The 115,343-nt window shown below is 60.0% G+C and carries 90 protein-coding genes and 6 pseudogenes (1 of these 96 only partly in view); 35 read left to right on the forward strand and 61 right to left on the reverse strand.

Translation table 11 applies throughout. The annotated features are described in order from the left end of the window. Window positions 1-24: 24 nt before the first annotated feature. Window positions 25-246 carry a cbb3-type cytochrome c oxidase subunit 3 gene (locus tag ACA056_RS13610; RefSeq protein ID WP_497273363.1) on the reverse strand — a complete coding sequence of 74 codons (222 nt, stop codon included), beginning with the start codon at window positions 244-246 and terminating at the stop codon, window positions 25-27. A gap of 15 nt (window positions 247-261) precedes the next feature. Next, window positions 262-1,690, reverse strand: a pseudogene (ccoN, locus tag ACA056_RS13615) (cytochrome-c oxidase, cbb3-type subunit I). Between the two features lie 264 nt (window positions 1,691-1,954). On the opposite strand from ccoN, the gene nirA reads away from it, so the two are divergent. Together nirA and ACA056_RS13625 are read left to right on the forward strand one after the other, a co-directional pair. After that, on the forward strand, window positions 1,955-3,628 hold the full coding sequence (gene nirA, locus ACA056_RS13620; RefSeq protein WP_497273364.1) for a nitrite reductase NirA: 1,674 nt from the start codon (window positions 1,955-1,957) through the stop codon (window positions 3,626-3,628). Next, window positions 3,625-4,107: a DUF934 domain-containing protein gene (locus ACA056_RS13625; RefSeq protein ID WP_497273365.1), complete on the forward strand. Its 483-nt coding sequence runs from the start codon at window positions 3,625-3,627 to the stop codon at window positions 4,105-4,107. Before nirA ends, ACA056_RS13625 begins: the two co-directional genes overlap by 4 nt. Window positions 4,108-4,157: 50 nt before the next feature. Here the strand turns inward: ACA056_RS13625 and ACA056_RS13630 are convergent, their stop codons facing one another. Further along, entirely contained in the window at window positions 4,158-4,709 is a 552-nt protein-coding gene (locus tag ACA056_RS13630; RefSeq protein WP_497273366.1) for a peptidase associated/transthyretin-like domain-containing protein, read from the reverse strand. A gap of 212 nt (window positions 4,710-4,921) precedes the next feature. On the opposite strand from ACA056_RS13630, the gene ACA056_RS13635 reads away from it, so the two are divergent. Next, window positions 4,922-5,890 (forward strand): hypothetical protein, encoded by a 969-nt coding sequence (locus ACA056_RS13635; protein WP_497273367.1) that lies wholly within the window; start codon window positions 4,922-4,924, stop codon window positions 5,888-5,890. A 211-nt stretch (window positions 5,891-6,101) separates the two neighbouring features. On the opposite strand, the gene ACA056_RS13640 is transcribed toward ACA056_RS13635, so the two are convergent. The 5 genes and pseudogenes from ACA056_RS13640 to ACA056_RS13660 all read right to left on the reverse strand — a co-directional run bounded on the left by ACA056_RS13640 (window position 6,102) and on the right by ACA056_RS13660 (window position 9,994). After that, window positions 6,102-8,453: a tetratricopeptide repeat protein gene (locus tag ACA056_RS13640; protein ID WP_497273368.1), complete on the reverse strand. Its 2,352-nt coding sequence runs from the start codon at window positions 8,451-8,453 to the stop codon at window positions 6,102-6,104. Between the two features lie 150 nt (window positions 8,454-8,603). Continuing rightward, a pseudogene (locus ACA056_RS13645) lies at window positions 8,604-8,834 on the reverse strand (hypothetical protein); the annotation flags it as partial. Between the two features lie 52 nt (window positions 8,835-8,886). Beyond that, a pseudogene (locus ACA056_RS13650) lies at window positions 8,887-8,982 on the reverse strand (hypothetical protein); the annotation flags it as partial. Window positions 8,983-9,120: 138 nt separating this feature from the next. After that, entirely contained in the window at window positions 9,121-9,303 is a 183-nt protein-coding gene (locus ACA056_RS13655; RefSeq protein ID WP_497273369.1) for a hypothetical protein, read from the reverse strand. A 266-nt stretch (window positions 9,304-9,569) separates the two neighbouring features. Beyond that, window positions 9,570-9,994, reverse strand: a pseudogene (locus ACA056_RS13660) (YciI family protein). A gap of 264 nt (window positions 9,995-10,258) precedes the next feature. Between ACA056_RS13660 and tpx the strand changes: the two are divergent. The 7 genes from tpx to ACA056_RS13695 all read left to right on the forward strand — a co-directional run bounded on the left by tpx (window position 10,259) and on the right by ACA056_RS13695 (window position 23,023). Next, a complete protein-coding gene (gene tpx, locus ACA056_RS13665; protein WP_008150862.1) occupies window positions 10,259-10,759 on the forward strand; it encodes a thiol peroxidase in 501 nt (166 codons plus the stop codon). Between the two features lie 177 nt (window positions 10,760-10,936). Beyond that, on the forward strand, window positions 10,937-12,253 hold the full coding sequence (locus ACA056_RS13670; RefSeq protein WP_497273370.1) for an MdtA/MuxA family multidrug efflux RND transporter periplasmic adaptor subunit: 1,317 nt from the start codon (window positions 10,937-10,939) through the stop codon (window positions 12,251-12,253). After that, window positions 12,250-15,354: an MdtB/MuxB family multidrug efflux RND transporter permease subunit gene (locus tag ACA056_RS13675; protein ID WP_497273371.1), complete on the forward strand. Its 3,105-nt coding sequence runs from the start codon at window positions 12,250-12,252 to the stop codon at window positions 15,352-15,354. The genes ACA056_RS13670 and ACA056_RS13675 overlap by 4 nt, the downstream gene beginning before the upstream one ends. Continuing rightward, window positions 15,351-18,458, forward strand: coding sequence for an efflux RND transporter permease subunit (locus tag ACA056_RS13680; protein WP_497273372.1), 3,108 nt, complete (start codon window positions 15,351-15,353; stop codon window positions 18,456-18,458). Before ACA056_RS13675 ends, ACA056_RS13680 begins: the two co-directional genes overlap by 4 nt. Further along, entirely contained in the window at window positions 18,455-19,936 is a 1,482-nt protein-coding gene (locus ACA056_RS13685; protein ID WP_497273373.1) for an efflux transporter outer membrane subunit, read from the forward strand. Before ACA056_RS13680 ends, ACA056_RS13685 begins: the two co-directional genes overlap by 4 nt. Window positions 19,937-20,101: 165 nt before the next feature. Beyond that, window positions 20,102-22,183 (forward strand): putative bifunctional diguanylate cyclase/phosphodiesterase, encoded by a 2,082-nt coding sequence (locus ACA056_RS13690; protein ID WP_497273374.1) that lies wholly within the window; start codon window positions 20,102-20,104, stop codon window positions 22,181-22,183. 93 nt (window positions 22,184-22,276) lie between these two features. After that, window positions 22,277-23,023, forward strand: coding sequence for an SDR family oxidoreductase (locus ACA056_RS13695; protein WP_283184374.1), 747 nt, complete (start codon window positions 22,277-22,279; stop codon window positions 23,021-23,023). Window positions 23,024-23,146: 123 nt separating this feature from the next. Here the strand turns inward: ACA056_RS13695 and mapR are convergent, their stop codons facing one another. From mapR to ACA056_RS13710, 3 genes are all read right to left on the reverse strand, one after another. After that, a complete protein-coding gene (gene mapR, locus ACA056_RS13700) occupies window positions 23,147-24,556 on the reverse strand; it encodes a GntR family transcriptional regulator MpaR (RefSeq protein WP_497273375.1) in 1,410 nt (469 codons plus the stop codon). Window positions 24,557-24,795: 239 nt separating this feature from the next. Continuing rightward, window positions 24,796-26,241 (reverse strand): cytochrome c oxidase accessory protein CcoG, encoded by a 1,446-nt coding sequence (gene ccoG / locus ACA056_RS13705; protein WP_497273376.1) that lies wholly within the window; start codon window positions 26,239-26,241, stop codon window positions 24,796-24,798. A 195-nt stretch (window positions 26,242-26,436) separates the two neighbouring features. Next, complete coding sequence (locus ACA056_RS13710) at window positions 26,437-26,670, reverse strand: DUF3203 family protein (protein WP_283184377.1); 234 nt, start codon at window positions 26,668-26,670, stop codon at window positions 26,437-26,439. A 136-nt stretch (window positions 26,671-26,806) separates the two neighbouring features. Here ACA056_RS13710 and ACA056_RS13715 point away from each other — a divergent pair, with 136 nt between their 5' ends. After that, complete coding sequence (locus ACA056_RS13715; RefSeq protein WP_497273377.1) at window positions 26,807-27,313, forward strand: MgtC/SapB family protein; 507 nt, start codon at window positions 26,807-26,809, stop codon at window positions 27,311-27,313. A 7-nt stretch (window positions 27,314-27,320) separates the two neighbouring features. Here ACA056_RS13715 and ACA056_RS13720 read toward each other — a convergent pair whose 3' ends face one another. Next, entirely contained in the window at window positions 27,321-27,488 is a 168-nt protein-coding gene (locus ACA056_RS13720) for a hypothetical protein (protein ID WP_449643286.1), read from the reverse strand. A 216-nt stretch (window positions 27,489-27,704) separates the two neighbouring features. Here ACA056_RS13720 and ACA056_RS13725 point away from each other — a divergent pair, with 216 nt between their 5' ends. The 3 genes from ACA056_RS13725 to glgB all read left to right on the forward strand — a co-directional run bounded on the left by ACA056_RS13725 (window position 27,705) and on the right by glgB (window position 35,473). Beyond that, window positions 27,705-29,702, forward strand: a complete 1,998-nt coding sequence (locus ACA056_RS13725) for an alpha-1,4-glucan--maltose-1-phosphate maltosyltransferase (protein WP_497273378.1) — start codon at window positions 27,705-27,707, stop codon at window positions 29,700-29,702. Between the two features lie 195 nt (window positions 29,703-29,897). Further along, a complete protein-coding gene (gene treS / locus ACA056_RS13730; protein WP_497273379.1) occupies window positions 29,898-33,239 on the forward strand; it encodes a maltose alpha-D-glucosyltransferase in 3,342 nt (1,113 codons plus the stop codon). A gap of 2 nt (window positions 33,240-33,241) precedes the next feature. Continuing rightward, entirely contained in the window at window positions 33,242-35,473 is a 2,232-nt protein-coding gene (glgB, locus tag ACA056_RS13735; RefSeq protein ID WP_497273380.1) for a 1,4-alpha-glucan branching protein GlgB, read from the forward strand. 126 nt (window positions 35,474-35,599) lie between these two features. Here the strand turns inward: glgB and ACA056_RS13740 are convergent, their stop codons facing one another. The 14 genes from ACA056_RS13740 to glgA all read right to left on the reverse strand — a co-directional run bounded on the left by ACA056_RS13740 (window position 35,600) and on the right by glgA (window position 55,380). Then, entirely contained in the window at window positions 35,600-36,673 is a 1,074-nt protein-coding gene (locus ACA056_RS13740; RefSeq protein ID WP_497273381.1) for an autotransporter domain-containing protein, read from the reverse strand. 323 nt (window positions 36,674-36,996) lie between these two features. Then, window positions 36,997-39,564: an autotransporter family protein gene (locus ACA056_RS13745; RefSeq protein ID WP_497273382.1), complete on the reverse strand. Its 2,568-nt coding sequence runs from the start codon at window positions 39,562-39,564 to the stop codon at window positions 36,997-36,999. 202 nt (window positions 39,565-39,766) lie between these two features. Beyond that, window positions 39,767-40,567, reverse strand: a complete 801-nt coding sequence (locus tag ACA056_RS13750) for an endonuclease/exonuclease/phosphatase family protein (protein ID WP_497273383.1) — start codon at window positions 40,565-40,567, stop codon at window positions 39,767-39,769. A 71-nt stretch (window positions 40,568-40,638) separates the two neighbouring features. Continuing rightward, the gene (locus tag ACA056_RS13755) at window positions 40,639-41,397 is read right to left on the reverse strand and encodes a PIG-L deacetylase family protein (RefSeq protein WP_497273384.1); all 759 of its coding nucleotides are present in this window, start codon (window positions 41,395-41,397) and stop codon (window positions 40,639-40,641) included. A gap of 120 nt (window positions 41,398-41,517) precedes the next feature. Then, window positions 41,518-42,177: a glycosyltransferase family 2 protein gene (locus ACA056_RS13760; protein ID WP_497273385.1), complete on the reverse strand. Its 660-nt coding sequence runs from the start codon at window positions 42,175-42,177 to the stop codon at window positions 41,518-41,520. After that, a complete protein-coding gene (locus ACA056_RS13765) occupies window positions 42,174-42,773 on the reverse strand; it encodes an SAM-dependent methyltransferase (RefSeq protein ID WP_497273386.1) in 600 nt (199 codons plus the stop codon). The genes ACA056_RS13760 and ACA056_RS13765 overlap by 4 nt, the downstream gene beginning before the upstream one ends. Continuing rightward, on the reverse strand, window positions 42,770-43,528 hold the full coding sequence (locus tag ACA056_RS13770) for a PIG-L deacetylase family protein (protein ID WP_497273387.1): 759 nt from the start codon (window positions 43,526-43,528) through the stop codon (window positions 42,770-42,772). The genes ACA056_RS13765 and ACA056_RS13770 overlap by 4 nt, the downstream gene beginning before the upstream one ends. Next, window positions 43,525-44,514 carry an acyl-CoA dehydrogenase family protein gene (locus ACA056_RS13775; protein ID WP_497273388.1) on the reverse strand — a complete coding sequence of 330 codons (990 nt, stop codon included), beginning with the start codon at window positions 44,512-44,514 and terminating at the stop codon, window positions 43,525-43,527. The genes ACA056_RS13770 and ACA056_RS13775 overlap by 4 nt, the downstream gene beginning before the upstream one ends. A gap of 1 nt (window position 44,515) precedes the next feature. Then, window positions 44,516-46,675 carry a glycogen debranching protein GlgX gene (gene glgX, locus ACA056_RS13780; protein WP_497273389.1) on the reverse strand — a complete coding sequence of 720 codons (2,160 nt, stop codon included), beginning with the start codon at window positions 46,673-46,675 and terminating at the stop codon, window positions 44,516-44,518. A gap of 114 nt (window positions 46,676-46,789) precedes the next feature. Then, the gene (locus ACA056_RS13785; protein WP_497273390.1) at window positions 46,790-47,107 is read right to left on the reverse strand and encodes a DUF2934 domain-containing protein; all 318 of its coding nucleotides are present in this window, start codon (window positions 47,105-47,107) and stop codon (window positions 46,790-46,792) included. Between the two features lie 21 nt (window positions 47,108-47,128). Next, the gene (locus ACA056_RS13790) at window positions 47,129-49,912 is read right to left on the reverse strand and encodes a malto-oligosyltrehalose synthase (protein ID WP_497273391.1); all 2,784 of its coding nucleotides are present in this window, start codon (window positions 49,910-49,912) and stop codon (window positions 47,129-47,131) included. Further along, on the reverse strand, window positions 49,909-51,987 hold the full coding sequence (gene malQ / locus ACA056_RS13795; protein ID WP_497273392.1) for a 4-alpha-glucanotransferase: 2,079 nt from the start codon (window positions 51,985-51,987) through the stop codon (window positions 49,909-49,911). Before malQ ends, ACA056_RS13790 begins: the two co-directional genes overlap by 4 nt. Next, window positions 51,984-53,780: a malto-oligosyltrehalose trehalohydrolase gene (treZ, locus tag ACA056_RS13800; protein WP_497273393.1), complete on the reverse strand. Its 1,797-nt coding sequence runs from the start codon at window positions 53,778-53,780 to the stop codon at window positions 51,984-51,986. Before treZ ends, malQ begins: the two co-directional genes overlap by 4 nt. A gap of 13 nt (window positions 53,781-53,793) precedes the next feature. Further along, window positions 53,794-55,380 (reverse strand): glycogen synthase GlgA, encoded by a 1,587-nt coding sequence (glgA, locus tag ACA056_RS13805; protein WP_497273394.1) that lies wholly within the window; start codon window positions 55,378-55,380, stop codon window positions 53,794-53,796. Between the two features lie 561 nt (window positions 55,381-55,941). Here glgA and ACA056_RS13810 point away from each other — a divergent pair. Both ACA056_RS13810 and nudC read left to right on the forward strand, forming a co-directional pair. Continuing rightward, window positions 55,942-56,754, forward strand: coding sequence for a crotonase/enoyl-CoA hydratase family protein (locus tag ACA056_RS13810; RefSeq protein WP_497273395.1), 813 nt, complete (start codon window positions 55,942-55,944; stop codon window positions 56,752-56,754). 6 nt (window positions 56,755-56,760) lie between these two features. Further along, entirely contained in the window at window positions 56,761-57,591 is an 831-nt protein-coding gene (gene nudC, locus ACA056_RS13815) for an NAD(+) diphosphatase (RefSeq protein WP_497273396.1), read from the forward strand. On the opposite strand, the gene ACA056_RS13820 is transcribed toward nudC, so the two are convergent. Both ACA056_RS13820 and ACA056_RS13825 read right to left on the reverse strand, forming a co-directional pair. Beyond that, entirely contained in the window at window positions 57,559-58,338 is a 780-nt protein-coding gene (locus ACA056_RS13820) for a TSUP family transporter (RefSeq protein WP_046046975.1), read from the reverse strand. The genes nudC and ACA056_RS13820 overlap by 33 nt on opposite strands. Before the next feature lie 205 nt (window positions 58,339-58,543). Next, window positions 58,544-59,782 (reverse strand): acyl-CoA dehydrogenase family protein, encoded by a 1,239-nt coding sequence (locus tag ACA056_RS13825; protein WP_497273397.1) that lies wholly within the window; start codon window positions 59,780-59,782, stop codon window positions 58,544-58,546. 370 nt (window positions 59,783-60,152) lie between these two features. Here ACA056_RS13825 and sfnG point away from each other — a divergent pair, with 370 nt between their 5' ends. Beyond that, the gene (gene sfnG, locus ACA056_RS13830; protein ID WP_497273398.1) at window positions 60,153-61,247 is read left to right on the forward strand and encodes a dimethylsulfone monooxygenase SfnG; all 1,095 of its coding nucleotides are present in this window, start codon (window positions 60,153-60,155) and stop codon (window positions 61,245-61,247) included. Window positions 61,248-61,366: 119 nt separating this feature from the next. Here sfnG and ACA056_RS13835 read toward each other — a convergent pair whose 3' ends face one another. Both ACA056_RS13835 and ACA056_RS13840 read right to left on the reverse strand, forming a co-directional pair. Next, window positions 61,367-61,843: a nuclear transport factor 2 family protein gene (locus tag ACA056_RS13835; protein WP_497273399.1), complete on the reverse strand. Its 477-nt coding sequence runs from the start codon at window positions 61,841-61,843 to the stop codon at window positions 61,367-61,369. 56 nt (window positions 61,844-61,899) lie between these two features. After that, window positions 61,900-62,463 (reverse strand): TetR/AcrR family transcriptional regulator, encoded by a 564-nt coding sequence (locus ACA056_RS13840; RefSeq protein WP_497273400.1) that lies wholly within the window; start codon window positions 62,461-62,463, stop codon window positions 61,900-61,902. 230 nt (window positions 62,464-62,693) lie between these two features. Here ACA056_RS13840 and pssA point away from each other — a divergent pair, with 230 nt between their 5' ends. The 7 genes from pssA (at window position 62,694) to ACA056_RS13875 (ending at window position 71,188) form a co-directional block, all read left to right on the forward strand. After that, entirely contained in the window at window positions 62,694-64,037 is a 1,344-nt protein-coding gene (gene pssA / locus ACA056_RS13845; RefSeq protein WP_497273401.1) for a CDP-diacylglycerol--serine O-phosphatidyltransferase, read from the forward strand. 144 nt (window positions 64,038-64,181) lie between these two features. Next, the gene (locus ACA056_RS13850; protein ID WP_497273402.1) at window positions 64,182-65,198 is read left to right on the forward strand and encodes an AraC family transcriptional regulator; all 1,017 of its coding nucleotides are present in this window, start codon (window positions 64,182-64,184) and stop codon (window positions 65,196-65,198) included. A gap of 290 nt (window positions 65,199-65,488) precedes the next feature. Next, window positions 65,489-67,153 (forward strand): AMP-binding protein, encoded by a 1,665-nt coding sequence (locus ACA056_RS13855; RefSeq protein WP_497273403.1) that lies wholly within the window; start codon window positions 65,489-65,491, stop codon window positions 67,151-67,153. Between the two features lie 16 nt (window positions 67,154-67,169). After that, entirely contained in the window at window positions 67,170-67,931 is a 762-nt protein-coding gene (locus ACA056_RS13860) for an SDR family NAD(P)-dependent oxidoreductase (RefSeq protein ID WP_497273536.1), read from the forward strand. A gap of 12 nt (window positions 67,932-67,943) precedes the next feature. Further along, window positions 67,944-69,137 (forward strand): acetyl-CoA C-acyltransferase, encoded by a 1,194-nt coding sequence (locus tag ACA056_RS13865; RefSeq protein ID WP_497273404.1) that lies wholly within the window; start codon window positions 67,944-67,946, stop codon window positions 69,135-69,137. A gap of 136 nt (window positions 69,138-69,273) precedes the next feature. Beyond that, on the forward strand, window positions 69,274-70,401 hold the full coding sequence (locus tag ACA056_RS13870) for an acyl-CoA dehydrogenase (RefSeq protein WP_074876733.1): 1,128 nt from the start codon (window positions 69,274-69,276) through the stop codon (window positions 70,399-70,401). A 13-nt stretch (window positions 70,402-70,414) separates the two neighbouring features. Continuing rightward, window positions 70,415-71,188 (forward strand): enoyl-CoA hydratase, encoded by a 774-nt coding sequence (locus ACA056_RS13875; RefSeq protein WP_497273405.1) that lies wholly within the window; start codon window positions 70,415-70,417, stop codon window positions 71,186-71,188. 218 nt (window positions 71,189-71,406) lie between these two features. On the opposite strand, the gene ACA056_RS13880 is transcribed toward ACA056_RS13875, so the two are convergent. Continuing rightward, complete coding sequence (locus ACA056_RS13880) at window positions 71,407-72,558, reverse strand: acyl-CoA dehydrogenase family protein (RefSeq protein WP_497273406.1); 1,152 nt, start codon at window positions 72,556-72,558, stop codon at window positions 71,407-71,409. Window positions 72,559-72,561: 3 nt separating this feature from the next. Further along, window positions 72,562-73,668: an enoyl-CoA hydratase/isomerase family protein gene (locus ACA056_RS13885; RefSeq protein ID WP_497273407.1), complete on the reverse strand. Its 1,107-nt coding sequence runs from the start codon at window positions 73,666-73,668 to the stop codon at window positions 72,562-72,564. 448 nt (window positions 73,669-74,116) lie between these two features. Here ACA056_RS13885 and ACA056_RS13890 point away from each other — a divergent pair, with 448 nt between their 5' ends. From ACA056_RS13890 to astA, 7 genes are all read left to right on the forward strand, one after another. Next, window positions 74,117-74,896 (forward strand): transporter substrate-binding domain-containing protein, encoded by a 780-nt coding sequence (locus ACA056_RS13890; RefSeq protein ID WP_497273408.1) that lies wholly within the window; start codon window positions 74,117-74,119, stop codon window positions 74,894-74,896. A gap of 76 nt (window positions 74,897-74,972) precedes the next feature. Further along, entirely contained in the window at window positions 74,973-75,698 is a 726-nt protein-coding gene (locus ACA056_RS13895) for an ABC transporter permease (RefSeq protein WP_033054762.1), read from the forward strand. Continuing rightward, complete coding sequence (locus ACA056_RS13900) at window positions 75,695-76,405, forward strand: ABC transporter permease (RefSeq protein ID WP_008155279.1); 711 nt, start codon at window positions 75,695-75,697, stop codon at window positions 76,403-76,405. Before ACA056_RS13895 ends, ACA056_RS13900 begins: the two co-directional genes overlap by 4 nt. A gap of 56 nt (window positions 76,406-76,461) precedes the next feature. After that, window positions 76,462-77,223 carry an ABC transporter ATP-binding protein gene (locus ACA056_RS13905; protein ID WP_008155281.1) on the forward strand — a complete coding sequence of 254 codons (762 nt, stop codon included), beginning with the start codon at window positions 76,462-76,464 and terminating at the stop codon, window positions 77,221-77,223. A 12-nt stretch (window positions 77,224-77,235) separates the two neighbouring features. Further along, window positions 77,236-77,715 carry an Lrp/AsnC family transcriptional regulator gene (locus tag ACA056_RS13910; protein ID WP_095128351.1) on the forward strand — a complete coding sequence of 160 codons (480 nt, stop codon included), beginning with the start codon at window positions 77,236-77,238 and terminating at the stop codon, window positions 77,713-77,715. A gap of 268 nt (window positions 77,716-77,983) precedes the next feature. Continuing rightward, window positions 77,984-78,922 (forward strand): citrulline utilization hydrolase CtlX, encoded by a 939-nt coding sequence (gene ctlX, locus ACA056_RS13915; protein ID WP_497273409.1) that lies wholly within the window; start codon window positions 77,984-77,986, stop codon window positions 78,920-78,922. Further along, window positions 78,919-79,953, forward strand: coding sequence for an arginine N-succinyltransferase (gene astA, locus ACA056_RS13920; protein WP_497273410.1), 1,035 nt, complete (start codon window positions 78,919-78,921; stop codon window positions 79,951-79,953). Before ctlX ends, astA begins: the two co-directional genes overlap by 4 nt. Here astA and ACA056_RS13925 read toward each other — a convergent pair. The 9 genes from ACA056_RS13925 to argH all read right to left on the reverse strand — a co-directional run bounded on the left by ACA056_RS13925 (window position 79,939) and on the right by argH (window position 89,488). Beyond that, window positions 79,939-80,643 carry an HPP family protein gene (locus tag ACA056_RS13925; protein ID WP_497273411.1) on the reverse strand — a complete coding sequence of 235 codons (705 nt, stop codon included), beginning with the start codon at window positions 80,641-80,643 and terminating at the stop codon, window positions 79,939-79,941. The two genes, astA and ACA056_RS13925, sit on opposite strands and share 15 nt — an antisense overlap. 160 nt (window positions 80,644-80,803) lie before the next feature. Continuing rightward, a complete protein-coding gene (locus ACA056_RS13930) occupies window positions 80,804-81,982 on the reverse strand; it encodes an MFS transporter (RefSeq protein ID WP_497273412.1) in 1,179 nt (392 codons plus the stop codon). A gap of 223 nt (window positions 81,983-82,205) precedes the next feature. Then, on the reverse strand, window positions 82,206-83,570 hold the full coding sequence (locus ACA056_RS13935) for an MmgE/PrpD family protein (RefSeq protein WP_497273413.1): 1,365 nt from the start codon (window positions 83,568-83,570) through the stop codon (window positions 82,206-82,208). Then, entirely contained in the window at window positions 83,567-84,454 is an 888-nt protein-coding gene (locus ACA056_RS13940; RefSeq protein ID WP_497273414.1) for a polysaccharide deacetylase family protein, read from the reverse strand. Before ACA056_RS13940 ends, ACA056_RS13935 begins: the two co-directional genes overlap by 4 nt. Next, entirely contained in the window at window positions 84,447-85,295 is an 849-nt protein-coding gene (locus ACA056_RS13945; RefSeq protein WP_497273415.1) for a polysaccharide deacetylase family protein, read from the reverse strand. Before ACA056_RS13945 ends, ACA056_RS13940 begins: the two co-directional genes overlap by 8 nt. A 148-nt stretch (window positions 85,296-85,443) precedes the next feature. After that, window positions 85,444-86,268 (reverse strand): ABC transporter substrate-binding protein, encoded by an 825-nt coding sequence (locus ACA056_RS13950; RefSeq protein WP_497273416.1) that lies wholly within the window; start codon window positions 86,266-86,268, stop codon window positions 85,444-85,446. Window positions 86,269-86,321: 53 nt separating this feature from the next. Continuing rightward, a complete protein-coding gene (locus ACA056_RS13955; protein WP_462001057.1) occupies window positions 86,322-87,086 on the reverse strand; it encodes an amino acid ABC transporter ATP-binding protein in 765 nt (254 codons plus the stop codon). A gap of 10 nt (window positions 87,087-87,096) precedes the next feature. Beyond that, on the reverse strand, window positions 87,097-87,975 hold the full coding sequence (locus ACA056_RS13960) for an amino acid ABC transporter permease (protein WP_497273417.1): 879 nt from the start codon (window positions 87,973-87,975) through the stop codon (window positions 87,097-87,099). An 85-nt stretch (window positions 87,976-88,060) separates the two neighbouring features. Then, window positions 88,061-89,488, reverse strand: coding sequence for an argininosuccinate lyase (gene argH, locus ACA056_RS13965; RefSeq protein WP_497273418.1), 1,428 nt, complete (start codon window positions 89,486-89,488; stop codon window positions 88,061-88,063). 296 nt (window positions 89,489-89,784) lie between these two features. On the opposite strand from argH, the gene ACA056_RS13970 reads away from it, so the two are divergent. After that, on the forward strand, window positions 89,785-90,750 hold the full coding sequence (locus ACA056_RS13970; RefSeq protein WP_497273419.1) for a LysR family transcriptional regulator: 966 nt from the start codon (window positions 89,785-89,787) through the stop codon (window positions 90,748-90,750). Between the two features lie 43 nt (window positions 90,751-90,793). On the opposite strand, the gene ACA056_RS13975 is transcribed toward ACA056_RS13970, so the two are convergent. The 6 genes and pseudogenes from ACA056_RS13975 to ACA056_RS14000 form a co-directional block, all read right to left on the reverse strand. Continuing rightward, entirely contained in the window at window positions 90,794-92,383 is a 1,590-nt protein-coding gene (locus tag ACA056_RS13975; protein ID WP_497273420.1) for an ArnT family glycosyltransferase, read from the reverse strand. A 5-nt stretch (window positions 92,384-92,388) separates the two neighbouring features. Continuing rightward, window positions 92,389-93,768 (reverse strand): UDP-glucose dehydrogenase family protein, encoded by a 1,380-nt coding sequence (locus tag ACA056_RS13980; RefSeq protein ID WP_497273421.1) that lies wholly within the window; start codon window positions 93,766-93,768, stop codon window positions 92,389-92,391. Continuing rightward, a complete protein-coding gene (gene arnF, locus ACA056_RS13985) occupies window positions 93,765-94,166 on the reverse strand; it encodes a 4-amino-4-deoxy-L-arabinose-phosphoundecaprenol flippase subunit ArnF (RefSeq protein WP_497273422.1) in 402 nt (133 codons plus the stop codon). Before arnF ends, ACA056_RS13980 begins: the two co-directional genes overlap by 4 nt. Then, window positions 94,163-94,507: a 4-amino-4-deoxy-L-arabinose-phosphoundecaprenol flippase subunit ArnE gene (gene arnE, locus ACA056_RS13990; RefSeq protein WP_497273423.1), complete on the reverse strand. Its 345-nt coding sequence runs from the start codon at window positions 94,505-94,507 to the stop codon at window positions 94,163-94,165. Before arnE ends, arnF begins: the two co-directional genes overlap by 4 nt. Beyond that, window positions 94,504-95,061 (reverse strand): annotated as a pseudogene (locus tag ACA056_RS13995) (lipid IV(A) 4-amino-4-deoxy-L-arabinosyltransferase); the annotation flags it as partial. The gene arnE and the pseudogene ACA056_RS13995, both read right to left, overlap by 4 nt. 4 nt (window positions 95,062-95,065) lie before the next feature. Then, window positions 95,066-95,888: pseudogene (locus ACA056_RS14000) on the reverse strand (aminotransferase class I/II-fold pyridoxal phosphate-dependent enzyme); the annotation flags it as partial. Window positions 95,889-96,241: 353 nt separating this feature from the next. On the opposite strand from ACA056_RS14000, the gene ACA056_RS14005 reads away from it, so the two are divergent. Further along, entirely contained in the window at window positions 96,242-97,180 is a 939-nt protein-coding gene (locus tag ACA056_RS14005) for a site-specific integrase (protein WP_371918015.1), read from the forward strand. A 10-nt stretch (window positions 97,181-97,190) separates the two neighbouring features. On the opposite strand, the gene ACA056_RS14010 is transcribed toward ACA056_RS14005, so the two are convergent. The 10 genes from ACA056_RS14010 to ACA056_RS14055 form a co-directional block, all read right to left on the reverse strand. Further along, a complete protein-coding gene (locus ACA056_RS14010; RefSeq protein WP_497273424.1) occupies window positions 97,191-98,261 on the reverse strand; it encodes an ABC transporter ATP-binding protein in 1,071 nt (356 codons plus the stop codon). After that, complete coding sequence (locus tag ACA056_RS14015; protein WP_497273425.1) at window positions 98,258-99,856, reverse strand: ABC transporter permease; 1,599 nt, start codon at window positions 99,854-99,856, stop codon at window positions 98,258-98,260. Before ACA056_RS14015 ends, ACA056_RS14010 begins: the two co-directional genes overlap by 4 nt. 3 nt (window positions 99,857-99,859) lie before the next feature. Further along, complete coding sequence (locus ACA056_RS14020) at window positions 99,860-100,873, reverse strand: iron ABC transporter substrate-binding protein (protein ID WP_497273426.1); 1,014 nt, start codon at window positions 100,871-100,873, stop codon at window positions 99,860-99,862. Between the two features lie 148 nt (window positions 100,874-101,021). Continuing rightward, window positions 101,022-101,582, reverse strand: coding sequence for a PqiC family protein (locus ACA056_RS14025; protein ID WP_497273427.1), 561 nt, complete (start codon window positions 101,580-101,582; stop codon window positions 101,022-101,024). Window positions 101,583-101,599: 17 nt separating this feature from the next. After that, entirely contained in the window at window positions 101,600-103,255 is a 1,656-nt protein-coding gene (locus tag ACA056_RS14030) for a PqiB family protein (protein ID WP_497273428.1), read from the reverse strand. Next, a complete protein-coding gene (locus ACA056_RS14035) occupies window positions 103,236-103,892 on the reverse strand; it encodes a paraquat-inducible protein A (RefSeq protein WP_497273429.1) in 657 nt (218 codons plus the stop codon). Before ACA056_RS14035 ends, ACA056_RS14030 begins: the two co-directional genes overlap by 20 nt. Continuing rightward, window positions 103,889-104,485 carry a paraquat-inducible protein A gene (locus tag ACA056_RS14040; protein WP_497273430.1) on the reverse strand — a complete coding sequence of 199 codons (597 nt, stop codon included), beginning with the start codon at window positions 104,483-104,485 and terminating at the stop codon, window positions 103,889-103,891. Before ACA056_RS14040 ends, ACA056_RS14035 begins: the two co-directional genes overlap by 4 nt. 134 nt (window positions 104,486-104,619) lie before the next feature. Next, on the reverse strand, window positions 104,620-105,921 hold the full coding sequence (locus ACA056_RS14045; RefSeq protein ID WP_497273431.1) for an NAD(P)/FAD-dependent oxidoreductase: 1,302 nt from the start codon (window positions 105,919-105,921) through the stop codon (window positions 104,620-104,622). Continuing rightward, window positions 105,918-107,006, reverse strand: coding sequence for a polyamine ABC transporter substrate-binding protein (locus ACA056_RS14050; RefSeq protein ID WP_497273432.1), 1,089 nt, complete (start codon window positions 107,004-107,006; stop codon window positions 105,918-105,920). Before ACA056_RS14050 ends, ACA056_RS14045 begins: the two co-directional genes overlap by 4 nt. Window positions 107,007-107,151: 145 nt before the next feature. Beyond that, window positions 107,152-108,510: a glutamine synthetase family protein gene (locus ACA056_RS14055; protein ID WP_497273433.1), complete on the reverse strand. Its 1,359-nt coding sequence runs from the start codon at window positions 108,508-108,510 to the stop codon at window positions 107,152-107,154. A 161-nt stretch (window positions 108,511-108,671) separates the two neighbouring features. Here ACA056_RS14055 and ACA056_RS14060 point away from each other — a divergent pair, with 161 nt between their 5' ends. Further along, window positions 108,672-109,595 (forward strand): helix-turn-helix domain-containing protein, encoded by a 924-nt coding sequence (locus tag ACA056_RS14060; RefSeq protein WP_497273434.1) that lies wholly within the window; start codon window positions 108,672-108,674, stop codon window positions 109,593-109,595. A gap of 23 nt (window positions 109,596-109,618) precedes the next feature. On the opposite strand, the gene ACA056_RS14065 is transcribed toward ACA056_RS14060, so the two are convergent. Continuing rightward, window positions 109,619-112,006 carry a DUF3772 domain-containing protein gene (locus ACA056_RS14065; protein ID WP_497273435.1) on the reverse strand — a complete coding sequence of 796 codons (2,388 nt, stop codon included), beginning with the start codon at window positions 112,004-112,006 and terminating at the stop codon, window positions 109,619-109,621. A gap of 228 nt (window positions 112,007-112,234) precedes the next feature. On the opposite strand from ACA056_RS14065, the gene ACA056_RS14070 reads away from it, so the two are divergent. Then, window positions 112,235-112,690, forward strand: a complete 456-nt coding sequence (locus ACA056_RS14070) for a hypothetical protein (RefSeq protein ID WP_497273436.1) — start codon at window positions 112,235-112,237, stop codon at window positions 112,688-112,690. Here ACA056_RS14070 and ACA056_RS14075 read toward each other — a convergent pair. The 3 genes in view from ACA056_RS14075 to ACA056_RS14085 are tightly spaced (at most 4 nt apart) and all read right to left on the reverse strand, a layout consistent with a single transcriptional unit that may run on beyond the window. After that, entirely contained in the window at window positions 112,675-113,700 is a 1,026-nt protein-coding gene (locus tag ACA056_RS14075; protein WP_497273537.1) for a DUF2955 domain-containing protein, read from the reverse strand. The two genes, ACA056_RS14070 and ACA056_RS14075, sit on opposite strands and share 16 nt — an antisense overlap. A gap of 4 nt (window positions 113,701-113,704) precedes the next feature. Continuing rightward, on the reverse strand, window positions 113,705-114,844 hold the full coding sequence (locus ACA056_RS14080) for an HlyD family secretion protein (RefSeq protein ID WP_497273437.1): 1,140 nt from the start codon (window positions 114,842-114,844) through the stop codon (window positions 113,705-113,707). Further along, on the reverse strand, window positions 114,841-115,343 hold the final stretch of the coding sequence (locus ACA056_RS14085; RefSeq protein WP_497273438.1) for an efflux transporter outer membrane subunit. 1,051 nt of this gene lie beyond the right edge of the window; only the last 503 of its 1,554 coding nucleotides appear in the window; its start codon lies off the right edge, out of view; it ends in the stop codon at window positions 114,841-114,843. The genes ACA056_RS14080 and ACA056_RS14085 overlap by 4 nt, the downstream gene beginning before the upstream one ends.

Here is a 115,343-nt window from a genome sequence, read left to right on the forward strand (position 1 = left end):
AGGGGTGGCCTTAGCTGACCCCCCTCAAACCTCCAAATTTCCACACCCCGGTTTCGCCTCTTCAGGCGCAACGGCTTTCACACTCTTCCCCGTCGCCAATTCCACCCGCCGCGCCACCTCCGGGTCATCGGCAAACGGAATCAAACTGGCTTCATCCAGACTCTCCGCCGTCTGGTGTTTCAGGCAGTATTCAACCGCCAGCCAAAGTCCCGTCACGCCCAGCACATTCAGCACGACCTCAATCATCTCAAGCTCCTTGCCTCAGGCAATCTGCGCTTCGCGGTGGGCCATTTCGACGTCCGAAACCCGCACCGTACGCCAGACGTTGTAAGCCATCAGCAACATGCCGCTGAGGAAGAACACTCCGCCGGCGAAGCGCACCACGAACCCTGGATGGCTGGCCTGCAAGGCTTCGACGAAGGAGTAGGTCAGCGTGCCGTCGTCGTTGATCGCCCGCCACATCAGGCCCTGGGGTGATGCCGTTGACCCACATCGAGGCGATGTGCAGCACGGTGCCGATGGTCGCCAGCCAGAAGTGCAGGTTGATCAGCGGCGTGCTGTACATTTGCTCGCGACCGAAGACTTTCGGGATCATGTGGTACAGCGAGCCGAAGGTAATCATCGCTACCCAACCCAAAGCGCCGGCGTGGACGTGGCCGATGGTCCAGTCGGTGTAGTGGGAGAGGGCGTTGACCGTCTTGATCGCCATCATCGGTCCTTCGAAGGTCGACATCCCGTAGAAGGCCAGGGACAACACCAAAAAACGCAGGATCGGGTCGGTGCGTAATTTATGCCAGGCACCCGAGAGCGTCATCATGCCGTTGATCATCCCGCCCCAACTCGGTGCCAGCAGGATCAGCGACATCGCCATGCCGAGCGACTGCGCCCAGTCCGGTAGCGCGGTGTAATGCAAGTGGTGCGGGCCGGCCCAGATGTACAAGGTAATCAGCGCCCAGAAATGTACGATCGACAGCCGATAGGAATACACCGGCCGCCCGACCTGTTTCGGCACGAAGTAATACATCATCCCCAGGAACCCGGTGGTCAGGAAGAAACCCACCGCGTTGTGCCCGTACCACCACTGCACCATGGCGTCGGTCGCCCCGGAATACACCGGATAGGACTTGAACCAGTCCACCGGAATCGCCAGGTGATTGACCACGTGCAGCATGGCGATCACCACGATGAACGCGCCGAAGAACCAGTTGCCGACGTAGATGTGTTTGGTCTTGCGCTGCACCACGGTGGTGAAAAACACGATGGCGTAAGCGACCCAGACCACCGTCATCCACACCGCGCCGGAGAATTCGATCTCGGCGTATTCCTTGGTGGTGGTGTAGCCCAGCGGCAGGGTGATCAGCATCACCACGATCACCGACTGCCAGCCCCAAAAGGTGAATGCGGCGAGCTTGTCCGAAAACAGCCGCACCTGGCAGGTACGCTGTACCGCGTAGTAACTGGCGGCAAATTGCGCGCTGCCGGCGAAGCCGAAAATCACCAGGCTGGTGTGCAGCGGGCGCAAGCGGCCGAACGTGGTCCACGGCAGGTCGAGGTTCATCTGCGGCCACACCAGTTGCGAGGCGATCCACACCCCCATCGCCATCCCCACGACACCCCAAACCACGGTTGCCACGACGAATTGGCGGACGACCTTGTAGTTATAGGCCTGTCCGATTGTTGCTGTGCTCATGGTCAATGCTTCCACGGTTGCAAAGTCTTGCCAGGCCACCCGGACTGGCATGTCGTCCACTGTAGAAACCCTGCCGGAAACAAAACAGACTCAAAAAAACCGAGTTTATGCGGATCAGATAAAGCGAACGCCTGCGGTGATCAGCCGCAGCCTGATACGGTTTTTTAGCCTTCAGGTGAATCTGTAACGTGCTGCGCCGCAGGTCCATAGTCGTTACCTCGTGAACGAGCCGCAGAGCCCGATCAATCCTGATGAGGTAGCCACATGTATCAGTACGATGACTATGACCGGGCGCTGGTCTTTGAGCGGGTCGCGCAGTTTCGCGATCAGGTCGAACGCTTTATGGCGGATGAGTTGAGCGAAGAAGAATTCCTGCCGCTGCGTTTGCAAAACGGCCTGTACATGCAAAAGCACGCCTACATGCTGCGCGTGGCGATTCCTTACGGCACGTTAAGCGCGCCGCAGATGCGTACGCTGGCGAGCATCGCCCGGGATTACGACCGTGGCTACGGCCACTTCACGACCCGGCAGAACATGCAGTTCAACTGGATCGAACTGGCCCAGGTGCCGGATATCCTCGAACGCCTGGCACAAGTGGAAATGCACGCGATCCAGACCTCCGGCAACTGCGTGCGCAACATCACCACTGAAGCCTTTGCCGGGGTCGCAGCGGACGAAATGATCGATCCGCGGCCGCTGGCGGAAATCCTGCGGCAGTGGTCGACCATCAACCCGGAATTCCTGTTCCTGCCGCGCAAGTTCAAGATCGCCATCTGCTCGGCGGAACAGGACCGGGCGGCGATCATGATGCATGACATCGGCCTCTATCTTTACCCTGGCACCGACGGGCAAATGCTGCTGCGGGTCATCGTCGGCGGCGGGTTGGGGCGCACGCCGATCCTTGGTTTACAGATTCGCGAAGGGTTGCCGTGGCAGCATTTGCTGTCCTACGTCGAAGCGGTGCTGCGGGTCTACAACCGCCACGGTCGGCGCGACAACAAGTACAAGGCGCGGATCAAGATTCTGGTCAAGGCGCTGGGCATCGAAGCCTTTGCCCGGGAAGTGGAGGAGGAGTGCCAGTACCTCAAGGACGGCCCGGCGCAGTTGACCGACGTCGAGTATGAGCGCGTGGCCAGTGCCTTTGTACCGCCGGATTACTGCGCTCTGGCGGACACCGACCTCGACTTCGGCACGCGCCTGTCCGAAAACCCGGCCTTCGCCCGTTGGGTGTCGCGCAACGTCCAGCCGCACAAAGTGCCGGGCTACGCCAGCGTGGTGCTGTCGACCAAACCGGGCATTGCCTCACCGCCGGGTGATGTCACTGCCGAGCAAATGGAGGCCGTTGCCAACTGGTCCGAGCAGTTCGGTTTTGGCGAAATTCGCATCGCCCATGAACAGAACATTGTGTTGCCCGACGTGCCCAAGGCTGACCTCTACACGCTCTGGTGCCTGGCCTGCGAACGGGGCCTGGGCTGCGCCAACATCGGTTTGCTGACCGACATCATCGCCTGCCCCGGCGGCGACTTCTGCGCGCTGGCCAATGCCAAGTCGATCCCCATCGCGCAAGCCATTCAGGCACGCTTCGAAGACCTCGACTATCTGCATGATCTGGGCGACATCAGCCTGAATATCTCCGGCTGCATGAACGCCTGCGGCCACCACCACATCGGCAACATCGGCATTCTGGGGGTCGATAAGAACGGCAGCGAGTGGTACCAGATCACCCTCGGCGGTGCTCAGGGCAAGAACAGCGCATTGGGCAAAGTCATTGGCCCGTCCTTCAGCGCCGCCGAAGTGCCCGAAGTGATCGAGCGGATCATCGCCACGTTCGTCAATTACCGCGAGAGCGAGGAAGTGTTCGTTGACACCTTGCAGCGCATCGGTCTGGAACCGTTCAAAGAGCAGGTCTATCCGAAGCTGCTGGAGGTGTCGGCATGAATAATTTGCTGCGGCTGGAGGAGGGGGTGGCGCGGATTGTCGCTGATGATCCATGGACCCTGGTCAGGGATGTCAACGATGAATGGCCGGCGGGTGCAGTGATTCTGCCGTTGGCCCGTTGGCTTGAAGGTCCACCGCAAAAGGGCGTGTGGTTGGGGCCGGACGATGAGGTGGAAAGCCTCAAGCCGTGGTTTTCACACCTGCCGCTGATTGCCCTCGACTTCCCGAGCTTCCGTGATGGTCGCGGTTACAGCCAGGCGTACTTGTTGCGAACTCGATTGGGCTGGACGGGCGAGTTGCGCGCCGTGGGCGATGTACTGCGCGATCAACTTAGCCACATGCGTCAATGCGGGTTCGACAGCTTCGCGGTGCGGGAAGACAAGTCGGTTGAAGATGCGCTCAAGGGGCTGGCCGGGATGAGTGTGCTGTATGGGCGTTCGGTGATTGAGCCGCGGCCGTTGTTTCGACGGCGTCAGTAGAACGCCGGTGAGGATGGCGCATCCTGTAGAGCAGGATGCGCCGAGCGCTGTCAGTTGATACGGACCAGAGCAGCTCGATCGCTTGGAGAAAGCTGATCAATTTCGAGCAGGGTCAGGCTTTTTGGCGCTTCACCAGGCAGTGGGTTGCCGAGATTGCCCGCAGCGTCGGCGGGAAGTTTGTACATCGCGCCAGTGAGTGGATCGACAACGAGCATGCCAATCAACCCACCGAACAACAGGTTGCCCCAGTACCAGCCACTCATGCTGGTTTCCAGCGAAGCGCTGGTATCGGCATAACCTTCTTTCTTAAAGGTGATGGTGTAGGCCTCACCTTTAAAGTAGCCACGACCTGAAGGCAGGGTAACGGTATTGGGCGTGGAACCGTTATGAACGACGACTCCGTCCTTGTTCTTGATGGTGAAGTTGGCACCGCTTGGAGTGCTCGACACGTTCACTGGGTATTTGCTGTCGCCAACAATGCTTGCACAGCCCGAAATCAGCAGTGTGGCGGTCAGGGCTGAAACGGTGAACAGCGTGCGGAGAGCTTTCATTGATGATCCTTGAGACCGGGGTTTGCCGTCATTGGCCGAGGTACGCTTCATGTCGCCTCGTTGTGATTACTGGGGGCTGACTGCCCGGCGCGGACTCTAGCACTAATGGCAGTGCGCCATCATCCAGAATTTAAATTAATTCGGTTTAGTCGCACGCCTTGGAAAATGTTGTGTGGTGGCGCAAGGCATTTGTACTTGGGGCGATGATGGCGCTTTGGTAGAGTCCGCACCTCATAAGGAAGTCGTACCGAAAGGAGTCTGGTTTGAGTGTGGGCAAGAAGATTTTAGGGTTAACCGCGTTTCTGCTGATGTTGACCCTGTGGGGCGGTTACTTTTATGTGTTCCAGGAAAACCGCGGCGGGCAGTTGGGTGGTGTGTTCGGCAGTTACGCCTGGTGCGGCACGCCACCGGCCGCCGATGCGCTGTCGCTGGGCAAGGATCAGTTGACCCTGCGCATCACCAACAACCTGCGTGGCGAGTTCCTGCTCAGCGGCGCGGTGATTGTTTCCGAACGCACCTTCAATCGCTATGACCTGGGCCGTAACGAGCTGCGCCTGCGCCTGGAACCGCTGCGATGGTCCTACGGCGCTACGCCGATTTTCCTCGAACAGGTCAGGATCAAACCCCTGAGCCGTAACCTCGCCTCAGACAACAAAAGTGCTTACGCGGAGCTCGAGCCGCGACCGATCGGCGTGCAGGGGCGCGCCACCGAGTTTCCCTTCGACACCTACCGCTATGGCTACAAGCCGGTGCTGTATTACCTCAAGGGCAATGAGCGCATCGACCTGCGCTTTCGCCACATCACCACGGTGATGGAGATGTCGAACACCTTTACGCCCATTCAGAAGTACAACCGGGTCGAGTACATCAACGAGAAAAACTCGTTGGTTCGCGAGGAAGACTACAAACCCTACGCCACCCAAGAATGCGCGTTCAGCGTCGAGCGCAAAGGCTCGTTCAAGGTGATCGTCTTGTTGTTGCTGCTGGTGATTTGCCTGCCGCTGATGCACGTGTTTTATCGCGACGAGCCGGGCATCGATTTTCTCGCCACGCTGGTGAGTATCGGGGCGATCCGGGTGTTTCTGGTGGGGCCGTTGCAGGACTTTCAGCTGTACAACATTGACTTCCTGTTTGGCGCGGCGATTTTGCTGGTGGGCACGGTGTCGTTGATCAAGGCGATGCGGGCGAATAGTCGGCGGGAGTTGGCGTTGAAGAGCGGGTCGTCATGGTGAAGATTTGGGGTGTCATTTAGATCCACCCCTCACCCTAACCCTCTCCCCAGGGGGTAGAGGGGACTGACCGAGTTGGTTTTTAGATATTCTGCGACCGAGGAAATAGAGCCGAACTCAGGCTTAGAAGCCGATGGAGATCGGCTCCCTTTCCCCCTCGCCCCCGTGGGGAGAGGGTTGGGGTGAGGGGTGGATTTCAAGAATGTACTCCGGGTCACTTCAACGCCGGATCCCCCATGTTCATTTTTTTCCAGCCTTGCAACAACACCTGCGCCTTGGGCTCCTGCCCGTTATCCAGGTAATACTGGATCAACGACAACCGAGCATTGCGATTGGCCGGCTGCACTTTCAACAATCGCTCCAGCTCCTGGCAGGCCTCATCAACCTTGCCGCTGTCGTGCAACGCCACCGCCAACACGTAACCGTACTGAGCGTTCTGTGGCTCCAGTTGTGCGGCTTTGCGCAGGGCCGGCATGGCCTGGGCGGATTTGCCTGCGCGCACCAGCGACAGGCCTTGAGTGTGTTGCAACAGGGCGGCATCCGGATGTGCTTTCAGGCTCTGCTCCAGCAGCGTCTGAGCTTCCTGGCTGCGTCCGTTCGCCTCCAGCCATTGCACCAGTGTCACCAGCGCGGGGTAGAAATCAGGATCGCGCTTGAGGGCTGTGCGCAGCAGCGCTTCGACTTCGCCGCTACGACCGCTGGCCTGATAAAGCATGGCCAGGTTTAGGTTGGCTTCAGCGCGTTCGGCCAGGCTCTTCTGGACTTCCTCGTATTCGGCGATGGCTGCATTCCAGTTGTCCTGGGCGCTGCCCAAGCCATTACGGGCCACGCTCAGCAGATCCCGGGCCGCGACAATCCGCACAGCCTTCACCGGATCGCCCAGCAACGGCGTCAACAGCGACGCGCGCTCCGGTGGCGGCAGGAACGCGCTGATCGCCCGGACGGCGCTTTCACGCACTTGCGGGGCCGGGTGGTTCAAGTCCTTGGTGGCCAGTTTCAATGCCTGTTCGCTTGGGTACAGCGGCAACTCGGCGAGTAGGGTCGCGCGTTGAATCACTGGCAAATGGCTAAGTTGAAGCTGCTCGTACAAGGCTTGTGCCGCGCCGGGCTGACCGTTGCGAATCAGCCACAGGCTTTCGTCGTAACGCGGTGCCTGCGCGGTGGTGGTGTTCCAGAGCTTGAATTGCTCAGTGACCTTGTCGCCAGCCTTGCCCTGGTGACAGGTCAGGCAAGCGTCCGGTGTGCCGAGTTTTTTCGCCCGCTCAGGGTTGGGGATGCTGAAACTGTGGTCATGCCTGAAGTCATTGCCCATGTAGAACTTGCCGGGCATGTGACAATCCACGCACTGCGAACCTGGTTGGCCCATGGTGTGGCGAGTGTGTTCGATGGAATCGTAATTCTTCGCTTGCAGGCCCTGGCCATCGACGCCTGCCACCGAGGTCTTGCCGGCGGTGTTGTGGCATTGCAGGCAGACGTCGTTGCCCGGTGCCTTGAGCTCGGTGCTGTGCGGGTTGTGGCAGTTGCTGCAGCGCACGCCCTTGTCGAACATTTTGCTCTGGGCGAAGGAACCGTGTTCGAACACTTCGTCATTGATCTTGCCGTCCAGCGCGTACAACTCGCGGGTCAGCGTGCTTGGCAGGTAGTCATCCATCAGACGATTGCTGGCGGTGAAGCCGTCGCCCAATGGCGCGCGGCGCGAGTGGCAGCGGGCACAGGTTTCGATTTCGACAGTGGCGTTCTTGTCCTTCAGGTCGACGGCAAAACCGGCATGGACCAGATCACCTTTCTTTGCTGTCCATTCCAGGTGATTGGAGGCCGGGCCGTGGCAAGCCTGACAGCCGACACCGAGGCTGTTCCAATGGCTGTCGAAGGTGTTTTTCGCGGCATCGAAATTGCGCTTGAAACCGGTGGTGTGGCACTCGACGCACATGAAGTTGGCGTTCTGGCTCGGCTTGCTCCAGTGCAACGGGTCTTTGAAGTTCACACCCTGGCCCGGATATAGGTGAAACCAGCGGTGCTTCTCGGTATCCCAGGCCACGCCGAGGGCTTGCAACCGACCTTCGCCGACCTCGATCAGGTATTGCTGCAACGGCGCGATGCCGAAGGTGTAGGCGACCTTGAAGTCGGCATTCTTGCCGTCAATGCCGGGGGTGTTGACCCAGAACCCGCCGTCCTTGCGCGAGAAGCGGGTGGTTTCGTTTTCCGCTTTGAAGGTGACGTTATTGAAGTCGCCGAGCATCGTCTCGGCATTGGCCTCCTGCATCGCCAGTTGGTGATGGGAGCCTTGCCAGTCCTTGACCTGTTCGCTATGGCAGCCTTGGCATTGTTGCTCATCGACCATCGTTGCCGGCGCCACGGCGACCGGTTGCGATTTGGCCGGTTGAGCGACCGGAGCGCTGACAGGCGCATAGCTCACGGGGGCCGGTTTGCTGCTGTACAGAAACCAGCCTATGCCCGCTATGGCCAACAGCAAAATGCCGAGGGTGACGGGAAACAGGTAACGGTTAATCAGGGTTTGTGGCGAATCAGGTTTTGGCTGTACCGCTTTATTTTTATGTTTCGGCATTGCGACTTCCATAGTCCGGGTGCGTTTGCCGTCAGGCGCGCGTTCAAGTTCGATGCAGCTCTGCGGGATGGCCGGCGGCTGTCAAATGATGGTTGTGATCCACAGTGTGGCGTTAGACGCATGAAAGCCGATGACGTGAAAGGTGTGATTATCCAGTTCGATCGGTTCCATCGAGCCCACCAGCAGCATTTCGTGGAACTCGCTGGTCCACAGGGTGGCGTAGGGGAAGACGTCGAGAAAGCTACGCACCAGTGAGCGCGAATCGTCGATGTTCTGGGTGGGCAGCGGCAACCACTGAGCGACCAGGCCCTTGCTCTCCAGGCGGCTGGCGGCCAGTTAATGGAAGTCTCGGGAATACAAATTCACCACGCCAGCAGCGGCTGTCGATGTCGTAGACGGTCATCGACCAGAATTGCTTGGCCGGCGGGTTGGCGCCGACGTGCAGGCGATAATTTTTGCCACCGTCGAGCCAGTTGCCCTTGGTGTCGGTGTAGGGAAATCTTGCTCGGCGTAGAGCCTGGCGATGGATTCATGGGCCGGGAGTTCGCCTTCCATCGCGATCTCGCCGACCCGCGTTTCCAGATCTTGGGCGCCCACGCCGCAACTGACGAACATCGTCATCAGGCTGTAACCAGCTGCGCGAATTATGCTGTGCATATCAAAGTCCTTATTTGCCGAAGGTGACGAAGGCATTAAGAATATTGGAACAGGATTTCCACACGTTGCCACCAGCCAAACCGAGTGGGGTGTAGTGGGGGCGGTTGCAGATCGACTCGGTGGCATGCAGTAATTGCGGCACACCCATTAAGGCCGACCCTGGCGGGGCGTGAGCTTCCACATTATTCGACATGATTCCCCCGTTCCTTCATGGCTCATTGGACGACTCGGTACCTGGCGGTCGTTACTGCGTAAATCTCTTTCCTATCAAGCCTGTAGGACACGTCTGTTGAAGCTAGCAGCTAACGCCGGGTTCGCCAGTCGAAGGGGGATCTTTGGCTTTTTGTCCACGTAAGCGTGAGTTTCTGTGTACTGGAAAGTTAATGGGGAACAGCGGGGTGGATCGTCCGACCGCTGATGTGGGGAGGGGTAAACCCTCCGCCACGATGATTTGACTCATCAGCGCTTTTTCGCCTGCGCACGCACCCGTTCTTCCTGCTCCCGCAGTTCCGGCGTGAACTCGCCCCCAAATCCTCCGCTTCGAACACCTGGCGAATCTCGATTTCAGCGTCGGTGCCAGGCATCGGGTTGGGGCAGCGCTTGACCCACTCGATCGCCTCCTGTTTCGACTTCACCTGCCATATCCAGTAGCCGGCGATCAGCTCCTTGGTTTCGGCGAACGGGCCGTCGATCACCGTGCGTTTGTCACCCGAGAAACGCACGCGGGCGCCTTTGCTGCTCGGCTGCAGGCCATCGCAGTCGATGAGAATGCCGGCTTTGACCAGCTCCTCGTTATAGTTGCCCATCGCGGTCATCAGTTCCTCGCTGGGCATCACACCGGCCTCGGAATCCTGGCTGGCTTTCACAATGATCATGAATCGCATGGTCTTATCTCCGCTGGATGTGAGTGACTCACTGGCTAGTCGAATGGCCGTCGCCTGAATCGACAGCGCTTCTTACGGAAGATCGCCGAAAAGCAGATTTGTTTCTCGACACTAAACTCGTTATGCGGTGATGGGGGCGGGTTGTATCCAATGCGTGCGACGAGACATCACAATTTGTATCCGGGCATAGGTCGTCGGGCCATTTCGTGGTTAACTTCGGCCTCTTCAAAATTCTCTACAACAACGTTCAGAAGGACTCCGTTCATGGCTCAAGTCACTCTTAAAGGCTCCCCGGTTCAAGTCAACGGCCAACTGCCACAAGCCGGTTCCAAGGCGCCAGCCTTTTCCCTGGTTGCCGGCAATCTGTCCGACGTGACCCTGGCGAGCTTCGCCGGCAAGCGCAAAGTGCTGAACATCTTCCCAAGCGTCGATACCCCGACCTGCGCCACTTCGGTTCGCAAGTTCAACGCCCAGGCCAGTGATGTCGCCAACACTGTCGTGCTGTGCATCTCCGCTGACCTGCCGTTCGCTCAAGCTCGCTTCTGCGGTGCCGAAGGCTTGGAAAACGTACAGAACCTGTCGACCCTGCGCGGTGCCGAGTTCATCGAGAACTACGGCGTGGCCATCGCTGACGGCCCGCTCAAAGGCCTGACGGCCCGTGCCGTCGTGGTTCTGGACGAAAACGACAATGTTCTGCACAGCGAATTGGTCAAGGAAATCGCTGAAGAACCGAACTACGAAGCAGCACTTGCCGTTCTGAAGTAAGCGGCTTTTACATTTGTTAACGGCCTGGCCCTGTCCAGGCCGTTTTCATTTGTGCTTCAGTGTCTTAGATAAACCTCCTGTTACGTAAGCCGAAGGTAAATTGCCGGTAAAGCCGCTTTGCTTAATGCCCGCCAGTGCTTATCGTTCAGCCTCCTGTAGAAGAAGCCCACGCGCCCAATGGTTGATCATTCCATGCAATCCTCCGTTTCCCGTAGTCCCCGTCGCTGGCTGTTAGGCCTGCTTGTCCTGTTGGTCATCGCTGGCCTGTGCTGGAAGTTCTGGCCCGCCGGCACTGCCCAAAAAGAGGGCGCAGGGCAAAAAGCCGTTGCCGGGCATACCGGCAGGTCGGGGGGGATGCGTCCCGGTTTCGGCGGGGCGACCGGGCCTGTTCCAGTGCGTGTCGCGCCAGCGGTCAAGGGCGACTTCCCGCTGTACTACAAGGCGCTGGGCACCGTGACGGCGCTGAACACCATTAATGTGCGCAGCCGCGTCGGTGGTGAACTGATGAAGATCTCCTTCGAGGAAGGGCAGATGGTCAAGGCTGGCGATCTGCTGGCTGAAATCGACCCGCGCCCTTACCAGAATGCCTTGCTTCAGGCCGAAGGCACGTTGTTGCAGAACCAGGCACAACTGAAAAACGCCCAGGTCGATGTGGAACGCTATCGCGGCCTGTATCGCGAAGACAGTATCGCCAAGCAGACCCTGGACACCGCCGAAGCGCTGGTGGGCCAGTATCAGGGCACGGTCAAAACCAATCAGGCGGCGGTTAACGACGCCAAGCTCAATCTGGAATTCACCAAAATCCGCGCCCCTATTGCCGGGCGTGTGGGCTTGCGTCAGCTGGATGTTGGCAACCTGGTGGCAGCCAACGACACCACCGCGCTGGTGATCATCACCCAGACCCAACCGATCAGCGTTGCCTTCACCTTGCCGGAAAACAGCCTGGAGACCGTGCTGGCCCGTTATCGCGCCGGTGCCAAACTGCCCGCCGAAGCCTGGGATCGTGGCGACACCAAGTTGCAGGCCACCGGCGTCTTGCAGAGCCTGGACAACCAGATCGACGTCACCACCGGTACCCTGAAATTCAAGGCACGCTACGAGAACCGCGATCAAGCGTTGTTCCCGAATCAGTTCGTCAACGTCCACCTGCTGGCCGACACCCTCAAAGACGTGGTGCTCGCACCTTCGGCAGCGATTCAGTTCGGCACCAACGGTACGTTTGTCTACGCCCTGGACGGCGACAAGAAAGTCGCGATTCGTCAGTTGAAAGTCGGCGCCAGTGACGGTGAAAACACCGTGATTACCGAAGGCCTGGCCCCTGGGGATCGCGTGGTCCTTGAAGGCACCGACCGCTTGAAGGAAGGCAGCGAAGTGGAAGTGGTCAACGACACCAAGGATGTACCGACCACCCCGACCGGGCACCTGCAAGGCAAATCGGCCGCCACGGCGCCTGACGCGACGACCACCGACAAGGCGAAAAAGGGCGGCGCATGAACATCTCGCGGCTGTTCATCCTTCGCCCGGTCGCCACGACCCTGAGCATGCTGGCCATTATCCTGGCCGGCGTGATCGCCTATCGGCTGTTGCCGGTGTCGGCATTGCCTCAGGTCGATTACCCGACCATCCGCGTCATGACGCTGTATCCCGGTGCCAGCCCGGATGTCATGACCAGCGCCGTGACCGCGCCCCTTGAGCGTCAATTCGGGCAGATGCCCGGCCTGACCCAGATGGCGTCGACCAGTTCCGGCGGCGCTTCGGTGCTGACCCTGCGTTTCAGCCTCGACATCAACATGGATGTCGCCGAACAGCAGGTGCAGGCGGCGATCAACGCCGCGACCAATTTGCTGCCCAAGGACCTGCCGGCGCCGCCGGTGTACAACAAGGTCAACCCGGCGGACACCCCGGTGCTGACGCTGGCCATCACCTCCAAGACCATGCTGCTGCCCAAGCTCAACGACTTGGTTGATACGCGCATGGCGCAGAAAATCGCCCAGATCAGCGGCGTCGGCATGGTCAGCATTGCCGGCGGCCAGCGTCAGGCCGTGCGGATCAAGGTCAACCCTGAAGCCCTGGCGGCCAATGGTTTGAACCTTTCCGACGTGCGAACCCTGATCGGCGCGTCCAACGTCAACCAGCCCAAAGGCAACTTCGACGGCCCGACCCGTGTGTCGATGCTCGATGCAAACGATCAACTGACCTCGCCCAAGGACTACGCCAACCTGATTCTCGCCTACGCCAACGGCGCTCCGTTGCGGCTCAAGGACGTGGCGGAGATCGTCGATGGCGCGGAAAACGAACGTCTGGCGGCGTGGGCCAACGAAAATCAGGCGGTGCTGCTGAACATCCAGCGTCAGCCTGGCGCCAACGTCATCGAAGTGGTTGACCGGATCAAAGCCCTGCTGCCGAGCATCACCGACAACCTGCCGGCCGGTCTTGAAGTCACCGTGCTGACCGACCGCACCCAGACTATCCGCGCCTCGGTCACCGACGTGCAGCACGAATTGCTGATCGCCATTGCGCTGGTCGTGATGGTGACCTTCCTGTTCCTGCGTCGGGCCAGCGCCACGATCATTCCGTCGGTCGCGGTCCCACTGTCGCTGATCGGCACCTTCGGCGTGATGTACCTCGCGGGTTTCTCGGTCAACAACCTGACCCTTATGGCCCTGACCATCGCCACCGGTTTCGTGGTGGACGATGCGATTGTCATGCTGGAGAACATTTCCCGATTTATCGAAGAGGGCGACAGCCCCCTGAATGCGGCGCTCAAGGGCGCCAAGCAGATCGGCTTTACGCTGATCTCCCTGACCCTGTCGCTGATTGCAGTACTGATCCCGTTGCTGTTCATGGCCGACGTGGTAGGGCGGTTGTTCCGCGAATTTGCTATCACCCTGGCGGTGGCGATCCTGATTTCCCTGGTGGTGTCCCTGACCCTGACGCCGATGATGTGCGCGCGGCTGCTCAAACGTGAGCCGAAGGAAGAAGATCAGGGCCGTTTTTACCGGGCCAGCGGCGCCACAATTGATTGGATGATCGCGGCTTACGGGCGCAAGTTAAAGTGGGTTCTCAAGCATCAGCCGCTGACCCTGATGGTGGCCATCGGCACGCTGGCGTTGACCGTGTTGCTTTACATGGTGGTGCCCAAGGGCTTCTTTCCGGTGCAGGACACCGGGGTGATCCAGGGTATTTCCGAAGCGCCGCAGTCGATTTCCTTTGCGGCGATGAGTGAACGTCAGCAGGAACTGGCCAAAGTGATCCTGACGGATCCGGCGGTGGAGAGCTTGTCGTCTTACATCGGTGTGGACGGTGACAACTCGACGCTCAATAGCGGTCGTCTGCTGATCAACCTCAAATCCCACAGCAACCGCGACCTGAGCGCCACCGAGGTGATCGCACGTCTGCAACCGGAACTGGACAAACTCACCGGCATCCGCCTGTTCATGCAGCCGGTGCAGGACCTGACCATCGAAGACCGCGTCAGCCGGACTCAATACCAGTTCAGCATGTCGTCGCCGGATTCCGAGCTGCTCAGTCTGTGGAGCGGTCGTCTGGTGGAAGCCCTGGCCCAACGGCCGGAGCTGACCGACGTCGCCAGCGATTTGCAGGACAAAGGCCTGCAGGTGTATCTGGTGATTGACCGCGATGCGGCGTCACGGGTCGGTGTGTCGGTGTCGAACATCACCGATGCGCTGTACGACGCCTTCGGTCAGCGGCAGATTTCCACCATCTACACCCAGGCCAGCCAGTACCGCGTGGTGCTGCAATCGCAGTCCGGCGAGAAGATCGGGCCGGAGGCGCTGAATCAGATTCACGTGAAAACCACCGACGGCGGGCAAGTGCGCCTATCCAGTCTGGCGCACATCGAGGAGCGTCAGGCACAACTGGCGATCACTCATATCGGGCAGTTTCCGGCAGTGATGATGTCTTTCAACCTCGCGCCCGGCGTGGCGCTGGGGCATGCGGTGGAGATCATCGACCAGGTGCAGAAAGACATCGGCATGCCGATTGGCGTGCAGACCCAGTTCCAGGGCGCGGCCGAGGCGTTCCAGGCGTCGCTGTCGAGCACCTTGCTGCTGATTCTGGCGGCGGTGGTCACCATGTACATCGTGCTCGGTGTGCTTTACGAGAGTTACATCCACCCGATTACCATTCTCTCGACCTTGCCCTCGGCGGCGGTCGGCGCCTTGCTGGCATTGCTGTTGAGCGGGAATGACCTGGGCATGATCGCGATCATCGGTATCATTTTGCTGATCGGCATCGTGAAAAAGAACGCGATCATGATGATCGACTTCGCCCTCGACGCCGAACGCAATCAGGGCATGGACCCGGAAACGGCGATCTATCAGGCGGCGCTGCTGCGTTTCCGGCCGATTTTGATGACCACACTGGCGGCGTTGTTCGGTGCGGTGCCGTTGATGCTGGCGACCGGTTCCGGCGCGGAACTGCGTCAACCGTTGGGTCTGGTGATGGTGGGTGGCTTGTTGGTGAGTCAGGTGCTGACGCTGTTTACCACTCCGGTCATCTATCTGTATTTCGACCGCCTCGGTCGGCGCTGGGGTCGCAAGTCTGAAGCCGTGGAAACGGTAGAACAGCCATGAACCTGTCCGGACCTTTCATCAAGCGCCCGGTCGCGACGATGTTGCTGAGCCTGGCGATCATGCTGCTGGGCGGCGTGAGCTTCGGCCTGTTGCCGGTGGCGCCGCTGCCGCAGATGGACTTCCCGGTGATCGTGGTCCAGGCGAGTCTGCCCGGTGCAAGCCCTGAGGTCATGGCCTCGACCGTGGCCACGCCGCTGGAACGCTCCTTCGGCGCCATCGCCGGGGTCAACACCATGAGCAGCCGCTCCAGCCAGGGCTCGACCCGGGTAATTTTGCAGTTCGACCTGGACCGCGACATCAACGGTGCGGCGCGGGAAGTGCAGGCAGCGATCAACGCTTCGCGCAATTTGCTGCCGAGCGGGATGCGCAGCATGCCGACCTACAAGAAGGTCAACCCGTCCCAGGCGCCGGTCATGGTGCTTTCGCTGACCTCCGACGTACTGGAAAAAGGCCAGCTCTACGATTTGGCCTCGACGATTCTGTCCCAGAGCGTGTCTCAGGTGCAGGGTGTCGGCGAAGTGCAGATCGGCGGCAGCTCCTTGCCGGCGGTGCGCATCGAACTCGAACCGCAGGCGCTCAACCAATACGGCGTGGCGCTGGACGATGTGCGCAACACCGTCGCCAACGCCAACGTGCGTCGGCCCAAGGGCTCGGTCGAAGACGGCCAGCGGCTGTGGCAGGTTCAGGCCAACGATCAACTGGAAAAAGCCAAGGATTACGAGTCGCTGATCATTCACTACGCGGACGGCGCGGCCCTGCGCCTGAAGGACGTGGCCAAGGTCAGCGACGGCGTCGAAGACCGCTACAACAGCGGTTTCTTCAACAACGACGCGGCGGTACTGCTGGTGATCAACCGCCAGGCTGGCGCCAACATCATCGAGACGGTCAACGAAATCAAGGCTCAACTGCCGGCGTTGCAGGCCGTGTTGCCGGCCAGCGTGAAGCTGAACGTGGCGATGGACCGGTCGCCGGTGATCAAGGCGACCTTGCACGAAGCGGAAATGACCCTGCTGATTGCCGTGGCGCTGGTGATTCTGGTGGTGTTCCTGTTCCTCGGTAACTTCCGCGCCTCGTTGATTCCGACCCTTGCGGTGCCTGTGTCGCTGGTCGGCACCTTTGCGGTGATGTACCTCTATGGTTTCTCCCTGAACAATCTGTCGCTGATGGCGCTGATTCTGGCCACCGGTCTGGTGGTGGACGACGCCATTGTGGTGCTGGAGAACATTTCCCGGCACATCGACAAAGGCGTACCGCCGATGAAGGCCGCGTACCTCGGGGCGCAGGAGGTGGGCTTCACCTTGCTGTCGATGAACGTCTCGCTGGTGGCGGTGTTCCTGTCGATCCTGTTTATGGGCGGGATTGTCGAAAGCTTGTTTCGCGAGTTTTCCATCACGTTGGCGGCGTCCATCGTGGTGTCGCTGGTGGTCTCGCTGACGCTTACGCCGATGCTCTGCGCTCGCTGGCTCAAGCCGCATACGCCGGGTGAGGAAAACCGTTTGCAGCGCTGGAGTCAGCGCGCCAACGAGTGGATGGTCGGCAAATACGCCACAAGCCTCGACTGGGTGCTGCGTCATCGCCGGTTGACCTTGCTTAGTCTTATCGTGACAGTCGGCGTTAACATTGCGCTGTATGTCGTTGTTCCTAAAACATTTATGCCTCAGCAGGACACCGGTCAACTGATCGGTTTCGTGCGCGGCGACGACGGGCTGTCATTCAGCGTGATGCAGCCGAAAATGGAAACCTTCCGCCGTGCCGTGCTCAAGGATGACGCGGTGCAAAGCGTCGCCGGCTTCATCGGCGGCACCAACGGCACCAACAACGCCTTCATGCTGGTGCGGCTGAAACCGATCAAGGAACGCAACCTGTCTGCGCAAAAGGTCATCGAACGCCTGCGCAAGGAAATGCCCAAGGTCGCCGGTGCGCAGCTGATGCTGATGGCCGATCAGGACCTGCAGTTTGGTGGCGGTCGTGAACAGACCACGTCCCAGTTTTCCTACATCCTGCAAAGCGCCGACCTTGGCGAGTTGCGCGAGTGGTATCCGAAAGTCGTTACCGCACTCAAGGCTTTGCCGGAGCTGACTGCGATTGACGCCCGTGAAGGGCGCGGCGCCCAACAGGTGACCCTGATCGTCGACCGTGATCAGGCCAAACGCCTGGGCGTGGACATGGACATGGTCACCGCGGTGCTCAACAACGCCTACAGTCAGCGGCAGATTTCGACGATTTACGACAGTCTTAACCAGTATCAGGTGGTCATGGAGGTCAATCCGAAATATGCCCAGGACCCGATCACCCTCAAACAGGTTCAGGTGATCACCGCTGACGGTGCGCGGATTCCGCTCTCGACCATCGCTCATTACGAAAACAGCCTGGAAGACGACCGCGTCAGCCACGAAGGCCAGTTCGCCTCCGAGAGCATTTCCTTCGACATGGCCGAAGGCGTGACGGTGGAGCAGGGCACGGCGGCCATCGAGCGGGCTATCGCCAGACTTGGCATGCCGGAAGACGTGATCGTGAAAATGGCCGGCACTGCCGACGCCTTCGCCGCCACCCAGAAGAGCCAGCCGTGGATGATTCTCGGCGCACTGGTGGCGGTGTACCTGGTGCTCGGTGTGCTGTATGAAAGCTACATCCATCCGCTGACCATTCTCTCGACCTTGCCGTCGGCCGGGGTCGGCGCGTTGCTGTCGATTTACGCGCTGGGCGGTGAGTTCAGCCTGATCTCGTTGCTCGGGCTGTTCCTGCTGATCGGCGTGGTGAAGAAAAACGCCATTCTGATGATCGACCTGGCCTTGCAGCTGGAACGGCATCAGGGCATGGCGCCGCTGGAATCGATTCGCAGCGCTTGCTTGCAACGTCTGCGGCCGATTCTGATGACCACCCTGGCGGCGATCCTCGGCGCGTTGCCGTTGCTGCTGAGCCGCGCCGAAGGTGCGGAAATGCGTCAGCCGCTGGGCCTGACCATCATTGGCGGACTGATCTTCAGCCAGGTGCTGACCCTTTACACCACCCCGGTGGTTTACCTCTATCTCGACAAACTGCGCCATCGCTTCAACCACTGGCGTGGGGTGCGTACCGATGCTGCTCTGGAAACTCCGCTATGACTGACCGTTCGCTTATCACTCTGGCTGCACCGCTGGTAACGGCCCGGGGCTCGCGTTTGTTGAGCCTGGCGCTGTGCGTGGCAATGCTCAGCGCCTGCGCCATCGGCCCGGATTACCAGCGCCCGCAAGCGGCTGCGCCGGCGCAATACAAGGAAGCTGCAGGCTGGCGTCAGGCCAATCCCAGCGATTCTCTGGCACGTGGCGCCTGGTGGGAGTTGTATGGCGATCAGCAGCTCAATGGCCTGATCGAAAAACTCAACAGTGCCAACCAGACCGTTGCGCAGTCCGAAGCCCAGTACCGTCAGGCCCAGGCCTTGGTGCGCAGTGCCCGTGGCGCGTTTTTCCCCACCGTGGACCTGACCGTCGGGAAAAACCGCTCCAGCCAGGGCACCGGCAGCAGCAGTTCGAGCCTGACCAGTTCTTCCAGCGGGATTCGCGACACTTACACCGCACAGGCCGGGGTCAGTTGGGAAGCCGATGTTTGGGGCAAACTGCGCCGAGGCCTTGAAGCCGACACCGCCAACGCCGAGGCGAGTTTTGCCGATCTCGCGGCGATGCGCTTGAGCCAGCAGTCGGAACTGGTGCAGAACTATCTGCAACTGCGCGTGATCGACGAGCAGAAACGCCTGCTGGAAGCGACGGTCGAGGCCTATCAGCGCTCGCTGACAATGACTGAAAACCAGTATCGCGCCGGTGTCTCCGGCAAGGATGCGGTGGCGCAGGCCCAGACTCAGCTTAAAAGCACCCAGGCTGACATGGTTGATTTGATCTGGCAGCGCGCTCAATTCGAGAATGCCATTGCCGTACTGATCGGGCTACCGCCGGCCGAGTTCAGCCTGGCTGAAACCAAAGACATTCCTGCGTTGCCCGAGATACCGCTGAGCCTGCCTTCGCAATTGCTCGAGCGCCGCCCGGACATCGCCTCCGCTGAACGCTCGGTGATGGCGGCCAATGCCAACATCGGCGTGGCCAAGGCGGCCTACTACCCGGACCTGACGCTGAGTCTGAACGGCGGTTACAGCAGCAGCACCACTTCCAACTGGATCAGCGTGCCGAACCGCTTCTGGTCGGTCGGACCGCAATTAGCCATGACCTTGTTCGACGGCGGTCAGCGCTCCGCGGAAGTTGACCGCAGCGAAGCGGCCTACGACGAAACAGTGGCCAAGTACCGCCAGACCGTGCTCGATGGTTTTCGTGAAGTGGAAAACTATCTGGTGCAGCTCAAGGTTCTGGAAGACGAAGCGGGCGTGCGCCAGGAAGCACTGGACGCGGCGCGTGAATCCTTGCGTCTGACCCAGAACCAATACAAGGCCGGGGTGATCGCTTATCTGGGCGTGGTGGTCGTTCAGGCCACAGCGTTGAACAATGAACGCAGCGTGCTGGATTTGCTGCAGAGCCGGTTGATTGCCAGCGTGCAATTGATCGCGGCACTGGGTGGTGGCTGGGATGGGGCATTGCAAGTGAGCGAAAAAGAGTAGGCGCCAGCTCACCCGATCGCGAGATGTCAGTTAATGTGAAACCTTAAAACAAGCGTTTCATCGACTTGATGGCCATTTGCTTATTTTGTCAGTGCGTTCTTTTGCGCAATCAGTACAATCGCCCGATTTGCCCCCCGAGAACGGAGGGCTGTCGCGAGAAGTCTCATGCTTATCGGTAGCTATTCCCCCACGCTGGTTATCATCTCGCTTTTTGTGGCGATTCTCGCCTCCTATACCGCGCTAGACCTGACCGAACGCATCGCCACGGCCAAGGGCCGGGCCGTGCATCTATGGACGGCGGGAGGCGCCTTTGCCATGGGGGTTGGCGTGTGGTCGATGCATTTTATCGGCATGCTCGCGTTCAAATTGCCCTTCGACCTCGGTTATGACGTCGGCATCACATTGCTGTCACTGCTGATTGGCATCCTGTCCTGCGGCTTTGCCCTGTGGCTGGTCAGCCAACCACAATTGCCAGCCTGGCAATTGGCATTCGGCGCGCTGGTCATGGGTTCCGGGATCAGTGCCATGCACTACACCGGCATGGCCGCCATGCGTATGCAGCCGGGTATCGATTACGATCCGACGCTCTTCGGCGCCTCGCTGCTGATCGCCGTGGTCGCCTCGGGCGCTGCGTTGTGGATCGCTTTCCGCCTGCGCCAGCACACGCCTTATGTCGGCCTGATCCGTGGCGGTGCGGCAGTGATCATGGGCCTCGCGATCGTCGGCATGCACTACACCGGCATGGCGGCGGCACGTTTCCCGGACGGCAGCTTCTGTGGCGCGGCCGTCAGCGGTCTGAACGGCAAGGGTCTGGACAATCTGGTGTTGATCACCACCCTGGCGGTGTTGAGCCTTGCCTTGTTGACCTCGATCCTTGATGCGCGCCTTGAGGCCCGCACCGCAGGACTTGCCCACTCATTGACCGAGGCCAACCGCGAACTGACTCAACTGGCTCTGCATGACACCTTGACCGGCCTGCCGAATCGCGTGTTGCTGGCTGACCGCATCGATCAGGCGATGTCCATGGTGCAGGAGCAGGGCGGTTGTTTCGCATTGATGTTCATCGATCTGGACGGTTTCAAACCAGTCAACGATGCCTTCGGTCACCATATGGGCGATCTGTTGTTGCGTGAAGTCGGTCTGCGCTTACGCGAGGATTTGCGCAGCCATGACACCCTGGCGCGGATCGGCGGTGATGAATTCGTATTGCTGGTGCAACTCGGCGAGCAGAATGACGCATTGAACCTGGCGGCCCGTCAAGTCGGGCTGATCGGGCGTTCGTTCCGGGTCGGCGAACATGACTTGCAGATTTCCGCCAGCGTCGGCATCGCTATATATCCGGGCAACGGTGAAACCGCCGAAGAGTTGCTGATGAATGCCGACGCGGCGATGTACCACGCCAAGGGCACCGGGAAAAACGGCTACAGCTTCTTCGATGCCTCGATGAACAGCAACGCGCGCAAACAGCTGCAGTTATTGCAGGACTTGCGTATCGCCATTGATCAGCAGCAATTCAGTCTCTATTACCAACCCAAGTTCGATGCCAACAATGGCCGGCCGGTCGGTGCCGAGGCGTTGTTGCGCTGGGTGCATCCGACCCAGGGCATGCTGCTGCCCGACAAATTCATCGAACTGGCGGAAAAAACCGGGCTGATCATTCCGATTGGCGAGTGGGTGCTCAACGAAGCCTGCCGTCAGATGCGCGAGTGGTACGTGCTCGGGTACACCGACTGGCGCATCGCGGTGAACCTTTCAGCCTTGCAGTTCTGCCACGCAGGCCTGGTCCAGAGCGTCGCCAAAGCCTTGGCCACTCACCATTTGCCGGCCAACAGCCTGACCCTCGAGATCACAGAAACCACGGCCATGAGCGATGCCGATGCGAGCATGACGGTGCTTCAGGAACTGTCGACAATGGGTGTCGACCTGTCGATCGATGACTTTGGCACCGGCTATTCGAGTTTGATGTACCTCAAGCGCTTGCCGGCCAACGAACTGAAGATCGACCGGGGATTTGTCCGCGATCTGGAACGTGACAGCGATGACGCCGCCATCGTTTCCGCCATCGTCGCCCTCGGCCAGGCGCTAGGGTTGCGGATCGTCGCCGAAGGGGTGGAGACCGACTCGCAGCAAGACTTCCTGACGCAACTCGGTTGTGATTCGCTGCAGGGTTATCTGCTCGGGCACCCGCTGCCTGCCGAACGCTTCATGGTAGATATTCTGCGTGCAGAGCAATTGGCGGTGAGTTGAGAATACTGTGACTGATGTGAGCCCATGCAAAAGCCAGCGATGACGGTTATTCTTTGCCCCGACTGCTAACGCTTGGAATGGGGGAAATTTCGCATGGACAAAGTCATCGTCATCACTGGCGGCAGCCGCGGTATCGGCGCCGCCACAGCCCTGTTGGCCGCCGAACAAGGCTATCGGATCTGCATCAACTACCTGGCCGACGAATCCGCTGCGCAAACTGTGTTGGAACAAGTCCGCGCCCTCGGCGCCCAAGCCATCGCAGTGCGCGCTGACGTCAGCATCGAAGATGAAGTGATTGCGCTGTTCCACCGCGTGGACACTGAGTTGGGCCGGGTCACGGCACTGGTGAACAACGCCGGCACCGTCGGGCACAAGTCGCGGATCGATGAAATGTCGGAATTCCGTATTCTCAAAATCCTCAGAACCAACGTCCTGGCGCCGATCCTCTGCGCCAAACACGCGATCCTGCGCATGTCGCCCAAGCATGGCGGGCAGGGTGGCAGCATCGTTAACGTGTCCTCGGTGGCCTCACGCCTGGGCGCGCCAAGTGAATACGTCGACTACGCCGCCTCCAAAGGTGCGCTGGATACCTTCACCATCGGCCTGTCCAAAGAAGTAGCCGGCGAAGGCATCCGCGTCAACGCCGTGCGCCCCGGCTACATCTATACCGATTTCCATGCGTTGAGCGGTGACCCGGATCGGGTCAGCAAACTGGAATCGGCGATTCCGATGGCTCGGGGCGGGCGTCCGGAAGAAGTGGCTGAGGCGATTGTGTGGTTGCTGTCGGACAAGGCTTCTTATGCGACCGGGACGTTTGTTGACCTCGGCGGCGGGCGATAAACCTTAGGATTTGTATCGCTGGATCTGGCTTCTTCGCGAGCAGGCTCGCTCCCACAGTTGATCGCATTCCCCTGTGGGAGCGAGCCTGCTCGCGAAGGCGGTAGACCAGACGCCATCAAACCCTCAGAACGACCGCACAATCCGCCCCAACGTCTCCATCGCCTTCTCGGCTGTCTCATCCCAGGGGCTGCCGTAATTCAGCCGAATACAATTCCTGAAGCGCTGGGTCGGTGAAAAAATCGGCCCGGGCGCAATACTGATCCCTTGCGCCAATGCCATCTGAAACAACTTCAGCGAATCCATCTGCGGTGGCAATTCCAGCCACAAAAAGTAGCCGCCGGCCGGTTGGCTGACGCGAGTCTGCGCCGGGAAATAGCGCGCGATCGCGGCGAGCATGGCGCTTTGCTGTTCTTCAAGCGCGTACCGTAGTTTTCGCAGGTGCCGGTCGTAGCCGCCGTGTTGCAGGTAATCGGCGATGGCCGCCTGGGCCGGCATCGACGCACACAGCGACGTCATGAGTTTCAGTCGTTCGATCTTCTGCGCATAGCGCCCGGCGGCGACCCAACCGATGCGGTAGCCGGGGGCCAGGCTTTTGGCGAACGAACCGCAGTGCATCACCAGCCCTTCGGTATCAAAAGCCTTGGCCGGTTTCGGCGCCTGTTGGCCGTAATACAGTTCGGCGTAGACGTCGTCTTCGATCAGCGGCACTTGATGGCTGCGCAATAGCTCAACCAGTTCCTGTTTCTTCGCCTCGGGCATTGTCGCGCCCATCGGGTTCTGGAAGCTGGTCATGCACCAGACAGCCTTGATCGGGTGCCGTGCCAGGGTTTGCGCGAGTACGCCAAGGTCGATGCCATCGCGCGGATGCACAGGGATTTCCACGGCTTTGAGCTTCAGCCGTTCCAGTATTTGCAGGCACGCGTAGAACGCCGGGGCTTCGATGGCCACGAGATCGCCGGGCTCGGTGACCGCTTGCAGGCACAGGTTCAACGCTTCCAGCGCGCCGTTGGTGATCAGCAGTTCTTCCATGGGCAGCATCAGCCCGCCGACCATGTAGCGCAGGGCGATTTGTCGACGCAGTTGCGGGTTGCCCGGCGACATGTCGGTGACGACCATGCGCGGGTCCATCTCGCGGCCGGCGCTGGCCAGGGAACGGGACAGGCGTTGCAGCGGGAACAGGGTCGGGCTGGGGAAGGCCGAGCCGAAGGGCACGGTGTTCGGGTCCTTGATCGAATCGAGGACCGAGAACACCAGTTCGCTGACGTCGACTTCGGTGGACTCATTGACCTGACTGCTGATCACCGGTTCCGAGAACGGGCTCGGCGCGTGTGCGTTGACGAAGTAGCCGGAACGCGGGCGAGCGCGGATCAGGCCGCGGCGTTCGAGCAGGTAGTAGGCCTGGAACACCGTGGACGGACTGACCCCGTAAGTCTGGCTGGCGTAGCGCACCGATGGCACACGCTGGCCGGGGCCGAGAACGCCGGAGCGGATCAGTTCAGCGATGTCGTCGGCGAATTTTTCGTAGCGTTTCATCGGGGGGCCTTGTTGCCAGATTGTTGTGTGGGGTGTCAGGCATATCGGCCCCTCACCCTAACCCTCTCCCCAGAGGGGCGAGGGGACTGAACGAGGTGTTTGGGCGAAATTTTGCGACCTGTAATTCCGAGTCGAACACAGTATCTGAAACGTTTGGATATCTGCTCCCTTTCCCCCTCTCCCCTCTGGGGCGGTCCGACGTTTCGGGAGGGCTGGGGTGAGGGGTGGATTCTAAAGCCTCAACGATTCATCGGCGCAACAAACCGGCTCTTCGCCACGCTATAAATCTGCGGTTCATCGCTGTCGACAATCTTGAAGCTGATCGTCTGCGAACTGCTGCTCGGCCGTTCCGTGGTCATCGCTACCGACACCGGTACATCCACAATCTCGCCCGGTGCCAGGCTCAGTTCGGTCTTGCCTTGCAGCAGGAAGCCTTCGCCATCGACCAGGGTCAGACGGTAATCCTGACGTTGCTGGGTCTTGTTGATGACTTTCAGGCTGTAGATGTTTTCGATCTGCCCCTGACTGTTCTCGCGGAACAGGCCACGGTCCTTGCTCACGTCCAGCGAGACCATCGGCCGCTCCACCAGCGCCAGGGCAAGCGCACCGATCATCACCAACAGGACCGCGGTGTAGCCGATCAAACGCGGCCGCAACAAATGAGTCTTGCCACCCTGCAATTGATGCTCCGAGGTGTAGCTGATCAGCCCGCGGGCGTAGCCCATTTTGTCCATGATCGAATCACAGGCGTCGATACACGCGGCACAACCGATGCACTCCATCTGCAAGCCGTCGCGGATGTCGATGCCGGTCGGGCAGACTTGCACGCACAACTGGCAGTCGATGCAATCACCGAGGCCGACTTCAGCCGGTGCCACGTCACGTTTGCGCGGGCCACGATTTTCGCCACGGGCCACGTCGTAGGAGATGGTCAGGGTGTCTTTGTCGAACATCACGCTCTGGAACCGCGCATACGGGCACATGTGCATGCACACCGCTTCACGCAGCCAACCGGCGTTGATGTATGTCGCGCCGGTAAAGAACAGCACCCAGAACAGGCTGACACCGCCCATCTGCAAAGTCAGCAGTTCTTCGGCCAGCGGCCGGATCGGGGTGAAATAGCCGACAAAGGTCAGGCCGGTCAACAGACTGATGGCCAGCCACAAGGTGTGTTTGGCTGAGCGGCGGATCAGTTTGTTCAGATCCCAGGGGGCGGCTTGCAGCTTGATCCGCTGGTTGCGTTCGCCTTCGGTGAGCTTCTCGCACCACATGAAAATCCAGGTCCAGGAACTCTGTGGGCAGGTGTAACCGCACCAGACTCGCCCGGCGAACACGGTGATCGCAAAAAGGCCGAACGCGGCGATGATCAGCAGCGCCGACAGCAGGATGAAATCCTGCGGCCAGAAGGTCGCGCCGAAGATGTGGAATTTGCTTTCGGAAAGGTCCCAGAGCACCGCCTGGCGGCCGCTCCAGTTCAACCACACCGTGCCGAAGAACAGCAAAAACAGAAACCCCGCGCCGCTCATGCGCAGGGTGCGGAATAAACCGGTGAAGCTGCGGGTGTGGATCAGGTTGTCGCTGGACTTGGCCTTCATCTTTGGACGCGAAGGCTCAAAGCTCTGCACTGAAGAGTTCTGTATTAAAGGGGTGGTTTCTACGGTTCGGACGGGGATTCTATCGCTCATGGTCTTTCGCTCATCAGCCTCCATCAGGCCTGAGCACTATGAGCGGCGATCTGTTTGCATAACAGACTCACCTATTGCAATAAAAAGCGGATCAGATGGACATTGATCCGCTGCCTGCGACAAGTTGATGCACCCGCTACAGCGGGACGCAGACGCCTATATCAAGCGTCTTCGGGTGTTATTGATCCGGGTCAGTCAAATCACCGAATCACTGTCGGTGGCCTTCAAATGCTTACGCCCGTCGACTGCGCCTGCTACGGTCAATGCGTCGGCTTCTGCTTCGGTGATGTAGATGCGCTGGCCGTCGAGCTCCACCGCCGACATGGCTTTTTCCGAGTCGGTAATGATGGTGACGTCGGGGCACAGACGAATTTCTTCGCCGTTCTCGGTAATGAAGAAGCAGGTCTGGTTTTCGATGCGCACAGTCATGGAGGTGTCCTTTTTTTGCGGGTTCTAAAGTGTTAGGGCACAGCCGAGGATCATCGTTCTGTGCAACTGATTAATGGTCGACGCGGTCCATCCTCAATAGAGCAACTTTCTGTTCAGTCATCACAAGGACAACACCATGAACGCCTGGTGGCATGAGGTTTGGGTGACCCTGCAAGCGGAGTTCGCCGATATTGGCGACGCTTCACAACTGACGCGCATTACCGTGCGCTTGCTGATGGCAGCGGTGTTGGGCGGGATTCTCGGCTTCGAACGCGAGCACAAGGGCAAGGCCGCCGGGGTCCGCACCCACATGCTGGTGGCCCTCGGTGCCGCGCTGTTCGTGCTGGTGCCGCAAATGTCCGGCTCGCAGGCCGATGCCATGAGCCGAGTGGTGCAGGGTGTGATCGCGGGGATCGGCTTTCTTGGCGCAGGGACTATTCTGAAAAACAACGAGGGCGACGAGGGGCACGTCAAAGGCCTGACCACCGCCGCCGGGTTGTGGATGACCGCCGCCATTGGCGTCTCGGCCGGGTTGGGGCGAGAGGCCACGGCGGTGCTCAGCACGTTGCTGGCGTTGGCGATTCTCAGTGTGATGCCCGCCGTTGTGCGGATGATCGACAAGGACAAGGATCAAAGTCCGTGAATGAACATTACTCGGGTGTGACAACCACCGGCGGCATGGTGCTCGGTGGCTCTTCCCGAGGTGGCGGGGTGGTACCGGGCGGGTCTTGCTCAGGCACAGGTTCTGGCTCGGTCGGCGGAATGGTCGGGCTGTCGATGTTTGGATCAGGCGTTTCGGCAGGGATCGGAATGCTCATGAATTTAGCCTCCAGTGGCACATGGCGTAAGTCGTGCTTTAGTGTGTTGACCACCGCGCAAAGGAATTGATTCCGCCGAAGGCCCAGGCAAATCCTCGTGAACTTTTACCGGTGCCTGTCGCTCGGAACCTAAGTGAGTTCATTGCGGGGCGGACAGTCCTACGCAATGAATATCAGGTACAAGAGCGTCCTTGGGGCGTAAAGGAGAGATGCTCGATGACTGCTGAAAAACCGACAGAGCTCAACTACAACCCTCATATGCCGCTGTCGCAGGCTTTACTGCTACCGCGCATCGCAATCGAAAATACCATGCCGACCCTCGATGGCGGGCAGTTCGCCGTCAAAGCCGTGGTGGGTCAGGACGTGGTGGTGACCAGCAAAGTGTTTGCCGACGGTCACGACAAGTTGGCCGTGCGAGTGCGCTGGCACGCCGAGGGTGAGGAAACCTGGCAAAGCGAAGTAATGGCCGACTTGGGCAACAACGGTTGGCAGGGCCAGTTCCGGCTCGCGCGCCAAGGCCGTTATGTGTTTTGCATCGAAGCCTGGATCGATCAGTTCGCCAGCTTCTGTTATGAGCTGGAGAAAAAACACGCAGCCAGGGTGCCGATCAGTCTGGAGTTGCAGGAAGGGCGAACGCTGGTCCAGCAAGCCGCCGAACGCACCGAAGGGCAGCTGAGTGAGCAACTGGCGGCGCTGCACCATGACTTGTCGGGTCTGCTCGAAATCGAGCAGGTCGAGATGTTTCTGCACCCAAGCAGTGCCGAGTTGATGACGCAGGCCGATCATCGTGCCTATTTGAGCATCAGCCCTGAGTACCCGCTCGACGTCGAACGGGACCTGGCGCAGTTCGCCAGTTGGTATGAATTGTTTCCGCGTTCGATCACTGACGATCCGGCCCGTCATGGCACCTTCAACGATGTGCATGCGCGGCTGCCGATGATCCAGGACATGGGCTTCGATGTGCTGTACTTCCCGCCGATCCACCCGATCGGTCGCAGTTACCGCAAAGGCCCGAACAACTCCCTGACCGCCGGGCCGGACGATCCGGGCAGTCCGTATGCCATTGGCAGCGAAGAGGGAGGGCATGAAGCCATTCACTCCGAACTGGGCAGCCGCGAAGACTTCCGTCGACTTGTCGCGGCGGCCGCGGACCATGGGCTGGAAATCGCCCTCGACTTCGCGATTCAGTGCTCCCAGGATCACCCGTGGCTGCAGCAGCATCCGGGCTGGTTCAACTGGCGCCCCGACGGCACGATCAAATACGCCGAGAACCCGCCGAAAAAATACCAGGACATCGTCAACGTCGATTTCTATGCCACCGATGCGATTCCGAGTCTGTGGGTCGAATTGCGCGACATCGTGGTGGGCTGGGTCGAGGAAGGCGTGAAGCTGTTTCGCGTCGACAACCCTCACACCAAACCGCTGCCATTCTGGCAGTGGCTGATCGCTGATGTGCGGGCGCTGTACCCCGAAGTGATCTTCCTGGCCGAGGCCTTCACCACCCCGGCGATGATGGCGCGGTTGGGCAAGGTCGGTTACTCCCAGAGCTACACCTACTTCACCTGGCGCAACAACAAGTCCGAGTTGGCCACTTACTTCACCGAACTCAATGAGTCACCGTGGCGCGAATGCTTCCGGCCGAACTTCTTCGTCAACACACCGGACATCAACCCGGCGTTTTTGCATGAGTCAGGGCGTGCCGGTTTTCTGATCCGCGCGGCGCTGGCCACCATGGGCTCCGGTCTGTGGGGCATGTATTCAGGCTTCGAACTGTGTGAAGCGGCACCGGTGCCGGGCAAGGAGGAGTACCTCAATTCCGAGAAGTACGAAATCCGCCCACGGGACTTCAACGCCCCGGGCAATATCATTGCCGAGATCGCCCAGCTCAACCGCATCCGTCGGCAGAACCCGGCGTTGCAGACGCATCTGGGCCTGAAGGTCTACAACGCCTGGAACGACAATATTTTGTATTTCGGCAAACGCAGCGCGGATGGCAGCAATTTCATTCTGGTGGCCGTCAGCCTTGATCCGCTTAACGTCCAGGAAGCGAATTTCGAATTGCCGTTGTGGGAAATGGGCTTGCCCGACGACGCCAGCACCCAGGGCGAAGACTTGATGAGCGGTCATCGCTGGACCTGGCACGGCAAATACCAGTTCATGCGGATCGACCCGGCGCATCAACCGTTCGGGATCTGGCGGATCAGCACTTCCTGAGACTGCTTTTGTGGCGAGGGGGCTTGCCCCCGTTGGGTCGCGAAGCGGCCCCGCTTTTCTTTTCAGACACACCGAGTCATCCGAATTTACGACTGCTTCGCAGCCGAACGGGGGCAAGCCCCCTCGCCACCAAAGCTCCTCGCCACAAGGGAGTGTTCGACTCAGCGGTTAATTTGAATTCAACAGGAGTTTCAAATGGCGAAGAAACCCAAGGCAGCCACCTTTATCAAGGACCCGCTCTGGTACAAGGATGCGGTGATCTACCAGGTTCACGTTAAGTCTTTTTTCGACTCCAACAATGACGGGATCGGCGACTTTCCCGGCCTTATCGCCAAACTCGATTACATTGCCGATCTGGGCGTCAACACCATTTGGCTGTTGCCGTTCTATCCCTCGCCACGGCGTGATGACGGCTACGACATTGCCGAATACCGTGGCGTGCATTCTGATTACGGCACCATGGCCGACGCCAAGCGGTTCATCTCGGAAGCCCACAAACGTGGCCTGCGGGTCATTACCGAGCTGGTCATCAACCATACTTCGGACCAGCACGCCTGGTTTCAGCGTGCGCGTAAGGCCAAGAAAGGTTCGGCGGCGCGGGACTTTTACGTCTGGTCCGATGATGATCAAAAATACGACGGCACTCGCATCATCTTTCTCGACACCGAGAAGTCCAACTGGACCTGGGATCCGGTGGCCGGTCAGTACTTCTGGCACCGTTTCTATTCCCACCAGCCAGACCTGAACTTCGATAACCCGCAAGTCATGAAAGCCGTGCTGTCGGTGATGCGCTACTGGCTGGACATGGGCATCGACGGTCTGCGTCTGGACGCGATTCCGTACCTGATCGAACGCGACGGCACCAACAACGAAAACCTGCCCGAGACCCACGACGTCCTCAAGCAGATCCGTGCCGAAATCGACGCCAATTACCCGGACCGCATGCTGCTGGCCGAGGCCAATCAATGGCCGGAAGACACGCAACTGTACTTCGGCGACACCGACGCCAAAGGCCTGAACGGCGATGAATGCCACATGGCGTTCCACTTCCCGCTGATGCCGCGCATGTACATGGCGCTGGCCCAGGAAGACCGTTTCCCTATCACCGACATTCTGCGTCAGACCCCGGAGATCCCGGCCAACTGTCAGTGGGCGATTTTCCTGCGCAACCACGATGAGCTGACCCTGGAAATGGTCACCGACAAGGAGCGCGATTACCTGTGGAATTACTACGCGGCCGACCGTCGGGCGCGGATCAACCTTGGCATTCGCCGGCGCTTGGCGCCGTTGATGGAGCGCGACCGTCGTCGTGTGGAGTTGTTGAACAGTTTGCTGCTGTCGATGCCCGGCACGCCGACCCTGTATTACGGCGATGAAATCGGCATGGGCGACAACATCTACCTCGGCGACCGTGATGGCGTGCGGACGCCGATGCAGTGGTCGATTGACCGTAATGGCGGTTTCTCCCGCGCCGACCCGGCCAGCCTGGTGCTGCCACCGATCATGGACCCGCAATACGGCTATCTGTCGGTCAACGTCGAAACCCAGGCCGGCGACCCGCATTCGCTGCTGAACTGGACCCGGCGCATGCTCACCGTGCGCAAGCAGTCCAAGGCCTTCGGTCGCGGCACACTGAAAATGCTCTCGCCGAGCAACCGGCGGATCCTGGCCTACACCCGGGAATTCACCGGGCCGGACGGCAAGCACGAAATCATCTTGTGTGTGGCCAACGTGTCACGTAGCGCGCAAGCAGCGGAACTGGACCTGTCGGCCTACGTCGGCATGGTGCCGGTGGAGATGCTGGGCGGTAATGCTTTCCCGCCTATTGGTCAGTTGAATTTCCTGCTGACCCTGGCGCCTTACGGCTTCTATTGGTTCGTATTGGCGGCGGAAAACCAGATGCCGAGCTGGCACGTGGAACCGGCGCAAAGCCTGCCGGACTTCACCACGCTGGTGCTGAAAAAACAAATGGAAGAACTGCTCGAAGCGCCGTCCCGCGGCACGCTGGAGCAGGGCATCCTGCCGAGCTGGCTGCAGAACCGCCGCTGGTTTGCCGGCAAGGATGCGGCCATCGAACAGGTCAACATCGCTTATGGCGTGCGCTTCGGCGATCCGCTGCACCCTGTGCTGTTGAGTGAAATCGACGTCACCAGCGGCGGCCAGACCAGTCGCTATCAGTTGCCGTTCGGCTTTATCTCCGAAGATCAGGTGGGTGCCGCGTTGCCTCAGCAACTGGCCTTGTCTCGGGTTCGGCGCGTGCGTCAGGTCGGCTTGATCACCGATGCCTTCAGCCTCGACACCTTTGTACATGCGGTATTGCAAGGCATGCAAAGTAATACCGTATTGCCATCCAGTGCGGGCGATATCTGCTTTGAGCCGACATGGGAACTGGCGAAACTCGGTCTGACCGGGGAATCGGAAGTGCGTTACCTGTCCGCCGAACAGTCCAACAGTTCGGTGGTGATCGGCAACAGCCTGGTGCTGAAACTGATCCGCAAGGTCGCGTCTGGCGTGCACCCGGAACTGGAAATGAGCGCCTTCCTGACTCACGCCGGTTTCCGCAATATTTCGCCGCTGCTGGGTTCTGTGGTTCGCCGCGATCCGGCGGGCGAGGACAACCTGCTGATGATTGCCCAAGGCTATTTGAGCAATCAGGGCGACGCCTGGGAATGGACCCAGAACAACCTCGAACGGGCGCTGCGCGACGAGCTGGCCGACGCCATGTCCGAGCAGGAGCAACACTACAACGCCTTGGGCGAACTGGGAGACTTCGCCGGCATGCTCGGTCAGCGTCTCGGTGAAATGCATCAGCTGCTGGCGGCGCCCAGCGACAACCCGGACTTTGCCCCGCAGGTCACCACCCAGAAAGATGCCCTGGCCTCGGCAAAGGATGTGGCAGCGCAACTGGAGCACGCGCTGAAATTGCTCAAACAGCATCAAAGCGAATTGAACCCGGCAGACAAAGCCTTGGTCACTCGTTTACTGGACAACAAAAAAGCCATCCTCAGCCATGTTCAGGAGCTCGGCAAACAAGCCGTTGGTGGTCTGCGCATTCGCGTCCACGGCGACTTGCACCTGGGCCAGGTGCTGGTGATCAAGGGCGACGCCTACTTGATCGACTTCGAAGGCGAGCCGGCTCGGCCGCTGCATGAGCGACGGGGCAAACACAGCCCGTACAAAGACGTCAGTGGCGTATTGCGTTCCTTTGACTACGCTGCGGCGATGGCGATCAATGTGCACAACGTCGACAACACGGCCGATGCCCAAGCCGCTCGTCAACGTGTCGCCGATCGCTATTTAAATGAAGCAAGACAAGCATTTGTCGACGCTTATCGGCTGGCGGCAGCTAGTCTTGCTCATGCATGGCAAGATCCGGAAGGCGAGGACGCCGCATTGGCGTTGTTCGGCCTGGAGAAGGCAGCGTATGAAGTAGCCTATGAGGCAGAGAATCGCCCCACATGGTTGCCCGTGCCGTTGCACGGTTTATATGGACTATTGAGTGGGCTTAAACCCTTTTCCGATCTTGGTGGAGAGTAGTTATGAGTTTCTCGAACAAGGAACAGGGTCACGCTAAAGAAGCGCTGCTGCCCAGATCGCGGGACATCGACGCGCTGGTACGCGCGGAACATCACGACCCCTTTGCAATTCTCGGCCCCCACGGCGATGGTCATGGCGGGCAATTCATTCGAGCCTATTTGCCGGACGCCTTGAGCGTGCAGGTACTGGCCAAGGACTCCGGGGAGGAACTCGGCAACCTTGAGGCCACCCAGACACCGGGCCTGTTCGTCGGGCACTTCGATCGGGAGCAGCCGTATCTGCTGCGAACCCGGTGGGCCGGCGGCGAACAAATTTCCGAGGACCCTTACAGCTTTGGCCCGTTGCTCGGCGAGATGGACCTGTACCTGTTCGCCGAAGGCAATCACCGCGATCTCAGCGCTTGCCTGGGCGCGCAGCTGAAAACGGTCGACGGTGTCGATGGCGTGCGTTTCGCGGTGTGGGCACCGAACGCCAAAAGGGTGTCGGTGGTGGGTGACTTCAACAACTGGGACGGTCGCCGGCACCCGATGCGCCTGCGTCATCCTACCGGTGTATGGGAAATCTTCGTCCCGCGCATGCAAGCGGGGGAAACGTACAAATACGAAATCCTCGGCACCCACGGCATTCTGCCGCTCAAGGCCGACCCGATGGCGCTGGCCACCTCGCTGCCGCCGGACACCGCTTCAAAAGTCGCTTCGCCACTGAACATCGATTGGCAGGATCAGGAGTGGATGCAATCCCGGGGCGACCGTCATCGGGTGAGTGCGCCGCTGTCGATCTACGAATTGCATGCCGGGTCCTGGCAATGTGAGTTGGACGATTTGGGCGAAGTTGCGCGCCTGTACACCTGGCATGAGTTGGCCGAGCGGCTGATTCCTTACGTGAAGGATCTGGGTTTTACCCACATCGAGCTGATGCCGATCATGGAACACCCGTTCGGCGGATCCTGGGGCTATCAGCTGCTGTCGCAATTCGCCCCGAGCGCCCGCTACGGTACGCCGGATGATTTCGCCGCGTTCATCAATGCCTGCCACCAGGCCGACATCGGCGTGATCCTCGACTGGGTGCCAGCGCATTTTCCGACCGATACCCACGGCCTGGCGCAGTTCGACGGCACCGCGCTGTACGAATACGGCAACCCGCAGGAAGGCTTCCATCAGGACTGGGACACGCTGATCTACAACCTGGGTCGCACCGAAGTGCACGGCTACATGCTGGCCTCGGCGCTGCACTGGCTCAAACATTTCCACGTCGACGGTCTGCGGGTCGATGCCGTGGCTTCGATGCTGTATCGCGATTACTCGCGCAAGGCCGGTGAATGGGTGCCAAACCGTCACGGCGGTCGGGAAAACCTCGAAGCCATCGACTTCCTGCGCCATCTCAATGACGTGGTCGACCTAGAAGCCCCCGGCGCGCTGGTGATTGCCGAAGAATCCACCGCATGGCCGGGTGTCAGCCAGGGCACGCAACAGGGCGGCCTGGGCTTCGACTACAAGTGGAACATGGGCTGGATGCACGATTCGCTGCACTACATCCAGCAGGACCCGGTGTACCGCGCCCATCACCACAACGAACTGAGTTTCGGTCTGGTGTATGCCTGGTCCGAGCGCTTTATCCTGCCGATTTCCCACGACGAGGTGGTACACGGCAAGCACTCGCTGATCGACAAGATGCCCGGCGACCGCTGGCAGAAATTCGCCAACCTGCGCGCCTACCTCAGTTTCATGTGGGCGCATCCGGGCAAGAAGCTGTTGTTCATGGGCTGCGAGTTTGGTCAGTGGCGTGAGTGGAATCACGATCAGCAGCTGGACTGGTACTTGCTGCAGTACTCGGAACACAAAGGTGTGCAGAAACTCGTCGGCGATCTCAATCGGCTGTATCGCGAAGAGCCTGCGCTGCATGATCAGGACGACGCGCCGCAAGGCTTCCAGTGGTTGATTGGTGATGATGCAATCAACAGCGTCTACGCCTTCATGCGCTGGAGCAGGGATGGGCGGCCGGTGTTGGTGGTGGCTAACTTCACGCCGGTGCCGCGCGAGGGTTATCGCATCGGCGTACCGTTTGCCGGGCGTTGGAGCGAGGTGATCAACAGCGATGCGGCCACTTACGCCGGTTCGAACTATGGCAACAGCGGCGGGGCGTTTACCGAGGAAGAGCCGAGCCATGGGCAAGAACTCTCGTTGGTATTGAACCTGCCGCCGCTGGCGGTGTTGATGCTGCGTCCGGAGGGTTGATCTAACACCGAGTCGCTCCCACAGTGGTTTTGTGTACGACATCAATCCAATGTGGGAGCGAGCCTGCTCCGGGCGGCGATCCGACGAAGGCGTCAGCCCTGACAAAACATTTCTTTAAGCCTGATCTCACCACCGCATCCGCACACCCAAACTCCCAATCAACCCGTTCAAATCATTGTCATCCACATCACTGCTGTAGTCGGCGCTGACGTAAAGACTAACGGCGGGTGTCACTCTGGCCACCAACCCCAAACCCACTTCGACGGTCGATGAATAGCGGCTGCTGCTGATCTTCTCGACCTGATCGAGGTTCACAGTATTGCCGGTGTACACCGTGTGCCATACGTTGGTTCGCACATAGGGTTCGACCCCCAGGCCGTTGATGTCGTAACTACCTTTCAACCGTGCACCGACCCGGCCGCTCCAGGAGGTCAGATCGCTGGACGAGGCATTGCCTGACCCGGCGTACGGGGTGTCCAGGGTAATGCGTTGATTGATCAACTGCGCCTGGGGTTCGACTACCCAGTTATCGCTCAGACCAATGGGGAAACCACCTTCCACCGACAGCGTCACCGCGCTGCCCTCGGTCGCCAGTCGGGCGCCCTGGTCATTGCGGGTATAACCGTTGACCCGGCCGCCGCTGGCCGTCAAATCCACGTGCCAGCCTTGGGGCCCGGTCAGGCTCCAGTAGGCGCCGAGGCTCTGGCCTTCGAGGTTGAGGGTGTCGTGGCTGGGGTCAGCAAGGGCGCGACCGGTCAGCAGCCCGTTGCTGTTGCCTTGTAACTGAGTGATGCCGCCGACCAGTCCGACCCGCTGGGTATGACCGCTACCGCTTTGCAGAGTCAGGATCGCCGGACCTTTGAATTCGCTACTACCAGGGATAGCAAACCCCTGAGCCAGAACATCGGTTTGCGCCTGCCGCGAAGCCTGTCCATACACCTGATCCCAGGCCGAAGGCGCAGCGTCCTCGATGGTCAGGCGCGAACTTCGTGTATCGGAGGCGGCGCTGAAACGGCCGGAGTAGGGGGCGGTGAAAGTGACGGCGGGTAAGGTCATGACCGGAACATCCTGACGGTACCAAGGCGTGGTTTCATCCTCTGCCGGCCCTGCCTGTACTTCCATGGACGAACACAGAAGGAGTGAACTCGAGACAGTGCAAAAAGTAACTTTGATCTCTTGTTGGGTGAATGAAGTTTTCATGGAGGTCTACCTTGCAATCGCATGCGGTATCTCGCTCTGGCGTCTCTCCTACCCCGAATGAGGGGCGACCGAATGTATTGGGGCAAGCCTCTGGCCGCCCGATTTTGCGGGTGTCTTGGGGTTTGCCCCTGGTGTATTTCCGGGGGTAGTAACGTGTAGCTAAGAAGACCCTTGACATCGCGTCAAGAAAATGGCCGATAAATGGTATGTGTATTTTATGACTCGCAAGTGACTGATTTACGCCGCACATCTAAGTTCTTGTTTGTTCGAAAAATCGTCAAGAAATCCGCGTTCCAGAGCGTTTTTGATAGTGGGCTACCGGTCTACCAACTCACCCTGACACCGACATTTGCGGCCGTTGCGCGCAGCTGATTGCTGTCGATATTGCTGGTGTAGTCGACTCCGCCATACACGCTCACGGTTTTCGCGAGGCTAAGCACAACGCCGACACCGAGGTCGGCCGATGACGATTTTTGCTCGGTATCGATCCGGTCCGCGCCGTCGAAGGTTACCGAGTCGGTACCGGAAAGGGTGTGCCACAGATTGGCTCGTAGATAAGGTTCCAGTGGTCGTCCACTGACTTGGTAGCGGCCTTTGAGTCGAGCACCGAGGCGACCGGTCCAGGCACCGTCGGAGTCGAATGAGACGTGGGAAATGCCGTCATCCTGGCTGTCCAGCGAGACTTTTTGATGGATGACCTGCGCCTGGGGTTCAACCACCCAGTTACCCGTCACTTGAATCGGATAGCCGGTTTCCGCCGAAACAGTCAAGGCGTGGCCTCGGTTATCCAGTTTGAGGCCGCGTTCGGAGTGGCTGTCGCCGTCGAGCCGGGTGCCCATGATGACGGTGTCGACGTACCAGCCCTTGGGATCGGTCAACGTCCAGTACAAGCCATAACTGTCGCCTTCAAGTTCCACTTTGCCAGCGCGCTTGTCTTCAAAGCCTTGGTTGAAACCGTCGACATCGCCCTGCAAACGCGTATGCCCGACAAAAAAACCAGTGCGCTGGGTCTGTCCATTGGAAGTCTGTGAGCTGTACACATCGTTACCCACCTGGAAACCGCTGAGCGAACCCTCGAGCCTTGGCGTTACGGTGCCGGCCCAGGTCTGATCGACGTTCTTGCCGTAGACCCGACCCCAGCCAGCACCAAAGGCCCCGGTTTCGTTGAGCAGGCGCTGATCGCCTTGGCGATCATGGAAAGTGCCGAGTGCATTCAGGGTCAGTTGCGCGGCAGCGGGTGGCAGTACCGACCAGGTCGGAACCTCGGGGCGGTACAGCGGAATCGGTGACGCGCCCGGTACGGCTGCCGGTAAGACCGGTAGCGGTGGACTGCCGGCGGGAGCGAGTGCGGCCACCGGCGTTGCGACGACCGGGACGACAATCGGTGGCAAGGCCGGATCCGGGTTTGGGAGGGTGACGGCCGCGGGGGCCACAACGGCAGAGCGCAAATACCAACTGTTTTCGCTGCCTGTGGTAACGCCACCCTTGAACAGGTAGTAATCGAAGGCACCCGCAGATACCGGACCTTTGAGCGCAAACGCATCGGGGGTGCTGACAGCAGTGCCTTGAGCCTGCACCAACTCAATACCGTTCTGCTGCGTCAACCCGCCGGTTCCGCCCAGATTGGTGACCGTGATCAATGTGCTGCCGGTCAATGTCCCATCGTTCACCACCAGTTTGTCGCTGGGGGAGTTGTCGTCTCCCACCACGCTTTGCAACAGCAACTGGCCGCCGTTACCCGAATAATTGCCCTGCACCGTCAGGGTGTCGTCGGTTCGGGTATTGCCGCTGCTGAGGTCGATCACCCCGGCGTTATTCAAGGTTGCACGCTGTCCGGCGTTGAATGGTGTGATGCTGCCCTGGGTTGACGTCAGCGTGCTGCTGCCATCGATAGTGAACACACCGGTGCCGCTGGCACTGTCGCCCAATACAAAATTGCCGGCCAGATCGAACTGCGAACTGTTGTTCAGGTTGACCGTTTCCCAGTTGATGTACCGGGCAGCGCCACCTGAGGTGGTGTGATCGAAGGTCAGCAGGTCTGTGCCGTTTCCACCGTCGATGCTCGGGGTGAGGGCGAGGGTGCTTTCGCCGAGACTTCCCAAGGTGGCACTGTCGTTCCCTTCGGCCAACAGGATCGCCGAGCGGATGATGCCGCCACCGTTCCAGACCAGCGTGTCATCGCCGGTACTGGCGCGGATCTCGCCCACGATTTCGCCGCCTGTCACGGTAATGCTGTCGTTGCCGCCGCTGACGCTGATGTTGCCGCCAATCCGTCCGCCAGAAACGGTAATGGTGTCGGTACCGAAACCGGTGACCAGATTGCCCTGGATCTGACCGCCCGACAGGTCAAAGATATTGTTGTCGAGTTTCATGTCGACCCGCCCGATGGTCCCGCCCATCATGCGGGCGACGTCACCATCCTCGAAGGCGCCGACGATGGTGCCGCCTGTCATCAGAAACGTATCGCGATTGTCGCCTTGAGCGAGGGACTGAATAGTGCCGCCAGTCATCACAAAATCATCGATTCCATTGCCCTGGCTGACGGCGCCGGTAATCAGCCCGCCTGTGATACGCAGGCGGTCCGCGCCGGCGCCTTGGTCCAGTGCGCCGGCGAGTGTGCCGGAATTCATCTCGACGGTGTCGCTGCCCGCGCCGAACGTCACGTTGCCATTGATACGGCCAGTGCCGTTGGCGGGGAAGATCAGGCTGTTATTGCCTGACAGGTCGGTGAGTGCAGCGCTGGTGCCGCTGTCACAGGTGAATGCATCGTTTCCGGGCCCTGCGATCAAGGTGCAAGCGGCGGAAACGGGAGGGCTGACGAATATCAGCAATGAAGTGGGTACAGCGAGTATCTGCGGCAATGCCTGCAGCAATCGGGCGTAACGACTCATGGTGTATCCCTACGCATGTTTCGGGAAATCATCCTTGGATCGTTCGCCGGATCTTCAATCAAGCCATCAAGTGAAGTTCATAAACTGCGCGAGACCTGCATCCTAACGAGTTGAATCAACTGCTCCTTCAGCTGCTTAAGGTGTAGACGCGTTTTTCGCCCGGGGTGGCGTTGCTGACGAATGGTCTGTCGAAAAAAGTACTTCAGAGGTGTACTTCCACCGCCAACGGCAAATGATCCGACAAATGCGTCCAGGGTTTATGCCCCAGTATTCGCGGCTCATGACTGCTCGCATTGCGCAGATAGATCCGGTCCAGGCGCAGCAGCGGAAAGCGTGCCGGATAGGTTTTTGCCGGGCGACCGTGGTGACGCTCGAAGGCTTCATGCAGATAGTCGCGTCGGGCGAGGGCGGTGTTACCTTGCAGCTGCCAGTCGTTGAAGTCGCCGGCGATAATCACCGGCGCATCGTCGGGTAACGATTCGAGCAGTTGGCAGAGTAGCTGGAGCTGTAGTTGGCGATGGCTTTCCAGCAGACTCAAGTGAACGCAGATCGCATGGACTTCAGTGTGCCCCGGCACATCCAGAACGCAATGAAGCAGGCCGCGGCGTTCGGGGCCGGTGATCGAGACGTCGAGGTTGCGGTGTTCGCGGATCGGGTATTTCGATAACAGGGCATTGCCGTGGTGACCGTTGGGGTAGACCGCGTTACGACCGTAGGCGAAGTCGCTCCACATGCTGTCGGCCAGGAACTCGTATTGTGAGGTCTGCGGCCAATCGTTGTAGCGAGTGGAATGGCGGTCGTGTTCACCGACGACTTCCTGCAGGAACACCAGGTCCGCCGACGTACTGCGTACCGCTTCACGCAGTTCCGGGAGAATAAAACGTCGGTTGAGTGCGGTAAAACCCTTGTGGGTGTTGACCGTCAATACTCTCAGTCGATGAATCGCCAGAGGCGTGTTCAACGGAGATGATCCGACGGCCTGCCACTTGGAATCACTGGTCACGTTCACTCCTCTGAATCAGGGTTGCTTATGTATGCGACTGATACGGGAGCGGGCAGTTCAGCGCTTTTCGTTCAGACAAACACAATTTCATAAGGCAACCGTATCCGTTCCAGAAGCACCGGGGGCAGCAGCGGGGCGAGGTCGATGGCCGGCTCGCCGTCGAGCTGGCTGGCGTAGGCGTGGGTGGCGTGGCTTTTGCGCGCGACGGTCCAGGTGTCCAGGCGCACCTTGCGCGCGCGATGCCACGGGATGAGCCCTCGATCGCGCGTTGGCCAGTGCCAGGCCCAGACCGGCACTTCGTTTAACGTTGCACCGACCATGGTCGCAGCCTTGGCGCTGGCCCGGCCAACGGCGTCATGGTCGACAATGCCATCCTCGCGCCAGGTGCTGAACACCACATCCCCGGGGCGTAAATAACGGGCAATGAATTGAGTCATCTGAAACTCCCGTTCGGCCAAGGCGTTGTCGGTGAAGCCGCCACGAATCCATTTCAGGCTGTGCATCGGCAAACCGAGCCGGCGCAAGGCTTCGAGGCTTTCCTGCGGACGGAATACGCTCAAGCGTTTCTCCGACCACTGTTGCGAGCCCGGATGACTGGCACTGCCGTCGGTAATCGAGATCAATTGCAGGGGGTGACCCAAGGCGCTGAGCAACTGCAGCAGGCCGCCGCAGGTCACGACTTCATCGCCGGGATGTGGAGCAATCACCACGGCGCGTGCGCCGGCGGGGACCAGGGTCTGAGTGCTGATGACAGGAATGTTGTCCAGTTGCGGGGCGCTGTTCCAGACTTGTACTGGCAGGCTGCTTTCACTGATGGAGACCGATTTCATGGCTACGTCCTTGTTCTCGTTGATAGCAATGTGCAGCGCTCCAAACCCTGGATTGCCGCGAACAGAGTATTGCTCATGTCGCGCTATTCGTCGCCTCGATGTCCCATCCGGGACGTTCTTTTATCCGAGTTGCGCCATGTCCCGCAGAAAATCGCCAAATCCTCCCCGTGCGCGGCTGTCCAGTCGGGCACTGGTGAGCACCTGCGGACGCTGGCTCCAGGCAATATTCGCCCCGCAGCGCTCGAGTTGCCGCACCAGTTGTACATCTTCGTCGCTGGCCAGTGGTTCGAAACCACCGGCACGCCGGTAAGCCTCGGCACTGATGCCCAGGTTGGCACCATGGATATGCCGGTGGCCGTCGCGGGCCTGATAACCCTTGTGATAGCGAATCTGTGTCGCCTCATCGAAGGCCGCGTTCCACTGATCGACCGTCACCGTGCCGCACACCGCGTCGGCACCGAGGTCCAGTTGCGCCACCAGCCAGTCCTTGGCGACTCGGCTGTCGGCGTCGGAGCAGGAAATCCAGCGCACTCCCCGATCCAGTAGAAACCGTGCACCCGCGGCGCGCGCCTGGCCGACGTTACGCGCCTCGATCGCCAGGCTGTGCACTGGATAACTGTCAACAATCTCTGAGGATCGGTCAGTGCAACTGTCGAGCACCACCAGCACCAGGACCGTTTCACCCTCCAGCCGTTCATGGCACGCGGCGCGCAGGGCGGCCCTTATGCACTGCTCGATCAACTCTTCTTCGTTATGCGCCGGGATCAAAATGCCAATCATCGCAAGCCCTCCAGCGCGGCCACGGAGCGCGGCTCACGGCTCCAGAGTTCCAACAGGAAATCGGCCTCCTGATGCAGGACCAGGCGCGGCAAGTGCAACTGTTCGTGAAGCAGGTCATGGACCTGTCGGGCGTTCAGCGGGCAGCCATCGATCGGTGGGCGCCAGTGACAGGCCAGGAGTTGGCCGTCGGCAGTCAGTGACCCGGCGGCGTGTTCGATCAGGCACTTGAGATCTTCGGCATCCAGGTAATAGCCGACTTCGCTGAGCACGATCAGGTCAAACTGCTCCCTCGGCCAATCCCCCGGCAGACGGCTTTGGCGGACTTCGGCATGGTCGAACAGACTCAGGCGAGTGCGAGCCAGCGCCACGGCGGCGGCTGCCGTATCGCAACACAACAGGCGATCGCAGCGAGTGGCCAGATCAGCGCTCAGTTCGCCATTGGCGCAACCGGGTTCGAAGATTGCGCGGTAGTGCGGTCGGGGCAGCGCGGCCAGCGTGATGGCGCGTTTGCGCTGTTCGTACCAGCGCTGACGGAACGCCCAGGGATCGTCGTTGCCGGCGAACAGACCGTCGAAATAGCGATCCTCGACGCTCATACAAACACCACTTCAAACGGTTGCAGTAACCGGTCCAGCACATACGGTGCCAGCACCGGTGGCAAGCCGATTTTCGGGTCGCCCTCCAGTTGGCTGGCGAAGGCATGAATGGCGTGACGTTTGCGCGCCACCAGCGCCGGGGCCAACAGAATCTTTCGCGCCCGGTGCCAAGGCACGAAGCTGTCTTCGGGGGTTGCCCAGTGCCAGGTCCAGACCGGCAGCTCATGCAGCATCGCACCCACCCGTTTCGCCGCTTCGGCACTGGCACGCCCCACGGCCTCGTGATCGCAATGGCCGTCTTCACGCCACGTGGTAAACACCACGTCGTTGGGCCGCAGATGACGTTCGATGAACTCGCACAACTCGGCTTCCCGTGCCGCCACCTGACTGTCGGCGAAACCACCGCGCAGCCATTTCAGGCTGTGCAATGGCAGGCCGAGACGACGCAAGGCCTGGGCCGATTCCTGCGGGCGGACCACGCTCAGGCGTTCCACCGGCCAGCGCTCGGAACCGGGATGGCTGGCACTGCCATCAGTGACTGAAATCAGTTGCAGCGGCCGGCCGGCTGCAGCGAGCAATTGCAGGAAGCCGCCGCAACCCAGCACTTCGTCATCCGGATGGGGGGCGATGATCACGGCGCGCGAGCCTTGCGGCACCAGCGTCAGGATGTCGGTCACCGGTAATTGGGCCAGATGGCTAGAGGTTTGCCATAAATGCAGAGGCGTTCCCTGGCCGACAATGGGGTTGGTTTTCATAACATCCATGTCTCCGTCAGAACCTGTTGCCCAAGCGCAGCGAGATCGCGTTCGGCGTGGCTTTGGCGCAGGAATACCGGCAGGTCGGCGATCAGTCGGGCGAACTGCCGATCTTTGCAATAGGGGCCCGCGCCGAGGGCATGGCCGACGTGCAGCATGACCTGTTCGACAGCGTGTTCCACCACCGCCCGGGCGCGCCGGGCCAGCAGTTCGGCGTCGTCCAACGGAGCGGCGTCGATCATCAATGCGCTGACCCGCAATACCTCGGCGGCAGCATGCAGCGCACTGTCGACCGCGCCCAGATGGGCGAGGGCGTGGGGTTCTTCACGTTGAGCGCAATGGCTGCGCAGGCGTTCGGCGATGCTCTGTGCCGCGCCGTACCAGCAAGCGGCAATGCCGATTCCGCCTTGCCAGAAGCCGGGACGTTGCAGGTAATCGCCGGGGTTGCCAATGGCTTGTGCTTCGGCGCCTTCGAACAGCACCTCGACGCTGCCAGTGGCACCCATTCCGACGGCTTGCCAGCCCTGATCCGTAACGGTCACGCCGGGTTGATCCAGCGCCACCGCAACCAATTGCTGCCGGTCGTGATGATCCCATGCCGTGAGCAACGCATGACTCAACACCGTTGCGCCTGAGCACCAGGCCTTGCGCCCATTCAACACAACCATCTGACCTTGCGGCCTGACTTGCACCCGCGCTTGTGGCGGTTCGGCAGCCCACATGCCCCACGTGCTGCCCGGCGTAGGCGAGCCGCCCAGTTGCTGGATGATCGCCAAGGCGTCGGTATGGCCCTCGTACAATTTGCACAACCCCAGATCATGCCCGCCGACCTCGGCCAGGCGCTGAAACCTTTCCAGTGTCTGGCCACCGCCGGGCAGCGGAAGCTGATCGAGACCCGCCTCGACCAGCGCTCGCAGGCACCGGCCTAACGCTTGAGTGTCGGCGAAATCCGCGGCCTGATGCTGGAGAAATCCCTGAAGGTCCATTTCACTCTTCTTCCTCACGCTGCAATTCGAACAGCAGCAGCGAACGGCCAGTAACCGAATATTCGTGATCGAACTCGAAGCGTTCCTGACCCCGAATCGACGGTTGATTGGTGTCGATCATGCAGGTCCAGAAACCGCCGTCGGGCACTTCCGGAAGCAGGAAATTGACGATGTCGTGATGCGCGTTGACCACCAACAGTAAGGTGGCGTCGGCGCCTTTGCGGCGGATGCCGGTTTCCTGGGCGCGGCCATCCATCAGCATGCCGAGGCAGCGGCCATGGCCTTCCTCCCATTGTTCGATGGACATTTCGCTGCCATCCGGCGCGAGCCAGGTGACGTCCTTGACGCCGATGTCCTCGTTGTAATTGCCCACCAGGAACCGACCGCGACGCAGGATCGGGTAGGCCAGGCGCAACTTGATCAGCCGTTTAACAAACTTGAGCAGGGCCTTGCCGTCTTCGCTCAGGTCCCAATTGACCCAACCGATCTCGCTGTCCTGGCAATAAGCGTTGTTGTTGCCTTCCTGGGTGCGGGCGAATTCGTCGCCGGCCACCAGCATCGGCGTGCCTTGGGACAGCAGCAGCGTGGCAAAGAAATTGCGCATCTGGCGCTGACGCAGCTCATTGATCTCAGGATCGTCGGTCGGGCCTTCGACGCCGTGGTTCCAGGACAGGTTGTTATTGCTGCCGTCCTGATTGTTCTCGTCGTTGGCTTCGTTGTGTTTGTCGTTGTACGACACCAGGTCGTTCAGAGTGAAACCGTCGTGGGCGGTGACAAAGTTCACCGAGGCATACGGGCGCCGGCCACGCTGATTGAACATCTCGCCGGAGGCGGTCATGCGACTGGCGAAGTCCGCCAGTTGGCCGTCGTCGCCTTTCCAGAACGCACGCACGGTGTCACGGAATTTGTCATTCCACTCGACCCAACCCGGCGGAAAGTTACCGACCTGATAACCACCGGGGCCGCAATCCCAGGCTTCTGCAATCATCTTCACCTGGCGCAGTACCGGGTCCTGACGGCAGGCCACAAGGAAGCTGTGACGTTCGTCGAAGCCATCGTGGTAACGCCCGAGAATGGTCGCCAGGTCGAAGCGGAAACCGTCCACGTGCATTTCCGAAGCCCAGTAGCGCAGGGAGTCGGTGACCATTTGCAGCACGCACGGGTGACTCAGGTCCAGGGTGTTGCCGGTGCCGGAATCGTTGATGTAGAAACGCTTGTCATCGGGCATCAAGCGGTAGTAGGAGGCGTTGTCGATGCCGCGCATGGACAGGGTCGGGCCTTGTTCGTTGCCCTCGGCGGTGTGGTTGTAGACCACGTCGAGGATCACTTCAAGATTGGCTTCGTGCAGGTGCGCGACCATCTCCTTGAACTCGGCGATCTTGCCGCTGGCCAGGTAACGCGGGTCGGGGGCGAAGAACGCGATGCTGTTGTAGCCCCAGTAATTGGTCATGCCCTTGTGCAACAGATGCTGGTCGTTGACGAAGGCATGAATCGGCAGCAATTCGACAGTCGACACGCCGAGTTTGCGGATGTGTTCCAGCACGTCATCGACCATCAACCCGGCAAAGGTGCCGCGCACATTCTCGGGGACGGAGGGATGACGCATGCTGATACCGCGCACGTGAGTCTCATAAATGATGGTCTTGTCCCACGGCACGCTGACCCGATGGTCGTGGCCCCAAGTGTGAGCCGGGTCGATCACTTTGCACTTGGGCACGAACGGGGCGCTGTCGCGCTCATCGAAACTGAGGTCGGCGTCGGGGTGGCCGATGGTGTAGCCAAACAACGCTTCGGACCATTTCAACTGGCCGACCAATTGTTTGGCGTAGGGGTCTATCAGCAGTTTGTTGTGGTTGAAGCGATGACCGTTGGCCGGGTCGTACGGGCCGTAGACACGGTAGCCGTAGATCATCCCCGGATGCGCGTCGGGCAGGTAGCCGTGGTAGATCTCGTCGGTGTATTCCGGCAGCTCGATGCGTTCCAGTTCGACCTCGCCGGCATCATCGAAGATGCACAGCTCGACCTTGGTGGCGTTAGCGGAAAACAAGGCAAAGTTGACCCCTAGGCCATCCCAGGTCGCGCCCAGCGGGAAGGGCAAGCCTTCACGGATTCGCGAGGCCTCGACCTGAGGTTCTGGCGCGGCTTTCTTTGGACTGGTCATAGGTGCTCCTGCAAAAGGGGGACAGTTCTTGGCTCTGGTTTTTTTTGAGGGCGAGCGAGCCCTCGGTGGCGAGAAAGCTCGCCACGAGGTCAATCAGGACACAGGTGAGAGGCGTCAGACAGCGGGCGGTTTACGCGCCGCTCGAGGCTTTTTCTCCGTGGCTTTTTCGCCCGGAGGGATCACCTTGGAGGCAGCTGCGGGCTTGGCTTTGGTTTTTGGCTCCGCTGCCTTGCCATTGGTTTTGCTGGCAGGGGCCTTGGCGCCGGCGGTTTTGCTGCCAGCGGCTTTTGGCGATTTGCTCGGTGCCAGGGCTTCGGCTTCAGCCAGTTTGCGGGCCATCTCCCAGTGGCGAGCGTCCTGGCCCTCGGGTTTTCCTTCCGACTCCCAGATCTGATAGGCGAATTCGCGGATGCGTTTATCGTTGGTACTCATCGCAATGCTCCTGAACTGAACTCAAGGGGTAGTTTGGATAAAAACATTGATTGGGAAATCCCCTAGCGCGGCGCTGATGTTCAGCTCCCTTTGGGGTGTGACTGCTGTGCGTGAAAAAAGTCCCTTCAAATGTGCATCAGGGTGGGTGAACGGTAATTTGACCCGTGTATCGCCCCACAGCGGCGCGTCAATCCGGGGTTCGGCACTGTTTTTCAGCAATTCGGCGCAACGTATCGGCACGATCACGATGGCGCGTTTTCCTTCCAGCGCGCGAGCAAATGCGAGCACTCGGTGAGCCTGGCTGCCGACGACTTCAAGGGCTTGATATGTCCCTCGCCGAAACAGCTCGGTGTGCTCGAGCCGCAGGTTCAACACATGAGCGATCAGCGCTTGTTTAATGCGCCCGTCACGCCAGTTAGCCAACAATTCGGGCAGCTCCAATGGCGTCTGCATCGACTGCTGACGGCTGGCGTAATCTACCGGCCGGCGGTTGTCAGGATCGACCAGCGAGAAGTCCCAGTACTCGTTGCCCTGATACAGGTCAGGTACCCCCGGCACGGTCATGCGCAGCAAGGTTTGCGCCAATCCATTGAGTGCGCCGGGGACGGCGATGCTGTTGGCTGCTTTGCCGAGGGCCGCGCGTAGCAGTTCACCTTCGGGGCTCAGAAGCAGACGTTGCAGGAATTGGTGAACCGCTTGTTCATAAGCCTCGTTTGGCGCGCTCCAGCTGCTTTGCAACTTGGCTTCGCGCAAGGCTTTCTGTTGCCACTGCCACACACGTTGAGTGTAGTTCTCCAAGGCTGTTTGATCGTCACTGCGCAAATCGAGCGGCCAGCTGCCGAGGATCGCTTGATAGAGGATCAACTCATCGCCCGAAGTCGGCATCTGGTCGTCGTCGCGCAAGGGCCGGGCGAGGGCCTGCCAGAGCGGCACTTGCTCGGCGTACCAGGCACTGCGCTCGCTCAGCACCGCCAGGCGCGCGCGGGTGTCTTCGCCGCGTTTGTGGTCGTGGGTCGCGGTGGCCAGCAAATTATCGGGGAACTCGTCGAGACGGTTGACGCAAGCCGCATGGAAATCGGCCACCGGCGCGCTGAACTGCTCGGTACTGAAGCCCACGTCATTGCGCGACAGTAACGTCGCTGAACGATAGAACGCGGTGTCTTCCACGGCCTTCGCTGCTGCCGGCGACGTCAGTTGCTGAAAACGCACACAGGCATGCTTGAGCATCTTGCGCGGCCGGCCCAACGGGCGTTTTCGCCATGATTCACCACCCAGCCAGCGGGCCAGGCAATCGAGCACCGGCCAGTCGGCCTCACCGAGGGTTTGCCTGGCACCGTCCATGGCTTGCTGGAAAAACACATCGTCTTCAGCGGAACGCCCCCGGGGGCTGATGTAGGTGCGGTACACCGGGAAATGCACGATGAGTTCCTGCAACGCCCGACGAATCGCACCGAGGGTCAGGTCGCGGGTCATCAGGTCATCCCGGGCCACTTGCAACAGGGCCTGGGCGACGCTTTCGAAGTCTCCGGCGAGGGAGCCGTTGAGGATCTGCTGGCGGGCCAGTTGCGCTTCCTGACGGAAATCGGCGGGCCGTTCGCTGTAACGATTCCACAGTTCGCCCAAGGTGTCGGCGCCTTCGGGTGCGTGTTGCAGCAGCGACAGCTGATTCATGAACTCGTAACCGGTGGTGCCATCCACCGACCAGTCGCGGTGCAGGGTTTCACCTTCGCCGAGGATTTTCTCGACGTAGATCGGCAGGTGCCGATCCGGCGACAGGCTGTCGACCCGCCGCCGCAATTTGCGGCAGTAACCCCGAGGGTCGGCGAGACCGTCGATGTGGTCGATGCGCAGACCGTCAACTAGGTCTTCGGCCACCAGCTCGAAGATTTTCGCGTGGGTGGCTTCGAACACGGCGGGGCGTTCGACCCGCAGGCCGCCCAGCTCGTTGATATCGAAAAAACGCCGCCAGTTGATGTCATCTGCCGCCGTGCGCCAACTGGCCAGGCGATAGCTTTGGTGTTCAAGCAACTGGTGCAGGCGCTGGAAGCCTTCGGCGGTGAGCGAGTCGTAAGCGCTGAGGTTTTGCTGGATGGCCTGCAGAATCGCCGGATCGCTAGCCAGTTCACGCAACTCTGTTTTCAGCGGCATCGCCAGACTGTGGGCGTCGGTCTGGTAGCTCAAGGTGCTGAAACGGTCTGCCAGCGACTTGAGCGATTCGGCGGTCAGCGGGTCATCGGTTCTGAGCAGTTCGCCGAAATGGGTCGGGCAGATCGGGAAGTGATGCTCATAGTGCTCGACATAAAACGCGCCCTTTTGCGCATCGAAGCGCAGGGGCAGGGTGCCGTCCTGCAAGGCGATGCCATAGTCGCTGCCGAGGAAGGGCAACAGCAACTGGCCTTCCATCAACGGGTCGGGCGAATGCCACTGAATGTCGAAGAACTCGCCATAAGGACTCAGGCGTCCCCATTCCAGCAAATCCTGCCACCAGGGATTATCGCCACCGCCGACGGCCATGTGGTTGGAGACGATGTCGAGGATCAGCCCCATGTTCTGCTCGCGCAATGCGCTGACCAAACGCCGCAGCGCCGCTTCGCCGCCCAGCTCCGGGTTGACCGTGGTCGGGTCAACGACGTCGTAGCCATGCATGGAACCGGCGCGGGCGCTCAGCAGGGGTGACGCATAGACATGGCTGATGCCGAGGCTGGCGAAGTACGGCACCAGCGGCACCGCATCGTCCAGTGTGAAGTCTTTATGGAACTGCAGCCGCAGGGTCGCCCGCAGCGGTGGGATAAGCGTTTGCTTCATTGGTCACGCTCGGCCGCCTGAAGCCGCGCACAGGCAAGCAGTTCCAGGCGCCGGGCGGCGTCCGGGTCATCGAGCAAGGCTTCACTGTCGCCGGGTAAGCGTCGGGACCAGTTGGGGTGCGTGTCGGTGGTGCCGGGCAAGTTGGCCTGCTGTTCGATGCCCAGGGCATCTTCCAGTGGCAGCAACACCAGCGGCGCACGGGTATGGCCGAGGAAGCGTATCGCTGCGTCGAGCACCTGATCGGTTTCATGGGACTCTTCGCGAAAGTTCTGCGGGTCCTCGCTCAACACCCGGCGCAGGCCTTCACGCTCGCGTTCGCGGTGGTGACGCCATTCGATTTCACCGGGGGCGTCGACCAGGCCCAGTCGGGCGTTCCAGTCGATATCGTGGCCATGCCACCAGCCATTGAGCGTCGGCAGGTCATGGGTGCTGGTGGTCGCCAGGGCGTTGTCCGGCCAGTCGAGAATCGTTTTGAAGTGCGCGTTGTCCTGTTCGAACAGCAGCACGCGCATGCCGAGGATCGAGCGGGCGATGAGCTTTTCTCGCAGACCGTCAGCCACGGTGCCGAGGTCCTCACCGAGGACGATGGCCTGATGGCGATGGGACTCGAGGGTCAGCAAACGCAGCAGGTCGTCCACCGGGTAATAGAGGTAGGCGCCGTCGGCGGGTGACGCACCATTGGGGATCACCCACAGTCGTTGCAGGCCCATGACGTGATCAATGCGCAGGCCACCGGCGTGGGCAAAATTGGCGCGGAGCATTTCGATGAAGGCACGAAAGCCATTGCGCACAAGGCCTTCGGGCGAGAACGCGGAAATCCCCCAGCCCTGACCGGTGCGGTTGAGGATGTCCGGTGGTGCACCCACGGTCAGTGAGGCGAGCAACTCGTCCTGACGACTCCAGGCCTGACTGCCACCGCCATCGGCACCCACCGCCAGATCGGCGATCAGGCCAATGCTCATGCCGGCGCTGCGGGCGGCGGTTTGTGCGCGTTCCAGGCACCGCGTGATCAGCCATTGGCAGAAGGCAAAGAAGCCTATGCGCCCGGCGTTCTCTTCGGCGAATTCGGCCAAGGCCGCGCTACGCGGGTTTTGCCATTGCTCGGGCCACTGCCGCCAGTCGAGACTTTCACCCTTGGCGGCGCGGGCTTCTTGAATGGCTTCAAAGCGGCAGTGGTTTTCCAGGGCTTCGCCAGCGGCGTGGCGGAAGCTGCTGAAGTCGGCATGCAACGGGTGTTCGCCCTGGACAAAGCCTTCGTACAACGCCTGCAACAGACGATGTTTGGCTTCGGCCGCCACCGGCCAATCTATCAACGGCAAGGCTTCGAGGTGTTTGAGTTCTGCCGCCAGACCGGTTGCATCAATCGCGGTCCGCAACGCTCGATCACCCAGGATGGCGCCCGGTGCGGCGTACAGGCTGTTGAGGAACAAACGGCTGGAAGGCGAATAAGGGCTGTAACGCTGGGTGTCGCTGCCGAACATCGCATGCAGCGGACTGATCGCCAGCGCTTCGGCGCCGCGTTCGCCGGCCACCCGGGCCAGGTCTTCCAGCGCCTGGGTATCGCCGAAACCGCCATCGCCTGGACGACGCAGCGAGTACAACTGCACGCTCAGGCCCCAGGCGCGGGGGATCGGACTGTCGACGGCATCGCCGACGCTATGGCAGCGCGTCGGTGCCACGGCCAAGGTAAATTCCTGCCCGTCGATGCTCACGTGCTGATAACCGACCGGGATCAGGCCGGGGAGTATCGCCTCGGCATCCAGTTTCAGGTTGAGCCGCGAGCCATCTTCAAGGTGGATCTCGCACGGTGTTTCCGGCTCAAAGTAATGCGCCAGGCTGAGGCCGACACCGAAGTCTGCGGTCAGCAGCGGCGGCAGGTGTCGGGTTTGTTGCACCTGCTGCAGTTCCAGCAGGCTGGCGTCGATTTCCTGAGCGCTGCCGGCCGGGTGACCGAGTCCGGTGAGGACGTTGCGTAACACTGATGGAGCGACTTTCTGTGGGCGGCCGTTGGCGTCGATCCAGTCGACAGCCAGACCAGCTCGGCTGGCCAGTATTTCCAGTTGCGCATCGCTCATGGGCGCTCTCCATCCGGGGGTAGCAAAGGGGCTGCGGCCGTGAGGCTGACTAGCGCGCAATACGGGGCAAGCGTGCCCTGATCCAACAGACCGGCTGACTGTGGCGGGTATTCGAACAACAACGAAGCGTCGGCCTGCGGGGAGTGGACCACAGGTGTGTCGCTGAGGTTCAGGTCAATGCACAGCAGGCTGCCATCGCCCAGTCGCCAGCGCGCCGTTACCGCGCCCGTAGCCAGCACGTCCGCGCCCAATGCTTGAGCACCGGGCAGGCGGGGAATGATCTGCTGATGGCGGATCTGCAATAGCTGGCGATACAGGTCGTGCATGGCGGATTGTCGGGTTGATGTCAGCTCGGGGCGTGAAGCCTCAAAGGTCTGGCGCGCGTTGGGGTCGGGAATCTGCTCGCGTTTGTGCGGATCAGCAAACGCGCTGAAGGCGGCAAACTCGTTACGTCGTCCCTCGCGGACCAACTCCGCGAGTTCACCGTGATGGCTGGTGAAGAACAGGAACGGTTGCTGGGCGGCGAACTCGTCGCCCATGAACATCAGCGGGATCATCGGTGACAACAACAGTAAGGCGGTGGCGGCCTTTAGTGCGTCGGGGTTGGCCAGTTGATGCAGCCGTTCGCCCAAGGCGCGGTTGCCGATCTGGTCGTGGTTTTGCAGAAACAGCACGAAAGCACTGGGCGGCAAATGACCGCTGGGCTCGCCACGGGTTGTACCGTGACGGGTCACGTGGCCCTGAAACACAAAACCCTGGCTCAGGCAGCGAGCCAGTTGTTCAGTGGGGTTTTGCGCATAGTCGGCGTAATAGGCGTCGGTTTCGCCAGTCAGCAGCACGTGCAAGGCATTGTGGCCGTCGTCGTTCCACTGCGCGTCGAAGCCTTCTTCGAGCAGGCTGGCCTGGTTGTGTTCGTTTTCAACGGTCAGCCACACATGCCTGGCCGGATCGGTTTGCTGGCGAACTTTTTGCGCCAGTTCCTGAAGAAAGTCCGGATCTTCGATGGCGTGCACCGCGTCCAGACGCAAACCATCGAAGCGGTACTCCAGCAACCACATCAACGCATTGTCGATGAAGAAGTCCCGCACTTCGCGCCGCCGGAAGTCGATGGCCGCACCCCATGGGGTGTGCTTGTCTTCGCGGAAAAAGCCTTTGGCGTAGCGATGCAGGTAATTGCCGTCCGGGCCGAAGTGGTTGTAGACCACGTCGAGGATCACCGCCAGGCCATGGCCGTGGGCGGTGTCGATGAGGTGTTTGAGTTGTTCGGGAGTGCCATAGGAGGCTTGGGGCGCGTAGGGCAGAACCCCGTCGTAACCCCAATTGCGATCACCGGGGAACTGCGCCAGGGGCATCAGTTCGATCGCGCTGATGCCCAGCTCCACGAGGCGCGCCAGGTGCTGCTCGACTTCGCTGAAGCCGCCGAGCGCACCGACGTGCAATTCGTAGATCACCGCCTCATTCCACGGCCGCCCGCGCCAGGCGCTGTGTTGCCATTGATACGCGAGTGGATCGACCACCACGCTGTGGCGGTCGATATCACCGGCCTGCGCGCGGGAGGCCGGGTCGGGCACCTCGAGCTCACCGTCGATGTTGTAGCGGTAACGCGTGCCGGCGGGGCAGCGGGTGTTGATCACGAACCAGCCATCTGCCTGGGGCAGGAGTGGCAAGGACTGTCCATCTTCCAGTTCGACACTGACGTAAAACGCATCTGGCGCCCACAAGGCAAAACGCGTGTGCTCTGCGTCCAGCATGATTGCGCCGTGGGGCCAGGTCTCAAGGGTCCGTAACGGCATCTTTGAAAACCTCTTAATGTTTGCCCGATTTACCCAGTGCCTTGGTCACCAGTTTTTCGTAGAGTTCGGCGTATGGTTCGACCGCCTTGCACCAGTTGAAAGGCGCGGCCATGGCCCGGCAGCGCATGGCATTGAGCAGGTCGGGGAAGGCAAAAACCTTGAAGGCCCGGCTCAGGGCTTCCTCGTAACTCTCGGCCGTGGATTCGTCGAACAGGAAACCGGTCACGCCGTTTTCAATGGTGTCGGCCAAACCGCCGGTGTTGCGTGCCACCGGCAACGAACCGAAGCGCTGGGCGTACATCTGGCTCAGGCCGCAAGGCTCGTAACGCGAAGGCATCAGCAGGAAATCACTGCCGGCGAACATGCGACGGGCGTCGGTTTCGTTGAAACCGATGCGCACGCCGATCTGGCCTGGAAAACGCAGGGCCAGTTCACGCATGGCTTGTTCTTCTTCCGGCTCGCCACGACCGATGATCGCGATCTGCCCGCCAGACTTGACGATGTACTCGGAGACGGCTTCGGTCAGGTCCAGGCCTTTCTGATAGACCAGTCGCGAAACAACGGCGAACAGCGGACCTTCGCAGGCGTCCAGGCCGAACAGCTCACGCACGTGGGCAGCGTTGACCGCTTTGCCTTCCCAGTCGCCGATACTGAAGGGGCAGAACAGGTGTGGGTCGGTGGCGGCGTCCCAGCTTTCATCGATGCCATTGGGGATGCCACTGAGCAGGCCTTGCTGGGTCTTGGCGGCAAGAAAACCGTCGAGACCGCAGCCGAAGGCCGGGGTGGTGATTTCCTGGGCATAGGTGGCGCTGACGGTGGTGATGTGGCTCGAGTACGCCATGCCGGCCTTGAGGAACGACATCTTGCCGTAGAACTCCATGCCGTCCTGTTGCAAGGCATGCAGGGGAATACCCAGTTCCGGGCACGAGCCAAGACTGGTCACGCCCTGATAGGCGAGGTTATGAATGGTGAACAGCGTCGGGGTGCGCTGTCCACGCCAGTGCATGTAAGCGGGTGCTAGACCGGCAGGCCAGTCATGGGCGTGCACCAGGTCCGGGCACCAGTGAATTTGTGCCAGATTGGCGGCGATATCGGCGGCTGCCAGGCCCAGGCGGGCGAAACGAATGTGGTTGTCCGGCCAGTCGCGGCCGTTGTTGGCACCGTAAGGCGAACCCTCGCGCTCGTAGAGTTCGGGGCAGATCAACACGTAAATGACCAGACCGTCGGGCATGTCCATGCGCCCGATCTTGCAAGGTGGCAACGCGGCGTGGCCACCGAGCTCACCAATAATATGAATCGGGTTTTCGCTGTGCAGCACTTGCGGGTAACCGGGGATCAACACTCGCACATCGTGCAAATGAGCCATGGCTCGCGGCAGCGCTGCGGAAACGTCGCCCAGACCACCGGTTTTCACCAGATCGGCGATCTCCGAGGTGACGAACAGCACTTTCTTCTTGTTGGGATTCTGACTGGCCACCGGTGCCAGCGTCTTGGTGCCGGGGACGCTGATCGATTGGTGACTGGGGGCGCTCACGGCGCTCGTTTCGCCGACCTGCTGATGAGCACGTTCTCCCTGAATATCTAAAGCCGCACTGATCATATGAATCTCCCGTGTTGTTGATCTAATTCTTAGGTCTGGCACAAACGGTGTTTCGTGGCCAATTCCTGTGGCCGGGCGCAAACGCGCTACGCATCGGTGAGCAAGCGCTGCCAATACGATGAAGCAGAATGGCTGTAGAGATCGTTGCAAGGATTGCACCAGTCGCAACGCACCTCCCTTTAACCTGACCCGTCACGACCGGCAAAAGTTTCGACTTTCTTTCCGCTTTGTGACCGGCCGGTTTCGACCCGCGGAACTGAGTCTAGGCCAGAACTTAGAGCGGGGGAGGCCAGATGGCAAAATTGTTCGACAATCGGTTTAAAGAGGTACGGACGTACCGCTTGGAGGGGAAACGCACCGACGAAGGGCATGTTTTTTTACCGTTTTGCCTCAAAAAATATTCGAGATGTCACATGAATGTGCGAAGCGCGGCAATCTTCGCGCACTGTTGTGGTGCGTAGCTCACAAGTCCCTTTTTTGGCCGAACCGCTGCCTTACGGCCGGCCTTGATGCCTTGTTATAGTCCGGGCCTCATTTTCTGCTTGGTAAAGGATCACTGCCATGTCTCAGTACACTGCGTTCACCGTCGAACTGGCCGATAAAATTGCCCATGTGCAGATCAACCGGCCGGAAAAGATCAATTCGATGAATGCCGCGTTCTGGAGCGAAATCATCGAGATTTTCCAGTGGGTCGACGACACCGACGAAGTCCGGGTGGTGGTGCTCAGTGGTGCGGGCAAGCATTTTTCTTCCGGCATCGACCTGATGATGCTGGCCGGCGTGGCCAATGAACTGGGCAAGGACGTGGGGCGCAACGCGCGCCTGCTGCGCCGCAAGATCCTCGCCCTGCAAGCGTCATTCAATGCCGTCGACAATTGCCGCAAGCCGGTACTGGCTGCGGTTCAGGGTTATTGCCTGGGCGGCGCCATCGATCTTATTGCGGCCTGCGACATGCGTTACGCCGCCGAAGATGCGCAATTCTCGATCAAGGAAATCGACATCGGCATGGCGGCCGACGTTGGCACTTTGCAACGCTTGCCGCGGATCATCGGTGACGGCATGCTGCGTGAACTGGCTTACACTGGTCGCACGTTCGGTGCCGAAGAAGCGCGTGACATGGGCCTGGTCAATCGTGTTTACAGCGACACCGCCAGCCTGCTCGACGGTGTCATGGGCATAGCCCGCGAGATCGCCAGCAAGTCGCCGATCGCGATCGCCGGCACCAAGGAGATGATCAGCTACATGCGCGACCATCGCATCGACGACGGCCTTGAATACGTCGCCACCTGGAACGCCGCCATGCTGCAATCCACCGATCTGCGCGTGGCCATGGCCGCCCATATGAGCAAACAGAAACCCGAATTTCTGGATTGATTAAAAATGATTTCACGCTGGACCACTGCAGTACTGGACACCGACCAACCTGGCGGTTGGGCCGTGGCGCGCAGCCCCGAAGGCTTTCTGTTCGATGACAATGGCGCGTTGTTCCCCCGCGAATGGCTCAAGCGCCAGGACCTGTCGATCCTCGCCGAACATGGCATCGGTCACCTGGACGGCGAACCGGTCTATTTACTGGAGCTGCGCAGTCACAGCGATGTGCCGGGCTGCAACTGGAAGGGGCTGCGGGCGTTCATGCTCGAAGGCGACCATACGCTCTACAAAGTGCTCGGTTATGCCGCACAAATCGGCACCTGGGCCCGCGAGCACCGCTTTTGCGGTAACTGCGGGCAGGCGATGACCCAAGTGACCCGGGAACGGGCGATGTATTGCGAGCCGTGTGATTTACGCAGTTACCCGCGCATTTCGCCGAGCATGATCGTGTTGGTGACCCGGGGCGATGAGGTGCTGCTGGCCCGTTCGCCACGCTTTGTCGCCGGGGTCTACAGCACGTTGGCAGGGTTTGCCGAACCGGGCGAGTCGGCCGAAGACTGCCTGATTCGCGAAGTCCGCGAAGAAGTGCAGATCGAGGTCAAGAACATCCAGTACATGGGCAGCCAGTGCTGGCCGTTCCCGCATTCGATGATGCTGGGTTTCCATGCCGAATACGCCGGTGGCGAGATCGTGTGTCAGGAAGACGAAATCGAAGACGCCCAGTGGTTCAACGTTCATGAGCTGCCGCCGTTGCCGGCGTCACGCTCGATTGCCCGTTACCTGATCGACGTCTATGTGGCGCGGCGCTTAGGCCACGCTGAACCAGTGTTGCCAGGCTAACCGCACGGTCAAGCCCAGCACCACGGTGATGAACACCGGGCGAATGAACTTCGCACCGCCGCTGATGGCGGTGCGAGCTCCGAAGAACGCCCCGACCATCACCGACAGGCCCATGCTCAGGCCGATGATCCAGTCCACTTGCCCGGAAAACACGAACACCGACAGTGCCGCAATGTTGCTGACGAAGTTCATGCTGCGCGCCACACCACTGGCCTTCACCAGGTCGATGGGGTACATCAGCATCGTGCTGACGGTCCAGAACGCGCCCGTGCCGGGACCGGCCACGCCGTCGTAAAAGCCCAGGCCGAAGCCTTGGGTCGATTGCCACTTTTTCTTGATCGGTGCGTCGCTGTCCAGTGGCGCCTTCGGTGTGCCGCCAAACAACAGATAGACGCCGCAGCCGAAAACGATCACCGGGAGCATCTTGTTCAGCCATTCCGCGGGCAAGTAGTGGGCGACCACAGCACCGGTCAACGCGCCCACCAAGGTGCCGACAATGGCGTGCATCCACTGCCTTGGATGGAACAGCTTGCGTCGGTAGAAGGTGAAACTGGCGGTGGCCGAGCCGAACGTCGAACTGAGTTTGTTGGTGCCCAGCACCAGGTGTGGCGGCAGGCCTGCGGTCAGCAGCGCCGGAGTGGTCAACAGACCGCCGCCGCCGGCAATGGCGTCGATGAAACCGGCAATGAAAGCGACGAGGGCCAGAATGGCCAGGGTGGTGAGGTCAACACTGAGTTCGAAAGGCATGGAATCGGCTTATTCGGCGGGGTGCAGGACAGGGCTGCGGGGAAGGGCCGATATCTTACCTATATCCAATCTTCGCGGCGACCGGTCTGGCCCTATCGCGAGCAAGCTCGCTCCCACAGGAGATTTGCGGCGTTGCACAGATCAATGTGGGAGCGAGCTTGTCTCCGGGCGGCGATCCGACGATGGCGTCAGCCCAGACGACACATCACTTGGTCTGTGGCCCATTCCCGATCTGCCATACAAACGGCGGCTCGGTCCCGTTGATCGCCCAATCCCCGACAATCCGTGCCTTGTAGATCACCGGATTGTGCGACGACACCGTCCGCGCATTGCGCCAGTGCCGGTCCAGCGATTTACCCACGCGAGTATCCGAAGCCCCCAGTGCATTGAACAGCTCTGTGGTCGCTCGCTGGATCAGCTCCGACACCACCACCTGAGCCTTGGCCGATTCGATTTCCGCCGCGACATTCGCTTCTTGTTCCAAGGCTTCATCACCCGAGAATCGCGCCAGATAAGCCCGCTGCGCCGGTTGTGCAGCCCTTAAGGCGCTGGCTTCGGCCGCATACACCAGTGCCGCGATCTCACCGACCACTTGCTGCACCTGCGAATCCTGGTTGACGTGCTGCGCATTGCCATGGCTGTAGATGCGCGTGCGTTCACGCACCTGATGAGCCACATCGCGCAACGCCGCACGACCAATCCCGGCCAGGGTCGCCAGCAGCACCAACTGATAAAACGCAGTCTGGTATTTGAAGCGGGTGGCGAAGTCGATGATGTTCTCGGCCTCCACGTCAGCATCGATAAACCGTGAGGTGCCGCTGCCGGTGGTGCGCTGGCCGAAGCCGTCCCAGTCGTCGCTCTGCACGATGCCGGGTTGGCGAGTGCGGACCGCAGCAATCACGTCGCCGCCGGTGTCGCTGCGTTGCGCGTACACGTCGATCCAGTCGGAAAACAGGCTGCCGGTGCTGTAGAACTTCTCGCCGTTGAGCCTCCATTGGTCACCGTGAGGCGAGACTTTGGTGATGACATCGCCAATCGCCACGCTGCCAATTTCGGTCCAGGCATTGCCGGCGATGTCACCGTCGACGAAGCGTTTGAACCACAGATCCCGGCCCGGCCCGGGCGCCGCATTCAAACGATCCTCGGCAAATGCGAAGTGCCCGCGCAAGGCCTGAGGCACGTTGGAATCGGCTTCGGCCAATTCGATCAGCAGCTCAAACAGTTGTGGCAGGGAGGCGCCGCCACCGCCGTACTCAATCGGAATCCGTACGGCGCCGAAACCAGCGTCCTTGAGCCACTGAATAGGTTCGTACGGCAGGCTGCGGGACTGTTCGCGCTCAACGGCACCGGCGGCGATGCGTTGGAAAATCGGCCGGAACCTTGCGGCCAGCGCTTCATAGTCAGTGCCAGTGGACAGCGGATTGATTACCTGGTGTTCGGTCATGGGACGGCTCCTTGGGTCGGCAGTGGATGTCACTGGGGATTGCACGGTCCATGCCGGGTATGAGGTAGCCAAGATTGCTGGGGAGTGTGGTTTTGATGTGGCGTGAACTGTTGCTGTAGCAACAATAAAGCAGCAAATTGCCCTGACACACCCGAATCAGTGTGGGAGCGAGCCTGCTCGCGAAGGGGTCATCAAGATCAACATCTGTGTTGACTGACCCACCGCTTTCGTCGGAACGCCGCCCGGAGCAGGCTCGCTCCCACAGGGATCTCGCTCGGCTCAGGGCCGTAGTGTCACCCGTCGCGATTTAAGCGCTGGCACGGTTGCTGCTCTCACCCTAGGACATCCCTAAAGTCCCGAGGACATGCCAATGAGTCAGCAAGCCGTCAAATTTGCCTACTGGGTGCCGAACGTCAGCGGTGGGCTGGTGGTCAGCAAGATCGAGCAACGCACCCACTGGGGCATCGACTACAACCGCAAACTGGCGCAACTGGCCGAAGAGGCGGGGTTTGAATACGCCCTGACGCAGATCCGCTTTACCGCCGGTTACGGTGCCGAGTACCAGCACGAATCCGTCGCCTTCAGCCATGCGCTACTGGCTGCCACCACCAAACTGAAAGTGATCGCCGCTATCCTGCCCGGCCCTTGGCAACCGGCGTTGGCAGCCAAGCAATTGGCAACCATCGACCAGCTGACTAATGGCCGGGTGGCGGTGAACATTGTCAGTGGCTGGTTCAAGGGGGAATTCCAGGCGATTGGCGAACACTGGCTGGAACACGACGAGCGTTATCGCCGCTCCGAAGAATTCATCCGCTCGCTGAAGGGCATCTGGAGCCAGGACAACTTTACTTTTCGCGGTGACTTCTACCGCTTCGACAACTACAGCCTCAAACCCAAACCGTTGGGTCAGCCGGAAATCTTCCAAGGTGGCAGTTCTCGTGCGGCTCGAGACATGGCGGCGCGGGTTTCGGACTGGTATTTCACCAACGGCAACACCCCGGAAGGCATCAAGGCCCAGGTCGATGACATTCGCGCCAAGGCGGCGGCGAACAATCATTCGGTAAAAGTCGGCGTGAACGCGTTTGTCATTGCCCGCGACACTGAAGAAGAAGCGCGAGCCGTGCTGGCACAAATCATCGATCAGGCGGACCCGGAGGCGGTGAATGCGTTTGGAGACGCGGCGAAACAGGCGGGCAGGGCGTCACCTGAAGGCGAGGGCAACTGGGCCAAGTCGACGTTCGACGATCTGGTGCAGTACAACGACGGTTTCAAGACCAACCTGATCGGTACGCCGCAGCAGATTGCCGAGCGGATCGTCGCGTTGAAAGCGGTGGGCGTGGACCTGGTGTTGGCGGGGTTTCTGCACTTTCAGGAAGAGGTGGAGTATTTCGGTCAGCGGGTATTGCCGTTGGTGCGCGAGCTAGAAGCTAAAGCAGCAACCAAGCAGCAGGCCGCAGTAGCCTGAACACCACAAACCCCTGTGGGAGCGAGCCTCTCGCGAAGGGGCAATCAGATTCAACATTGATGTTGACTGACGCACCGCCTTCGCGAGCAGGCTCGCTCCCACATTTGGTCTATGTGAAGTTACAGACCCAGGTCGGACAAGCCTGGATGGTCGTCCGGCCGACGGCCCAGCGCCCAGTGGAACTTGCGGTCGCTTTCCTTGATTGGCATGTCATTGATGCAGGCAAACCGATTGGCCATCAAACCGTTCTCGTCGAACTCCCAGTTTTCGTTGCCGTAGGAACGGAACCAGTTGCCCGAGTCGTCGTGCCATTCGTAGGCATAACGCACGGCGATGCGGTTGCCGGTAAAGGCCCAAAGTTCTTTGATCAGGCGGTAATCCAGTTCCTTGGCCCATTTGCGCGTCAGGAAACCTTTGGCTTCTTCGCGGTTGTAGGCGAACTCGGCGCGGTTACGCCATTTGGTGTCCAGGGTGTAGGCCAGCGACACCCGTTCCGGGTCGCGGGAGTTCCAGCCGTCTTCGGCCAGGCGTACTTTTTCAATGGCCGATTCACGGGTGAATGGCGGCAATGGCGGACGAACTTCGGCATTAGACATTAATAGTCTCCCTATCAAAGTAAAGTTCTAGCAAGTTGTCGGGCTTGGTTAAAGTGTTACAGGTCCAATAACTTTCGCGCCATGCATTGCGCATTATCGGCGGCACTGTGATCACCCATGACAAGCGCCACGGTAATGGCACCGTCGATCAGGATCAGCAGCTGTTTGGCCAGCGTCTCCGGGTCTGTGGCGCCATGTTCGGTGCAGAGCTCGCGCACGTAGTCGAGCAGCTTCTGTTTGTGGTCTTTGGCAACCAGGCGAACCGGATCTTGCGGGTCGCCGGTTTCGCCGCTGGTGTTGATGAATGCACAGCCACGGAAGCCTTCGGAGGCGAACCAGGCCTTGAGCACGGTAAACAGGTTGAGCAGCCGGTCGGCCGGTGTTTCAGCCAGGTCGACTTCGCTTCTGTACCAGTGCATCCAGCGCACATCGCGGCGTTGCAGGGCCGCGACGGTGAGCTCCTCCTTGTTGGCGAAGTAGCGGTAAATACTTTTTCTGGAGACGCCGGCGGTTTTCACCAGAAGATCCATTCCGGTGGCAGCGATGCCACTTTTGTAGATCAACTTTTCGGTGACATCCAGAATGATGTCGCGTGTGTCGTTGCTGGTGATTTCGTTCATGTGGCGAACAGTAGAACGATCGTTCTCCTTGGTCAAGCGGATATTTCGTCGTCTACAAAATTGCTATCGTCGGATCGCCGCCCGGAGACAAGCTCGCTCCCACAGGGGAATGCATTTCAATGTGGGAGCGAGCCTGCTCGCGAAGGGGCCTTTACAGACACTCACAAGACCCAAGGCAATCCATGGTGTAAGCTCTTGGGTTCTTCGGATTCGACCTTTTTGCGAGCCCTATGCCGTCGCTTTTCAAACGCTCTCTGCTGCCCAAACTGCGCAGTTTTCCGCTGACCGCCGATGCCGTCACCATCCTCTCTGGCGCTGCCGAGTTTCGCCGGTGCCTGCTGGAAAAGATCGCCAGCGCCACCCGGCGCATCTATATCGTCGCGCTCTATCTGCAACAGGATGAAGCCGGCCAGGAAATTCTCGATGCCTTGCACGCGGCCAAACTGGCGCGTCCGGAACTGGACGTGGTGGTGGTCGTTGACTGGCTGCGCGCTCAGCGCGGCTTGATCGGCGCCGGAAAGCAGCCGGGCAACTCGGCCTGGTATCAGGAAACCACCCGCACTCATGCCAGTGAAGTACCGGTGTATGGCGTTCCCGTGCAGACCCGAGAGCTGTTCGGCGTGCTGCATTTGAAAGGCTTCGTGATCGATGACTGTGTGATCTACAGCGGCGCGAGCCTGAACAACGTCTATCTGCACAAGTTCGACAAATACCGCTACGACCGTTATCACCTGCTAAATAACAGCGCTCTGGCCGATTCGATGCAGCACCTGATTCAGCACGGTCTGATCGCCTCCAAAGCGGTGCATCGTCTCGATTTGCCGAACCTGCCGACCACCCGCAGCCTGCGCAACGACATCGGCGACTTGCGCAGCCGCCTCAAGCACGCAGCGTACGACACCACGACAGGCACCACGGAAAAGGGCGGTTTGTCGGTCAGCCCATTGCTCGGTGTCGGCAAGAACAACCCGTTGAGTCGAGTGATTGGCGAATTGATCGCCAGCGCTCAACATCAACTGACCATCTGCACGCCATACTTCAACCTGCCGCTGACCGTGACCCGGGAAATCAACCGGGCACTGGCGCGGGGCGTGAAAATCGACATCGTGGTCGGCGACAAGACCGCCAACGACTTCTACATCCCGCCGAGCGAACCGTTCAAGGTGATTTCGGCGCTGCCGTACCTTTACGAGATCAGCCTGCGGCGTTTCGCCAAACGTCATCATCGCAGCGTCGACAGCGGTCAGTTAAACCTGCATCTGTGGCGTGACGGCGACAACACCTATCACCTCAAGGGCATGTGGATCGACCAACGCTACACCTTGCTGACCGGCAACAACCTCAACCCGCGGGCGTTCCGTCTCGATCTGGAAAACGCCTTGCTGATTGATGATCCGAAAGGCGAATTGTTGGCGCCGCGTCGTAAAGAGCTGGCAGAGATTTTCGAGAACACCCGCCGCATCGAGCGTTATCAGGAACTGGAAACGCTGCTGGAATACCCGGCGGGGGTGGCCAAGTTTCTCAAACGCGTGAGTCGGGTGCGGATCGAGCGGTTGCTCTATCGGATTCTGTAACGCTTAAAGCAAAAGATCGCAGCCTTCGGCAGCTCCTACCTTGGAATGCGTACTCCCTGTAGGAGCTGCCGAAGGCTGCGAACTTTTGATCTTAACGAGCTAATATGCCCCCAATTCAAACAAGAACAGGGCTTAGTTCGGTCAATGTCGGAAAAAGACACCATCTCCATTCAACTGGTGCGTGAAGCGCTGTTGCAAAGTTGCGCCCCGGGAGCCGCCACTGACGAGGTAATGAGCAAAGTCGGCATCGATCCGGCACTGCTCGAAAGCAGCGATGCACGCGTCCCGGCCACTGCTTATGCGCGTCTGTGGCGTTTACTGGCACGACGTGGGGACGATGAGTTTTTTGGCATGGACCCGCGCAAACTCAAATCCGGCAGCCTGGAGTTTCTCTGTCGCTGCTCAATGGTCCAGCCGAGCCTGGCTGCCGGCCTGACCTCGGGCTTGAGCTTTCTGTCGTTGATGCTCGAACACCTGCCCGCGCAACTGGTTCGTCAGCAAAGCCTGGCGGAAATCGTTCTGCTTGAAGACGACCAGGACTCGCGCCGCGCCTTCACTTATTTCACTTACTGGATGATCGTTCACGGCGTCGCCTGCTGGCTGGCGGGGCGACGGATTCCGATCCTGGCCATCGAATTGCGGTGCCCGGCACCGGACTTCTGCGATGACTATCAGGTGATGTTCTCCGAGAACCTGCGTTTCGACCGGCCGCGCACGCGGATGATTTTCTCCGCCGAGTGCCTGGATTTGCCGATCAAGCGCAGTCCGGAAGAACTCAAGCGCTTCCTGGCCCATGCGCCGGCCAATATTCTGGTCAAGTACCGCGACCCGGAGAGCCTGGCCAGCCGGATCAAGCACGATTTGCGGCAACTGCCCGCCGAACACTGGCCGGAAACCGAACCCCTGGCACAACAGCTGTGCATGTCGGCTTCAACCTTGCGTCGGCGCCTGGCTGAAGAGGGCCAGACTTACCAAGGGCTCAAGGACAGCGTGCGCAAGGAGTTGGCGATTGTCTGGCTGGCCGAGCCGGCTATCAGCTTTGCCGAGATCGCCACGCGGTTGGGGTTTGCCGATACCAGCTCGTTCTACAAGGCGTTTCGCAAGTGGTCGGGGTCAAATCCGGGGCATTACCGCAGTTTGATCCTCAATGAGGCTGACTGATCCGAAGCCTGTGGTGTTCAGACTGACGCTATCGTCGGAACGCCGCCCGGAGCAAGCTCGCTCCCACAGTAGTTCTGTGGTGTGAACACTATCTATGTCACACCAAATTCCCTGTGGGAGCGAGCTTGCTCGCGATGAGGCCCTTACAGGCGCCACATCTCTCAAGTCTTGGCCAAACCAGTCACGCAACTTGATAGCTTTGACCATTGTCCCGCGCCCCGCGCAGAGCGAGTATTTCCCTGTTAATTACGGTTCCCCCAACCTAATAAAAATACAGAGGGATTCTGGCAATGCGCGATTACTTGTCTGCTACATCACAGTTCAATTATCAGCACACCGTCGACGCCGCACTCGCAGGCGATTTGACTGCCCTCAATGCCTGCGTCGAGTGTTGCGACCGGCATGCCTTGCCGGGGCGCATCGCGCTGTTCTGGGAAGGCCGCGATGGCGCCAGCGCGACCTACACCTTCAGCGACTTGCAGGACAAAGCCGCGCGCTTAGCCAATTTCCTGCTGGCCCAGGGCGTGAAAAAAGGCGACAAGGTTGCCGGTCTCCTGCCACGTAACATCGAACTTTTGATCACCGTATTCGCCACCTGGCGTATCGGCGCGGTCTACCAGCCGCTGTTCACGGCATTCGGCCCGAAAGCCATCGAACACCGCCTCAGTTCCTCTGGCGCCAAAGTGGTGGTCACCGACGCGGGCAATCGTTCCAAACTCACTGAAGTCGCCGACTGCCCGACCATCATCACTGTCGCCGGTCCCAAAGGCCAAGGCATCGTCCGCGGCGATTACAGCTTCTGGGCCGAACTGGCCAATTATTCTCCTGAGTGCGAACCGGTCCTGTTGACCGGCGAAGACCCGTTTCTGCTGATGTTCACCTCGGGTACCACCGGTCCGTCGAAAGCGCTGTCCGTTCCGCTCAAGGCCATCGTCGCCTTCCAGAGCTACACCCGTGACGCCGTGGACTTGCGCCCTGAAGACGCCTTCTGGAACGTCGCCGATCCGGGTTGGGCCTACGGCATCTATTTCGGTGTCACCGGGCCGATGGCCATGGGGCATCCGATCACCTTTTACGATGGCCCGTTCTCCCTCGAAAGCACCTGTCGGGTCATCAACAAATACGGGATCACCAACCTCACCGGTTCGCCGACGGCCTATCGCCTGTTGATCGCGGGTGGCGACGAGTTCGCCCGCTCGATCAAGGGCAAGCTGCGCATCGTCAGCAGCGCCGGCGAACCGCTGAACCCAGAAGTGATTCGCTGGTTCGCCGACAACCTCGGCGTGGTGATTCACGACCATTACGGCCAGACCGAACTCGGCATGGTGCTGTGCAATCACCATGGCCTGGAGCACCCGATCCACATGGGTGCCGCCGGTTTCGCCTCGCCGGGCCACCGCATCGTGGTGCTGGATGACGAGTACAAAGAACTCGGCGTCGGCCAGCCGGGCATTCTGGCCATCGATCGCACCCAGTCGCCGATGTGCTGGTTCGCCGGTTACGAAGGCGCACCGACCAAGGCCTTCGTCGGCAACTATTACCTGAGCGGCGACACCGTCGAGTGGAACCCGGACGGCAGCATCAGCTTTGTCGGTCGCAGTGACGACGTGATCACCACCTCCGGCTACCGGGTCGGCCCGTTCGACGTGGAAAGCGCGTTGATCGAACACCCGGCCGTGGTCGAAGCGGCCGTGGTCGGCAAACCCGATCCGGAGCGCACCGAACTGGTCAAAGCCTTTGTCGTGCTCAGCGCGCAATACCGCGCTGCGCCGGAACTGGCCGAAGAACTGCGCCAACACGTGCGCAAACGACTGGCCGCGCACTCGTACCCCCGTGAAATCGAATTTGTCAGCGAATTGCCGAAAACCCCTAGCGGCAAATTGCAGCGCTTTATCTTGCGCAACCAGGAAATCGCCAAGGCTCAAGAGGCCGCCGCGAAGAACGTTTCAGCTTGAATCCAAGGAAACAATGATGCAGATCGAAAACAAGGTTTTTCTCGTCACCGGCGGTGCATCCGGCCTCGGTGCGGCCACGGCTGAAATGCTGGTCGCGGCGGGCGCCAAAGTCATGCTGGTGGACATGAACGCCGAGGCCGTTGCGGCCCAGGCTGAACGTCTCGGCGCGCAAAGCGTGGTGGCAGACATCAGCAACGAAGCCGCGGCCGAAGCCGCCGTGCAGACGACGGTCAAAGCCTTCGGTGGCCTGAATGGTCTGGTCAACTGCGCCGGTATCGTGCGCGGTGAGAAGATCCTCGGCAAGAACGGCCCCCACGTGTTGGCCAATTTCAGCCAGGTGATCAACGTCAACCTGATCGGCAGTTTCAACATGCTGCGTCTGGCCGCTGCGGCGATTGCCGAAACCGAAGCAGATGCTGACGGCGAGCGCGGCGTGATCATCAACACCGCCTCGGCGGCCGCGTACGACGGCCAGATCGGCCAGGCCGCGTATGCCGCCTCCAAAGGCGCGATCGTCAGCCTGACCTTGCCCGCCGCCCGTGAACTGGCGCGCTTCGGCATCCGTGTGATGACCATCGCCCCTGGCATTTTCGAAACCCCGATGATGGCCGGCATGACCCCGGAAGTCCGCGCGTCCCTGGCGGCTGGCGTGCCGTTTCCGCCGCGTCTTGGCAAACCAGGCGAGTATGCCGGGCTGGTCAGGCATATTATTGAAAACAGCATGCTCAATGGCGAGGTGATCCGTCTCGACGGCGCCTTGCGCATGGCCGCCAAGTAAGGAGGATTTGTCATGACTATTGCCAACGATCCAATCGTTATCGTCAGCGCCGTCCGCACCCCGATGGGCGGTTTCCAGGGCGAACTGAAAAGCCTGACCGCACCGCAACTCGGTGCTGCCGCAATTCGCGCTGCTGTCGAGCGTGCCGGTGTGGCGCCAGACTCGGTTGAAGAAGTGTTGTTCGGTTGCGTCCTGTCCGCCGGCCTCGGTCAGGCCCCAGCGCGCCAGGCTGCATTGGGCGCAGGGCTGGATAAATCGACCCGCTGCACCACCCTGAACAAGATGTGCGGTTCGGGCATGGAAGCGGCCATTCTAGCCCACGACATGCTGGTGGCCGGCAGCGCCGACGTGGTTGTCGCCGGCGGCATGGAAAGCATGTCCAACGCGCCGTATCTGCTGGACCGCGCCCGCAGCGGTTACCGCATGGGCCACGGTCGTGTGCTCGATCACATGTTCCTCGACGGTCTGGAAGACGCTTACGACAAAGGTCGCCTGATGGGTACCTACGCCGAGGATTGCGCGGAAACCAACGGTTTCACCCGTGAAGCTCAGGACGCGTTTGCCATTGCCTCGACCACCCGCGCGCAGCAGGCGATCAAGGACGGCAGCTTCAAAGACGAGATCGTGCCGGTTACCGTGACCGTCGGCAAAGAGCAGGTGCTGATCAGCAACGATGAACAGCCACCGAAAGCCAAACTGGACAAGATCGCTTCCTTGAAACCGGCGTTCCGCGACGGCGGCACGGTGACGGCGGCGAACTCCAGCTCGATCTCCGATGGTGCCGCTGCACTGGTGTTGATGCGCCGTTCCGAAGCTGAAAAGCGCGGCCTGAAACCGCTGGCAGTGATTCACGGCCACGCGGCGTTTGCCGACACCCCGGGCCTGTTCCCGGTGGCACCGGTGGGCGCGATCGAGAAGCTGATGAAGAAAACCGGCTGGTCGCTGGACGAAGTCGATCTGGTCGAGGTGAACGAAGCCTTCGCCGTGGTCAGTCTGGTGACCATGACCAAACTGGAAATCCCTCACGAGAAGGTCAACGTTCACGGCGGCGCTTGCGCCCTCGGCCACCCGATCGGTGCGTCCGGCGCGCGGATCCTCGTGACCTTGCTCTCGGCCCTGCGCCAGAAAGGCCTGAAACGCGGCGTTGCAGCGATCTGCATCGGCGGCGGTGAAGCCACGGCCATGGCCGTTGAATGCCTGTATTGAAGAGCGCAACCCATGTGGGAGCGAGCCTGCTCGCGAAGGGGCCCTGTCAGTCAGCATCGATGTTGAATGACACACCGCTTTCGCGAGCAGGCTCGCTCCCACAGGTATTGCGTCCTAACCAAATTAAGGACTTGTCATGATTCCCAATGACGAACAACTTCAGATCAGCGACGCGGCCCGGCAGTTTGCCCAGGAACGGCTGAAACCGTTCGCCGCCGAATGGGACCGCGAGCATCGCTTCCCCAAGGAAGCCATCGGCGAGATGGCGGAACTGGGCTTCTTCGGCATGTTGGTGCCGGAAGAGTGGGGCGGTTGCGACACCGGTTACCTGGCCTACGCCATGGCCCTGGAAGAAATCGCGGCCGGCGACGGCGCCTGCTCGACCATCATGAGCGTGCACAACTCGGTGGGTTGCGTGCCGATTCTCAAGTACGGCAACGACGACCAGAAAGAACGCTTCCTCAAACCGCTGGCCAGCGGCTCGATGCTCGGGGCTTTTGCCTTGACCGAACCGCAGGCCGGCTCCGACGCCAGCGGCCTGAAAACCCGTGCCCGTCTGGAAGGCGATCACTACGTGTTGAACGGCTGCAAGCAGTTCATCACCTCCGGGCAGAACGCCGGGGTGGTGATCGTGTTCGCCGTGACTGATCCGAGTGCCGGCAAGCGTGGCATCACGGCGTTGATCGTGCCCACCGATTCGCCGGGCTACAAAGTTGCACGGGTCGAAGACAAGCTCGGCCAGCACGCGTCCGACACCTGCCAGATTCTGTTCGAAGACGTGAAGGTGCCGGTGGCCAACCGGTTGGGCGAGGAGGGCGAAGGTTATCGAATCGCCCTGGCCAACCTCGAAGGCGGCCGTGTCGGCATCGCTTCGCAATCGGTGGGCATGGCCCGTGCTGCGTTCGAAGCGGCCCGCGACTATGCCCGCGAGCGTGAAAGCTTCGGCAAGCCGATCATCGAGCATCAAGCGGTCGCGTTCCGCCTGGCGGACATGGCAACCCAAATTGCCGTCGCCCGGCAAATGGTGCATTACGCGGCGGCGTTGAGAGACAGCGGCAAACCGGCCTTGGTCGAAGCGTCCATGGCCAAGCTGTTCGCCTCGGAAATGGCCGAGAAAGTCTGTTCCTCGGCGTTGCAAACCCTCGGCGGTTACGGTTACTTGAACGATTTCCCGCTGGAGCGGATCTACCGCGACGTGCGGGTTTGCCAGATCTACGAAGGCACCAGCGATATTCAGCGCATGGTTATTTCGCGCAATCTTTGAGAAGGAGTCATCTGTGAGTTACGAAACGATTTTGCTGGAAACCCATGGTCGCGTCGGCCTGATTACCCTGAACCGTCCGCAAGCGCTGAATGCGTTGAACGCGCAGATCGTCAGCGAGCTGAACCACGCCCTCGATGGCCTGGAAGCCGATTCGAACATCGGCTGCATCGTGCTGACCGGCTCGAAAAAAGCCTTCGCCGCTGGCGCCGACATCAAGGAAATGGCCGAGCTGACCTACCCGCAGATCTACCTCGATGACCTGTTCAGCGACAGCGATCGCGTGGCTAACCGCCGCAAGCCGATCATTGCCGCCGTCAACGGTTTCGCCTTGGGCGGTGGTTGTGAACTGGCGCTGATGTGCGACTTCATCCTGGCCGGCGACAATGCCAGGTTCGGTCAGCCGGAAATCAACCTCGGCGTGCTGCCGGGCATGGGCGGCACCCAGCGCCTGACTCGCGCCGTGGGCAAGGCCAAGGCCATGGAAATGTGCCTCAGCGGTCGCTTGATCGATGCGGTGGAAGCGGAGCGCTGCGGGATTGTCGCGCGGATTGTTCCGGCTGATGAGTTGCTGGAAGAAGCGTTGAAAGTCGCGGCGCTGATTGCCAAGAAGTCGCTGCCGATTGCAATGATGATCAAGGAAAGCGTCAACCGCGCGTTTGAAGTGAGCTTGTCGGAAGGTGTGCGCTTTGAGCGTCGGGTGTTCCATGCGGCGTTTGCGACGCAGGATCAGAAGGAAGGGATGGCGGCGTTTATTGGTAAGCGTGAGGCGGAGTTTAAGGGTAAGTGAAATTGCGGGGTGGCCTTTAGATCCACCCCTCACCCCAGCCCTCTCCCCAGTGGGGAGAGGGGGAAAGGGAGCCGATCTTCATGCTTTTCAAGTCCTGAGTTCGACTCGGAATTTTCAGGTCGATGTAACTCGAAAAACACCTCGGTCAGTCCCCTCTACCCTCTGGGGAGAGGGTTAGGGTGAGGGGTGGCCTTCAAGACCACCCCCAATTCCAGCCATCACACCAAGTAGTGCTTCAACTCCCGAGCAATCACCATCCGCTGTATCTCGCTCGACCCTTCATAAATCTGCGTAATCCGCGCATCCCGGTAATAACGCTCCACCGGGTAATCCTCCAGATACCCATACCCGCCATGAATCTGCATCGCCGACGAACACACTTTCTCGGCCATCTCGGATGCAAACAGCTTCGCCTGTGAAGCCTCCGACAGACACGGCTTGCCAGAACTGCGCAAGCGCGCAGCATGCAAGATCAGCAGTCGTGCCGCGTTCAACCGGGTGTGCATGTCGGCCAGCATGTTGGCGATGCTCTGGTGCTCGATGATCGGCTTGTCAAACTGCACCCGATCCCGTGAGTAGGCCAGCGCCGCTTCAAATGCCGCGCGGGCAATGCCCAACGCCTGCGCCGCGATGCCGATGCGGCCGCCTTCAAGGTTGGAGAGGGCGATTGCCAGACCTTTGCCGCGCTCACCCAACAGGTTGGCTTCGGGAATCGTGCAGTTGCTCAGGGTCACCGCGCAGGTATCGGACGCGCGAATACCCATTTTGTGTTCGGTGCGATCAACGATGAAACCCGTTGTATCGGTCGGCACCAGGAACGCCGAGATGCCGCGCTTGCCCAGGTCCGGATCGGTCACCGCGAACACGATGGCCAGTTTCGCCCGTTTGCCGTTGCTGACGAATTGCTTGGCGCCATTGATCACCCACTGGCCATCGCGCAGTTCGGCGCGGGTGCGCAGGTTGTGGGCTTCGGAACCGGCCTGGGGTTCGGTCAGGCAGAAGCAGCCGATGGCTTGACCGCTGGCCAGATCCGGCAGCCAAGCCTGTTTTTGTTCTTCAGTGCCGTAGTTGAGGACCGGACCGCAGCCCACGGAGTTGTGAATGCTCATCAGTGCGCCAGTGGCGCCGTCACCGGCCGAAATCTCTTCCACGGCCAAGGCGTAGGCGACGTAGTCGACATAGGTGCCGCCCCATTCCTCGGGCACCACCATGCCCAGCAGACCCAGTTCACCCATCTTCGCCACCAGACCGTCATCGATCCAGCCGGCCTTTTCCCAAGCCTGGGCGTGGGGCGCGATTTCGCCGCGGGCAAAGTCCCGGGCCATGTCGCGGATCATGACTTGCTCTTCGCTCAATTCGATATCGTGCATGGCTCAGCTCCCGCGTTGGTCAAAACCCGTGAAGAAACTCGCGACGTGCTCGGCGTCCAGCGCCTGCAAGGTCGGCGGGTTCCAGCGCGGTTTCTTGTCTTTGTCGATCAGCAAGGCGCGTACGCCTTCGATCAGGTCGCCGCGCTCGAACCATTGACGGTCCAGGTGCAGCTCAAGGGCGAAGCAGTCTTCCAGACTCAAGTGCCGACCACGACGGAGCATTTCCAGGGTCACACCCATGGCCAGCGGTGAACGGCTTACCAGCAGGTCGGCGGTGGTCGTGGCCCACTCGTGGCTGTCGGCGACCGTTACTTCACGCAGTTGCTCAACAATACTCGGCACATCGGGCAGGGCGAAGAAGTGATCGATGGCCGGGCGCAACGCCGCCAAAGGTGGAGCCGGCAGTTGTTGCACGGCGAGTTTCGCCAGCAGACCTTGAAGGTCCTTCAACGGCGTTTCGTGCCATTCGAGCTGATCGAGTTGCTCGTCCAGGGTGCCCAGCCTGTCGCTTTCCAGGTACCAGTCGGCCAGGCCGCAATAGAGTGCATCGGCCGCACGGATCTGCACGCCGCTGACGCCGAGGTAAATCCCCAGTTCACCGGGAACGCGTGGCAGGAAATGGCTGCCACCGACATCCGGGAAATAACCGATCGCCACTTCCGGCATCGCCAGACGGCTTTTCTCGGTGACCACCCGCAGGTCGGCGCCCTGCACCATGCCCATGCCGCCGCCCAGGACAAAACCGTCCATCAAGGCGAGTACAGGTTTGCGGTAATGGTGAATCGCGAGGTCGAGGGCGTATTCCTCGACGAAGAAATCTTCGTGCAGCGTGTCGCCGTTTTTGAAGCTGTCATACAGCGAACGGATGTCGCCGCCGGCACAGAACGCCTTCTCGCCAGCACCGCGCAACACCACCGCGTGCACGTGCGGATCCAGCGCCCAGACGTCGAGTTGACGCTGCAGATCGCGCACCATGTCCAGGGTAATGGCATTAAGGCCGGCGGGGCGATTAAGGGTCAGGTGACCGATGTGGTTGCGAACCTCGGCCAGCACTTCGTTTTGCGTGGCATCCATGGACGAAGTCCCCTTCGATGAAACCTGAGCAGTCATCACTAACTCCCTGCTTTTATTGTTCTTTATAGAGAAGCTCGCGCGCGAGCGATGCTGGATCGTAACAGTGCAAATTTGTGATGTACAACCGGCATATGTGCAGCTCTCGTCTGCATTTTTGTAATGCTGGCGAAGAATTCCTCTGCGAAAACGGCCGTGGGCCGGGCTCACGACAGATTCGGCTGTCAAAACAGCCTTATCAGCGCAATCCGGGTGTCTACACCGGCCCGTACGACACCTGCACCCGCTCATCTGTTGGCATTCTGGCCTCGGGTTTGAAGCCGTCTGTGCCGAGGGTTTCAGGCTGGGTGCCGCTGAGTGCGGCCCACCGTGCAAAACAATAAGAACGCTGTTGCGGTGTTAGCCGCATCGACTCTCTGTTCCTGCCCATAAAGGTGGCCTGGTTAGCCTGGCCGCGATAACTCCAAACAAATCGGGATTCAAGAAGATGAAGACTAGATGGCTGAGCTTGTCGGTACTCGCATTGCTGTGCTGCACCACCGGCGCCAGTGCCAAGGAATGGAAAGAGCTGCGATTCGGCGTCAACCCCAGTTACCCACCCTTTGAGTCCACCACCGCCGATGGCGGCGTGCAGGGCTTTGGCGTGGATTTGGGCAACGCGATCTGCACCGAATTGAAGTTGAAATGCGTGTGGGTCAGCAATGACTTCGACGGGCTGATTCCGGCCCTCAAGGCAGGTAAGTTCGATGCCATCGAATCGTCGATGACGGTGACCGATGCACGCAAGAAGCAAATCGACTTCACCGATCGTCTGTACGCCGGGCCGACCGCCATCGTCACCCGCAAGGATTCCGGCCTGTTGCCCACCGCCGAGTCGCTGCGCGGCAAGACCATCGGTTACATGCAGGGCACGATTCAGGAAACCTACGCCAAAGCCAAACTGGGGCCGGGCGGGGTGAAGCTGCGGGCTTATCAGAATCAGGATCAGGTCTACGCCGACCTGGTATTTGGTCGTCTCGACGCCTCGATCCAGGACAAGATGCAGGCGCAAATGAGCTTTTTGACTTCCCCCCAAGGGGCTGATTTCAAGAACAGTGAAGGCATCAGCGACCCGTTGGTGCCCTCCGACATCGCCATCGGCGTGCGCAAGGACAACGAAGAACTCAAAGGCATGCTCAATGCCGCCATCAAGGCCCTGCACGACAAGGGTATCTACGCGCAGATCCAGCAGAAACACTTCGGCGATCTGGACCTTTACAACTACTGATCCTCGCGCCCCGAAGGCTGCGTCCTGGTAACAGGCGCAGCGCTTGCGCGCGGGCGCCTCAAGACAGGTGACTGACGTGAACTCCTTCCTGAATCTGATCGGGGTCGATCTCTCGGCCCTGCAAGGCTATGGCCCTTTGTTGCTGCACGGCACCTGGGTCACTCTGAAATTGTCAGCGCTCTCGCTGCTGGTGAGCATGGCGCTGGGCCTGCTCGGCGCGGCGGCGAAACTGTCGCCGCTGAAGCTGTTGAACCTGCCGGCAACCTTCTACACGACGCTGATCCGCGGTGTGCCGGACCTGGTGCTGATGCTGCTGATTTTCTACAGCTTGCAAGGCTGGCTGAGTAGCCTGACCGAGGCCATGGACTGGCCCTACATGGAAATCGACCCATTCGTGGCTGGCGTCATCACCCTCGGCTTTATCTACGGCGCGTATTTCACCGAGACCTTTCGCGGGGCGATTTTGAGTGTGCCGCGTGGCCAGCAGGAAGCAGCCGCGTGCTTTGGTCTGAACCGCTGGCAGCGCTTTCGCTTTGTGGTGTTCCCGCAAATGATGCGTTTCGCCTTGCCGAGCCTCGGCAATAACTGGCTGGTACTGCTCAAGGCCACGGCGCTGGTGTCGATCATCGGTTTGTCGGACCTGGTCAAAGTCGCGCAGGAAGCCGGAAAAAGTACCTTCAACATGCTCGATTTCCTGCTGCTGGCAGCGGCGTTGTATTTGCTGATCACCAGCGCTTCGAACTACGTTTTGCGCGTGCTGGAACGGCGCTATAACCAGGGTGTGCGGGGGATGGCACGATGATCGAGTTGATTGCCGAATACTGGAAACCCTTTCTGTTCAGCGACGGCTACAGCCTCACCGGGTTGGCGATGACGTTGTGGCTGCTGGTGGCGAGCATTGTGATGGGGTTCTTCCTGTCGTTGCCATTGGCAATCATGCGCACCTCGCGCTGGGGCCTGCTGCGCTGGCCGGTTCAACTGTTTACCTATGTGTTTCGCGGTACGCCGCTGTATATCCAGTTGCTGATTTGCTACAGCGGGATCTACGGCATCGCCGTAGTGCGCTCGCAACCGTTGCTCGAAGCATTTTTCCGCGATGCGATGAATTGCACGTTGCTCGCGTTCACGCTCAACACTTGCGCCTACACCGTGGAAATCTTCGCCGGGGCGATTCGCAGCATTCCCTACGGTGAAATCGAGGCCGCCCACGCTTATGGATTAAGCGGTTGGCGCCTGTACCTGCGGCTGATTCTACCTTCGGCGTTGCGCCGGGCACTGCCGTATTACAGCAACGAAGTGATCCTGATGTTGCACGCGACTTCAGTGGCGTTCACCGCCACCATTCCGGACATCCTCAAAATCGCTCGGGACGCCAATGCCGCGACCTTCATGACCTTTCAGGCCTTCGGCATTGCCGGCCTGCTGTACCTCGCGCTGTCGTTCGGTCTGGTCGGAGCCTTCCGCCTGGCAGAGAAGCGCTGGCTGAGTTTTCTCGGCCCGACTCACTGAACCCCATTTTCTATCCAGAGCGGTGCCGCCAGGCGCGCCGCTCCAGGAGTGCTGACATGTACAAACTCACGGTTGAAAATCTGTATAAACGTTTTGGTGACAACGAAGTGCTCAAGGGCGTCTCGTTGAATGCACGGGCAGGCGATGTGGTGAGCATGATCGGCGCCAGCGGTTCGGGTAAAAGCACGATGCTGCGCTGCATCAACTTTCTGGAACGCGCAGACGAAGGTGCCATTGAACTGGACGGCGAGCGCGTCATCACGCGCCCGGGTGCCGGTGGCATGCGTGTCGCTCATCCGGCGCAATTGCAGCGCTTGCGCACGCGCCTGGCGATGGTGTTCCAGCATTTCAATTTGTGGAGCCATCTGACGGTGCTGGAGAACATCGTGCTCGCGCCGTGCCGGGTGCTGGGGATCAGCCGCAAGGCCGCGGAAGAAAGTGCGCGGGCCTATCTGGACAAGGTCGGTCTGCCGCAACGAGTGGCCGATCAATACCCGGCGTTTCTGTCCGGTGGGCAGCAACAGCGGGTGGCGATCGCTCGTGCCCTGGCAGTGGAGCCGGAAATTCTGTTGTTCGACGAGCCGACTTCGGCACTCGATCCGGAATTGGTGGGTGAGGTGCTCAAGGTAATTCAGGCACTGGCCGAAGAAGGCCGTACCATGTTGATGGTGACCCACGAGATGGGGTTTGCCCGGCAGGTTTCCAGCCAGGTGTTGTTCTTGCATCAGGGAAAGGTCGAGGAGCAGGGTGACGCTACGATCCTCGACCAGCCAAAAAGTGAACGTTTGCAGCAATTTCTATCGGGTCGTTTGAAGTGAGGCAAGACGTACATGGCGGATATCCGCGATCTGTCGATCGTGCTTGATCGTATCGATCAGGCAATCATCGAAGTGCTGCGCCACGAAGGGCGCATCACTTATCAAAAGCTTTCCGAGCGTGTGCACCTCACGCCCAGGCCGTGCCTGGAACGGGTGCGCAAGCTCGAACAGCTCGGGGTCATTCGTGGGTATGGCGCGATTCTCGATGAAAAGAAACTGACACCAGGCTTGTCGTTGCTGGTGCTGGTCGCGTTGTCGAACCAGAGTGGGCGGGCGGCACAAAAGGCGTTCGAAGCCAAGGTCCGCGCCTGTCCGCAGGTGCTGGAGTGTCAGTTGATCAGCGGTGCGTTCGACTACAGCTTGCGCATGCGTTGCCGGGACATGGAGCATTACCGGGTGCTGACCGAAGTCTGGTTCGATGACCCGGATTTGCACATCGACAAGTTGGTCAGCCATCCGGAATTGGCGATGGTCAAAACCACGATGGAGTAATGAACACCGCAATCCCTTGTGGGAGCGAGCTTGCTCGCGATAGGGGTTTTACATTCAACATCAATGTTGATTGATCCGCCGCCATCGCGAGCAAGCTCGCTCCCACAGTTTCTGCGTCTTACCTGACCTGCATTTAGCCCGCGCCGAATCGGCTGAGCGATTCAGAATCTTCAGCCGTTTCCATCACAACCAACCCCCTTATCAACCGGGTTTTCCAGCCTGCGAAACAGACAATGAGTACCTCTTAACCCTCATTGAATCTGTGCCCATGCAAACCACCAATACCGTTTTGATGATTCGCCCGACACGCTTCTCCTTCAATCAGGACACGGCGGCGAACAACCGTTTCCAGCAGCCGGCCGCCGTCAGCGAAGACGTTCAGCAAAAAGCGCTGCAAGAGTTCGATGGCTACGTTGCCGCGCTACGTCACCATGGCGTCGAGGTCATGGTGCACAACGACCGCGAAGCGCCGCATACCCCGGATTCGATCTTCCCCAACAACTGGTGGAGCAGCCATCCCGACGGCACCTTGGTGCTGTACCCGATGCAGGGCCACAACCGGCGTCTGGAGCGGGACAAAGGCGTGCTCGACTGGCTGCGGGACGAGTACCGGGTTGAGCAGTTGCTGGACCTTTCCAGCCTCGAACAGCAGGAAGTGTTCCTCGAAGGCACCGGCAGCATGGTGCTGGATCGTCAGCAGCGGATTTGCTACGCCGGTTATTCCACCCGCACCCATGCCCGTGCCTTGGACCAGGTGGTCAGTCATCTGGGTTACGAGCTGTGCGCCTTCAATGCAGTGGACCGCCAGGGCGTCGCGATTTACCACACCAACGTGATGATGAGTGTCGGCACGCGCTTGGCGGTGGCTTGCCTGGCGTCGGTCACGCACCCGGCCGAGCGCCTGGCCCTGCGTAAACGTCTGGAAGACAGCGGCAAGCAGGTCATCGCCCTGAGCTGGGAGCAGCTGGAATCCTTCGCCGGCAACATGCTGGAGGTCCACAACGCCGCGGGCGAACCCTTGCTGGTGATGTCGCGCACGGCCTGGCAATCGCTGGATGCCGCGCAGCGCCGTTTGATCGAAGCCCACACCACGCCGCTACCCGTCAACATCGACACCATCGAGCGCATCGGCGGCGGCAGCGCGCGCTGCATGTTGGCCGAGGTCTTTCTGTCCAAACATCGGGTTACCCAGGAGCAAATGCGATGATCGTTCGTCCAGCCACACCGGCAGACCTGCCGGCACTGTTAGCCCTGGCCCATAGCGCCGGGACCGGTTTGACCACCTTGCCGGCCGACGCGGGGCGTTTGCGTCAGCGCCTGGAATGGGCGGCGAAAACCTTCTCCGGCGAGGCCGAGCGTGCCGATGCCGATTACCTGTTTGTGCTCGAGAATGACCAGCATGAAGCCATCGGCATTTGCGCACTGGCCGGTGCCGTCGGCCTGCGCGAGCCCTGGTACAACTATCGGCTGGGCCTGTTTGTCGCGGCCTCGAAAAACCTCGGGATCAATCAGCAACTGCCGACATTGTTCCTTGGTAACGACATGACCGGCCATTCGGAACTGTGCTCGCTGTTTCTGCATGCCGATCACCGCAGCGGTTTGAACGGGCGCTTGCTGTCCAAGGCGCGATTCCTGTTTCTGGCGGAATTTCGTCAGCACTTCGGTGAAAAGGTCATCGCCGAGATGCGCGGCTACTCGGACGAAGAGGGTGTTTCACCGTTCTGGGAAGGCCTGGGGCGACACTTCTTCAAGATGGATTTTGCCGATGCCGACTACCTCACAGGATTGGGCAACAAGACGTTCATCGCCGAACTGATGCCCAAGTTTCCGCTGCCAACCTGCCTGTTGCCTGAAGCCGCGCGAACAGTCATCGGTCGCGTTCACCCCAACACCGAACCGGCGCTGGGCATGCTCAAGGCTGAAGGATTCGAACACCGCGATTACATCGACATCTTCGATGGCGGCCCGCTGATCGAATGCGCCACCGGGGATATCCGTGCAGTGCGTGACAGCCAGGTGCAGCAACTGAGCATCGGCACACCGGGGGAGCAGGCGGCGACTTACCTGATCCATAACCGCCAATTTGCCGAGTGCCGGATTACAGCAGCACCGGCTCGGGTAGCTGCCGGTACGTTGATCGTTGATCCGGAGACTGCGAAGAGTTTGGGGTTGAGTGCCGGGTCTTCGGTTCGAGCGGTAAGTTTGGCAGTACCTGAAAGGCAATTATCTGCGGCTTAGTACTTCACCAATACTGCGACGTTTGGCGTGCAACTCACTGATATGGATCAATTGCTCAAGGTCCTCCGGGGTAACATCGAAGAACGCTTCCATGTCTGCCAGGGCCAGTTTCAGGTCCTGCGCGGTGATAGCCTGGCTGTCGATCGGCGGATGATCGGCCGGCACTATGCCCACTGGTTCGCTGGCGCGTTTTGGGTAACGAATGCGCGTCAGGTTGTTGTAGGCCAGGGCGCTGAGCAGCATGGTCGATCCGCTGAGCATCACCGGGCCGAGCGCTTTCCAGTCCAGGGCGATGGTCGCCGGGTCTGCCAACACTAAAAGCAGTGCCAGCGCCCCGGCCGGTGGGTGCAGGCAACGCAGCCAGCACATCAGAATCAGCGCCATGCCAGCCGCCAGGCAAGCGCTGCCGAGGGTTCGTCCGAGCACGTGAGCGACCAGCAGCGAAACCACCCCGGCGCTGAGGTAGCCGCCAAGAATCGACCAAGGCTGGGCGAGGGCGCCGGAGGACACTGCGAACAGCAACACGGCCGATGCACCCAGCGGACCGATCAGGTGCTGCGCCACTTGCATGCCGAATACCTGGCTGCAGAGCCAGACGCTGAACATCGTGCCCAAGGACATGCCGATCGCGGCGCGGCTCCATTCGGTGGGGCGGGTGTTGATGGCGGCGGGAAACCAGCGAGCAAACATGAGGCAGACGATCCGTTGAAAAAAACCGAGGCAAAAAAAAGGCTTAACTGGGATACCCAGAAAGCCCTTGAAGTTGTTCCAACTATTGGGGGAGGAACGGGACACAGTGTGCCGTCCATTCCTGATGCTGACAAATTCATATTAATGCAGCTTTAGTGCATTAATTTTGCTGTAACGCTACTCGGCGACCGCTCATGAAACACAGGAAACCACCCATGGCGGTCAGCGCGCTCAGGGCATAGAACATGGTTGGCGCGGGGGTGTGCATCAGCAGGAAACCGCAAATCACCGGGCTCAGGGCTCCGCCGAGGGCGGCGAGGTTTTGCGCGCCGTAATAGCTGCCGCGCAGCTCTTCCGGGGCCAGGGTGTCGACGAAGAGGAATTCGGCGGGGTAAATGATCATTTCACCGAGGGTGAAGATGAACATGGCCACGCACCAACTCACAAGGCTGTCAGCCAGGCTGAAACCGATCAACCCGACGATGAACAGACTGGTACCGCCCGCGATCCAGTAACGCAATTGTTCGCGCTTGAGGAAACGGCCGATCTGGTATTGCAGCAGGATCACGCTGATCGCGTTGCAGGCGAGCAGGGCGGCCATGGTTTCCAGTGCCCGTTTGGAGTCTTGGGTCACCAGCAGGTATTGCGACAGGTACAGGGTGAAACGGCCGTGGACCACGGTACTGAGCAGGCAGCCGCAGGTGAACATGATCAACGTGCGGTCGTTCTTCAGGGTGACCAGTGTCTTGAGAAAACTCGCGGGCTGGCCAATCAAGGGTGCCTGGGCCGAGTCCTTCGGTATCCCGATCATCAAGAAAATACTGAAGAACGCGATGCCGCCGGCTATCAGGAACGGTGCAATCGGATACACGCCGGCAATCACCACGCCCAGCATCGGGCCGGTGGCGTAGCCGATGTTGGTCAAGGTGTAGCGCAGGGAAAACGCCTTGGCGCGCTGGCCCATGGGCAGGTTTTCGCTGAGGATCGCCTTCGAACCGATCAGGAACAGCGCCGAGGCGGTTTCGGTGATCACCAGGGTGGCGGTGGTCAGGTAGAGGTTGTCGGCGAAAGTCAGCAGCACGAAGCCGATGGCGCTGGAGAGCATCGCCAGGATCAGCAGCCGGCGCTTCTCGAGGCGGTCGATGATGTAACCGCCGTAGAGCGCGAGCAGGGTGGCGATGAACACCGCGATGCCCAGCAGCAAGCCAACGTCCTGTTGGTTGAGACCGAGTTTGTTGCTCAGGAATAATGTCAGCAACGGGCTGGTGATGGCGCGGCTGACGACGATGGTCAGCGAAACGATCATCAACCGGCGGATAACGAGTGAGTAAGTGGCCACGGTGGTGCGGATGTCCTTATTTTGGTGTTTGGCTTGGGATCCACCCCTCACCCTAACCCTCTCCCCAGAGGGGCGAGGGGACTGATCGAGGTGTTTTTCGAGTTACATCGACCTGAAATTCCGAGTCGAACTCAGGTTTGAAGAGCATGAAGATCGGCTCCCTTTCCCCCTCTCCCCACTGGGGCGGTCCGACGTTTCGGGAGGGTTGGGGTGAGGGGTGGTTTTAACGACCACCCAAACCCTCAAGCCATGCACCCAGAGCCTCGACAGATTCCAGCTCTTCAACCCGCCACAACTGCTCAAGCAGTTCTGCCGCTTGCTCCCGCGGCATCACCCGCACCGCCAGACTGAAAAACTTCTCCTCCAGCGCCGCATCACTCAACGGATTGCCCGGCGCACCCAGCGGCACGTCAACACAAAGGCTCGCCTGCCGACCATCCACGGTCCGCACGCTGACGACGGGCTCGCCATCCTCTGACAGTTGCGGGTCCACTTCAAGGTGGATGCGCGACATCCAGTGAGCAATCCGCGGATCGCTCCGTTGTTCATCGTCATAAGCCTCCAACCGGCAATGACCCTGGACCAGCCGGGCCGCGAGGGCATACGGCAGGCTCATCTGCGCCGCTGCCAGCGTGCCGACGTCGCGTCCGCCGCACATGTCCTGCAGAAACCCGCACAACGACACCCGGACATCCTCGACCTGATCCGCGCTGACCTGCAATTGATCCAGCAACAGGCCCAGCGCATCGATAGCCGAATGCGTTCCTCGGCACGCGGCGTACGGTTTGATCGAGCAGCGAGCGAGTTTCCATACGACGCCCAGATCCGCATCCAGCGCCTCAGGTTGCGAGTTCACTCCGGCCATGGTTTTCAGAAACCCGCCCCAGACATCATCGAATAACCGGGTCGGCCCGGTGATGCCTTGCTGGGCAAATCGTGCCGCCAGCAGTCCGCCTTCAGCGGCACGACCACTGTGAAGTTTTTTGCTTTGCGAACCATCGTGGATAAACGCCCACAACCCCCCACTGAAACTGCCGGCAATGCCCAGCGCCGAGACGGTTTGCGCGGTATCCAGCCCGAGAATTCGCGCACTGGCCGCCGCCGCACCGAACACGCCGCAGGTCGCGGTGGAGTGCCAGCCGGCGCCGTTGTGGGCTGAATAACTGCCGCAGGCTTCGAGCACCCGGCGGCCGATTTCGTAGCCGATCACCACGGCCGTGATCAACTCCCGGCCATTCACCGGTTTTCCAGACATCGACACCGCCGCCATGACCGCCGGCAGCACCACCGCGCCGGAATGGTCGCAGCCACCGGTGTCGTCCAGTTCCAGGGCATGGGCGGCGACACCATTGAGCATGGCGGCCTGAGCCGCGCCGGTGCGCTGATCGGTGCCCCAGATCAGCGTGCTCCCGACTTCACCGTCGAACACCTGACGTGCCTGTTTCGCGACATCGCTGCCAGCCCCGGCCAGCGTCGCGCCGAAGGTGTCGAGTATGTGCCGCTTGGCTTGGGCCACCAGCGCTGGCGGCAAGTCTTCGAATCGGGTGTCGACGCAGAACTGCGCCAGGCGTTGCATCCGCTCACTCATGAAAGGTAATCCCGATAATGCCGCTCATACACAGCCGCCGGATGGTCCTCGGTCACCGGCAGCGCTGATTCAGCCCACCATTGAGCGACGTCGGCGCCCGTGGCAATCCACACGTCATCATGCTGTTGAATCCCCTCAAGCAACTCGCGCAACACGCCAATCCGCCCGGGCGTAGCAATGATCTCCGGGTGCAGTCGCAGCACATAACACAAGCCAAACCGGTGAAACCCGGCGAAGTCCATTTGCAGGTTGCCCAGGGTGTGGCTGTAAGAGGCGATCCGTGATTGCGCCGGCGGTACGGCCGGGCTGAGGTTGAAGGCGAAGTAGGGTTCGTCTTCCAGTTCGTAGTGCAACGGCAACTCAATGACGTCGGGCGCCGTCGGATGGGCGAATGGCAAATCATCTCCGCGCCACGACGATGACCAGCGAATGCCGTGATTCTTCAGCGCCTCGATGAAGCCCGGCGCACCGTTGCCGGCCGGGATGCGAAAGCCTGTTGGACGCTGGCCCATCAGCGCGGTCAACGCCTCACAGCCTTTGGCAATCTCGGTGCTTTGTTCGGCGAGACTCAGGTTGTCATAGTTCTGATGCCGATAACCGGCGCAGGCGATCTCATGCCCACCGGCCTGGATTGCCCGAATGTGCCCGGGGTTTTCCTCGGCGACGATACCGGGAATAAACCAGCTGCTGGAAACCCCCAGTTCTTCGAACAGAGCGAGCAAACGGTCGACGCCCCGTTGGGTGCCATAGCGCCAGACCGACAGCGTCTTGTCGCGTCCGGCGACCTCCGGTGCCTGAGTGAGGATGCCGTGGATGTCGTTGTAATCAACGGTCAGCACCACGGCGCAGCGGTAGCCTTTGGGCCAGACAGTGGAATCAGCCATGGTGATGCTCCTTCAGCCACCACTGGGCGACATCGCGGCACGTGGCGAACCACACGTCATCGCGCTGGCGCATGTGTTCGAAAAGTTTTTCCAGCAGCAGGATGCGTCCCGGTTTGCCGGTGATCTTGGGGTGGAACAGGGTGGTCAGGCACAACCCTTCGTTCATGGCGCCGTCGTACTCGCGGCACCAGTTATCGAGGGTCAGCGCGTAGCTGGCGGTGCGGTCCAGCCCGGAAGGAAAGTCCGGCGCGCGGGTGTAGGCGAGGGAGGCGTAGTCGTCCATTTCCCAGCGACCGGGGATTTCCACCAGCGGCGTATCAAAGCCCGGCACTTTCACCAGGTACGGCCGGTCATCACCGCGCATGCTGCTGGAGTAGGTCACGCCGGCTTCCACCAGCATCGCCGGGGTTTCGGCTCGCCAGTCGCCGGACGGGGTGCGAAACCCTTCGGCGCGGATGTTCAGGTGTTTCCAGAACACCTCGCGGGACTTCTTCATCACGTCCTTTTGCTGGTCCAGCGTCAGGGCGTAAAAGGATTCGTGTTTGTAGCCGTGGTAGGCCACTTCATGCCCGCGCTCGACAATCGCCTGGCACTGTTTCGGCCAGTTCTCCACGACCCAGGCCGGGACGAAGAACGTCGTCGGGATCCGGAACTCATCGAGCACATCTAGGATGCGTGGCAAGGCCCGGTAAGGGCCGTAACCGCCGAAACCGAAGTACTCGGGTTTGCGCCAGATCGAGCCGTTGAGCATGGCATCGCCGGTCGGGCCGTCGAGGTCGAAGGCCAGGGCGAGGCAGGCTTTGTGCTGGTTGGGCCAAGTGGGTTGTAGCGAGGAGGACATCAGTGGCACTCCGTACATTTGTAGGTGACTCGCAATCCCTGTGGGAGCGAGCCTGCTCGCGAAGAGGCCGGCACATTCAACATCGTTGTCGCCTGGCAGACCGCTTTCGCGAGCAGGCTCGCTCCCACAAAAGGCATCCCGCGGATCCTTATTTGCCGGCGTTAATGGTCACAGTCTTGATCGCACCCAACTCCAGATCCCATTTCTTCAAAATCGCCTGGTAGCTGCCGTCATCCACCATGCTCTGCAACGCGACCTTCACCGCCTCACTCAGCTCAGGCTTTTTCTTGCTCACGCCCAGCCCGGTGAACTGCTCGGAGATCGGCAGGCCCACGGTTTTGTACATGTCCTTTTCCTGAGTCTTCAGGTAGGACAAGGTCTCGCTGCCCTGCATGGCGGCGTCGATACGGCTCTGACGCAATTGCGCGCGGGCATCGGCCGAGCCTTCGGTGCCGATCACGTTGATCGCAGGCTTGCCGGCGGCTTCGCAATTGGCCTTGCTCCACTCGGCGATTTCCGCCGGGAAGGTGGTGCGGCGACTGGTACCGACTTTCTTGCCGCACAGGTCAATGATCTCGTTGAAATCCTTGTTTTTCTGCAAGGTGTAGAACTGTGGTCCGCTGGTGAAGTAGTCGACGAAGGTCACGCTGGCCTGACGTTCGGCGGTGTCGGTCATGCCCGACATCACCATGTCCACGCGGTCGGTGGTCAGCGCATTGATCATTTGCTCGAAGCCGGTTTCCTGCCATTTGATCTTCACGCCCAGACGTTCGGCGAGGGCGTTGCCCAGGTCAACGTCGAGGCCGGTGAGGGTGTTGGTGGCCGGGTCCTTGAAGTCCATCGGCGGGTAGTTCGGCATGATCGCTACCACGACCTCGCCTTTTGCTTTGATGCTGGCCGGTAGTTCGGCGGCCCAGGTGAAGCCGGAAGCCATAACGCCTGCGAGTACTGCGGGGATAACTATGTTCTTCATGGTCGTTCTCTTATGAGTGTTGTTACGCAGCTCTTGATTTCCGAGGCTGGCGCTTAGGTTCGAACGGCAGAAATGAAGCTTTGGGTGCGCGGGTTTTGCGGACTTATTAGTATTTCTTCGGGGCTTCCAGCCTCCACGATCTGCCCGCCATCCATGAACACCATGCGGTTGGAAACCTCACGGGCGAAGCCCAGTTCATGGGTGACGACGATCATGGTCATGCCGGTTTGCGCGAGGTCGCGCATCACCGACAGCACCTCACCGACCAGTTCCGGGTCGAGTGCCGAAGTGGGTTCATCGAACAGCATCAGCTTGGGCCGCATGGCCAGTGCACGGGCAATGGCCACCCGTTGTTGCTGACCGCCCGAGAGTTCGATCGGGTAGCTGTTGCGCTTGTCGGCCAGGCCGACGCGAGCGAGCAATTCCACAGCTTCTTCGTGCGCCTCTTTGGGCGAACGCTTGAGCACCTGGCACGGCCCTTCGATGATGTTTTGCAGCACGGTCATGTGCGGGAACAGGTTGAAACGCTGGAACACCATGCCGGTGGACAGGCGTTGACGGGCGATCTGCGACTCGTTGAGTTCGTGCAGTTTGTTGCCGACGATCCGGTAACCCACCAGTTCGCCGTCGACCCAGAGGCCGCCCTTGTCGATTTTTTCCAGCTGGTTGATGCAACGCAGCAAGGTGCTTTTGCCGGAGCCGGACGGGCCGATGATGCACAGCACTTCACCTTGCTCGACTTCGATGTTGACGTCCTTGAGGGCGTGGAAATGGTCGTAGTACTTGTTCAGGCTCACGGCCTTGACGATGCTTCTCATGTTGAACTCCTCAAGAACGCTTGCCGGCGCCGCGAGCGAAACGACGCTCCAGACGGCTTTGACCGAAGGACAGGACGGTGACCGTGGCCAGGTACCAAATACCGGCGACGATCAGCAGCTCCATGACCCGGGCGTTGGCGTAGTAGATGTTCTGGGCGTTGTAGAGCAGTTCCGAGTACTGGATGACGCTCGCCAGCGAGGTCATTTTCACCATGCCGATGAACTCGTTACCGACCGGCGGAATGATGACCCGCATGGCCTGAGGCAGGATGATCCGGCGTAGCGCTTGCAGGCGCGGCATGCCGATCGACTTGGCGGCTTCGTACTGGCCGGTGTCCACCGACAGCAGGCCGGCACGCACCACTTCGGCGGTGTAGGCGCCCTGGTTGATGCTCAAGCCGAGCAGGGCGGCCACGAACGGCGTCATCAGGCTCACGGTGTCCATTTCGAACAGACCGGGGATGCCGATGGTGGGGAAGATCAGCGCCAGGTTGAACCACAACAGCAGTTGCAGAATCAGTGGCGTACCGCGAAACAACCAGGTGTAGGTCACTGCCACGTAGCGCAGGATCGGGTTGGCCGACATGCGCATGATCGCCGTGATCACCCCAAAAACAATGCCCAACGCCATGGCCAGCACCGCCATGACGACGGTGTTGAGCAAACCCCACATGATCGCCTGGGAAGTGAGGAACTGGCCGATGTAAGACCACTCGATCTTGCCTTCGGCGAAGGCCCGCACCAATCCGAGAATCGCGATGACGATGACGGTGGCGAAGAAAATCCGCCCGTAGTAACGCCGTGGCACATGGTGGTACTGGGTGATATCGAACTGGTTTTCCGCCAGTTTGCGCTCCGCCTGGAGTCGTTCTGCCTGAGTCTGGCTCATGTTATTTCTCCGTACACTTGGTAATTCTGGCCAACCACATTCCCTTGTGGGAGCGAGCTTGCTCCCACAGGTTTTGTGTCCTGCTTCAGAGGCGAAAGCCCTGATAGTTCTCGGTCCACTCTTGCTGCGCGGCGAGGGCGGTTTTCAAGCGGCCAATCTGCTCGCGTACCTGTTGCGGCGCGGTGCCGCCCCAGCCACTGCGGGCGGCAATGGCGGCTTCGAGGGTCAGGCTGTCGCGTACTTCCGGTTTGAGGCGCGGATCGATCTCGGCCAGCAGCGCCGGGGAGGCTTCCCACAATTCAATGTCGTGTTTCTCGCAGGCCTGGACCAGCGCGCCGGTGATTTCGTGCGCTTCCTTGAACGGCACGCCACGCATGGCCAGCCAGTCGGCGACTTCGGTGGCGAGGGTGAAGCCCAGTGGTGCCTGGCGACGCAACTCTTCGACGTTGACCTTCATGGTCGCGACCATCCCGGCCATGGCCGGCAGCACCAGCAACAGGGTGTCGACACTGTCGAGCACGCCGTTTTTGTCTTCGCTCAAGTCGCGGTTGTACGACAGCGGCAGGGATTTGAGCGTGGAGAGCAGGCCGGTCAGGTTGCCGATCAAGCGACCCGCCTTGCCGCGGGCCAGTTCAGCGATGTCCGGATTTTTCTTCTGCGGCATGATCGAGCTGCCGGTGGCGTAGGCATCGTCCAGCGCGACCCAGCGAAACTGCCGCGACGACCACAGGCAGAACTCTTCAGCCAGGCGGGAAATATTGATCCCGAGCATGCTGGCAATGAACAGGAACTCGGCAACGTGATCGCGGCTGGCCACGGCATCGATGGAGTTTTCACACACGCCGCTGTAACCCATTTCCTTGGCCGACTGCTGAGGCAGGCGAGCGATGGCGGAACCGGCCATGGCCGCCGCGCCCAGTGGCGACAGTGAAGTGCGATTGTCCCAGTCCACCAGGCGTTGCACATCACGCAGCATGGATTGGGCGTGGGCCAGCAAGTGGTGAGCGAAAACGATCGGCTGGGCTTGCTGCAGGTGTGTGAACCCCGGGCAGATGCTTTCGATGTGTTGCTCGGCCTGATCCACCAGTGCTTGTTGCAGGGCCAGGACTTCAACGGCCAGGGTGCGGACGTGATCACGCAGGAACAGGCGCAGGTCGTTGGCGGTCTGGTCGTTGCGCGAACGGCCGGCACGCAGCTTGCCGCCGAGGGCGCCGAGGCGTTCGGTCAGCAGGCGTTCGATGAAGGTGTGGACGTCTTCGTCGTCCAGGGTCGGTGCGATACTGCCGGCGCGGAAGTCATCGCCGATGCGCTCCAGAGCGTCGAGCATGGTCTGGGTTTCTTGTTCGCTCAGCAGCCCGGCGCGCTGCAGTTCACGGGCATGCGCCTTGGAACCGGCGAGGTCATACGGGGTGAGGCGAAAGTAGCGCTCGGGGCAACGGGACAGGGCCGCCAGGGCTTCGGACGGGCCGCTTTTGAAGCGAGCACCCCACAGACGGTCGGTGGTTTGAGACATTGTTGTTTTCCTCGTCGGTAAAGCGAACTGAAATCGGTGTGCCGGGCCAGGAACATCTGCCGGAAATGATTCGGGCGTGGTTCGGCCTAAGCAGTTTTCAAGAGGGCAGTTGCATCGTTGCGAGAGCTGATCGAAGTGTCAGCTTTTAATAGTTCGAAATCAGTGAGTTGGCACTGATGTGCGGGATTTATTAGCGGTTGCCAAGCCTGATTTTCTGTGGTCATTATTATTTACCAGCACTATTTTTGTTGTTGGACACAGGTTGTTGAATAGGGCGCCAGAGGTAAATAGGCATTATGGAAACCCCACTTTCCAATTCCGGAAACCCGCCGCTGAAAACGGGCCATCGGGCACCGCTGACCCTGAGCGGTCTGGACTTCAAACTGCTCAAAGTGTTCAAGGCCGTGGTCGAGGCCGGCGGCTTCAGTGCCGCCCAGAACGAGCTGAATGTGGGACTGGCAGCCATCAGCAAACAGATCTCCGATCTGGAGATCCGCATCGGCATGCGCCTGTGCACCCGAGGGCGCGAGGGCTTTCACCTGACCGAAGAGGGACGTCTGGTGTATCAGGCGTCCATTGATTTATTTGCCTCGGTCGACAACTTTCGCGATCGCCTTAGTTCAGCGCAAAACGAACTGATCGGTGATCTTGGTGTGGGGGTTATTGATAATACGATTTCCGATGTTAATTCGCCGTTAGTTGCTGCGCTTAGAAGGATTAATGAGGAATCGCCTAAAGTAAGATTTCAACTTCAGGCGTCGCAACTGGATGAAGTGGAAAGAGGCGTGGTAGAGGGGCGGTTAGTGGCGGGGATTGTGCCGGTTTATCAGAAGCGCGAAGAGTTTGATTACTACGCGCTTTATGAAGAACGCTCCGAAGTTTATTGCGCGGTCGGTCATCCGTTATTCACGGTGCCGGACGCAGAAATCGGCAGTCATGTGCTCAAGGATTACGAGTGCATCAACCACCGCTACGCGATCCATCGCGACAAACTGAATTTTGCCCACTACGACAGCTTTTCCGCCTCGGCCACCCAGGTTGAAGCGGTGGCATTGTTGATCAAGACCGGGCGTTTCGTGGGTTTTCTTCCCCAGCATTACGCCGCGCCGCTGGTGGTGCAGGGGCAGTTCCGGGCGGTGCGTCCGGACCTGATTCACATCGTCACGCCGTTCAATCTGATCCTTCGCCATAACACAGTGCGCAGTCCGCTGGTCAAGGCGTTTGCCCAGGCGTTAGGGGTTGATTTGAAGGCGCCGGTTTGAGGTCAGGCGAATGCCAGCCTAAAAGGGCGCTCGTCCAGAAAGTTCAAGGTTTCAGCAAGTGCAGCAACACGAAGCCGTTCTTATCGAAACGCCCGCTCAACACTGGCTGTAGCGCACCCAAAACAGTGCCTTGCAATGCGTTGTAATCGCTCTGATCCATCATTAACCAAGCCGGTCCTGGAAGTGCTTCCAGTTCCTGGATTGATTCAGTAAAAACCGGCTGTAAGTCCTGCCCGATGTTGACCATGAACTTGATCGCCTTGGCGTCTTTACCCATGGCGTGCAGCACCAGCGGCGCCGGGTCTTTCTGGACAAGTGCGAATGCCGTGCGGCTGAAAGTCCGGGTATCGTAGAGTCGGCGTTCGACCGGTTCGAATACCAGAATGTAGACCGACCACAACGCCAGGACCGCGCAAAAGGCCAGTGTCTGAGCCCGCCAGGCGGGCCGCAAAAGCCCCGCCAGCGCAATGGCTTGCAGCACGCCGAGGATGATCAGAATGGCAGTCAGCGCAGGCAATTGCTCGGAAAAACGTCGGTGAGCGACCATCAATCCAACCACCAATAGAGTCGGAATCAACAACCACACCCCTTGCATCAACCCCCGCAACCACACGAATACCCGACCTTGCGCCACCTGAAACGGATACGCCGCAATGATCGCCGCCATGGGCAACATCGGCAGCAGGTAGCGGGCCTTTTTGGCCTGGGGGATCGAGAGCCCGACCATCACGATCAGCCCGGCCGCCGTGCAGTACTGCAACAGGCGCAACGCGGGACCGGCCTGCCGCGGATTTGTCAGCCAGACGGCGGCCAGTACCAGCAAGGCCAGCGGATACGCGAGCGCATAGTTGCCTACCGAACGGGTGAAGTAATACAGCGAACCGCTGACGCCTTCGCTACCGTCCATACGCCCCATGAACTGCATGCGCACCACGTCGTGCATGAACTCCGGGCCGCCAATGGTTTCCGCCAGCCACAGCAGCACGCCAACGCACACGGCCAGCAGTACCGACGCCATCAGGCCAAAACCAAAAAAATGCTGCCATTGTCGATTGAGCAAGAAATAGCTGCACAGCATGCCAGTGGGAATCACCAACCCGATCGGCCCGCGAATCCCGAAACCCAGTAGCAACAAGGCAAGGATCAGCCACCACCGGCGCTTTGCTGCGAAATAATCGGCGGCATAGCCCAGGTAGAACACTGAAAAAGCCACCGCCGCGAGCAGCAAATCCAGGGACACGGCACGGATTTCAGTGACAAAGGTACTGGTCAGCAGCATCAGGGCGATGCTCAGCAACGCCCAGCGCTGGGAGTAGGGCGCCAGCAATCGGTACATCAACGTAACGATCACCGCCCCGGCAATGGCGCTCGGCAACCAGGCAGTCAAACTGTTGACCTGCCCGAACGGCAACGACAGCAGCCAGATGAACAATGTCGGAAGCGCCGAATAGTCGGCATAAGGCTGACCATAGGTGGTCGGAAAAAATGACGGCCCGTGACGCAGCATTTCCTGAGCGAACAGCACCAAGCGCGAATCGAAGCCGATCACCGCCTGCTGATACACCCCGGCGCTGAACAACGGCAGCGCCGACAGCCCTAGCCCCAGTGACTGGCGGCGGATAGCGGGTGACATCGCATTCAAGCGACGACCGACGCAGCGGGCCACTGCTGATGCGGAATCGGTAAGTTGCGCGACTCACCACGACCCATCGGGAAGTACATGAAACCGGCGCGGGCCAGGCGATCGGCGTCGTACAGGTTGCGTCCGTCGAAGATCACCGGTGCGTTGAGCCGCTGCTGGATCAGGCTGAAATCCGGGGCCTTGAACTGCTGCCATTCGGTGCAGATGATCAACGCGTCAGCGCCGGACAATACCGACTCCGGCGTGCCCATCAGCATCAACCGGGATTCATCGGGATACAGCTGTTGGGTTTCCTGCATGGCTTCCGGGTCGAACGCTCGGACATTGGCCCCGGCGGCCCACAGCGATTCCAGCAGCACCCGGCTCGGTGCATCGCGCATGTCGTCGGTGTTCGGTTTGAACGCCAGCCCCCACACGGCAAAGGTCCTGCCGCGCAAATCGCCCCTGTAGAACGCGTTGATACGCTCGAACAACTTGTGCTTCTGACGCTGGTTGATCGCTTCCACCGCTTGCAGCAGATCGCTGGAGCAATGCGCCTCTTCGGCGCTGTGGATCAGCGCGCGCATGTCCTTGGGAAAGCACGAGCCGCCATAACCGCAACCGGGATAAATAAAGTGATAGCCAATACGCGAATCGGCGCCGATGCCCAGGCGCACCGATTCGATGTCGGCGCCCAGGTGTTCGGCCAGTTCGGCGATCTGGTTGATGAAGCTGATCTTGGTCGCCAGCATGCAGTTGGCGGCGTACTTGGTCAGCTCGGCGCTGCGCAGGTCCATGAACATGATCCGGTCATGATTGCGGTTGAAGGGCGCGTAGAGGTCGCGCATCACGTCACGCACCTCATCGCGTTCGCAGCCGATGACGATCCGGTCCGGACGCCGGCAATCGGCCACGGCAGAGCCTTCTTTCAGAAATTCCGGGTTGGAGACGATATCGAACTGCAGCAAGCGGCCGACCTTGATCAGGCACTTGTCGATATGCGCGCGCAAGGTGTCACCCGTGCCCACCGGCACCGTGGATTTCTCCACCAGAATCACCGGTTGTTCACGATGACGTGCCACAGCTTCGCCCACCGACAACACATAACGCAGGTCCGCCGAACCATCGTCCCGGGACGGTGTACCGACCGCGATAAACAACACCTGGCCATGCTGCACCGCAAACTCCTCGTCAGTGGTGAATTGTAGACGATTGGCCTCCAGGCTTTCGCGCACCAGGCTGGCCAGCCCCGGTTCGAAAATGCTCACGTGGCCTTGTTGCAGCAGTTCGACTTTCCTCTCGTCGATGTCCATGCAGACCACGTCGTGGCCGACTTCAGCCAGAACAGCCGCTTGCACCAGACCAACGTAACCGCTACCAAATACACTGATTTTCATGGGGCACTCCTGAGTTCGGACGCGAGAGCAGGGCGAGAGTTGATGGTGATGACGCCAAGGATGACCAGGGTCACCCCGAGACTTTTTGAAAGGCTGAACGCTTCGTTGAACAGCGGCAGGCTGGCGGCCAGCAGGTACACCAACGCGTAGCTGATGCTCAGCAGCGAATAAGCCCGGCCCAGCGGTAAATCCCGCAGGGCGGCGAGCCAGCAAAGCATCGACAGGGCGTAGGCAAGAATCGCCGCCAGTACCACGACGACAGCGGTTAGATCGACGCTGGCGGTGAACCAGTGTTCAGGTGGCGGCAAGCGACTCATGCTCCAGCGCATGCCCAATTGCGCGGCACTGACCAGCAGCACGCTGCCCAGCGCAAAGGTGACCCCGCGTCGAAGGTTCATGTGTGTTGCCCCAGCAGCACCACGCCACCGATTACCAGTGCCACGCCGAGCCAGTGGCGACGGTCGATGGTTTCTTGGAAAACGAAGCGGGCGACCAGGGTGATCAGTACGAAATTGAGGCTCAGCATCGGGTAGGCGATGCCGACTTCAAGGCGCTGCAACACCAGCAGCCACACCAGCAAGCCCGATCCCAACGCCGCGAGCGCCAGCCACAGCCACGGCGAGCGCAGTTTCTCGGTCCAGCCCGACGCCTTGTCGCGCCAGCTCTCGACGGCGTTCTTCTGGGCGATCTGGCCCAGGCAGGTCAGCAGGCAGGCGGTCAAGAGCAGTAACAGGCTCATGACGCCTCCTGAGGAAAGATCAGAATCACAATGTTGCCTTGTTCATAGCGCTTGCCATCCTTGGGCAGCCGTTCGAGTTCGCGCAATTCGTCGTCACCCTTGATGCGCATGACCACGCCGACCGAGCCGCTCTGGCGGGCGTTGCGCATCCATGCTTGAACCTGGTTCGGGTCGACTTGCTGCTGTGTGCCGTCAGGATAGGCAAGGCCATATTTCAATTCGCCTATCGTGTTGTACAACGCCACGTCTGGACGTTTCAGACGCCAGGTCAGGGCCCCGGCGGCGCCGAGGTCGTTGCTCAGCAACTGGTCGGTCTGGCCGAGTTCCTGGGCATGCTCGAGGATGAATTGGTCGGGCATCTTGTTGGCGACCACCGAATCGGGCAGCCCGGCCGGCAACAAGGCGATCAGCAGCAGGCTGCCGAAGGCCGGCGCCGCCCAGCATTGCAAGGGTCTGAAGGCTTGCAGCAGGTTGGCCATGATCCAGCCGGTCAGGCCGATGAACACCAGCACCAGGTTGTGCAGTTCATGGTTGTAGAGCGATTTTTTCAGTTGCTTCTAGACGTTGCAGGTAGGCGCGGGCCAGTTCGGTACGCTTGGCATTGATCTGGTCCAGGCGCTCCAGCTGCACCAGGGCGATGGCGGCATTGATGTCCGCCAGGTTGTATTTGAAGCCCGGCTCCATCACCTGAGCCTGAGGTTTGCGCCCGTGAGTCATGCGGTCATAGGCGTCGACGCCAAGGCCGTGAAACTTGAGCATGCGCACACGATTGGCCAGGACTTCATCGTCACTGACGAACATGGCGCCCTCGGCGCAGGTCATGTTCTTGATGGCGTGGAAGGAGAAGATCGCCGTGCCTTTCGCGCCGACATGACGACCTTTGTAGAAGGTGCCTGCGGCGTGAGCGGCGTCTTCGATGACGGGGATGCCGTGTTTGTCGGCCAACGCATAAAGCGGATCGAGATCGAACGCGGTACCGGCGTAATGCACCGGAATAATGGCTCGGGTGCGCGGCGTGATCGCGGCTTCGATGCTGGCCAGGTCACTCATCAGCGTGTCGCGATCAACGTCGACGAACACCGGTGTCGCACCCAACAGGCAGATCATGTTCGCGGTGGACACCCAGGTCTGCGACGGCGTTATGACTTCGTCGCCCGGACCAATGCCCAATGCCCAATGCCAGTAATGTGATGTGCATCCCGCCGGTGGCAGAGGACAGTGCCACGGCATGACGACATCCCGCGTAGTTGGCGAATTGCTCTTCCAGTTCCTGATTTTTCGGCCCGGTAGTGATCCAGCCGGAACGCAATACTTGCTCTACGGCGGCAATTTCATCATCGCCGATACTGGGACGGGAGAACGGGAGAAAAGCCTGACTCATGGAGAACCTCGGGGCGTAAGCCGTCCTTCAGCGTAAATGCCGAAAGAAACGTGATTTCAATGATTTAGCTCACTGCCAGGCACACACTGTATTTGACTTTTACAGCCGTGGCCGGCAGGTTGGGAGCCCATCGAGGCTCACCGGATTGATTGAAGGTTATGCCTGATTTTGTCAAAGGAACATGAAAAACCGGTCGGCGAATCGTTTATCTGGATGTCATACAGCCACTGTTCAGACTTCTGCCGTTCATCGAGTTTTTTAGTAGAAAGTCCTACAGAAGTGTCCCGCTTTATATGAAGGATGTTTCAATCCTTAGTTGTTTAATGAACTGTTTCCACTGAAGGCCGTTTCGTTTGATTGACTTACCCGCTACCGACTCAATTCCCTCAAAGACCAATCCGCTGACCCTGTACCTGGCACGTCTGGCGCCCTCCAGCCAACTGACCATGCGTTATGTGTTGCAGGACGCTGCTGACCGGTTGGGCTTCGAAGACATGAACGTCGAGGAGATCCCCTGGCACAACCTGCAACCCGAAGATGTCATCGCGCTGGTGGCCACCTTGCGCACCGACGGCTACGCGCCGAACACCTCTTCGCTGTACGTCAACGCGGTGCGTGGGGTGATGAACGAAGCGTGGCGCATGAGTCTGATCAGTCAGGAACACTTGCTGAAAATGCGCTCGGTCAAGGGGATTGCCGGCACGCGTTTGTCCCAGGGACGCAACCTCAGGCGCACGCTGATCCAGGAATTGATGGCGGTCTGTGCTGCCGATCCACGGCCACAAGGGCTGAGGGATGCGGCGATCATCGGGATTTTGTACGGCTCGGGCATGCGCAAATCGGAATCGGTGAACCTGGACCTGAACCAGGTCGATTTCGCCGAGCGCAGCCTTCGCGTGACCGCCAAGGGCAACAAGCAATTGATCAAGTACGCACCGGCCTGGGCGTTCGCCAAACTCAATGACTGGCTGGAGCTGCGGCGCTCGCTACTGAAGGAGGGTGAAGTAGACGATTCGTTCCTGTTCAACCGCATCCGCCGCGGCAGCCACATCACCCGCGAGCGCATCACCAAACATGCGATCTATTACATCGCCCGACAGCGGGGCGCGCAGGTCGGGGTGAAAATCATGCCGCATGATTTTCGACGTTCGTTCATTACCCGAGTGATTGAGGAATATGACTTGTCGATCGCCCAGAAACTCGCCCATCACAGCAACATCCAGACCACGGCCAACTACGATGTGCGCGATGACAACGAACGGCGTCGGGCCGTGGACCGGTTCGATCTTTGATGGGCGGGGTTCAAGATTCGCTCAGTACGTGGGCATGGCCGATTGTCGAGACGTGAACCGCGCTGCCGGCGGGTGGCGCATATAGGCCGGAACTGCGCACCATCAATGATCGACCAGGTTGTTCCCCGGAAACCAAAGACTCCAATTCCACCGTCAACGTGCAGGTGTTGCCGCTGAAATCCCGGTCGGTCACGACGGCGCGGCAGCCGGCAGCCTTGGTCGGGCTGGGCTGGATGCTGACGAGTTGCAGTTGTTCGGGACGCAGCATGATCTGCGCCGATTTGTTGTTCCTGTGGTTGTTCACCGGTATACGGCCGAGATCGCAATGGGCCCAGCCGGCTTCGATTCTGGCGGGCAAGACCACGGCATCCCCCAGAAACAGCGCGGTTTGTTCATCCTCGGGGTAGCGGTAAAGATCCAGCGGATGACCCGACTGCACCAGCCGGCCGTCGCGCATCACCGCCAGCTGATCGGCAAACGACAACGCTTCACTCTGGTCATGGGTGACCAGAATGGTGGTCACGCCGGCGTCTGTCAGTAGCCGTGCGACCATTTTGCGCATGGCGCCTCGAAGTCCGGTGTCGAGGGCCGAAAACGGCTCGTCCAGCAACATCAAGCGCGGCTGTTGCGCCAACGCCCGCGCCAGCGCCACGCGCTGTTGCTGGCCGCCGGAGAGTTCATGGGGCCAACGGTTGGCCATGTTCGCATCCAGCGCCACGCTGTCCATCAACTCTGCGACTCGCTCCTGTTTTGCACCGCCCTTGATCGAAAGCCCGAAACCAATGTTGGCTGCCACGGTCATGTGTGGGAACAGGGCGCCGTCCTGGGGAACATAACCAATCAAACGCTGATGCGCCGGTACTTCGTGGGTGTCGTCGACGAGCGTTTGGCCATTGAATGTTAGTCTGCCTGCGTCCGGGAATTCGAAGCCGGCGATCATCCGCAACAGCGTGGTTTTTCCTGAGCCGGACGGGCCGACGATGACCGTTCGGCTGCCCGTTGGCACCGACAGGTTGATGTTCTCCAGCGCTTGATGAGCGCCGTAGGCCTTGGAAATGGAATGGAGTTCAAGAGCGTTCATCGGCCAGCCGTTCGTTTGGATTGGTGATAAAGGAGTCCGGTCAACGGAAGCGACAGCAAAATCATCAGCAGGGCATAGGGCGCAGCGGCGGCATAATCGATCTCGCTGGTCATGGCCCAGAATCCGGTGGCCAGGGTCCGCGTGCCGTTGGGGGCGAGCAGCAGGGTGGCGGTCAACTCATTGGTGATCGCCAGAAACACCAGCGCGGCGCCAGCGGCAGCACCAGGTGCGGCCAGGCGCAGGGTGATCAGCCACAATGCCCGGACGGGGGAGCGGCCGAGGCTACGGGCCATGTTTTCCAGCTCCACCGGCGCCTGTGCGATCCCGGCGCGCAAACTCACCAGGGCGCGGGGCAAAAACATCAGCAGATACGCCAGCAGCACCGTGATCGTGGTCTGGTAAATCGGCCGGGCGAAATGGATGGTGACGGTCACCAATGCCAGGGCCACGACGATCCCGGGCAACGAACTGGTGATGTAGTTGCAGCTTTCCAGCACTCGTTGCAACCGGCCCGGAGAGCGAATCGACAGCCAGGCAATCGGGATGGCGGCGCAGGTGGTGAGGGCTGCACCCGCCAGGCCGAGCAACAGCGTCTGTTCCAGCGCCGGCAGAAGTTCGTCCATCTGCCAGACCTGCGTACCGCCAGCTATCAGCCAGTTACCCAAGGTCACCAATGGCACGCCCAATGCCAGTGCGCAGGTCGCGATCTGCACGGTCAGCGCGAGGAATGTGGTTGCGGGTTTCAGGCGCACCACCCGCTGCTCGCGAGCGCTTCCCGACCCGACGCGGGCGTAACGCGCCGTGCCGCGAGCGGCCGATTCTGCGGTCAGCATCACCAGGCAACACAGGGCGAGCACGCTGGCCAGCATGTGGGCGGCGGGGCCGTTGAAGGTGGACTTGAACTGATCGAAGATGGCCGTGGTGAAGGTGTCGAAACGGATCATCGCGTACAGGCCATATTCGGCCAGCAGGTGCAGGCCCACCAGCAACGCACCGCCGCAGATGGCCAGGCGCAATTGCGGCAGCACTACGCGGAAAAATATCGCCCAAGGCTTGAGCCCCAGCGATTCGGCAACGTCTTCGATGGCCGGATCCAGCCTGCGCAGGGTCGCTGCAATCGGCAGGTACAGGAACGGGAAGTAGGCGATGACCGAGACCAGAACCCCGGCAAACAGCCCGTGAATCGGTGGGACCAGACTGACCCACGCATAGCTGTGAACGAACGCCGGCACCGCCAGCGGCGCGGTCGCCAACAACGACCACCAGCGCCGCCCCGGCAGATTGGTGCGCTCGGTCAGCCAGGCCAGAGACAGGCCTAACGTGACGCACAACGGAATCGTGATCACCACCAGTAAAACGGTGTTAATCAATAATTCAGCGACCCGCGGCCGGAACACCAGTGGCACAAGGGTCGCCCAACCCGTCTGAAACGATATGCCGATGACGAACGCAATCGGCAGCAGCGATAGCAGCGACACCAGCACCGACAAACCGATCACCCATGCGCCACCACGCCCCGCGAAGATACCGCGGGATCGTCGTCGCAAATTCGCGGGTATCGCCTCAGCGATACCCGCTGGCAAAGTTTCAGGCATCAATTAAAGCAGTCCCGCCTGAGTCATCAGCTCCACGGCTTTTTTACTGTCGAGTTTTGAAGCATCGACGGTCGGCGCGTCGAGTTGCTGCAAAGGCACCAGTTTTGGATTGGATTCAGCGTTCTTGCCCACCGCGTATTCGAACGATTTGCCGGTTTTGAGGATGGCCTGGCCATCTTTGCCGGTAATCCATTTGAGGAACGCCTGGGCTTGTTCCTTGTGTTTGCTGGACGCCAGAACGCCGCCACCGGAGACGCTGACAAACGCGCCCGGATCCTTGTGTTTGAAGTAGTGCAGGGCGGTGTTTTTGCTGTTTTCGCCGGTCTTGGCCTGGTCGCCGAAGCTGTAATAGTGGTAGATCACGCCGCTGTCGATCTGCCCGGCGTTGACCGCTTTGAGCACCGCGCTGTTGCCCCGGTACGCGGTAAAGTTGGTTTTCATCCCTTTCAACCACTCCAGGGTGGCGGCTTCACCCTTGAGTTCCAGCACGGCGGCGACGATGGCCTGGAAGTCGGCACCGGCCGGCGAAGCACCCCAACGACCTTTCCAGCTCGGGCCGGCGAGGTCCATCAATGACTTGGGCAGCTCGGCTTCGGGCAGTTTGCTCGGGTTATAGACAAACACCGTGGAACGCGCGGCGATTCCTACCCATTTGCCATGGGCCGGGCGGTAAGCATTGCCGACCTGTTCCAGGGTGGCCGGCGCAACCGGCGCAAACAGCCCCGCGTTGTCGACCAGCACCATGGCCGGGGAGTTTTCGGTCAGGAACACGTCGGCCGGGGAGGCGGCGCCTTCCTGCACAATCTGATTGCCCATCTCTGAGTCGTCGCCATTGCGCACGGTGACCTTGATCCCGGTTTCCTTGGTAAAGCCCTCAATCCAGGATTTGGTCAGGCTTTCGTGCTGGGCGTTGTAGACCACGATCCCATCAGCCTCCGCTGCATACACGTGACCGGCGCTCAGTAGAGCCGTCACCAGCAGAGCTTTTTTTAGGAAAGAAGGAATGCGAGAAATCATGCAGTGACAGCTCCTGTTTTTTAGAATCGAACACGCAGATTCGAAAGGACCGACGGGGAAGGTCGTCGATCAGTGTAGAACAATACGAATCATTTGCATGTTTAAGGCGCGGCAATGTAAACGGCCGAATGAGAAAAAAAACGTCAAATCACTGGGTTAATGGACACCCTTTTTGTGTTCCGCTCGCTGCCTGGCTGATAAGCGCAGCCAGGCGTTTGACGTTGTTTTGTTGAGCCGCCACCAGTTCATCTATGGAAGCACCTGAAGGCGTCTGCAAGGTGCTGCGGCAGGTGACCAGCGCAGCATCACCTTCACCCATATTGCGCAGGCGCCACTTGACGTCGATCAAAGCATATTGACCGGGAACCGAGTCGAAGCGCTGCACGTCCAACCGCACCGACACGTTGCGCCGGGGATTGGCGTTGACCATTTGATCGACCAGCGCGCTACGCAATTCATCCACCAGACTCGCAGCCCACCACTCGGTTTCGAGGATCGCCATGCCACTGTTGCCCTGGCGAATGACGATCTGCGGACGATCGACCTGGGGCGGTACGCTGATTCCCTCAATCTGGATTTCCGCACTGCTGCTCTTCGCCGCAAGGCCCGGTTGAGCCGGAATCAGGGTGTGGAATTGAATCGGATCACTGCGGCAAGCGGCGAGCAGCAGCAACGCAGTGACCAACGTGATCTTCAGCGAATAAGCCATGGGTGATGCTCCTGTGGTCATTTGCGCGGTGGCCCCTGCAGGTCCATCGGCGCAGCATTGTCGGGACGACCGCGAATCAGCGATTCCGGATGCCGTCCGAGGTAATCCGAGAGTTCACGCAAGGAGCGCGACATGCGCCCGAGCTCGTCGAGGGTCTGACCTAATTGTTCGCGTTGCGGCGAGTCTTCGGCCAAGGTCGAACTGGCCGATTGCAGCGTCTTGCTGACATCCGCCAGGGTGGTCTGCACGCCGGGCAGGGTCTTGGCGTTGAATTGCGCCAGACCTTTACGCAGTTCGACGAGGTTGCTGTCCAGGTTGCCGGCAATGCGCTCGATCGGCAGTTGGTTGATCTTGTTGACCATGCCCTCCAGTTTTTCCTGCAATTGTTCGAGGCTGCCAGGAACGGTTGGGATAGAGACTGGACGGGCGGTCGGATCGAATACGACTTTCTCCGCTTTGGGGTAGAAGTCGAGCGAGATGTACAACTGACCGGTCAACAGATTGCCGCTCCGGGCCTGGGCCCGCAGACCGTTATCGATGAAGCTGCCGATCAGGCGTACACCAGCGGCTTCGTCGTTGGGGTCATGCTTCAAAACCTCAAGCATTTTGATGTGGGCCTGACCGAGGCGTTGCGGGTAGATCACGATGCCGACATTGACCGGGAAACTGCGCTTTTTCGGGTCGAAATCCAGATTGACCGACACGACTCTGCCAAACTCGATGCCAAGGAATTCCACCGGTGCACCGACCCTGAGCCCGCGCAAGGCCTGATCGAAACGCAAACTCAAGAATTGCCCCTTGCCGCTGGGCGGGGCGAGGGCGGTTAGCTGGTCTTCGAACAGGTCGAAGGCTTTGGCCTCGGTGGCCGGTTGATCATTGGGGCTGTATTCCGGAGCACGGAAGGCGATACCGCCCACCAGGATCGATGACAGCGATTCGGTTTTCACCGAGAAGCCATTGGCGCCGACGTTCACGTCGATCCCGCTGGCGTTCCAGAACCGGGTGTTTTCAGTGACGTAGGCATCATTGGGCGCGTGGATGAACACTTCGATGTTGACCCCTTTACCGTCGGCGTCCAGGGCATAGGCCACCACTTGACCCACCGGAATCTTGCGGTAGTAAACCGGAGAGCCAATATCCAGCGAACCGAGATCCTGGGTGCGCAGGGTGAAGCGCTTGCCCGGCTCGCCATAGGTAATCGGCGGCGGGTTTTCCAGGCCGGTAAAGTTCTTGGAGCGAGCATTGGCCTGGCCGATGTCGGCGCCAATGTAATCCCCGGACAACAGCGTATCAATACCCGACACACCGCCGGCGCCAATACGTGGACGCACGACCCAGAATTGCGAGTCTTCGCGGGTGAAACTTTCCGCCTGCTTGGACAGTTTGATGGTGGCGTTGACGCTCTTCTGATCGTTGCTCAGTTCCACGTCCGAGACATGGCCGATCACCACGTTGCGGTATTTGACTTCGGTCTTGTTGGCGGTCAGGCCGCTACCGGTCTTGAACGTGACGGTAATGGTCGGACCTTCCTGCATCATGGTGTGCACGACCAGGGAAATCCCCACCAGCACTGCGATGATCGGTACGATCCATACCAGCGAAACGCTGAAACGTCGGGTTTTGACAGGGGCCTGGCCGGGGGCTTGCGGCCCGTCAGTGGCTTGCGACTTCATCCTTGACCTCCTCGTTTGGGTTATCCCGCTCTTCTTTATCCCAGATCAGGCGTGGGTCGAAACTCATTGCCGACAGCATGGTGAAGACCACCACCAGGCCAAAGAACAGAATGCCCGGGCGCGGTTCGATATCGGCCAGGGCTTGAAACTTCACCAGTGAGGCCACCAGGGCGACCACGATCACATCGAGCATCGACCAGTAACCGATGAGCTCGACGAAACGGTACAGCGTTGACCGCTGCTTATTCGCCCATTGGCTGTCGCGCTGAACGGTCACTAGTAACAGCGTCAAGGCGACGAACTTGATGCCCGGCACCGCGATGCTGGCGATGAAAATAATCAGGGCAATGTCCCAGGCGCCGTGCTTCCAGAAATCCAGCACACCGCTCATGATCGTGCTATCGGCGCCATTGCCGACCATCTTGGTGTTCATCACTGGCAGCAGATTAGCCGGGATATAAAACACCAGCGATGTCACCAGGTAGGCCCAGGTCCGGGTCAGGGAGTTGGTTTTGCGCCGATGCAGCGGCGCGCCGCACCGTGTGCATTCGTGAGGTTCATCGGTCATGTCACAGGCCAGGCCGCAGCTATGACACAGGCACAGGTTGAGTTCACTCGCCACCGGGGGCCTGTTCATAAGATGTCCCATAGATCACGGATGTCGCGCCCGGCAATGCGGATCATCATCAGACTGAGAATGGCCAGGGCAAACAGGCCGATGCCGGGCAGCACATCCAGCAATCCGGCGAGTTTGATGACCGCGACCATCGCCCCCAGCAGACAGACCTCCAGCATGCTCCAGGGCCTGAGGGTTTCCAGCCAGCGCATGCAGAACCTGAAACCGGGCGAGCGACGGGAGGCGAGGGCGAAGCTCAGCACCCAGAGAAGCAGCACCAGCTGGAAAATCGGCGCGATGATCATCGAGATCGCCGCCACCATGGCGATAAAAGTGATCGGCCCCAGACTCAAGGCAAGCACCGAATCCCAGAGTGTTGCGCTGTTTTTAAGGCCTTTGAGGCTGATGCTCATGACGGGATAGAAGTTGGCGAAAATCCACAGCATCAACGCGGTGAAGGTCAACGCCAGACGTTGTTCCACCGACAGGCCGTTATAGCGCTGAAGTACGCCGCCACAGCGCGTACAGAGGGTTTTTTGATGTTTGGCGAGCGTGACTTTTTCATACACGCAGTCGCAGTGCTCGCAGATGATCAGTGGGTCAGTCGTAGCCATAGGCTGCACTCGCCAGGACGCAGGGAAGTCAGAGCACTCCCTCAATATAGAAGCGCCTAGCGATAGAGCAAATTAAAAGGCGGGCTCTGATCGTTCCCACGCGGAGCGTGGGAACGATCAGTTGGGGAGGGACGTCAGCCGAGCAGTTCGCGCAGGCGATACCAGAACATGCCGAGGGCCAGCAGTGGAGAGCGCAGCATGGGCCCACCGGGAAAGGTCATGTGCGGCACGGCGCTGAACACGTCAAAGCCCTGACTGTGTCCGACGTGGATCGCTTCGCCCAACAGCTTTGCGCACCAGTGGGTCACGTTCAGGCCATGGCCGGAGTAGCCTTGGGCGTAAAACACGTTCGGGTGCTGGCTCAGGCGCCCGACCTGTGGGAAGCGATTGGCGGAGATGCCAATTTTGCCACCCCATTGATAGTCGATGCGCACGTTGGCCAGTTGCGGGAAGACCTTGAGCATTTGCGGGCGCATGTAGGCTTCGATGTCTGCCGGATCGCGCCCGGAATAATGGCAGGCCCCGCCGAACAGCAAGCGTCGGTCCGCCGAGAGCCGGTAGTAATCCAGGCCGACTTTCTGGTCGCAGAGCGCCAGATTTTGCGGGATCAATTGCGCTGCCTGTTCGGGCGCCAACGGCTCGGTGGCGATGATGTAGCTGCCCGCCGGGAGGACCTTGCCGCTCAGTTTCGGTTCGAGCTCTTCCAGGTGAGCGTTGCACGCCAGCACCAGACTGCCGGCGCGCACCGTGCCGCTGGCACAGCGCACCTGCACCGTGCTGCCATGGATCAATTCCAGCACCGGGCTCTGCTCGAAAATCTGCACCCCAAGGGAGTGAGCCAATCGCGCTTCGCCAAGAACCAGATTGAGCGGGTGCAAGTGACCCGAGCCCATGTCGACCAGACCGCCGGCATACACGCCGGAGTCCACTACCTGCTGACGGATCTGCTCCGGCCCGACGAGTCGGGTTTCGTGGGTGTAACCCGACTCGGCAAGGCCTTGCTGCTCAGCCTTGAACGCCGCGAACTGCGCTTTAGTATTGGCCAGTTCACAGAACCCCCAGCGCAGGTCGCAATCAATCCCGTGTTCACGAATGCGGTTGCCCACGAGCGCTACCGACTCGACGCCCGCACGCTCAAGGTAGCGCACGCCTTCTTCACCGACATGACGGGCAAAACCGCTGACGTCATGACCGATACCGCGGATCAACTGACCACCGTTGCGCCCGCTGGCACCCCAGCCGATCCGTCGGCCCTCCAGCAAAATCACCGAGAGACCGCGCTGAGCCAGTTCGATCGCCGTGTTAACGCCGGTAAAGCCGCCGCCGATCACACAGACATCGGCTTCAAGATCTGCGGCCAGTGTAGGGTAGGGCGCCATTCCATTGGCTGACGCCGCGTAATAGGAGCGAGCATGTTCGTTACTGTACTGGTTCATTGGTTGGACTTCACTTTGCTCCAGGAACGGGTCATCAAACGCATGATTGCCTGGGGCGGGGTGGTCGAAATGTAGAGCTTGTCGAGGACTGCCTGAGGCGGATAAACCTCAGGATTGTTGACCAGCTCAGGGTCCATGTCTTGCTTGGACGCCGGGTTCGGGTTGGCGTAACCGACTGACGCGCTGACCTTGGCAATTACTTGCGGATCGAGCAAGTAGTTGATGAAGGCGTGCGCTTCTTTCTGGTTGCTGGCGTCTGCGGGCACCGCCAACAGGTCGAACCACAAGTTACTGCCTTCCTTGGGAATCGCGTAGGCGATGTTCACGCCGTTCTTGGCTTCCTTGGCCCGGTTCGCGGCCTGGAACACGTCACCCGAGTAACCGAACGCCACGCAGATGTCGCCGTTGGCCAGGTCCGAGACGTACTTGGAGGAGTGGAAGTAGGTGATGTAAGGGCGGATGGCCAACAGCTTGGCTTCAGCTTTTTTGAAGTCTTCAGGGTTTTCGCTGCGCGGGTCCATGCCCATGTAATTGAGAACGGCCGGGAACACTTCATCGGCCGAATCCATCATCGACACGCCGCACTGGCTGAGTTTCTTCAGGTTCTCCGGTTCGAAAAACACGGCCCAGGAATCGATGCGGTCAATGCCCAGCACTTGCTTGACCTTGTCGACGTTGTAGCCAATGCCGTTGGTGCCCCACAGGTACGGAACCGAGTGTTCGTTACCCGGGTCGTTTTTTTCCAGCAGCGCCAGCAGTTTCGGGTCGAGGTTCTTGAAGTTGGGCAGCTGCGAACGATCGAGCTTCAGGAACGCGCCGGCCTTCACCTGGCGAGCGAGGAAGTGGTTGGACGGCACCACCACGTCATACCCGGTGCGGCCAGCGAGCAATTTGCCCTCAAGGGTTTCGTTGGAATCGAACACGTCGTAGATCACCTTGATCCCGCTTTTCGCCTGGAAGTCGACGAGGGTGGTCTCGCCGATGTAATCGGTCCAGTTGTAGACGCTGACCGTTGGCTTAGCCTGCGCAATGGCGCTGAACAGCAATGCCAGCGCGACCGGAACCATGGATTTCAATAGACGCATATCGACACCTCTTCGAATTTTTGGATTTATCAGGCGTTTCTTTGGTGTTCTGGCGGCCGTCTTCGCGAGCAGGCTCGCTCCCACATTTGGAATGCGTTTCCCCTGTGGGAGCGAGCCTGCTCGCGAAGAGGCCTCTGCTGACGGGTTAGACGCTGAGCAGCAGGAACTCGCGCTCCCACGAGCTGATCACCCGTTTGAAGTTCTCGTGTTCCGCTCGCTTGACCGCGACATATCCGCGGACGAATTTGCTACCCAGATAACGCCCGATGGTTTCGCATTCTTCCATCTGCGTCAGGGCGTCTTCGATGGTGATCGGCAGGCGCAGATTGCGGCGCTCATAGGCACGACCCTGGACCGCAGCACTCGGTTCGATGCGTTCGACCATCCCCAGATACCCGCACAACAGGCTTGCTGCGATCGCCAGATAAGGGTTGGCATCGGCTCCCGGCAAACGGTTTTCCACGCGCATTGCATCCGGCGTGGAGGTCGGCACACGCAGACCCACAGTACGGTTTTCTTCGCCCCATTCGACGTTCACCGGTGCCGAAGTGTCCGGCAGGAAGCGGCGGAACGAATTGACGTTCGGTGCAAACATCGGCAGCACTTTGGGGATGTACTTTTGCAGACCGCCGATGTGGTGCAGGAACAGCTCGCTCATCTGCCCGTCGGCATCGGCAAAGATCGGCTGGCCGGTGGCGATGTCCACCACGCTTTGGTGGATATGCATGGCGCTACCGGGTTCATCGCCAATCGGTTTGGCCATGAAGGTCGCGGTGACGTTGTGCTTGAGCGCCGCTTCGCGCAGGGTTCGCTTGAACACGGTGATCTGGTCGGCCAGATCCAGCGCATCGCCGTGACGGAAGTTGATTTCCATCTGCGCCGGGCCGTCTTCGTGGATCAAGGTATCGAGGTCCAGGCCTTGAAGTTCGCACCAGTCGTACACGTCTTCAAACAGCGGATCGAATTCGTTGGCAGCGTCGATGGAAAACGACTGACGACCACTTTCCGCACGGCCCGAACGGCCCAGCGGCGCCTTGAGCGGCAAGTCCGGGTCTTCGCAACGCTGGGTCAGGTAGAACTCCATTTCCGGCGCGACAATCGGCCTCCAGCCTTTGTCGCTGTACAGCTGCAGGACTTTTTTCAGCACGTTGCGCGGTGACAGCTCGATCGGGTTGCCGAACTTGTCGAAGGTGTCGTGAATCACGATAGCGGTGGGTTCGATGGCCCATGGAATCACGTACACCGCGTCAGAGACGGGCTTGCACACCATGTCGATGTCGGCCGGGTCGAGCAGGTCGTAGTAGATGTCGTCGTCGACAAAGTCCCCGGTTACCGTTTGCAAAAGCACACTTTCCGGCAGGCGCATGCCTCGCTCATGCAGGAACTTGTTGGTGGGTGCGATTTTGCCGCGTGCGATGCCGGTCAAGTCGCTGACCACACACTCGACTTCGGTAATCTTGTGATCTTTCAGCCACGTGAGCAGCTGATCGAAAGGGACATTCATAAAGACCTCGTTATTGGTTTTATTAACGCCGGGGAGGCTGGTTTCATCCACCACACACTTCCCCTGTGGCGCGTTGACGACTATCTTGGGCGAGCCTTGACGTTCCATCTATCCACTTTCAGCAGCACCAAAACGCACCAAAAGAGTGCGCAAGGTCACCCATGACAACGTGCAACCCCCTGCAAGTCCAAGCGTTCAACACCGCCGATGTAGCCGAGCAAATCCGCGCCACACCGGGTTGGGTGCAGCATTACCAGCAGATGTCACCGGGGCATTTCGCCGGGCGCGTGCGCTACCTGGACCTGCAAGGCGTGGAGATTTACGAGGAACAGATGAACACGCGGGTCGAGCAGAATTTCAGCGCGCCCGAAGGCTCGCTGGCGTTCTGTTTCGATCGCAGCGACAACGCGCTGTACGTGTTGAATGGCGAAAGCCGCAACATCTGGATCACCCCGGAGAACTACCAGGAAATCGCCGTGGTGTTCGGTCCGGAGTTCGTGCAGCGTCACGGTTTGAATGTGGCCAGGCTCGAAGGCCTGTTCATGGCGCCGCTGAATTCGGGGCAGAACGCGTTGTTCAGTCGCTGGCTCAGCGGGACGTTGACCCGACTGGCGCAGACGCTCGATCCACCGAGCAAGGAGGCGTTGACCCAGCAGTTGCTGGAAGACTGCCTGTACATCCTCGACAACGCGTGTGTTTGCCTTGATCGCGGAGGGTTACAGCGCCGCGCCGAAGAACGATCGGTGATGAAACGCATCGGTGAGTGGGCGGCTGACACCCCGGAAGACACCCTGAATCTGCTGGAGCTTTCGCAGGTCGCCGGGGTTTCTCTGCGGCAGTTGCAGCATGCGTTCAAGGCGTATACCGGGATGACCCCGACCCATTGGCTGCGCTTGCGCCGACTCAACAGCGCACGCCGCGAATTGCTCAGCCGCACAGCGATGGACACCACCGTTGCCGAAGTGGCGATGCACTGGTCGTTCTGGCATTTGGGGCGTTTTTCCAGCAGTTATCGGGCGCTGTTCAACGAACTTCCCAGTCAGACTCTTGCCCGCAAACCGTGTGGCGCAACACGTCGCGGGTAAACCCGGGACACGTCAGATGGGTGTCATGCCGGAGAGACCGGCTTGGCCAATTCGATGCCGGCCGCACTCAATCGCTTCAGGATCTCAAAGAGCAGATCGCTCTTGGTCGTACTGACAATCCTTGGGCTGCTGACATAGCCGGTGATGGTCAATGTGATGCCTTCAGGGCTCAGATTGCTAAAGCGGACAACGGGGGCGGGTTTGTCGAGGATGGTTTCATGCTCTTGATAGGCGGTGTACAGCAGGTTTTTGACTTGTTCGGGGTCAATATCCAGAGGGAACACCAGCTCGAGTGTGGCCACCCCTTGGGCGCTGCCGCCCATGGTCACATTGCGCAGGTTCTGGGAAATAAGCTGCGAGTTGGGCACGATCACGATCGAGCGATCACTGAGCTGTATCTCGGTGGCCCTGACATTGATCCGCCGGATATCACCTTCGACTCCGCTGATGCTGATCAAGTCGCCGACCTTGACCGGACGCTCGGTGAGCAGAATTAACCCTGAAACGAAGTTCTTGACGATCTCCTGCAAACCGAAGCCGATCCCCACCGACAACGCACTGACGATCCAGGCCAGGTTCGTCCATTTGACGCCCAATGAAGACAACGCAAGCAGAATGACCAGTACGTACCCGATATTACTGAACAGGGTGCTCAGCGACGCCCCCATGCCGGGGTCCATATCGGTTTTCGGCAGGAATTCGTTATCCAGCCATCTGCGCAGCGATCGAATCAGGTAAATGCCGATCAACAGCGCGAGGACCGCATTCAACAGATTGCCCGGAATAATATTCAGCTTACGCAGGCCATCGCCGCCGAGAATCGCTGAAACCCTGTCAGTCAGTTGGCCAAAGGTCGCTCCAATCCCCCCCACAATCGTTGTAATCACGGCAATCAACAGTAAGGCCGCTCGGCCAATACCCGACACAACAACCTCGATTTGTTCGAGCCGTACGTCGCCGATACCCAGCAGCTGTTTGATCGTTTTGCCGCTTGGGTGCTTTGGCGAAAACAGGTAATCACACGAGTCCCTGAACAACTGCGTCAGCAAATAGAAGCTGGCAAAAACGATATAGAGCCAGACAATTTCGTAAGTGATGAATCGGGCCAGGGAGATGTAACCGATCAGCAGGCCAAAAATCGAGATCAACATGGCGATACTGACGCCGGTATAAATCAGCCCTGCCAGCGTAGTACCTGCCTCAGGGTGTTCCCCGGCAATGACCATCGCTCGGCGGGTTTTACTGACGCGTAGCAATAGCGCACCCATAATCATGATGACGACTAATGACACGACGCCCCGGCTGAACAGAACCACCTGCGAACTCATACCCGTCGCATTGGTGACTTGTACCAGCGAGATGAGTATCAGCATTGAACCGGCCAGCAGCGCCGGAAAAGGGCTTATTGCAAGTGCCACTTCATCGGCGATGCCAGGCAACCGCCATGAGGGATTGCGTTTAGACAGCAGGGCCCGACTCAGGCCGATAATCAGGGCGCAGGCGTAAGCGACTTTCTCGACATCGTCGAAGTAACCCTGCAGTGGCTGCGGCAATGGTTGAAGGCGGGTAGCCGCAGCGGAGATGAGCTCTATTGCGCAACCTGCGCTCAACATCGTGGCAACTACCGTCGCTATCGCCAATGAACTTCTGCGCAGGCGACCTTCCGGTACTCGATGGATGCAGATCCATGTCAAACCACGCTCAGCCAGTCTTCGCCCCGGCGTCCAGAAGGCCAGGGCCAGCAATAACAACGTGACGGTCACGGCACGCCGGCCGGGTTGCCAGACGGACTGAATGACACTGTTGGACTGGTCGATCAAAAACGTCAGACGGTTTTTATCCTCCTGCCGTGGAGAAAACAGTGGTGACCAGAACCGGGGGCTGAGGAAGCTGGCGGTGCGCTGGGCCAGTTCGGTTTCCAGTTGGGTACGCCGAATGCTGGCAATCTGAGTGATGAGGTTAGTAGCGCCTTCTTTGATGGCCAGCAGTATCTTGAGATCGCCATCCACCTTGTCTTTTTGTGCGGTGAGATAAGACCTCTGTTTCACGAGATCGGACTTTTCCACGGCAAGGCTGGTGGCGGATGCCGTCCCGAGCACACTGAGTTGCGCTTGCAATTGCGCCTGTTCGGGAAGTAACACGGCCGCCAACTTGTCCGCATCACTGAAGAGCAACTGAACGTTGTCCTGAAAGCCCACCAACTGGGTGTAATTACTGGTCAGTGACACCTGCTGTTTAAGGTTGTCCAGCCTTAATTGCAGTGCTTCCAGATCGCTTTTTGACACAGTAGCGATAGCGCTGGCCTCGCCGTTGCTTGACGTGTTGGGTAGTTCGTCCGCCGACAGCCCGCCGATGTTCGCCCCCATCAGCGCAAACACAACGAATATGAGTAATTTCAATGCAGGACGCATAGGCATGCCTCCAGCGGCTTTAGCCATTCAGGTTAGGTCATGGCGTGTGCTGGCGCGAAAAATAGTTCCGCACGCTGACCACGAATAGGGAAAAGGGGGCGGGTGAGAAGGGGTGATCTACAATCTTTTATGCCGAACCACGCTCAGGATCACGAGGTGTGTCGTATTGAGCGGTCTGTCTACCGACCCAGTGTGCTTGCAGAGTGCCGGGCCCTGTCGGAGGTCATCATGAGAAGGTTGTCATCCATTAGCCTGTGCATCGCACTGTCGGTTTCGTGGACCCAAGGGTGGGCCGAAACGGTCGTGCCGATGAAAGGTCAGAGTTCGCAACAAACCCAAACGGACATTACCGAATGCAACAACATCGCGGCCAGTCAGAGCGCCTCGGCTGCATCGCCTCCTAGCGGTGGAAGGCTGAAGGGGGCCGCGGCGGGCGCTGCCGCAGGGGCTGCGGGGGCGCAAGTACGGGGACGTCAGCATGACGAGTTTTATGATCGTGTCGACGATGACGTGAAGCAGGACTATCGCCAGAATCGCGCCAAGGAAACCGCCGTGGCAGGCGCGGTCGTCGGAGGCTCGCGTCAACGCCAGGAGCGCCGGGCGCAAGAGAAAACCAGTGCTGCGACCAGTTCAACGGCCTACACAAGCTGCCTGCAAGGGAAGGGGTATCAGGTCAACCCTTGAGCACTTTCCTGCCGCTGATCGAGCAGATGAACCATCAGGCAGGCATACAGCGTCACGAGGATGAACAGGCCCATGCGGATGGCGAACGCTGTGTAAACGTCCTTGCCTGCTGCGCTGTCCTGTACCGACTGACCCAGCAGGATGATCAGCGTGATCAGGGTATTGAGCCAAAACCCCGGGGTAAACCGCGTCGGGCTCAGGGCATACAGCTTGCGCGCCAGCACCAGGCCGAACAGCAGCATCCACAGAAAGAACATCCACAGATGCACAAACAGACTGAGGGCGCTCCAGAAGAGGATCGCCAACAGTCCTGCGAGCAAGGTTGAGCCGAGCAGCTCGCGACCGGCGTTGCGGGCATTCGTCGTGGAGCTTTGCTGACCCAGGCCGACGGCCTTCAGGATGATCGGCAGATAACCGGCCGGGTCGATCAGCGCCAGCAGGAATGCCGGCAGCACGATCAGGGTTGCACGCAGCGCAACCCGACTGACTTCTTCTGCCGGCAGGGGCGGGGCAGCCGGCGGCGAAGGGGCATTGGGTGGATCCGGGAATAACCCATGACTGAACGCCACGACGACAACGGCGAGCAGCAAACCCTTGACCAGTGCGCCGATGACCATTGCCGCCAGATCAAATTCGGCGATACCGGCCGAGGAAATCATGGTCAGGCCAATCACCAGGAAGGTCATGATCAAGGCGTTGCCGCCGCGCAGGCCAAAGCGGAAGGCCAGGAACAAACCGACGCTGATCAATAGCACGCCGCTGATTGGGTAATAACGCAGGACCGGGATCAATAGCAGGCCGATGCCGGTGGTCAACATGGCGGCCAGTGCGAGAACCAGTCCGGCCTTGAACGGCAGCGGGCGATTGACCGAGGCCAGCAACAGCAGGCAAAGCACCGGCGCCATAAAAGGAATCGACAAGCCCAGGCCGAAACTGGCGGTGAGGCTCAACGCCGTGCCGGTGGCCAGGCGCAGCGCCCGTTGATCCCGCGGCGTGCGCCGAGTAGACATACCCTTAATAGGCATAGCTCAGCCAGCTCATGAACCCCACAAACACGCGGCCGAGTGGGTTCAGCGGATTGCCCTCGGTGGGGAAGGCCATGACTTCGGCCTGCCCACCGGCACGGATCCCCCGACTGTCACGCAACGTGTTCAACGAGTCTGGCGAAAACTCGATAATGACCGGAAAACGCTGGGCCGGACGCAACCAATCGCGGCTGTTCTGCACGCTGGGCAAGGTGCCAGGCGCGGGGGGCTGCCCCACGCTGACGCCGTAACCGACGCTGCGCACGCGCCCCTCGAAGACCTCGCCCGGCAGAGCATCCAGAACAATCGAAACCGGCGTGTCGAGCTTCACCAGACCTAGGTTGTTCTCGGTCATGTCCGCACTGATCCACACATCATGAATGGCGATCAGGGTCATGACCGGGCTACCGGCAGCAGCGAATTGCCCAGCGTCAGTACGCAGATCTGTAATCAGCCCGGCCGAGCGAGCGCGAATCTGCGTATTGGACAGATCCAGTTCGGCTTTGGACAACGCCGTGGCGGCACTGCGCAGCAAAGCGTTGTCTTCCTCGCTACCACCTTCCTGCTCACGCGCGCGCTGCACTTCGGCGCGGGCAGCGGCGACCTGACTCACAGCCTGTTCGCGGTTGGCGCGAGACACTTCGAGCAGGCGTACGGAAATGGTGCCGGGGTCTTCGCGATACAAACCTTCAAGTCGCTGATTGTCCTGGCGCGCCTTGAGCTCATTGGCCTGGGCGGCACGCAGGTTGGCTTGCGCCGAGGCAATGCCGGCGGTGCTGGCACCGATCTGTCGGCGGGTCGATTCAAGGTCGGCGCGCGCGCGGTCGACGGCAATCTGGTACGGCTGAGGGTCCACCTCGAAAAGGATTTCGCCGGCCTTGACGTCCTGGTTGTTGCGCACGTTCACCCGGATCACGCGGCCTGCTACTTCCGAGGCGACCGGAATCACAAAGGCACCCACCCGGGCCTGTTGTGTATAGGGTGTGAAACGATCCGCCAACAGGTACCAGGCCAGGCTCAGGAGGATCAGTAGCAGCACCCACTTGATGCCTTTTTTCGCCGGGTCGGCGGCCGGTTCTGGCGCCTGGGTGACAGGTGTCTCGGGCGTGGGCTGGGTGGCTTCACTCATTGGTCTTTTACCTTGTAAGACATTGGAATGGCAGGCTGTGCAGTGGTGGGCTCTTTCAGCAGATCGCCCCAGTCGGTGCGTTTTTCCATCTGTTGGCGAGTGGTTGGATCAACTTTCGGCTGGGCGCTGTACCAGCCACCGCCCACGGCTTTGTACAAGGCAATGACATTGCTGACGGCATTGCTGCGGGCGACCAGATAATTGTCCTGTTGTTCGAGCAAGGCACGCTGTGCATCCAGCACCCGCTGGAAGTCCGAATAACCTTCGCGATACTGCGCGCTGGCCAACACCAGCGAGCGTTTGGCCGCCACTTCGGCCTCACCCAGAATGCGTTCGCGCTCCAGGGATTTGATCAAGCCATAGGCCGCATCGTCTGCCTCGCGTGCCGCCTGGCGAACCTTGTCGCGGTAGACCTCGATCAGCTGCTGCAACCGCGCATCCTGCACGCGCACGTTGTTGCTGATCTGGCCGTGATCAAACAGATTCCAGCGCAGGCTGG

It is taken from the genome of Pseudomonas sp. LBUM1666 (genome assembly GCF_059695775.1).

Coding starts and splice junctions, on each gene's coding strand:
- ACA056_RS13610 (WP_497273363.1), bottom strand. CDS start 246: ATGATTGAGGTCGTGCTGAATGTGCTGGGCGTGACGGGACTTTGGCTG.
- nirA (WP_497273364.1), top strand. CDS start 1,955: ATGTATCAGTACGATGACTATGACCGGGCGCTGGTCTTTGAGCGGGTC.
- ACA056_RS13625 (WP_497273365.1), top strand. CDS start 3,625: ATGAATAATTTGCTGCGGCTGGAGGAGGGGGTGGCGCGGATTGTCGCT.
- ACA056_RS13630 (WP_497273366.1), bottom strand. CDS start 4,709: ATGAAGCGTACCTCGGCCAATGACGGCAAACCCCGGTCTCAAGGATCA.
- ACA056_RS13640 (WP_497273368.1), bottom strand. CDS start 8,453: ATGCCGAAACATAAAAATAAAGCGGTACAGCCAAAACCTGATTCGCCA.
- ACA056_RS13655 (WP_497273369.1), bottom strand. CDS start 9,303: ATGTCGAATAATGTGGAAGCTCACGCCCCGCCAGGGTCGGCCTTAATG.
- tpx (WP_008150862.1), top strand. CDS start 10,259: ATGGCTCAAGTCACTCTTAAAGGCTCCCCGGTTCAAGTCAACGGCCAA.
- ACA056_RS13670 (WP_497273370.1), top strand. CDS start 10,937: ATGGTTGATCATTCCATGCAATCCTCCGTTTCCCGTAGTCCCCGTCGC.
- ACA056_RS13675 (WP_497273371.1), top strand. CDS start 12,250: ATGAACATCTCGCGGCTGTTCATCCTTCGCCCGGTCGCCACGACCCTG.
- ACA056_RS13680 (WP_497273372.1), top strand. CDS start 15,351: ATGAACCTGTCCGGACCTTTCATCAAGCGCCCGGTCGCGACGATGTTG.
- ACA056_RS13685 (WP_497273373.1), top strand. CDS start 18,455: ATGACTGACCGTTCGCTTATCACTCTGGCTGCACCGCTGGTAACGGCC.
- ACA056_RS13690 (WP_497273374.1), top strand. CDS start 20,102: ATGCTTATCGGTAGCTATTCCCCCACGCTGGTTATCATCTCGCTTTTT.
- ACA056_RS13695 (WP_283184374.1), top strand. CDS start 22,277: ATGGACAAAGTCATCGTCATCACTGGCGGCAGCCGCGGTATCGGCGCC.
- mapR (WP_497273375.1), bottom strand. CDS start 24,556: ATGAAACGCTACGAAAAATTCGCCGACGACATCGCTGAACTGATCCGC.
- ccoG (WP_497273376.1), bottom strand. CDS start 26,241: ATGAGCGATAGAATCCCCGTCCGAACCGTAGAAACCACCCCTTTAATA.
- ACA056_RS13710 (WP_283184377.1), bottom strand. CDS start 26,670: ATGACTGTGCGCATCGAAAACCAGACCTGCTTCTTCATTACCGAGAAC.
- ACA056_RS13715 (WP_497273377.1), top strand. CDS start 26,807: ATGAACGCCTGGTGGCATGAGGTTTGGGTGACCCTGCAAGCGGAGTTC.
- ACA056_RS13720 (WP_449643286.1), bottom strand. CDS start 27,488: ATGAGCATTCCGATCCCTGCCGAAACGCCTGATCCAAACATCGACAGC.
- ACA056_RS13725 (WP_497273378.1), top strand. CDS start 27,705: ATGACTGCTGAAAAACCGACAGAGCTCAACTACAACCCTCATATGCCG.
- treS (WP_497273379.1), top strand. CDS start 29,898: ATGGCGAAGAAACCCAAGGCAGCCACCTTTATCAAGGACCCGCTCTGG.
- glgB (WP_497273380.1), top strand. CDS start 33,242: ATGAGTTTCTCGAACAAGGAACAGGGTCACGCTAAAGAAGCGCTGCTG.
- ACA056_RS13740 (WP_497273381.1), bottom strand. CDS start 36,673: ATGAAAACTTCATTCACCCAACAAGAGATCAAAGTTACTTTTTGCACT.
- ACA056_RS13745 (WP_497273382.1), bottom strand. CDS start 39,564: ATGAGTCGTTACGCCCGATTGCTGCAGGCATTGCCGCAGATACTCGCT.
- ACA056_RS13755 (WP_497273384.1), bottom strand. CDS start 41,397: ATGAAATCGGTCTCCATCAGTGAAAGCAGCCTGCCAGTACAAGTCTGG.
- ACA056_RS13760 (WP_497273385.1), bottom strand. CDS start 42,177: ATGATTGGCATTTTGATCCCGGCGCATAACGAAGAAGAGTTGATCGAG.
- ACA056_RS13765 (WP_497273386.1), bottom strand. CDS start 42,773: ATGAGCGTCGAGGATCGCTATTTCGACGGTCTGTTCGCCGGCAACGAC.
- ACA056_RS13770 (WP_497273387.1), bottom strand. CDS start 43,528: ATGAAAACCAACCCCATTGTCGGCCAGGGAACGCCTCTGCATTTATGG.
- ACA056_RS13775 (WP_497273388.1), bottom strand. CDS start 44,514: ATGGACCTTCAGGGATTTCTCCAGCATCAGGCCGCGGATTTCGCCGAC.
- glgX (WP_497273389.1), bottom strand. CDS start 46,675: ATGACCAGTCCAAAGAAAGCCGCGCCAGAACCTCAGGTCGAGGCCTCG.
- ACA056_RS13785 (WP_497273390.1), bottom strand. CDS start 47,107: ATGAGTACCAACGATAAACGCATCCGCGAATTCGCCTATCAGATCTGG.
- ACA056_RS13790 (WP_497273391.1), bottom strand. CDS start 49,912: ATGAAGCAAACGCTTATCCCACCGCTGCGGGCGACCCTGCGGCTGCAG.
- malQ (WP_497273392.1), bottom strand. CDS start 51,987: ATGAGCGATGCGCAACTGGAAATACTGGCCAGCCGAGCTGGTCTGGCT.
- treZ (WP_497273393.1), bottom strand. CDS start 53,780: ATGCCGTTACGGACCCTTGAGACCTGGCCCCACGGCGCAATCATGCTG.
- glgA (WP_497273394.1), bottom strand. CDS start 55,380: ATGATCAGTGCGGCTTTAGATATTCAGGGAGAACGTGCTCATCAGCAG.
- ACA056_RS13810 (WP_497273395.1), top strand. CDS start 55,942: ATGTCTCAGTACACTGCGTTCACCGTCGAACTGGCCGATAAAATTGCC.
- nudC (WP_497273396.1), top strand. CDS start 56,761: ATGATTTCACGCTGGACCACTGCAGTACTGGACACCGACCAACCTGGC.
- ACA056_RS13820 (WP_046046975.1), bottom strand. CDS start 58,338: ATGCCTTTCGAACTCAGTGTTGACCTCACCACCCTGGCCATTCTGGCC.
- ACA056_RS13825 (WP_497273397.1), bottom strand. CDS start 59,782: ATGACCGAACACCAGGTAATCAATCCGCTGTCCACTGGCACTGACTAT.
- sfnG (WP_497273398.1), top strand. CDS start 60,153: ATGAGTCAGCAAGCCGTCAAATTTGCCTACTGGGTGCCGAACGTCAGC.
- ACA056_RS13835 (WP_497273399.1), bottom strand. CDS start 61,843: ATGTCTAATGCCGAAGTTCGTCCGCCATTGCCGCCATTCACCCGTGAA.
- ACA056_RS13840 (WP_497273400.1), bottom strand. CDS start 62,463: ATGAACGAAATCACCAGCAACGACACACGCGACATCATTCTGGATGTC.
- pssA (WP_497273401.1), top strand. CDS start 62,694: ATGCCGTCGCTTTTCAAACGCTCTCTGCTGCCCAAACTGCGCAGTTTT.
- ACA056_RS13850 (WP_497273402.1), top strand. CDS start 64,182: ATGTCGGAAAAAGACACCATCTCCATTCAACTGGTGCGTGAAGCGCTG.
- ACA056_RS13855 (WP_497273403.1), top strand. CDS start 65,489: ATGCGCGATTACTTGTCTGCTACATCACAGTTCAATTATCAGCACACC.
- ACA056_RS13860 (WP_497273536.1), top strand. CDS start 67,170: ATGCAGATCGAAAACAAGGTTTTTCTCGTCACCGGCGGTGCATCCGGC.
- ACA056_RS13865 (WP_497273404.1), top strand. CDS start 67,944: ATGACTATTGCCAACGATCCAATCGTTATCGTCAGCGCCGTCCGCACC.
- ACA056_RS13870 (WP_074876733.1), top strand. CDS start 69,274: ATGATTCCCAATGACGAACAACTTCAGATCAGCGACGCGGCCCGGCAG.
- ACA056_RS13880 (WP_497273406.1), bottom strand. CDS start 72,558: ATGCACGATATCGAATTGAGCGAAGAGCAAGTCATGATCCGCGACATG.
- ACA056_RS13885 (WP_497273407.1), bottom strand. CDS start 73,668: ATGACTGCTCAGGTTTCATCGAAGGGGACTTCGTCCATGGATGCCACG.
- ACA056_RS13890 (WP_497273408.1), top strand. CDS start 74,117: ATGAAGACTAGATGGCTGAGCTTGTCGGTACTCGCATTGCTGTGCTGC.
- ACA056_RS13900 (WP_008155279.1), top strand. CDS start 75,695: ATGATCGAGTTGATTGCCGAATACTGGAAACCCTTTCTGTTCAGCGAC.
- ACA056_RS13905 (WP_008155281.1), top strand. CDS start 76,462: ATGTACAAACTCACGGTTGAAAATCTGTATAAACGTTTTGGTGACAAC.
- ACA056_RS13910 (WP_095128351.1), top strand. CDS start 77,236: ATGGCGGATATCCGCGATCTGTCGATCGTGCTTGATCGTATCGATCAG.
- ctlX (WP_497273409.1), top strand. CDS start 77,984: ATGCAAACCACCAATACCGTTTTGATGATTCGCCCGACACGCTTCTCC.
- astA (WP_497273410.1), top strand. CDS start 78,919: ATGATCGTTCGTCCAGCCACACCGGCAGACCTGCCGGCACTGTTAGCC.
- ACA056_RS13925 (WP_497273411.1), bottom strand. CDS start 80,643: ATGTTTGCTCGCTGGTTTCCCGCCGCCATCAACACCCGCCCCACCGAA.
- ACA056_RS13935 (WP_497273413.1), bottom strand. CDS start 83,570: ATGAGTGAGCGGATGCAACGCCTGGCGCAGTTCTGCGTCGACACCCGA.
- ACA056_RS13940 (WP_497273414.1), bottom strand. CDS start 84,454: ATGGCTGATTCCACTGTCTGGCCCAAAGGCTACCGCTGCGCCGTGGTG.
- ACA056_RS13945 (WP_497273415.1), bottom strand. CDS start 85,295: ATGTCCTCCTCGCTACAACCCACTTGGCCCAACCAGCACAAAGCCTGC.
- ACA056_RS13950 (WP_497273416.1), bottom strand. CDS start 86,268: ATGAAGAACATAGTTATCCCCGCAGTACTCGCAGGCGTTATGGCTTCC.
- ACA056_RS13955 (WP_462001057.1), bottom strand. CDS start 87,086: ATGAGAAGCATCGTCAAGGCCGTGAGCCTGAACAAGTACTACGACCAT.
- ACA056_RS13960 (WP_497273417.1), bottom strand. CDS start 87,975: ATGAGCCAGACTCAGGCAGAACGACTCCAGGCGGAGCGCAAACTGGCG.
- argH (WP_497273418.1), bottom strand. CDS start 89,488: ATGTCTCAAACCACCGACCGTCTGTGGGGTGCTCGCTTCAAAAGCGGC.
- ACA056_RS13970 (WP_497273419.1), top strand. CDS start 89,785: ATGGAAACCCCACTTTCCAATTCCGGAAACCCGCCGCTGAAAACGGGC.
- ACA056_RS13975 (WP_497273420.1), bottom strand. CDS start 92,383: ATGTCACCCGCTATCCGCCGCCAGTCACTGGGGCTAGGGCTGTCGGCG.
- ACA056_RS13980 (WP_497273421.1), bottom strand. CDS start 93,768: ATGAAAATCAGTGTATTTGGTAGCGGTTACGTTGGTCTGGTGCAAGCG.
- arnF (WP_497273422.1), bottom strand. CDS start 94,166: ATGAACCTTCGACGCGGGGTCACCTTTGCGCTGGGCAGCGTGCTGCTG.
- arnE (WP_497273423.1), bottom strand. CDS start 94,507: ATGAGCCTGTTACTGCTCTTGACCGCCTGCCTGCTGACCTGCCTGGGC.
- ACA056_RS14010 (WP_497273424.1), bottom strand. CDS start 98,261: ATGAACGCTCTTGAACTCCATTCCATTTCCAAGGCCTACGGCGCTCAT.
- ACA056_RS14015 (WP_497273425.1), bottom strand. CDS start 99,856: ATGCCTGAAACTTTGCCAGCGGGTATCGCTGAGGCGATACCCGCGAAT.
- ACA056_RS14020 (WP_497273426.1), bottom strand. CDS start 100,873: ATGATTTCTCGCATTCCTTCTTTCCTAAAAAAAGCTCTGCTGGTGACG.
- ACA056_RS14025 (WP_497273427.1), bottom strand. CDS start 101,582: ATGGCTTATTCGCTGAAGATCACGTTGGTCACTGCGTTGCTGCTGCTC.
- ACA056_RS14030 (WP_497273428.1), bottom strand. CDS start 103,255: ATGAAGTCGCAAGCCACTGACGGGCCGCAAGCCCCCGGCCAGGCCCCT.
- ACA056_RS14035 (WP_497273429.1), bottom strand. CDS start 103,892: ATGAACAGGCCCCCGGTGGCGAGTGAACTCAACCTGTGCCTGTGTCAT.
- ACA056_RS14040 (WP_497273430.1), bottom strand. CDS start 104,485: ATGGCTACGACTGACCCACTGATCATCTGCGAGCACTGCGACTGCGTG.
- ACA056_RS14045 (WP_497273431.1), bottom strand. CDS start 105,921: ATGAACCAGTACAGTAACGAACATGCTCGCTCCTATTACGCGGCGTCA.
- ACA056_RS14050 (WP_497273432.1), bottom strand. CDS start 107,006: ATGCGTCTATTGAAATCCATGGTTCCGGTCGCGCTGGCATTGCTGTTC.
- ACA056_RS14055 (WP_497273433.1), bottom strand. CDS start 108,510: ATGAATGTCCCTTTCGATCAGCTGCTCACGTGGCTGAAAGATCACAAG.
- ACA056_RS14060 (WP_497273434.1), top strand. CDS start 108,672: ATGACAACGTGCAACCCCCTGCAAGTCCAAGCGTTCAACACCGCCGAT.
- ACA056_RS14065 (WP_497273435.1), bottom strand. CDS start 112,006: ATGCGTCCTGCATTGAAATTACTCATATTCGTTGTGTTTGCGCTGATG.
- ACA056_RS14070 (WP_497273436.1), top strand. CDS start 112,235: ATGAGAAGGTTGTCATCCATTAGCCTGTGCATCGCACTGTCGGTTTCG.
- ACA056_RS14075 (WP_497273537.1), bottom strand. CDS start 113,700: ATGTCTACTCGGCGCACGCCGCGGGATCAACGGGCGCTGCGCCTGGCC.
- ACA056_RS14080 (WP_497273437.1), bottom strand. CDS start 114,844: ATGAGTGAAGCCACCCAGCCCACGCCCGAGACACCTGTCACCCAGGCG.